General features: G+C 68.8%; 106 protein-coding genes and 1 other RNA gene (2 of these 107 cut by a window edge). 39 read left to right on the forward strand and 68 right to left on the reverse strand.

The window, feature by feature from the left end; all coding sequences use genetic code 11:
* The 4 genes from AC1KAT_RS11715 to AC1KAT_RS11730 form a co-directional block, all read left to right on the forward strand.
* Nucleotides 1–703 carry the 3' portion of an AsmA family protein gene (locus AC1KAT_RS11715; protein WP_480326009.1) on the forward strand. The gene continues 1,733 nt to the left of window position 1, outside the view, so the window shows 703 of its 2,436 coding nt (coding positions 1,734–2,436); the start codon falls outside the window, past its left edge; it ends in the stop codon at nt 701–703.
* An 8-nt stretch (nt 704–711) separates the two neighbouring features.
* Nucleotides 712–1,596, forward strand: coding sequence for an MOSC domain-containing protein (locus AC1KAT_RS11720; protein ID WP_480326011.1), 885 nt, complete (start codon nt 712–714; stop codon nt 1,594–1,596).
* Nucleotides 1,597–1,802: 206 nt separating this feature from the next.
* Nucleotides 1,803–2,633: an HDOD domain-containing protein gene (locus tag AC1KAT_RS11725; protein WP_480326013.1), complete on the forward strand. Its 831-nt coding sequence runs from the start codon at nt 1,803–1,805 to the stop codon at nt 2,631–2,633.
* Nucleotides 2,634–2,782: 149 nt separating this feature from the next.
* A complete protein-coding gene (locus AC1KAT_RS11730) occupies nt 2,783–3,622 on the forward strand; it encodes a ceramidase domain-containing protein (protein WP_480326014.1) in 840 nt (279 codons plus the stop codon).
* Here the strand turns inward: AC1KAT_RS11730 and AC1KAT_RS11735 are convergent.
* The 4 genes from AC1KAT_RS11735 to AC1KAT_RS11750 all read right to left on the reverse strand — a co-directional run bounded on the left by AC1KAT_RS11735 (nt 3,594) and on the right by AC1KAT_RS11750 (nt 6,836).
* The gene (locus AC1KAT_RS11735) at nt 3,594–4,469 is read right to left on the reverse strand and encodes a pirin family protein (RefSeq protein ID WP_480326016.1); all 876 of its coding nucleotides are present in this window, start codon (nt 4,467–4,469) and stop codon (nt 3,594–3,596) included. The two genes, AC1KAT_RS11730 and AC1KAT_RS11735, sit on opposite strands and share 29 nt — an antisense overlap.
* A 205-nt stretch (nt 4,470–4,674) precedes the next feature.
* On the reverse strand, nt 4,675–5,904 hold the full coding sequence (gene argJ / locus AC1KAT_RS11740) for a bifunctional glutamate N-acetyltransferase/amino-acid acetyltransferase ArgJ (RefSeq protein ID WP_480326018.1): 1,230 nt from the start codon (nt 5,902–5,904) through the stop codon (nt 4,675–4,677).
* Nucleotides 5,905–6,008: 104 nt separating this feature from the next.
* Entirely contained in the window at nt 6,009–6,188 is a 180-nt protein-coding gene (locus tag AC1KAT_RS11745) for a hypothetical protein (RefSeq protein ID WP_480326020.1), read from the reverse strand.
* Nucleotides 6,189–6,275: 87 nt separating this feature from the next.
* Nucleotides 6,276–6,836, reverse strand: coding sequence for a hypothetical protein (locus tag AC1KAT_RS11750; RefSeq protein WP_480326022.1), 561 nt, complete (start codon nt 6,834–6,836; stop codon nt 6,276–6,278).
* A gap of 408 nt (nt 6,837–7,244) precedes the next feature.
* Between AC1KAT_RS11750 and AC1KAT_RS11755 the strand changes: the two genes are divergently transcribed.
* The 5 genes from AC1KAT_RS11755 to tcuB are packed head-to-tail and all read left to right on the forward strand — an operon-like array spanning nt 7,245 to nt 13,042.
* Nucleotides 7,245–8,690 carry an aldehyde dehydrogenase gene (locus tag AC1KAT_RS11755; protein WP_480326024.1) on the forward strand — a complete coding sequence of 482 codons (1,446 nt, stop codon included), beginning with the start codon at nt 7,245–7,247 and terminating at the stop codon, nt 8,688–8,690.
* 36 nt (nt 8,691–8,726) lie between these two features.
* Nucleotides 8,727–9,608 carry an NAD(P)-dependent oxidoreductase gene (locus tag AC1KAT_RS11760; protein WP_480326026.1) on the forward strand — a complete coding sequence of 294 codons (882 nt, stop codon included), beginning with the start codon at nt 8,727–8,729 and terminating at the stop codon, nt 9,606–9,608.
* 42 nt (nt 9,609–9,650) lie between these two features.
* Entirely contained in the window at nt 9,651–10,439 is a 789-nt protein-coding gene (locus AC1KAT_RS11765; protein ID WP_480326028.1) for an IclR family transcriptional regulator, read from the forward strand.
* A 25-nt stretch (nt 10,440–10,464) separates the two neighbouring features.
* Entirely contained in the window at nt 10,465–11,928 is a 1,464-nt protein-coding gene (tcuA, locus tag AC1KAT_RS11770; protein WP_480326030.1) for an FAD-dependent tricarballylate dehydrogenase TcuA, read from the forward strand.
* The gene (gene tcuB / locus AC1KAT_RS11775) at nt 11,915–13,042 is read left to right on the forward strand and encodes a tricarballylate utilization 4Fe-4S protein TcuB (protein ID WP_480326032.1); all 1,128 of its coding nucleotides are present in this window, start codon (nt 11,915–11,917) and stop codon (nt 13,040–13,042) included. The genes tcuA and tcuB overlap by 14 nt, the downstream gene beginning before the upstream one ends.
* 21 nt (nt 13,043–13,063) lie before the next feature.
* On the opposite strand, the gene AC1KAT_RS11780 is transcribed toward tcuB, so the two are convergent.
* From AC1KAT_RS11780 to AC1KAT_RS11865, 18 genes are all read right to left on the reverse strand, one after another.
* Complete coding sequence (locus AC1KAT_RS11780) at nt 13,064–13,267, reverse strand: hypothetical protein (RefSeq protein ID WP_480326034.1); 204 nt, start codon at nt 13,265–13,267, stop codon at nt 13,064–13,066.
* 20 nt (nt 13,268–13,287) lie between these two features.
* On the reverse strand, nt 13,288–13,473 hold the full coding sequence (locus tag AC1KAT_RS11785; RefSeq protein WP_480326036.1) for a hypothetical protein: 186 nt from the start codon (nt 13,471–13,473) through the stop codon (nt 13,288–13,290).
* A 9-nt stretch (nt 13,474–13,482) separates the two neighbouring features.
* On the reverse strand, nt 13,483–14,418 hold the full coding sequence (gene lpxC, locus AC1KAT_RS11790) for a UDP-3-O-acyl-N-acetylglucosamine deacetylase (protein WP_480326038.1): 936 nt from the start codon (nt 14,416–14,418) through the stop codon (nt 13,483–13,485).
* A 280-nt stretch (nt 14,419–14,698) separates the two neighbouring features.
* Entirely contained in the window at nt 14,699–15,907 is a 1,209-nt protein-coding gene (ftsZ, locus tag AC1KAT_RS11795; protein ID WP_480326040.1) for a cell division protein FtsZ, read from the reverse strand.
* 176 nt (nt 15,908–16,083) lie between these two features.
* Nucleotides 16,084–17,313, reverse strand: a complete 1,230-nt coding sequence (ftsA, locus tag AC1KAT_RS11800) for a cell division protein FtsA (protein ID WP_480326043.1) — start codon at nt 17,311–17,313, stop codon at nt 16,084–16,086.
* Nucleotides 17,314–17,322: 9 nt separating this feature from the next.
* A complete protein-coding gene (locus AC1KAT_RS11805) occupies nt 17,323–18,144 on the reverse strand; it encodes a cell division protein FtsQ/DivIB (RefSeq protein ID WP_480326045.1) in 822 nt (273 codons plus the stop codon).
* A 22-nt stretch (nt 18,145–18,166) separates the two neighbouring features.
* Entirely contained in the window at nt 18,167–19,135 is a 969-nt protein-coding gene (locus AC1KAT_RS11810; protein WP_480326047.1) for a D-alanine--D-alanine ligase, read from the reverse strand.
* Nucleotides 19,136–19,283: 148 nt separating this feature from the next.
* Nucleotides 19,284–20,693: a UDP-N-acetylmuramate--L-alanine ligase gene (gene murC / locus AC1KAT_RS11815; RefSeq protein WP_480326049.1), complete on the reverse strand. Its 1,410-nt coding sequence runs from the start codon at nt 20,691–20,693 to the stop codon at nt 19,284–19,286.
* Nucleotides 20,690–21,766 carry an undecaprenyldiphospho-muramoylpentapeptide beta-N-acetylglucosaminyltransferase gene (gene murG / locus AC1KAT_RS11820; protein WP_480326050.1) on the reverse strand — a complete coding sequence of 359 codons (1,077 nt, stop codon included), beginning with the start codon at nt 21,764–21,766 and terminating at the stop codon, nt 20,690–20,692. Before murG ends, murC begins: the two co-directional genes overlap by 4 nt.
* A gap of 220 nt (nt 21,767–21,986) precedes the next feature.
* Nucleotides 21,987–23,255, reverse strand: coding sequence for a putative lipid II flippase FtsW (ftsW, locus tag AC1KAT_RS11825; protein ID WP_480326052.1), 1,269 nt, complete (start codon nt 23,253–23,255; stop codon nt 21,987–21,989).
* On the reverse strand, nt 23,252–25,153 hold the full coding sequence (gene murD, locus AC1KAT_RS11830; protein ID WP_480326054.1) for a UDP-N-acetylmuramoyl-L-alanine--D-glutamate ligase: 1,902 nt from the start codon (nt 25,151–25,153) through the stop codon (nt 23,252–23,254). Before murD ends, ftsW begins: the two co-directional genes overlap by 4 nt.
* Complete coding sequence (gene mraY, locus AC1KAT_RS11835; protein WP_480326057.1) at nt 25,153–26,334, reverse strand: phospho-N-acetylmuramoyl-pentapeptide-transferase; 1,182 nt, start codon at nt 26,332–26,334, stop codon at nt 25,153–25,155. The genes murD and mraY overlap by 1 nt, the downstream gene beginning before the upstream one ends.
* A gap of 13 nt (nt 26,335–26,347) precedes the next feature.
* Entirely contained in the window at nt 26,348–27,757 is a 1,410-nt protein-coding gene (locus AC1KAT_RS11840) for a UDP-N-acetylmuramoyl-tripeptide--D-alanyl-D-alanine ligase (protein ID WP_480326059.1), read from the reverse strand.
* A complete protein-coding gene (locus AC1KAT_RS11845) occupies nt 27,754–29,250 on the reverse strand; it encodes a UDP-N-acetylmuramoyl-L-alanyl-D-glutamate--2,6-diaminopimelate ligase (RefSeq protein WP_480326061.1) in 1,497 nt (498 codons plus the stop codon). The genes AC1KAT_RS11840 and AC1KAT_RS11845 overlap by 4 nt, the downstream gene beginning before the upstream one ends.
* Nucleotides 29,250–31,043 carry a peptidoglycan D,D-transpeptidase FtsI family protein gene (locus AC1KAT_RS11850; protein ID WP_480326064.1) on the reverse strand — a complete coding sequence of 598 codons (1,794 nt, stop codon included), beginning with the start codon at nt 31,041–31,043 and terminating at the stop codon, nt 29,250–29,252. The genes AC1KAT_RS11845 and AC1KAT_RS11850 overlap by 1 nt, the downstream gene beginning before the upstream one ends.
* The gene (gene ftsL / locus AC1KAT_RS11855; RefSeq protein ID WP_480326066.1) at nt 31,043–31,336 is read right to left on the reverse strand and encodes a cell division protein FtsL; all 294 of its coding nucleotides are present in this window, start codon (nt 31,334–31,336) and stop codon (nt 31,043–31,045) included. Before ftsL ends, AC1KAT_RS11850 begins: the two co-directional genes overlap by 1 nt.
* Nucleotides 31,333–32,280, reverse strand: coding sequence for a 16S rRNA (cytosine(1402)-N(4))-methyltransferase RsmH (gene rsmH / locus AC1KAT_RS11860; protein WP_480326068.1), 948 nt, complete (start codon nt 32,278–32,280; stop codon nt 31,333–31,335). Before rsmH ends, ftsL begins: the two co-directional genes overlap by 4 nt.
* 6 nt (nt 32,281–32,286) lie before the next feature.
* Complete coding sequence (locus AC1KAT_RS11865) at nt 32,287–32,727, reverse strand: division/cell wall cluster transcriptional repressor MraZ (RefSeq protein ID WP_480326070.1); 441 nt, start codon at nt 32,725–32,727, stop codon at nt 32,287–32,289.
* Between the two features lie 283 nt (nt 32,728–33,010).
* Between AC1KAT_RS11865 and AC1KAT_RS11870 the strand changes: the two genes are divergently transcribed.
* From AC1KAT_RS11870 to AC1KAT_RS11960, 19 genes are all read left to right on the forward strand, one after another.
* A complete protein-coding gene (locus AC1KAT_RS11870) occupies nt 33,011–34,051 on the forward strand; it encodes a glycosyltransferase family 2 protein (RefSeq protein WP_480326072.1) in 1,041 nt (346 codons plus the stop codon).
* Nucleotides 34,052–34,103: 52 nt separating this feature from the next.
* A complete protein-coding gene (locus tag AC1KAT_RS11875; RefSeq protein ID WP_480326074.1) occupies nt 34,104–35,114 on the forward strand; it encodes a hypothetical protein in 1,011 nt (336 codons plus the stop codon).
* A complete protein-coding gene (locus tag AC1KAT_RS11880) occupies nt 35,111–35,848 on the forward strand; it encodes a hypothetical protein (protein ID WP_480326076.1) in 738 nt (245 codons plus the stop codon). The genes AC1KAT_RS11875 and AC1KAT_RS11880 overlap by 4 nt, the downstream gene beginning before the upstream one ends.
* Complete coding sequence (locus AC1KAT_RS11885) at nt 35,848–36,948, forward strand: glycosyltransferase family protein (protein ID WP_480326078.1); 1,101 nt, start codon at nt 35,848–35,850, stop codon at nt 36,946–36,948. The genes AC1KAT_RS11880 and AC1KAT_RS11885 overlap by 1 nt, the downstream gene beginning before the upstream one ends.
* A gap of 74 nt (nt 36,949–37,022) precedes the next feature.
* Nucleotides 37,023–37,628, forward strand: a complete 606-nt coding sequence (locus AC1KAT_RS11890; protein ID WP_480326080.1) for a DNA-3-methyladenine glycosylase I — start codon at nt 37,023–37,025, stop codon at nt 37,626–37,628.
* Nucleotides 37,629–37,684: 56 nt separating this feature from the next.
* The gene (locus AC1KAT_RS11895) at nt 37,685–38,824 is read left to right on the forward strand and encodes an MGDG synthase family glycosyltransferase (protein WP_480326082.1); all 1,140 of its coding nucleotides are present in this window, start codon (nt 37,685–37,687) and stop codon (nt 38,822–38,824) included.
* Nucleotides 38,821–39,777 carry a phosphatase domain-containing protein gene (locus AC1KAT_RS11900; RefSeq protein WP_480326084.1) on the forward strand — a complete coding sequence of 319 codons (957 nt, stop codon included), beginning with the start codon at nt 38,821–38,823 and terminating at the stop codon, nt 39,775–39,777. The genes AC1KAT_RS11895 and AC1KAT_RS11900 overlap by 4 nt, the downstream gene beginning before the upstream one ends.
* A 178-nt stretch (nt 39,778–39,955) precedes the next feature.
* Nucleotides 39,956–41,815, forward strand: a complete 1,860-nt coding sequence (gene atzF / locus AC1KAT_RS11905; protein WP_480326087.1) for an allophanate hydrolase — start codon at nt 39,956–39,958, stop codon at nt 41,813–41,815.
* Between the two features lie 57 nt (nt 41,816–41,872).
* Nucleotides 41,873–42,898, forward strand: a complete 1,026-nt coding sequence (locus tag AC1KAT_RS11910; protein WP_480326089.1) for an ABC transporter substrate-binding protein — start codon at nt 41,873–41,875, stop codon at nt 42,896–42,898.
* A 5-nt stretch (nt 42,899–42,903) separates the two neighbouring features.
* Nucleotides 42,904–43,752: an ABC transporter permease gene (locus tag AC1KAT_RS11915; RefSeq protein WP_480326091.1), complete on the forward strand. Its 849-nt coding sequence runs from the start codon at nt 42,904–42,906 to the stop codon at nt 43,750–43,752.
* Nucleotides 43,749–44,570 carry an ABC transporter ATP-binding protein gene (locus tag AC1KAT_RS11920; protein ID WP_480326093.1) on the forward strand — a complete coding sequence of 274 codons (822 nt, stop codon included), beginning with the start codon at nt 43,749–43,751 and terminating at the stop codon, nt 44,568–44,570. Before AC1KAT_RS11915 ends, AC1KAT_RS11920 begins: the two co-directional genes overlap by 4 nt.
* Before the next feature lie 62 nt (nt 44,571–44,632).
* Entirely contained in the window at nt 44,633–44,881 is a 249-nt protein-coding gene (locus AC1KAT_RS11925; RefSeq protein ID WP_480326095.1) for a DUF4089 domain-containing protein, read from the forward strand.
* Nucleotides 44,882–44,901: 20 nt separating this feature from the next.
* Entirely contained in the window at nt 44,902–46,287 is a 1,386-nt protein-coding gene (locus AC1KAT_RS11930) for an AtzE family amidohydrolase (protein WP_480326097.1), read from the forward strand.
* A gap of 203 nt (nt 46,288–46,490) precedes the next feature.
* Nucleotides 46,491–46,865: an oxalurate catabolism protein HpxZ gene (gene hpxZ, locus AC1KAT_RS11935; RefSeq protein WP_480326099.1), complete on the forward strand. Its 375-nt coding sequence runs from the start codon at nt 46,491–46,493 to the stop codon at nt 46,863–46,865.
* A complete protein-coding gene (locus AC1KAT_RS11940; protein ID WP_480326101.1) occupies nt 46,862–47,605 on the forward strand; it encodes a GntR family transcriptional regulator in 744 nt (247 codons plus the stop codon). The genes hpxZ and AC1KAT_RS11940 overlap by 4 nt, the downstream gene beginning before the upstream one ends.
* 179 nt (nt 47,606–47,784) lie before the next feature.
* Complete coding sequence (locus tag AC1KAT_RS11945) at nt 47,785–48,744, forward strand: FecR family protein (RefSeq protein ID WP_480326103.1); 960 nt, start codon at nt 47,785–47,787, stop codon at nt 48,742–48,744.
* Nucleotides 48,745–48,777: 33 nt separating this feature from the next.
* Nucleotides 48,778–49,650, forward strand: a complete 873-nt coding sequence (locus AC1KAT_RS11950; protein ID WP_480326105.1) for a Tll0287-like domain-containing protein — start codon at nt 48,778–48,780, stop codon at nt 49,648–49,650.
* A gap of 8 nt (nt 49,651–49,658) precedes the next feature.
* A complete protein-coding gene (locus tag AC1KAT_RS11955) occupies nt 49,659–50,162 on the forward strand; it encodes a DUF2059 domain-containing protein (RefSeq protein WP_480326107.1) in 504 nt (167 codons plus the stop codon).
* 217 nt (nt 50,163–50,379) lie between these two features.
* Nucleotides 50,380–51,798 carry a serine/threonine-protein kinase gene (locus AC1KAT_RS11960; RefSeq protein ID WP_480326109.1) on the forward strand — a complete coding sequence of 473 codons (1,419 nt, stop codon included), beginning with the start codon at nt 50,380–50,382 and terminating at the stop codon, nt 51,796–51,798.
* On the opposite strand, the gene AC1KAT_RS11965 is transcribed toward AC1KAT_RS11960, so the two are convergent.
* The 5 genes from AC1KAT_RS11965 to AC1KAT_RS11985 all read right to left on the reverse strand — a co-directional run bounded on the left by AC1KAT_RS11965 (nt 51,787) and on the right by AC1KAT_RS11985 (nt 55,270).
* Nucleotides 51,787–52,431 carry a PEP-CTERM sorting domain-containing protein gene (locus tag AC1KAT_RS11965; RefSeq protein ID WP_480326111.1) on the reverse strand — a complete coding sequence of 215 codons (645 nt, stop codon included), beginning with the start codon at nt 52,429–52,431 and terminating at the stop codon, nt 51,787–51,789. The two genes, AC1KAT_RS11960 and AC1KAT_RS11965, sit on opposite strands and share 12 nt — an antisense overlap.
* Nucleotides 52,428–53,126 carry a PEP-CTERM sorting domain-containing protein gene (locus tag AC1KAT_RS11970; RefSeq protein WP_480326113.1) on the reverse strand — a complete coding sequence of 233 codons (699 nt, stop codon included), beginning with the start codon at nt 53,124–53,126 and terminating at the stop codon, nt 52,428–52,430. Before AC1KAT_RS11970 ends, AC1KAT_RS11965 begins: the two co-directional genes overlap by 4 nt.
* Before the next feature lie 67 nt (nt 53,127–53,193).
* Entirely contained in the window at nt 53,194–54,018 is an 825-nt protein-coding gene (locus AC1KAT_RS11975; RefSeq protein WP_480326115.1) for a hypothetical protein, read from the reverse strand.
* Nucleotides 54,019–54,057: 39 nt separating this feature from the next.
* Nucleotides 54,058–54,765: a hypothetical protein gene (locus AC1KAT_RS11980; RefSeq protein ID WP_480326117.1), complete on the reverse strand. Its 708-nt coding sequence runs from the start codon at nt 54,763–54,765 to the stop codon at nt 54,058–54,060.
* A gap of 358 nt (nt 54,766–55,123) precedes the next feature.
* Complete coding sequence (locus tag AC1KAT_RS11985; RefSeq protein WP_480326119.1) at nt 55,124–55,270, reverse strand: hypothetical protein; 147 nt, start codon at nt 55,268–55,270, stop codon at nt 55,124–55,126.
* Between AC1KAT_RS11985 and AC1KAT_RS11990 the strand changes: the two genes are divergently transcribed.
* The 3 genes from AC1KAT_RS11990 (at nt 55,269) to AC1KAT_RS12000 (ending at nt 57,922) form a co-directional block, all read left to right on the forward strand.
* Complete coding sequence (locus AC1KAT_RS11990) at nt 55,269–55,667, forward strand: cache domain-containing protein (RefSeq protein WP_480326121.1); 399 nt, start codon at nt 55,269–55,271, stop codon at nt 55,665–55,667. The two genes, AC1KAT_RS11985 and AC1KAT_RS11990, sit on opposite strands and share 2 nt — an antisense overlap.
* Before the next feature lie 287 nt (nt 55,668–55,954).
* Complete coding sequence (locus tag AC1KAT_RS11995; protein ID WP_480326123.1) at nt 55,955–56,929, forward strand: hypothetical protein; 975 nt, start codon at nt 55,955–55,957, stop codon at nt 56,927–56,929.
* Nucleotides 56,930–57,031: 102 nt separating this feature from the next.
* A complete protein-coding gene (locus AC1KAT_RS12000) occupies nt 57,032–57,922 on the forward strand; it encodes a hypothetical protein (protein WP_480326125.1) in 891 nt (296 codons plus the stop codon).
* Between the two features lie 152 nt (nt 57,923–58,074).
* Here AC1KAT_RS12000 and AC1KAT_RS12005 read toward each other — a convergent pair whose 3' ends face one another.
* The 11 genes from AC1KAT_RS12005 to AC1KAT_RS12055 form a co-directional block, all read right to left on the reverse strand.
* Complete coding sequence (locus AC1KAT_RS12005; RefSeq protein WP_480326127.1) at nt 58,075–58,641, reverse strand: NnrU family protein; 567 nt, start codon at nt 58,639–58,641, stop codon at nt 58,075–58,077.
* Between the two features lie 64 nt (nt 58,642–58,705).
* On the reverse strand, nt 58,706–59,374 hold the full coding sequence (locus AC1KAT_RS12010) for a cysteine hydrolase family protein (protein ID WP_480326129.1): 669 nt from the start codon (nt 59,372–59,374) through the stop codon (nt 58,706–58,708).
* Between the two features lie 186 nt (nt 59,375–59,560).
* Nucleotides 59,561–61,129 carry an ABC transporter ATP-binding protein gene (locus AC1KAT_RS12015; RefSeq protein ID WP_480326131.1) on the reverse strand — a complete coding sequence of 523 codons (1,569 nt, stop codon included), beginning with the start codon at nt 61,127–61,129 and terminating at the stop codon, nt 59,561–59,563.
* A gap of 439 nt (nt 61,130–61,568) precedes the next feature.
* Nucleotides 61,569–62,264, reverse strand: a complete 696-nt coding sequence (gene biuH / locus AC1KAT_RS12020; protein ID WP_480326133.1) for a biuret amidohydrolase — start codon at nt 62,262–62,264, stop codon at nt 61,569–61,571.
* Between the two features lie 39 nt (nt 62,265–62,303).
* Nucleotides 62,304–63,227 (reverse strand): ABC transporter permease, encoded by a 924-nt coding sequence (locus AC1KAT_RS12025; protein WP_480326135.1) that lies wholly within the window; start codon nt 63,225–63,227, stop codon nt 62,304–62,306.
* Nucleotides 63,224–64,432 carry an ABC transporter permease gene (locus AC1KAT_RS12030; RefSeq protein ID WP_480326137.1) on the reverse strand — a complete coding sequence of 403 codons (1,209 nt, stop codon included), beginning with the start codon at nt 64,430–64,432 and terminating at the stop codon, nt 63,224–63,226. Before AC1KAT_RS12030 ends, AC1KAT_RS12025 begins: the two co-directional genes overlap by 4 nt.
* Nucleotides 64,433–64,563: 131 nt before the next feature.
* Nucleotides 64,564–65,682: a BMP family ABC transporter substrate-binding protein gene (locus AC1KAT_RS12035; RefSeq protein ID WP_480326139.1), complete on the reverse strand. Its 1,119-nt coding sequence runs from the start codon at nt 65,680–65,682 to the stop codon at nt 64,564–64,566.
* A gap of 769 nt (nt 65,683–66,451) precedes the next feature.
* Entirely contained in the window at nt 66,452–67,654 is a 1,203-nt protein-coding gene (locus AC1KAT_RS12040; protein ID WP_480326141.1) for an ammonium transporter, read from the reverse strand.
* A 232-nt stretch (nt 67,655–67,886) separates the two neighbouring features.
* Nucleotides 67,887–69,056, reverse strand: a complete 1,170-nt coding sequence (locus AC1KAT_RS12045) for a carbonic anhydrase (RefSeq protein WP_480326143.1) — start codon at nt 69,054–69,056, stop codon at nt 67,887–67,889.
* A gap of 91 nt (nt 69,057–69,147) precedes the next feature.
* The gene (locus AC1KAT_RS12050) at nt 69,148–70,359 is read right to left on the reverse strand and encodes a multidrug effflux MFS transporter (protein WP_480326145.1); all 1,212 of its coding nucleotides are present in this window, start codon (nt 70,357–70,359) and stop codon (nt 69,148–69,150) included.
* 77 nt (nt 70,360–70,436) lie between these two features.
* Entirely contained in the window at nt 70,437–72,881 is a 2,445-nt protein-coding gene (locus tag AC1KAT_RS12055) for an MASE3 domain-containing protein (RefSeq protein WP_480326147.1), read from the reverse strand.
* Nucleotides 72,882–73,120: 239 nt separating this feature from the next.
* On the opposite strand from AC1KAT_RS12055, the gene AC1KAT_RS12060 reads away from it, so the two are divergent.
* A complete protein-coding gene (locus AC1KAT_RS12060; RefSeq protein ID WP_480326149.1) occupies nt 73,121–76,024 on the forward strand; it encodes an SEL1-like repeat protein in 2,904 nt (967 codons plus the stop codon).
* A gap of 34 nt (nt 76,025–76,058) precedes the next feature.
* On the opposite strand, the gene rnpB is transcribed toward AC1KAT_RS12060, so the two are convergent.
* From rnpB to pyrC, 5 genes are all read right to left on the reverse strand, one after another.
* An RNA gene (gene rnpB / locus AC1KAT_RS12065) (RNase P RNA component class A) lies at nt 76,059–76,401 on the reverse strand.
* Between the two features lie 37 nt (nt 76,402–76,438).
* A complete protein-coding gene (locus AC1KAT_RS12070; RefSeq protein WP_480326151.1) occupies nt 76,439–77,533 on the reverse strand; it encodes a hypothetical protein in 1,095 nt (364 codons plus the stop codon).
* A gap of 198 nt (nt 77,534–77,731) precedes the next feature.
* The gene (locus AC1KAT_RS12075) at nt 77,732–78,526 is read right to left on the reverse strand and encodes a DUF3025 domain-containing protein (RefSeq protein WP_480326153.1); all 795 of its coding nucleotides are present in this window, start codon (nt 78,524–78,526) and stop codon (nt 77,732–77,734) included.
* Between the two features lie 13 nt (nt 78,527–78,539).
* Nucleotides 78,540–79,487 carry an NYN domain-containing protein gene (locus tag AC1KAT_RS12080; protein WP_480326155.1) on the reverse strand — a complete coding sequence of 316 codons (948 nt, stop codon included), beginning with the start codon at nt 79,485–79,487 and terminating at the stop codon, nt 78,540–78,542.
* Complete coding sequence (gene pyrC / locus AC1KAT_RS12085; RefSeq protein WP_480326157.1) at nt 79,484–80,557, reverse strand: dihydroorotase; 1,074 nt, start codon at nt 80,555–80,557, stop codon at nt 79,484–79,486. The genes AC1KAT_RS12080 and pyrC overlap by 4 nt, the downstream gene beginning before the upstream one ends.
* 240 nt (nt 80,558–80,797) lie before the next feature.
* Here pyrC and AC1KAT_RS12090 point away from each other — a divergent pair, with 240 nt between their 5' ends.
* The 4 genes from AC1KAT_RS12090 (at nt 80,798) to AC1KAT_RS12105 (ending at nt 85,148) form a co-directional block, all read left to right on the forward strand.
* On the forward strand, nt 80,798–81,625 hold the full coding sequence (locus AC1KAT_RS12090) for a helix-turn-helix domain-containing protein (RefSeq protein WP_480326159.1): 828 nt from the start codon (nt 80,798–80,800) through the stop codon (nt 81,623–81,625).
* Nucleotides 81,626–81,804: 179 nt separating this feature from the next.
* Nucleotides 81,805–82,665 (forward strand): poly(ethylene terephthalate) hydrolase, encoded by an 861-nt coding sequence (locus AC1KAT_RS12095; protein ID WP_480326161.1) that lies wholly within the window; start codon nt 81,805–81,807, stop codon nt 82,663–82,665.
* Between the two features lie 344 nt (nt 82,666–83,009).
* The gene (locus AC1KAT_RS12100) at nt 83,010–83,879 is read left to right on the forward strand and encodes a poly(ethylene terephthalate) hydrolase (RefSeq protein WP_480326163.1); all 870 of its coding nucleotides are present in this window, start codon (nt 83,010–83,012) and stop codon (nt 83,877–83,879) included.
* Nucleotides 83,880–84,275: 396 nt separating this feature from the next.
* Nucleotides 84,276–85,148, forward strand: coding sequence for an alpha/beta hydrolase family protein (locus tag AC1KAT_RS12105; protein WP_480326165.1), 873 nt, complete (start codon nt 84,276–84,278; stop codon nt 85,146–85,148).
* A 78-nt stretch (nt 85,149–85,226) separates the two neighbouring features.
* Here the strand turns inward: AC1KAT_RS12105 and AC1KAT_RS12110 are convergent, their stop codons facing one another.
* The 7 genes from AC1KAT_RS12110 to AC1KAT_RS12140 all read right to left on the reverse strand — a co-directional run bounded on the left by AC1KAT_RS12110 (nt 85,227) and on the right by AC1KAT_RS12140 (nt 91,560).
* Complete coding sequence (locus AC1KAT_RS12110) at nt 85,227–85,961, reverse strand: amino acid ABC transporter ATP-binding protein (RefSeq protein WP_480326167.1); 735 nt, start codon at nt 85,959–85,961, stop codon at nt 85,227–85,229.
* 34 nt (nt 85,962–85,995) lie between these two features.
* Nucleotides 85,996–86,211, reverse strand: a complete 216-nt coding sequence (locus AC1KAT_RS12115; RefSeq protein ID WP_480326169.1) for an amphi-Trp domain-containing protein — start codon at nt 86,209–86,211, stop codon at nt 85,996–85,998.
* A 48-nt stretch (nt 86,212–86,259) separates the two neighbouring features.
* The gene (locus AC1KAT_RS12120; RefSeq protein WP_480326171.1) at nt 86,260–86,925 is read right to left on the reverse strand and encodes an amino acid ABC transporter permease; all 666 of its coding nucleotides are present in this window, start codon (nt 86,923–86,925) and stop codon (nt 86,260–86,262) included.
* Nucleotides 86,922–87,674 carry an amino acid ABC transporter permease gene (locus AC1KAT_RS12125; RefSeq protein WP_480326173.1) on the reverse strand — a complete coding sequence of 251 codons (753 nt, stop codon included), beginning with the start codon at nt 87,672–87,674 and terminating at the stop codon, nt 86,922–86,924. The genes AC1KAT_RS12120 and AC1KAT_RS12125 overlap by 4 nt, the downstream gene beginning before the upstream one ends.
* Before the next feature lie 3 nt (nt 87,675–87,677).
* Nucleotides 87,678–88,577, reverse strand: a complete 900-nt coding sequence (locus AC1KAT_RS12130; protein WP_480326175.1) for an amino acid ABC transporter substrate-binding protein — start codon at nt 88,575–88,577, stop codon at nt 87,678–87,680.
* A gap of 103 nt (nt 88,578–88,680) precedes the next feature.
* A complete protein-coding gene (locus AC1KAT_RS12135) occupies nt 88,681–89,652 on the reverse strand; it encodes a LysR substrate-binding domain-containing protein (protein WP_480326177.1) in 972 nt (323 codons plus the stop codon).
* Between the two features lie 75 nt (nt 89,653–89,727).
* The gene (locus AC1KAT_RS12140; RefSeq protein ID WP_480326179.1) at nt 89,728–91,560 is read right to left on the reverse strand and encodes an ABCB family ABC transporter ATP-binding protein/permease; all 1,833 of its coding nucleotides are present in this window, start codon (nt 91,558–91,560) and stop codon (nt 89,728–89,730) included.
* Between the two features lie 172 nt (nt 91,561–91,732).
* Here AC1KAT_RS12140 and AC1KAT_RS12145 point away from each other — a divergent pair, with 172 nt between their 5' ends.
* Nucleotides 91,733–92,140 (forward strand): acyl-CoA thioesterase, encoded by a 408-nt coding sequence (locus AC1KAT_RS12145; RefSeq protein ID WP_480326181.1) that lies wholly within the window; start codon nt 91,733–91,735, stop codon nt 92,138–92,140.
* Between the two features lie 200 nt (nt 92,141–92,340).
* Here the strand turns inward: AC1KAT_RS12145 and AC1KAT_RS12150 are convergent, their stop codons facing one another.
* From AC1KAT_RS12150 to AC1KAT_RS12190, 9 genes are all read right to left on the reverse strand, one after another.
* Nucleotides 92,341–93,126, reverse strand: a complete 786-nt coding sequence (locus AC1KAT_RS12150) for an SGNH/GDSL hydrolase family protein (RefSeq protein ID WP_480326183.1) — start codon at nt 93,124–93,126, stop codon at nt 92,341–92,343.
* Nucleotides 93,123–93,887: an enoyl-CoA hydratase gene (locus AC1KAT_RS12155; RefSeq protein ID WP_480326185.1), complete on the reverse strand. Its 765-nt coding sequence runs from the start codon at nt 93,885–93,887 to the stop codon at nt 93,123–93,125. The genes AC1KAT_RS12150 and AC1KAT_RS12155 overlap by 4 nt, the downstream gene beginning before the upstream one ends.
* Before the next feature lie 41 nt (nt 93,888–93,928).
* Nucleotides 93,929–94,789, reverse strand: a complete 861-nt coding sequence (locus AC1KAT_RS12160; protein WP_480326187.1) for an alpha/beta hydrolase family protein — start codon at nt 94,787–94,789, stop codon at nt 93,929–93,931.
* 57 nt (nt 94,790–94,846) lie between these two features.
* On the reverse strand, nt 94,847–95,392 hold the full coding sequence (locus AC1KAT_RS12165; RefSeq protein WP_480326189.1) for a DUF1569 domain-containing protein: 546 nt from the start codon (nt 95,390–95,392) through the stop codon (nt 94,847–94,849).
* 20 nt (nt 95,393–95,412) lie between these two features.
* Nucleotides 95,413–96,612 carry an acetyl-CoA C-acyltransferase gene (locus AC1KAT_RS12170; protein ID WP_480326191.1) on the reverse strand — a complete coding sequence of 400 codons (1,200 nt, stop codon included), beginning with the start codon at nt 96,610–96,612 and terminating at the stop codon, nt 95,413–95,415.
* A 165-nt stretch (nt 96,613–96,777) separates the two neighbouring features.
* Nucleotides 96,778–99,162: a 3-hydroxyacyl-CoA dehydrogenase/enoyl-CoA hydratase family protein gene (locus AC1KAT_RS12175; RefSeq protein WP_480326193.1), complete on the reverse strand. Its 2,385-nt coding sequence runs from the start codon at nt 99,160–99,162 to the stop codon at nt 96,778–96,780.
* 113 nt (nt 99,163–99,275) lie between these two features.
* Nucleotides 99,276–99,719, reverse strand: a complete 444-nt coding sequence (locus AC1KAT_RS12180; RefSeq protein WP_480326195.1) for a DUF2147 domain-containing protein — start codon at nt 99,717–99,719, stop codon at nt 99,276–99,278.
* A 30-nt stretch (nt 99,720–99,749) separates the two neighbouring features.
* Nucleotides 99,750–101,540, reverse strand: coding sequence for an acyl-CoA dehydrogenase C-terminal domain-containing protein (locus tag AC1KAT_RS12185; RefSeq protein ID WP_480326197.1), 1,791 nt, complete (start codon nt 101,538–101,540; stop codon nt 99,750–99,752).
* A 72-nt stretch (nt 101,541–101,612) separates the two neighbouring features.
* Nucleotides 101,613–102,308 (reverse strand): TetR/AcrR family transcriptional regulator, encoded by a 696-nt coding sequence (locus AC1KAT_RS12190; protein WP_480326199.1) that lies wholly within the window; start codon nt 102,306–102,308, stop codon nt 101,613–101,615.
* Between the two features lie 270 nt (nt 102,309–102,578).
* Here AC1KAT_RS12190 and AC1KAT_RS12195 point away from each other — a divergent pair, with 270 nt between their 5' ends.
* A complete protein-coding gene (locus AC1KAT_RS12195) occupies nt 102,579–103,136 on the forward strand; it encodes an HNH endonuclease (protein WP_480326201.1) in 558 nt (185 codons plus the stop codon).
* 96 nt (nt 103,137–103,232) lie between these two features.
* On the opposite strand, the gene AC1KAT_RS12200 is transcribed toward AC1KAT_RS12195, so the two are convergent.
* The 3 genes from AC1KAT_RS12200 to tal form a co-directional block, all read right to left on the reverse strand.
* Nucleotides 103,233–103,850: an HAD family hydrolase gene (locus AC1KAT_RS12200; protein ID WP_480326203.1), complete on the reverse strand. Its 618-nt coding sequence runs from the start codon at nt 103,848–103,850 to the stop codon at nt 103,233–103,235.
* Nucleotides 103,847–105,439: a glucose-6-phosphate isomerase gene (pgi, locus tag AC1KAT_RS12205; RefSeq protein WP_480326205.1), complete on the reverse strand. Its 1,593-nt coding sequence runs from the start codon at nt 105,437–105,439 to the stop codon at nt 103,847–103,849. The genes AC1KAT_RS12200 and pgi overlap by 4 nt, the downstream gene beginning before the upstream one ends.
* A gap of 91 nt (nt 105,440–105,530) precedes the next feature.
* Nucleotides 105,531–106,484: a transaldolase gene (gene tal, locus AC1KAT_RS12210; protein WP_480326207.1), complete on the reverse strand. Its 954-nt coding sequence runs from the start codon at nt 106,482–106,484 to the stop codon at nt 105,531–105,533.
* Between the two features lie 89 nt (nt 106,485–106,573).
* Here tal and zwf point away from each other — a divergent pair, with 89 nt between their 5' ends.
* The gene (gene zwf / locus AC1KAT_RS12215) at nt 106,574–108,019 is read left to right on the forward strand and encodes a glucose-6-phosphate dehydrogenase (protein WP_480326209.1); all 1,446 of its coding nucleotides are present in this window, start codon (nt 106,574–106,576) and stop codon (nt 108,017–108,019) included.
* 77 nt (nt 108,020–108,096) lie between these two features.
* Here the strand turns inward: zwf and AC1KAT_RS12220 are convergent, their stop codons facing one another.
* The 6 genes from AC1KAT_RS12220 to AC1KAT_RS12245 form a co-directional block, all read right to left on the reverse strand.
* The gene (locus tag AC1KAT_RS12220; RefSeq protein ID WP_480326211.1) at nt 108,097–108,405 is read right to left on the reverse strand and encodes an STAS domain-containing protein; all 309 of its coding nucleotides are present in this window, start codon (nt 108,403–108,405) and stop codon (nt 108,097–108,099) included.
* A gap of 23 nt (nt 108,406–108,428) precedes the next feature.
* Nucleotides 108,429–109,049 carry an MlaC/ttg2D family ABC transporter substrate-binding protein gene (locus AC1KAT_RS12225; RefSeq protein WP_480326213.1) on the reverse strand — a complete coding sequence of 207 codons (621 nt, stop codon included), beginning with the start codon at nt 109,047–109,049 and terminating at the stop codon, nt 108,429–108,431.
* 192 nt (nt 109,050–109,241) lie between these two features.
* Nucleotides 109,242–110,117, reverse strand: coding sequence for an MlaA family lipoprotein (locus AC1KAT_RS12230; protein ID WP_480326215.1), 876 nt, complete (start codon nt 110,115–110,117; stop codon nt 109,242–109,244).
* Nucleotides 110,114–110,593 (reverse strand): outer membrane lipid asymmetry maintenance protein MlaD, encoded by a 480-nt coding sequence (mlaD, locus tag AC1KAT_RS12235; protein WP_480326217.1) that lies wholly within the window; start codon nt 110,591–110,593, stop codon nt 110,114–110,116. Before mlaD ends, AC1KAT_RS12230 begins: the two co-directional genes overlap by 4 nt.
* A 27-nt stretch (nt 110,594–110,620) precedes the next feature.
* Nucleotides 110,621–111,403 carry a lipid asymmetry maintenance ABC transporter permease subunit MlaE gene (gene mlaE, locus AC1KAT_RS12240; protein ID WP_480326219.1) on the reverse strand — a complete coding sequence of 261 codons (783 nt, stop codon included), beginning with the start codon at nt 111,401–111,403 and terminating at the stop codon, nt 110,621–110,623.
* A protein-coding gene (locus AC1KAT_RS12245; RefSeq protein ID WP_480326221.1) for an ABC transporter ATP-binding protein crosses the window boundary here: on the reverse strand, nt 111,400–112,054 show its 3' portion. 179 nt of this gene lie beyond the right edge of the window; only the last 655 of its 834 coding nucleotides appear in the window; its start codon lies beyond the right edge, outside the window; it ends in the stop codon at nt 111,400–111,402. The genes mlaE and AC1KAT_RS12245 overlap by 4 nt, the downstream gene beginning before the upstream one ends.

The raw sequence follows: 112,054 nt of genomic DNA on the forward strand, positions 1-112,054 counted from the left end.
GCTGCTCAACACCGTCGCCCAGCAAGACATGCTCGAAGGCACCGGCCGCGTCAGCGCCGACCTGCGCACGCACGGCGCCACGGTCGGCGCGATGAAGTCGCAACTCGACGGCACGGCCGCGCTGCAGCTGCGCGACGGCTCGGTCAAGGGCGTGAACCTCGCGCGCAGCCTGCGCCAGGCACGCGCTGCGCTCACGCTGCGCAAGGACGCGGTCGAACAGGCGCGCGAGACCGAGAAGACCGACTTCTCGGAGCTGACCGCCAGCTTCGTGGTCGAGAACGGCGTGGCCCGCAACCAGGACCTCGACATGAAGAGCCCCTTCCTGCGCCTGGGCGGCAGCGGCAGCGCCGACATCGGGCGTGGCCAGCTCGACTACACCGCGCGCGCCACGGTGGCCGCCACCGCCAAGGGGCAGGACGGCGCGGAGCTGGCGGCGCTGAAGGGCCTGACGGTGCCGGTGCGCCTGACCGGCCACTTCGACGCACTGAGCTGGAAGATCCAATGGTCGGCCCTCGCCGGCGCAGCGGTCGATGCCAAGGTCGATGCGGCCAAAGACAAGCTCAAAGACCGGCTCGGCGATAAGTTGCGCGACAAGCTGGGCGTGCCGGCGACCCCGGCCAGCGGCGCCAGCGCGCCGGCTGCGTCACCGCGCGAGCAGGTCAAGGAACAACTCAAGGACCGTTTGAAGGGACTGCTGAAATGACCGGGCAAATGAGCTATGCCATTGACGAGATGGAAGAAACCACCGGCGACGTCAGCGTGACCCTCGTCGCGATCCACGTGCACCCAGTGAAAAGCTGCGCCGGCGTCTCGCTCAACGAGGCGCTGCTGATCGAAACCGGCCTCGAATTCGACCGCGCGTGGATGGTGGTCGATGCCCAAGGCCACTTCGTCACCCAGCGCGAACTGCCGCGCATGGCCTTGGTCCACACGACGCTCAAGCAGACCGAACTGGTGCTGCGTGCGCCGGGCATGCTGGCCCTGCACCTCGCACTCGACACGGTCGAAGCGCCCACACGGGTGACGGTGTGGAAAGACGAGGTCGCGGCCTACGACATGGGCGCGCTCGCCGCACAGTGGTTCAGCGACTTCCTCGGCCAGCCGCTGCGCCTGGTGCGCTTCGACCCCGAGCAGAAGCGCCTGTCGAGCCGACAGTGGACGGGCGAGGTCGAGGCCGAGAACGCGTTCTCGGACGGCTACCCGTTGCTGGTGCTGTCCGAAGACTCGCTGGCCGAACTGAACCGTCGCCTCGCCGACCAGGGCAAGCCGGCGGTGGGCATGGAACGCTTCCGCCCCAACCTCGTGTTGAGCGGCCTGAGCGCGAACGACGAAGACCACCTCGACGAGATCCGCATCGACACGCCGCAAGGCCCCGTGCGCCTGCGCCTGGTCAAGCCCTGCCCGCGCTGCCCCATTCCCAACGTGGACCCGGCCACCGGCGTGCCCGGCCACGAGCCCGGCGACACGCTCTCGACCTACCGCGCCAGCGAGCTGCTCGACGGCGCGATCGCCTTCGGCATGAACGCGGTCATCCTCGAGGGCATCGACTGCGAGCTGCGTGTCGGCCAACGCGGTTCGGCGACCTACAAGTTCTGAGCCGCCGACCGGGCGGCGCGCCCACGGCGCGCTTGGGCCGCCGGACCAGCCCTCGGGTGTGCCAATTCGCACGCGAATCCACCCCATGGCGGCGGGCGTGCCGCGTATCTTGCGGCTTCGCGCCTTCGCCGTCGTGCGCCACCTTTGCCGCTGCCTGACGGCGGACGGGTGGCCGGCAAGGCGAGTTCCCCCGGAGACATTCGCCCATGCCCGACACCCAGAAGTTCTTCCAGAACGTCAGCGCCCTGCCCGCGATGCCCGAAGTGGCCTCGCGCCTGCTGCGCACCTTCGACGACGAGAACGCCCGCCTGGACACCCTCGCCGCGCTGATCGGCAAAGACGCCACGCTCGCCGCCAAGGTGCTGCGCCTGGCCAACTCGGCCCACTACCGCCCCGCGCACGACATCGCCACGCTGAACGACGCGTCGGCCGTGCTGGGCATGCACACGCTGCGCGACCTGGCGATGTCGGCCTGCCTGTCGGGGGCCTTTCCGCAGGTGCAAGGCCTCGACCGCCTGCGCTTCTGGCGCCACAGCATGACCACCGCCGCCTACGCCAAGCTGCTGGGCCGGCTGTTGATGCTCGACAGCGAGGTCACCTACCTCGCCGGCCTGATGCTGCGCACCGGGCAGATCCTCATCGCCATGCACGAGCCTCAGTTGGTGGCCGACGAAGAAGCGCACGCCACCGAAGCCGGCTGCCGTCTCTCGCTCGAGATGACGCGTTTCGGCTGCACCCATTCCGACGTGACGGCCGAGCTCGCCCGGCGCTGGCAATTCCCGCCGGTGCTGATTGCGGCCTTCCGCGATGCGGCCGACCCGTTGGCGGCCAAGCCCTTCTCGCTGCTGGCGGCCGTGCTGCGCATGGCCGAGGTGCTGGCCGACGCGAACGAACTGAACCAACCGGCCCGCGTTGCGCTGCCGGCCGCCGTGCCGGAGTTGCTGGCCCACCTGCACCTCGACATCGACTGGCTGTGTGACAAGCTCAACGACGTGGGCGATGTCAACGAGGGTCTGGCGGCGGTGCTGGGCCACTGAGGCGCACGAGGCGGGGCCGTCGCGCGCTGCCGACGAGGCGCATCGCGCGATACCCGGCGTGGCCGGCGCCGCGCCCCACACTGCCGGGGCTTGTCGCCCACGGGGTGGCGGGTCAGCATGCCGCCTTCTCACCACGACACCCCGCCCCGATGCCCACCACGCCCCCGATCCCCTCTGCGCTGCGGCGCGATGCGAATGCCCCGTCTCGCACCGGCTCACGTGCCCTCTGGCTGGCGGTGGCCACCGCGCCGCTGCTGGCCGCGCTGATCGCCGCCGGCCCCATCCACCAGCCGCCGCTGTACATCCACTTCGCCGACACACGGGGCCTGTTCGGCCTGCCGAACGCGGCCGACGTGCTGAGCAACCTGCCCTTCCTCGTGGCGGGCCTGTGGGGCATGCGGCGACTGGCCGGCGAGAACGCGGCCTTCGAGCCCGCCCAGCGCCGCGCATGGCGCGTGTTCGCGGTGTGCATCGCGCTGACGGCCTTCGGCTCGTCGGTGTTCCACGCGACGCCCAACACCGACACCATCACGCTCGACCGCCTGCCCATCGCCTGGGCCTGCGCCAGCCTGTTGTGCGCCTTCCTGGCCGAACGCGTGCACGCCCGCTGGGGCGACCTGCGCATGCTGGTCGCGGGCCTCGGGCTCGCCACCGTGGCCACGCTCGTGTGGTGGTGGACCGAGCGAACCGGCCAGCCCGGCGACCTGCGCGCCTACCTCGCGGTGCAGTTGCTGCCGATGGTGCTGGTGCCCATCGCCCTGCTGCTGCGCGTGAACCGGCCGGGGGCCCTGGCCCGCACCGGCAACGCGAGCTGGTGGTGGGCGCTCGGCCTGTACGCCGCCGCCAAGGGCGCCGAGGTGCTCGACGCACCGCTGCTCGATGTCCTGGGCCTCTTGAGCGGCCACACGCTCAAGCACCTGCTGGCCGCGGGCGCGGCTTGGGTGCTGCTGCGGGCCGCCGTCAGGGCCGGCGCTCGGGCAGCGGAATGAACTCGGTCTCGCCGGGCACCGCGTCGAAGCGCATCGCGGCCCAATCGTCGGCGGCTTGCGCGATGCGCTCTTTGCGGCTGGAGATGAAGTTCCACCACATGAAGCGATGGCCGAGCGGCGCGCCGCCCACCAGCACCAGACGCGCGCCTTCGTCGGCCTGCACCTGCACGGCCGCGCCGGAGCGGGGCAGCACGGCCAGGGTGTGCGCCGGCACGCCACGGCCATCGACCGTGAACGGCCGGTCCACGCCGTAGAGCGCCAGTTCTTCGGCCAGCGGCGGCAGCGTGAAGCTCACGTGCCCGGGCAGGTCGATGTCGAGGTACAGGGTGGGCGACGCGGTGGGCACCGGCGAACGTTGGCCGAAGGCCTCGCCGATCAGCACCCGCACGGTCGCGCCGTCGAGGTCGAGCACAGGGATGGCCTCGGCCGGCGTGTGCGAGAAGGCCGGGGCGTCTTCTTCGCGGTCGGCCGGCAGCGCCGCCCACAGCTGCAGGCCGTGGCGCGTGTGGGCCTGCTCGCGCAGGTCGTCGGGCATGCGCTCGGAATGCACGATGCCGCGCCCCGCGGTCATCCAGTTGATGGCGCCGGGCTCGATGCGCTGCACGACGCCGGTGCTGTCGCGGTGCATCATCGCGCCCTCGAACAGGTAGGTCACCGTCGCCAGCCCGATGTGCGGGTGCGGCCGCACATCGTGGTTAGCGCCCGGCTCGGCAGTGAGCGGCCCGAAGTGGTCGAAGAAGAGAAACGGCCCGACCGCTTGGCGCTGCGCAGCGGGCAGGCTGCGCCGCACGACGAAGCCGCCGCCGAGGTTCTTGACGTGCGGGGTGAGGGTCTGCAACGCGTCCATGCCGGGTCCTTGGTTTCCGCGCGAAATGCGAGGAGGCAAACGTCTAGGAGGTGGGAACGGTGCCGGCGTGGCCAAGCCGCCCGCTCAGAGCCTGCGAGTCAAGGCGCACAGCACCGCCGTGGCTCGGGCCACGGCGCGCGTTTGCCACGCCGAATCGCGGGCGCTGGGCGGGATGAGCGGGCATGCTGGAGCCGTTCGCACCGTCTTAGCTGCGGTAGTCGGCGTTAATCTTGACGTAGTCGTAGCTCAGGTCGCAGGTCCACACCGTGGCGCTGGCGTCGCCGCGCTTGAGGTTGACGCGCACCGTGATCTCGCTCTGCTTCATCACGCGGGCGCCGTCTTCTTCGCGGTAGTCGGGGTTGCGCCCGCCGTTGACGGCCACGTGCACGTCGTCGAGGAACAGGTCGATCAGCGTCTGGTCGAGGTCGTTGATGCCGGCATAACCGACCGCCGCGAGGATGCGCCCGAGGTTGGGGTCGCTGGCGAAGAAGGCCGTCTTGACCAGCGGCGAATGCGCGATGGCGTAGGCCACCTGCTTGCACTCTTTTTCGGTCTTGCCGCCCTCGACCTGCACGGTGATGAACTTGGTGGCGCCTTCGCCGTCGCGCACGATGGCCTGGGCCAGTTCGGTGGCGACCGCGATCACCGCCTCGGCGATCAGCGCGCCGTCGCCTTGCATCAAGTCGTCGATGGGTTCGTTGCGCGCTTCGCCGGTGGCAATGAACACGAACGAGTCGTTGGTGGACGTGTCACCGTCGATGGTGATGCGGTTGAACGAGCGGTCGGCCGCGTGCTTGGTGAGGATGCGCACCTGCTCAGGCGAGATCGCCGCGTCGGTGGCGATGAAGCTCAGCATCGTCGCCATGTTCGGGCGAATCATCCCGGCGCCCTTGCTGATGCCGGTGACGGTGACCGTCTGCCCACCGATCTTGACCTGGCGCGACGCGGCCTTGGGCAGCGTGTCGGTGGTCATGATGGCTTCGGCGGCGGCGGCCCAGTTGTCCTCTTTCAGGTCGGCCAGCGCGGCCGGCAGGCCGGCTTCGATGCGGTCGTTGGGCAGCGGTTCCATGATCACGCCGGTCGAAAACGGCAGCACCTGCTCGGGCGTCACTTCGAGGTGGCGGGCCATGGCCACGCAGGTGCTGAAGGCGCGCACCAGACCGTCTTCGCCGGTGCCGGCGTTGGCGTTGCCGGTGTTGATGACGAGCGCGCGGATGTCGAGCCCGACCTCAAGGTGCTTGCGGCACAACTGCACGGGCGCGGCGCAGAAGCGGTTGTTGGTGAACACCGCCGCGACCTGCGAGCCATCGGCGATCTCGACCACCGTGAGGTCCCGTCGGTTGGCCTTGCGCACCCCGGCCATGGCAATGCCCAGCTTCACGCCGGGCACAGGGTGCAGAGACTTCGGATCGGGGGCTTGCAGGTTGACGGGCATGGGCGACCTCGGGGGCGGCGGGTGAAAAGCGGCGATTGTAGGAAGCCGGTGTGACCCACCCGCTGCCTGACCGCATCACCCGGTGCGCGCACCGGGGTCGACGCTCAGGGCCCGGTCGAGATGTCCTTGGTGCGGGTCTTCGACACGCCAGTGAAGATGCCGATGCCCAGCAGGATGACCGCCCCGATGGCGACGAACTGCGAAGGCACGCCGGCCAGGATCAAGGCCCAGGCCACGCCGGCGATGAAGATCACGAAGCCGACCAGGTAGATGGCGAATGACATGCGGGCTCCTTGGGGGTTGAAACGAGGGGCGTTGAACGCGGGCGCGCCGGGCCTGCACGCGGCAAGCCCGGCGCGCACCGCTGGGCGTCACTTGCCGTCGCGGTCCGAGTCGCCCGGAGTGGCGCGTTCGATCGCGTCGCTCACGCGTTGCCACGAGTCGCGGGCGGCGTGCTTGGCCTGGTCCCACTTGAGGCTTGACGAGCCGCGCGCCTTGTCCCAGCCGGTGGCGAGCTCGGGCTCGACCTCGTCGAAGCCCAGGCCGCTGCCGACCGCGTAGCGCGTGCTGTACGAATCGACGCCGTAGCGGTAGGCCGGTTGGTAGTCGTCGTACAGGGCGCCCTCATTCACGTAGGGACGGTCGCTGTAGTTGTCGCGCCAGTAGGCGTCTTCGACCGTCGGGTCGATGCGCTCGGCGATGCCCTTGCCGGCGAGACCGCCGACCACGGCACCGACGGCCGCGCCCACGGCCGTGCCGATGGGGCCAGCCACCGTGCCCACGGCCGCACCGGCCGCCAGGCCACCGGCGGCGGCGCCCAGGCCGGTGCCTACCGGGTGCGAACCCGGCGCGCCGGTGATCGGGTCACGGTTGGCGTCCATGCCCTTGGGGGTGCGCGGTTCACCCTTGGCGAGAGGCTTGTCCTTGTTCATGTCTGCTCCTTCGGTTGTGGGGATCGGCTGGCGAACGCTGGCTCGGTCCCGTTCTCGGATTTCGGGCGGCTCGTCGAGCAGCGCCGAAGCGTCCGTGGATTCGAACCGCGAAGCCGCCCGGGGCGAATCGGACCGGCACGGCTTGCGCTGTAGGAGCGGGCCGACGATGGTGGGTACGCGTTGAAATGTTTCATTCAACGGAATGAGCGTTCTGCCGCACCGATTGCACCGCTTGCGGTCGTCGATGAGCGCAGAGCCTCGAATTTCATGGGCGAGAACCCTGATGGCGGCCCCTTTGTCGGGCGCTAGGATTCCCGACGGTCCTCTTTTTCGACCGTGCACGTTCTCAAATTTGATGCCGAAGATTTTTTCCAGCAGAACGCCCCACAGCGACGTGCGAGGCCGCGCGTGACCGGCACCCCCCAGCCGCTGTGGATCGCCGGCGAGCCGGTGCCCGGCACCGGCGAGGTGCTGCGTGGCGTCGACCCGGCCACCGGCGAGCCCTCGTTCTGCGTCAGCGGCGCCAGCGCGGCCGACGTGCAGCGCGCCGTCGAAGCCGCCACGCAAGCCGCCGCTCGGCCCGCCTGGCGCGGCATGCTGCCTGCGCAGCGCGCGGCAGTCTTGCATCGAATTGCAGACGGCGTGCTGGCCCAGGCCGACACGCTGGCCACGCTGCAGCGTCAGGACAACGGCAAGGTGCAGGCCGAATGCGTCGCCCAGGCCAAGGGCGCGGCGGCGGTGTTTCGCTACTTCGCGGCGGTGTGCGAGACGGCCACGTCGGAGCTCACCCCCGCGCGCGGTGATTACGTCTCGATGGCCCTGCACGAGCCCTACGGCGTGGTGGCGGCCATCACGCCATGGAATTCGCCGCTGACGATGGAGGCGCAAAAGGTCGCGCCTGCGCTCGCGGCCGGCAACGCGGTGCTGCTCAAGCCCAGCGAACTCACACCGTCGTGCGCGCTCGCGCTGGCCCGCATCGCCCACGACGCCGGCCTGCCGGCGGGCCTGCTGAACGTGCTGCCCGGCAGCGGCGCGGTGGCCGGCGCGGCCCTGGTCGAACACCCGGGCGTGAAGATGGTGTCGTTCACCGGCGGCACGGCCAGCGGCCGGCGCATCGCCACCCTGGCCGCGCAGCGGCTGCTGCCGGTGGCGCTCGAACTCGGCGGCAAGTCGCCGCACATCGTGTTCGCCGATGCCGACCTCGACGCGGCGGTCGAAGCCGTTGCGGGCGGCATCTTCGAGGGCAGCGGCCAGTCGTGCGTGGCCGGCTCGCGGCTGTTCGTGCAACGCGGCGTCTACGAGCGCGTGGTGTCGCAGCTCGTCGCCCGCGCGCAGGGCTTGAAGGTCGGCCTGCCCGACGCGCCCGGCGCGCAGATGGGGCCGCTGGCCTCGTTCGCGCACCGCGACTTCGTCGCGCGCACGGTCGATGCGGCGCGCAGCGCCGGCGCACAGGTGCTGTGCGGGGGCCGCGCACCCGACGCCGATCACCTGCAGCGCGGCGCCTTCTACCTGCCGACCGTGATCGACGGCGTGTGCAACGCCGACCCCATCGCGCAGCAAGAAATCTTCGGCCCGGTGCTCTGCGCCCTGCCCTTCGACGACGAAGACGACCTGATCGCCCAGGCCAACGACTCGGCCTACGGCCTGGCCGCCGGCGTGTGGACGGCCGACAGCGCCCGCGCGTGGCGTGTGGCGCGCGCGCTCGACGCCGGCACGGTGTGGATCAACACCTACAAGCAGCTGTCGATCGCCACGCCCTTCGGCGGCTTCAAGCAAAGCGGCCTCGGCCGCGAGAAAGGCATCGGCGGCATGCGGCTGTACCAGCAGCTCAAGGCCGTCTACTGGGGCCTGTGACGCGCCCTGCACACCCACCTTCCGGCAACGACCCGCGTGAACACCTTCCAGCAATTGGCCTTCATCGGCCTGGGCGTGATGGGCGAGCCCATCTGTCGCAACCTGCACGCCAAATCGGGCCTGCCGGTGCGCGCACTCGACCGCGACCCGGCACCGCTCGCACGCATCGCCACGCACGGCGTGGCCCACGCGGCCAGCGTGCGCGAGGCCATCGACGGGGCGCAGGTGGTGTTTCTGTCGCTGCCTTCGGGCGAGGTGGTGCAGCAGCTCGCCACGCAAGCCGACGGCCTGCTCGCGCACATCGCCGCAGGCCAGCTCGTGGTGGACCTGAGCACCTCGCCCGTGCAGACCACGCGTGCCCTCGCCGAAGCCTTTGCCGAACGCGGTGCGCACTTCATCGACGCGCCAGTGGCGCGCACGCGTGCGGCGGCCGAGGCCGGCACGCTGTCGGTGATGGTCGGCGCGTCTGACGCGCTGTTCGAGCGCGTCAAGCCGCTGCTCGCCACCTTCGCCAGCGACATCAGCCGGTGCGGCCCGGTCGGCTGCGGTCAGGTGGTGAAGATCCTCAACAACATGGTGCTGTTCGAGACGGTGGCCGCGCTGTGCGAGGCCAAGGCCATCGGCGAACGCGCGGGCGTCGATGCGGCGCTGCTCTTCGACACGCTCGCCAAGGGCTCGGCCGACAGCTTCGCGCTGCGCAACCACGGCATGAAGTCGGTGTTGCCAGGCGACTTTCCCGAGCGCGCGTTCTCGGTCGAGTACGCCCGCAAAGACCTCGCTTACGCCCTGCAACTCGCGCAAGACACCGGCGTCGATGCGCGCGGCGCCCGCAGCGTCGATGGCTGGTACGCACAGGCCATTGCCGACGGGCTGGGCGCGCAGTACCACCCGGTCATCAGCCGCCTGATCGGCGGTTGAGCGCTCGCCCGGCCCACCTCGCTCCACCAGAGGCAAAGATCCATGCCCAAGACCGCCCCCAACGCCCCAGCCGCACCGCCCGATGGCGTGGCCGCCGTCGATCGCGCGCTGACCATCGCCACCGTGCTGGCGCAGTCGGCCAGCCCGCTGACGCTGGCCGAGCTGGCGCGCCACACCGGCATGTACAAGAGCACGCTGCTGCGGCTGCTGGCCTCGCTGCAACGCGCCGGCCTGGTCGTGCACCGCAGCGATAAGCGTTATGCGCTGGGGCCGCTGGCCTTTCTGTTCGGCCGCAGCTTCGAGCTGACCTACGGCCTGAAAGAAGGCATCCAGCCGGTGCTCGAATGGCTGGTCGAACACGGCACCGAAAGCCCGTCGTTCCACGTGCGCCATGGCAAGGACGCGCGGCTGTGCCTGTTCCGCATCGACTCGGCGCACTCGACGCTCGACCGCGTGCGCGCCGGCGACGTGCTGCCGCTCACGCGCGGCGCTCCCGGCAAGGCGCTGCTGGCGCATGCGGGGGGCATCGGGTCGGGGGTCGATCTGGCCACGCTGCCGCCGCTGGTCTATGCCTCGTTCGGCGAACGCGACCCGCTGTGCGGCGCCATCTCGGCCCCGGTGTTCGGGCCGGCGGGCATCTTGCTCGGGGCCCTGTCGCTGTCCGGCCCGCTCGAGCGTTTTTCTGAACTCGCGGTGCAACGCATGAGCGGCCTGCTGCAAACGGCCGCCGAGCGGGCGACGCGATCGCTCGGCGGCACCTGGCCGCTGGCCACCGGCGACGCCACGCCCTGGCAGGCGCCGACAGCGGCCCGCGCCCACACGCCCGCCTGAGCGCGGCTGCGCGTCACCCCACCGCATGACCCGACCCGACACCCCGCCGACCTGCGACGTGCTCGTCATCGGCGGAGGCAACGCCGCGCTGTGCGCCGCCCTAACCGCACGCGAGGCTGGCGCCTCGGTGGTGATGCTGGAGAGCGCGCCGCGCGTCTGGCGCGGGGGCAACAGCCGCCACACGCGCAACCTGCGCTGCATGCACAACGCGCCCACCGAGGTGCTGACCGAGGCCTACCCCGAAGACGAGTACTTCGCCGACCTGCTGCGCGTGACGAAGGGGCAAACCGACGAGGCGCTGGCGCGCCTGGTGATCCGCGCGACCGCCACCGCGACCGACTGGATGAAGCGGCACGGCGTGCGCTTTCAGCCCTCGCTGGGCGGCACGCTGCACCTGGGGCGCACGAACGCGTTCTTCCTCGGCGGGGGCAAGGCGCTGGTCAACGCGTACTACGCGGCGGCCGAACGGCTCGGGGTGGACATTCGCTACGAGGCCGAGGTGACCGACCTCGTGCTTGACGCCACCGACGGCCGCTTTCGCCACGCGGTGGTGCAGACGCCGCAAGGCCCCGCCACCGTGGCGGCGCGCGCCGTCGTCATCGCCTCGGGCGGTTTCGAGTCCAACCTCGACTGGCTGCGTGAAGCCTGGGGCGAAGCGGCCGACAACTTCATCGTGCGCGGCACGCCCTACAACCTGGGCAAGGTGCTGCGGCGCTTGATCGACCTCGGCATGGCGTCCATCGGCGACCCCACGCAAGGCCATTGCGTGGCCATCGACGCGCGCGCGCCCAAGTTCGACGGCGGCATCGCAACAAGGCTCGACTGCGTCTCGCTCGGCCTCGTGCTCAACCGCGAAGGCCAGCGCTTCTACGACGAAGGCGAAGACTTCTGGCCCAAGCGCTACGCCATTTGGGGCCGGCTGGTCGCCCAGCAGCCGGGGCAGATCGCCTATTCGCTCATCGACCAGAAGGCCATCGGGCGCTTCATGCCGTCGGTCTTTCCGGCCCTCACGGCGAACAGCCTCGAAGAGCTGGCCCACCAGCTCGAACTGCCGGTCGCGGCCGTGCTGAAGACCGTGGCCGACTACAACGCCGCCGTGCAGCCCGGCCACTTCGACCACGCGGTGCTCGACGACTGCCGCACGCGCGGCCTGGCCATCGACAAGACCCACTGGGCGCAGAAGATCGACACGCCGCCCTTCCACGGCTACCCGCTGCGCCCGGGCATCACCTTCACCTACCTCGGCGTGCAGGTCGATGCGAAGGCACGCATCCGCCGGGCCGATGGCCGCTTCACGCCCAACCTCTTCGCGGCCGGCGAGATCATGGCGGGCAACATCCTCGGGCAGGGCTACGTGGCCGGCATCGGCATGGCCATCGGCACGGTGTTTGGCCGCATCGCGGGCGCCGAGGCGGCGCAACTCGCCATGAATCCACGCCACACGGCCATCGCCGAAGCCGCAGCAGAAACCCGCCATGCAAGCGCTTGAAGCCCTCATCGACGAAGCCCGCAAGGACATGGGCATCTGCAACGCCTGCCGCTACTGCGAGGGCTATTGCGCGGTGTTTCCAGCGATGGAGCGCCGCCTCGTCTTCACCGGTGCCGACCTCGACTACCTGGCCAACCTGTGCCACCAATGTGGCGAGTGTTTCCATGCCTGCCAGTACGCCCCGCCGCACGCCTTTCAGGTCAACGTGCCGCAGTCGCTCGCGCGGGTGCGCCGCGCGTCGTACGAGGCGCATGCGTGGCCCGCGCCGCTGGGTCCCCTGTTCGCCCGCAGCGGGGCCTTCACGGCCGTGTCGCTCGCGCTCGGGTGGGTCGCCCTGCTCACGCTCGCCATCGCACTCAACGGCGGCGTGGCGGCGCTCTTCACCGCCGTGCCCGGCGGTGACTTTTACCGCGTGATGCCGCATGGCGTGATGGCCGGGGCCTTCGGCGCGGTGGGTGTCTTCGTGCTGCTGGCAATGGCTGCCGGCGTGCTGCGCTTCTGGCGGGCGAGCGGTGAGCCGCTCTCGGCCCTGGTGTCGTCATGGGCTGCGTGGCGCGAGGCCTTGCGCGACATGGCGAGCCTGCGCTACCTGCACGGCGCGGGCACGCAGTGCGCATCGTCCGAGGCGCCCGCGTCCAACGGGCAACGGCGCCTCTTCCACCACTTCACGATGTACGGCTTTCTGCTGTGCTTCGCGGCGACCAGCGTCGCGACGGTCTACCACTATGGCTTCGGCTGGCCCGCGCCTTATGGCTACTTCAGCGTGCCGGTCGTGCTGGGCACGCTGGGTGGCCTCGGCCTGTTGATCGGCCCGATCGGCCTGCTGCGCCTCAAACGCGCACGCGACGCGGCCACGGTGGACCGCACGCAGAACCCGATGGACGTCGCCTTCATCGTCTTGCTGCTGCTGACCAGCGCCACCGGCCTGGCCTTGCTCGCGGGCCGAGAGACCGCCGCGATGGGCGCGCTGCTGGTGCTGCACCTCGGTGTCGTGCTCGCGCTCTTCGTGAGCCTGCCCTACGGCAAGTTCGTGCACGGGCTGTACCGCGGGGCGGCGCTGCTGAAGTACGCGCTGGAGCGGCGCCGGCCGCACCACGGCGTGGGGGGCGAGTAGGGTCTGTTCCAGCCGGGGCCGTCAGGCAAAGCCTGCGGCGAAGAGGTGGCCCCAGACCACACCGTTGATGTAGACGAGCACGGCGGCGAGCGCCCAGCGGAAGATGCGCACGCCGAGCTTCTTCCAGTCCGAGTCGTCGAGCACGATGAACATCAGCCAGGCGACGCCGCTCAAGACCATGAGCAGGGCGACGATGCTGAGGACGATCCAACTGAAGATGACCATGCGCGAATCTTAGGGTCTCGTCAGGCCAGTCCGGCCACCCTCAACACCGCGAGCACCACGAAGAACGCCAGGCCGGTGCCCACGGTCACCGCCAGCACGCGCACGCCCCAATGGCGATAACGCACCTGGCCGGTCACCACGTACAGAAGAAACAGCGCCACCGCGGCGGCGCACAGAAAGAGAAAGAGCCCGCGTGCGATCGCCATCGGCGCGCGTCACCACGCCGGGGCCAGGTCGGCGATGCCGGCCGGCGCGTCGCGCTCGTTGTCGAAGGTGACGATCTCGAAGGCGCTGGCATCGGCCAGCACGGCGCGCAGCAGCTTGTTGTTGAGCGCATGGCCCGACTTGAACGCGGTGTAGGCGCCGATGATCGGGTGTCCGGCGACGTAGAGGTCGCCGATGGCGTCGAGGATCTTGTGCTTCACGAACTCGTCGTCGTAGCGCAGGCCGCCGGCATTGAGCACGCGGTAGTCGTCGATGACGATGGCGTTGTCCATGCTGCCACCGAGGCCCAGGCCGCGCGCGCGCATCGCTTCGACGTCTTTGGTGAAGCCGAAGGTGCGGGCCCGCGCGATGTCGCGCTTGTAGAGGCCCGAGCCCATGTCGAAGCTGACGTACTGGCCGGTCTGATCGACCGCCGGGTGATCGAAGTCGATCTCGAAGGTCAGCTTGTAGCCCGCGTAGGGTTCGAGCCGGGCCCACTTGAGCGTGCGCCCCTCGCCTTCGCGGATCTCGACCGGTTTCTTGAGGCGCAGAAAGCGCTTGGGCGCGTTCTGCAGTTCGATGCCCGCGCTCTGCAGCAAGAACACGAACGACGCCGCCGAGCCGTCGAGGATGGGCACCTCTTCGGCGGTGATGTCCACGATCAGGTTGTCGAGCCCCAGGCCCGCGCAGGCCGACAGCAGGTGCTCGATGGTGTTGACCTTGGGCGCACCGGGGTCACCCCCCGGCGACACGGTGGTCGCCATGCGCGTGTCGCACACCGCGTCGGCGTTGACCGGGATGTCCACTGGCGCCGGCAGGTCCACGCGCCGGAACACGATGCCCGTGTCAGGCGCCGCCGGCCGCAACGTCATCTCGACACGCTGCCCGCCGTGCACGCCCACGCCGACGGCGCGGGTCAGGGACTTGAGGGTGCGTTGCTGGAGCATCGGGCGATTGTAGGAAGGCGGGGTGCGACGCGGGGTTGCCGTTGGCTATGGGGGGGATTGGGTCAGGCCCGAGGCTTCGACAAAGTCGGGTGACATGGCAAGGTTTCTTCACCGCCAAGGCGCCAAGGACGCCAAGAACGCAAAGGAATACAGAGGGCTGTTCTTGGCGCCCTTTGCGCCCTTGGCGCCTTGGCGGTGAAAAGACCGCGCCCCACCGCCCCAGTCCGTTCGCGCTCAGCCCGAACGGAATGAAGCGATGGGGCCCTCCGGCCCGTCGAGATCAGTCGGCTTGCTTGCGCAGGAACGCCGGAATCTCGATCTCGTCCATGCCGTTGCTCGCCAGCGCATCCACCTTCGCCGCCGCCGTGCGGCCGTTGCGCCACACGCTCGGCACCGACAGGCTGCTGTAGTCGTGGGCGGTCGGGGCGTGCACCGGCTGGGTCAGGATAGGGATGTTGTCCGTGCCCGTGCGCTGGGCCACCGCGTGCGTGTGGTTGCTGTGCACGACGCTGATCGGCGCGGCCTGGCGCTGCTTCTGCGAGCTGAGGCCCGTGGCGATCACCGTGACGCGCAGCTGGTCGCCCAGCGATTCGTCGTAGGCGGTGCCGTAGATCACATGCGCATCGTCGGCCGCGTAACGGCGGATGGTGTTCATCGCGTTGCGGCTCTCGCTCAGCTTGAAGCTGCTCTTGCCCGCAGCGATCAGCACCAGCACGCCGCGCGCGCCCGACAGGTCGATGCCTTCGAGCAGCGGGCAAGCCACCGCACCTTCGGCCGCCTTGGTGGCGCGGTCCGGGCCGCCGGCGATCGCCGTGCCCATCATGGCCTTGCCGGGCTCGCTCATCACCGTCTTCACGTCTTCGAAGTCCACGTTCACCAGGCCCGGGATGTGGATGATGTCGCTGATGCCACCGACGGCGTTCTTCAGCACGTCGTTGGCGTGCGCGAAGGCCTGCTCTTGCGTCACGTCGTCGCCCAGCACGTCGAGCAGCTTGTCGTTCAGGATGACGATCAGCGAATCGACGTTGGCTTCGAGTTCGGCCAGGCCCGCGTCGGCCGCCTTCAAGCGGCGGTTGCCTTCGAAGTCGAAGGGCTTGGTGACCACGCCCACGGTCAGGATGCCCATCTCTTTCGCCACGCGGGCGATCACCGGGGCCGCGCCCGTGCCGGTGCCGCCGCCCATGCCGGCGGTGATGAAGAGCATGTTCGAGCCCTTGATCGATTCGCGGATGCGATCGACGGCTTCTTCAGCGGCGGCACGGCCGGCTTCGGGCTTGGCACCCGCGCCCAGGCCGGTGGTGCCGAGCTGGATCAGGTGGTGCGCCGTCGAGCGGTTGAGCGCTTGCGCGTCGGTGTTCGCGCAAACGAACTCCACGCCTTGAACGCCTTGCGCAATCATGTGATCGACCGCGTTGCCGCCGCCGCCACCGACACCGATCACCTTGATCTGCGTGCCCAGGTCGAATTCTTCGATCATTTCAATTGCCATGCTGTTTCTCCAATCCTTGCAGTTGCCGTTTGATGTTTGAAAGTTCCCTCTGATCTTTTGCCGTGGTGGCCCACGGTCTTGGGGGGAGCTTGTGCGCCAGGTGGTCCGCAGGCACCGCAGGCGGGCTTGCCAATCACGTCTTGTGCGTAAGGGGTCATGGGTCCGTCCTGTGGTGATCAGAAGTTGCCGAGGAACCAGTCCTTCAGGCGACCGAATAGGGTTTTGACCGAGCCGGCCTGCTGCGCCGCCTTCAGGCCGCGCGCACGGCCGAGGCGGGCTTCTTCGAGCAGGCCCATCACGGTCGCCGAACGCGGGCTCGCCACCATGTCGTGCAGCGGGCCGTGGTACGTGGGCAGGCCCTTGCGCACCGGCTTCAGGAAGATGTCTTCGGCCAGCTCGACCATGCCCGGCATCACCGCCGCGCCGCCGGTCAGCACGATGCCGCTCGAGAGCAGCTCTTCGTAGCCGCTCTCGCGGATCACCTGGTGCACGAGCGAGAAGATCTCTTCGACGCGCGGCTCGATCACGCCGGCCAAGGCTTGGCGCGACAACATGCGCGGCGCGCGGTCGCCCAGGCCCGGCACTTCGAGCTGGTCGCTCGGGTCGGCCAGCAACTGCTTGGCCACGCCGTACTCGACCTTGATCTCTTCGGCGTCTTTCGTCGGCGTGCGCAGCGCCATTGCGATGTCGCTGGTGATGAGGTCGCCGGCGATGGGGATCACGGCCGTGTGGCGGATCGCCCCGTCGGTGAAGATGGCCACGTCGGTGGTGCCGGCGCCGATGTCCACGATGGCGACGCCCAGGTCCTTCTCGTCTTCGGTCAGCACCGCGTGGCTCGACGCGCTCGGGTTCAGCACCAGCTGATCGACTTCGAGCCCGCAGCGGCGCACGCACTTCACGATGTTCTCGGCCGCGCTCTGCGCGCCGGTCACGATGTGCACCTTCACCTCGAGCCGGCCACCGCTCATGCCGATGGGCTCTTTGACCTCGTGCCCGTCGATCACGAACTCTTGCGGCTCGACCAGCAGCAGCCGCTGGTCGTTGGGGATGTTGATCGCCTTGGCGGTCTCGACCACGCGGGCCACGTCCACCGGCGTGACCTCTTTGTCGCGCACGATGACCATGCCGGTGCTGTTTTGTCCGCGGATGTGGCTGCCGGTGATGCCGGTGTAGACGCGCGTGATCTTGCAGTCGGCCATCATCTCGGCCTCTTTCAGCGCCTGCTGGATGCTCTGCACCGTGGCGTCGATGTTGACCACCACGCCGCGCTTCAAACCATGCGCCGACGCGATGCCGAGCCCGGCCACGCGCAGTTCGCCATTCGGCAAGACCTCGGCCACCACCGCCATCACCTTGGCGGTGCCGATGTCCAGGCCGACGACCAGATCCTTGTATTCCTTGGGCATCTCGTTCCCTCAACTCCTGGCTGCGTTGGCGGGGGTGAGCGTGGTCGTCACCCCCTTCAGCCGCAGCGCATAACCTTCGTTGTGGCGCAGGTCGGCGTAGACCAGCGGACGCTGGTAACGCGCGATGACCTGCGTCACCGTGTGCACGAACCGCTCGGTGCGGGCGATCAATTCATCTTCGGTGCCGCGGCCCAGCTCGACCTCGGCGCCGCCTTCGCATTCGACGCGCCACGAGCCGCGGCCGCTCTGCACCAGCGTCTCGACACGCAGGTCGAGCCGCTCGAACAGCGGCGCCAGGCGGCGGTGGGCCGACAGCATCTGCGCCGAGGCGCCCTCGGGGCCCTTGAAGGTCGGCAGGGCCTCGTCTTCCACGTCGCCGAGGTTGGCGTCGAACACTTCGCCGAAGCTGTTGACCAGGCGCTCGCTCTTGTCTTCACCGACCCACAGCGCGGCGGCGCGGTGCTCTTCGAGCTGCACCACCAGCCGGTTAGGCCACACGCGCTTGACGACCGCCTGCCGCACCCAGGGCACCGACTGGAAGGCCTGCTGCCCACGCGCGAGGTTCATCGTGAAGAAGTTGCCCGCCAGCTGCGGCAGTGCGTTGGCGCGGATGGTGGACACGCTGTTGTGCGACACCTCGCCCTCGACCTTGACCCGCTGGATGCTGAACACCGGCTGGCGCACCGCCCACATCACCAGCACGCACAGCAGCAGCACGCCGCCCGCGACGAACAGCGCGCTGGCCGTCACGTGCAGCCAGCGCACGTCGGCCGGCAGCGCATCGGGCTGCGGGCTCATGGCGTTGGTGGCGAAGCTGGGTTGGCGGGGCATGTAGGTTCAGGCGTGCGTGGCGTCAGGCGTGGGCCGAGGTGTCGAGGCTGGCGCTCGCCAGCAGCAGCAGGCACAGCTGTTCGTAGCTGACGCCCGCCGCCTTGGCCGACATGGGCACCAGCGAATGCGAGGTCATGCCGGGCGAGGTGTTGATCTCCAGCAGGAAGGGCTTGCGGTCGCTCTTGCGGATCATCAGGTCGGCCCGGCCCCAGCCACGGCAACCCAGCGTGCGGTAGGCCGCGACGACGATGCGCTGGATCTCGCGCTCTTCGGCTTCGGGCAGGCCGCTCGGGCAGTGGTACTGCACGACGTCGGTGAAGTACTTGTTCTGGTAGTCGTAGGCGCCATCGGGAGCGGCGATGCGGATCACCGGCAGCGCCTTCGCGTCGGCGCCGTTGCCCAGCACCGGGCAGGTCACTTCTTCGCCGTCGATGAAGGCTTCGCACAGCAGGTCGGGGTCGTACTTCGTGGCTTCGGCCACGGCTTGGGCCATCTCGCCTTCGGTCTTGACCTTGGTGACGCCGATCGACGAACCCTCGCGCGGTGGCTTCACGATCAGCGGCAGGCCGACCTGCCCCGGCACGGCGGCCACGGCTTCGGGGGTCTGCTGGTCGGGCGCGAGCCACACGTACTGCGGCGTCGGCAGGCCCTCGGCCAGCCACACGCGCTTGGTCATCACCTTGTCCATCGCGATGGCCGAGGCCATCACGCCCGAACCGGTGTACGGGATGCCCAGCAATTCGAGCGCACCCTGCACCGTGCCGTCTTCGCCATGGCGACCGTGCAGCGCGATGAAGCAGCGGTCGTAGCCCTGCTGCTTGAGCGCGCCAAGGTCTTGCGTGGACGGGTCGAACGCATGCGCATCGACACCCTGCGACTGCAGAGCCTTCAACACGCCCTCGCCCGACATCAGCGAGACCTCGCGTTCGGCGCTGGTGCCGCCCATCAGGACGGCCACCTTGCCCAGGGATTTCGGATCGATGTTCGTCATGGGGTGCCACTCGTGAGAGGTTCAACGCAAAGCCGCAAAGAACGCAAAGGTCGCCAAGAAGGGCTCGGGCATTTCCTTTGCGTGCTTTGCGTTCTTGGCGCCTTGGCGGTGAAAAGACCAGCGCATGCCACCGAGGTCGGGTTCGCGTTCATGCGCCCCCCTTCAACAACTCGACCACCTGCGCCGGCACAGCGCCGATCGAGCCCGCGCCCATCGAGATCACCACGTCGCCATCGCGGGCGTGCTCGGCGATGGCCGTCGGCATCTGCGCGATGTCGTCCACGAAGATCGGATCGACCTTGCCCGCCACGCGCAGCGCGCGTGCCAGCGAGCGGCCGTCGGCGGCGACGATGGGCGCTTCGCCGGCGGCGTACACCTCGCCCAGCAGCACCGAGTCGGCCGAGCCCATGACCTTCACAAAGTCTTCGAAGCAGTCGCGCGTGCGGGTGTAGCGGTGCGGCTGGAAGGCGATCACCAGGCGCCGCCCCGGGAAGGCCCCGCGCGCGGCCGAGATCACCGCGGCCATCTCGACCGGGTGGTGGCCGTAGTCGTCGATCAGCGTGAAGCGGCCGCCTTGCGGGCAGGCCAACTCGCCATAGCGCTGGAAGCGCCGGCCCACGCCGTGGAACTCGGCCAGCGCCTTCTGGATCGGCGCGTCGGGCAGTTCGAGTTCGGTCGCCACGGCGATCGTCGCCAGCGCGTTCAGCACGTTGTGGCGGCCCGGCAGGTTCAGCGTGATGTCGAGGTCGGGCATGGTGACGCCGTTGCGGCGCTGCGCGGTGAAGCGCATCTGCCCGCCTTCAAGCGCCTGCACGTTGACGGCGCGCACCTGCGCGTCTTCGTCGAAGCCGTAGGTGATGACCGGGCGCGAAACCATCGGGATGATCGAGCGCACGCCGGGGTCGTCGCCGCACAGGATGGCCGCGCCGTAGAACGGCATGCGGTGCAAAAACTCCACGAACGCACCCTTCAGCTTTGTGAGGTCGTGGCCGTAGGTGTCCATGTGGTCGGCGTCGATGTTGGTCACGACCGACAGCACCGGCATCAGGTTCAGGAACGACGCGTCCGACTCGTCGGCCTCGACCACGATGTAGTCGCCCGAGCCGAGCCGCGAGTTGGCGCCGGCCGCGTTGAGCTTGCCGCCGATCACGAAGGTCGGGTCCACGCCGGCTTCGGCCAGCACGCTGGTGACCAGCGAGGTCGTCGTCGTCTTGCCGTGCGTGCCGGCGATGGCGATGCCCTGCTTCAGGCGCATCAGCTCGGCCAGCATCACCGCGCGCGGCACCACCGGCACCCGCTTGGCGCGCGCGGCGATGACCTCGGGGTTGTCGCTCTTCACGGCGGTGGAGGTGACGACCGCTTCCGCACCCGCGATGTGCTGCGCGTCGTGGCCCGTGAAGACTTGGATGCCGAGCGACGCCAAGCGACGCGACGTGACGCTGTCCGCTTGGTCAGAGCCCGAAACGGCGTAGCCCAGGTTGTGCAGGATCTCGGCGATGCCGCTCATGCCGGCACCACCGATGCCGACGAAGTGAATGTGCTTGACTGCGTGCTTCATGCCGCCAGCCTTTCGATTTCATCGGCCACACGTGCAGCGGCGTGCGGCCGGGCCAGGGCTCGCGCCTTCACGGCCATGTTCAACAGCTTCTCGCGCGTCAGGCCCGACAGCAGGTCGGCCAGTTGACGCGGTGAAAGTTCGGTTTGCGGCAGGTGGAGGCCGGCGCCGTGCCCGGCGATCCACTTCGCGTTGTCGCGCTGGTGGCTGGTGGTGCTGACGACCAGCGGCACCAGCACGGCCGCCACACCGGCCGCGCACAACTCGCTGACCGTCACCGCACCGGCCCGGCAGACGATCAGGTCGCAGTCGGCCAGGCGCTGGGCCATGTTGTCGATGAAAGGCAGCACCTCGGCCTCGATGGCGGCATCGCCGTACGCCGCCGTCACCGCGCCGTGCTGGGCCTGGCCGGTCTGGTGCGTGACCTGCGGGCGCAGGTCCGGGTCCATCAGCATCAGCGCCTGCGGCACCGTGTCGTTCAAGACCTTCGCGCCCAGGCTGCCGCCCACCACCAGCAGCTTCAGCGGGCCGCTGCGGCCGGCGAAGCGTTGCTCGGGCGCCGGCAGCGCTTCGATCTCGGCGCGCACCGGGTTGCCGGTCACCACCGCCTGCTTGATCTTGTGCGTGGCCGGGCCGTCGAAGCCGAAGCCCACGCGGTCGGCCACCGGCAGCAGCGCCTTGTTGCTCATCAGCAGCGCCGCGTCGGCGTTCACCAGCATCAGCGGCTTGTTCAGCAGCGAGGCCATCAAGCCGCCCGGGAAGCACACGTAGCCGCCCATACCCAGCACGGCCGAGGCTTTCTGCTTGCGGATGATTTGCAGGCACGACCCGAAAGCCGCGAGCAGGCGCAGGCCGCCGGTCAGCGTGTGCAGCAGGCCCTTGCCCCGCAAGCCGCTGAACGTGATGTTGTTCATCGGGATGCCCGATGGCGGCACGAGCTTGTTCTCCATGCCGTGCGTGGTGCCCAGCCAGCTGACGGACCAGCCGCGCGACTGCATCTCTTTGGCCACGGCGAGGCCCGGGATCACGTGCCCCCCGGTGCCAGCGGCCATGATGATGAGGTGCTTGGAGGTCATGACAGCCCCTCGCCCGACGAGTACGTCAGTCGATCCCCCGAGGGGATTTTCGGCTGCGCCGAAACAGCTCGGGGCTGCGTTGCACGCATCCCGACCTCGCCGCCATGCGTCAAGGCCCTCATGCGCGGCCTCCGCGCATGAGTTGTCTGTTTTGGTTGCGCCGAAACAGCTCGGGGCTGCGTTGCACGCATCCCGACCTCGCCGCCATGCGTCAAGGCCCTCATGCGCGGCCTCCGCGCATGAGTTGTCTGTTTTCAATGTCGATCCGCAGCACGATCGCCAGCGCGACGAGGTTCATCAGTACCGCCGAGCCGCCGAAACTCATCAGCGGCAAGGTGAGCCCCTTGGTCGGCAGCACGCCCAGGTTCACGCCCATGTTGATGAAGGCCTGGCCGCCCATCCAGATGCCCACGCCTTGCGCGAACAGCCCGGCGAACACCCGGTCGAGGGCCACCGCCTGGCGGCCGATGTGGAAGATGCGGCGCGACAGCCAGAAGAACGCAAAGATCACGCAGGCCACGCCGATGAAACCCAGCTCTTCGCCGATCACCGCGAGCAAGAAGTCGGTGTGCGCCTCGGGCAGGTAGTGCAGCTTCTCGACGCTGCCGCCCAGGCCCTGGCCGAAGATCTCGCCGCGGCCGAAGGCGATCAGCGAGTGCGACAGCTGGTAGGCCTTGCCCAGCGCGTACTTCTCGTCCCAGGGGTTCAGGTACGCAAAGATGCGCTCGCGGCGCCACTCGCTGAAGCTGATCATCATCACGAAGGCCGCGACCAGCACCGCTGTGATCAGGAAGAACATGCGGCCGTTCACGCCACCGAGGAAGAGGATGCCCATCGCGATCGCCGCGATCACGAGGAAGGCGCCCATGTCGGGCTCGGCCAGCAGCAGCACGCCCACCACCGCGACCGAGATCGCCATCGGGAAGACGGCGCGGAAGAAGTTCTCTTTCACCTCCATCTTGCGCACCATGTAGTTGGCCGCGTACATGGCGATGGCCAGCTTGGCCAGCTCGGACGGCTGGAAGTTCGTGAAGCCCAGCGGGATCCACCGGCGCGCGCCGTTCACGCCCTTGCCGATGCCCGGGATCAGCACCGCCACCAGCAGCAGCAGCGCCAGCACGAAGATCCACGGGGCGTGGCGCTCCCACACGTTGATGGGCACCTGCACCACGATGAGCGCGAAGGTCAGGCCGACACCCATCGACAGCGCATGCCGCGTCAAAAAGTGCGTGGACGCGTAGCGTGCGAACTTCGGGTTGTCGGGCAGCGCGACCGAGGCCGAATACACCATCACCAGGCCGAAGGCGAGCAGGGCCACGACCAGCCACACGAGTTGCTGGTCGAAGCCTTGCAGCTTGACGGGCTGGCCCGAGCTGCCGTCCCAGTTGCGGATGGGCACCGAGGCCGCACCGTCGCGCTTGAGCAAGGCACGCAGGCGGTCCTTCAGACCCTGGGTCATCTCGGTCCAGCCGCGCAGGGCGAGGTTCATGCGCCGATGCCCCCCGTTTCAGCCGCCAGCGCCTGCACCTCGGCCACGAAGACCTCGGCGCGGTGCGCGTAGTTGCGGAACATGTCGAGGCTGGCGCACGCCGGGCTCAGCAGCACGGCATCGCCCGACTGCGCCTGCGCGAAGGCCCAGCGCGTGGCGGCCTCCAGGCTGTCGTGGCGCTGCATCGGCACACCGGTGCCACGCAGCACGTCTTCGAGCGCCGGCGCATCGCGGCCGATGGTGGCCACCGCCCGCACGTGGCGCTGCACCGGGCCGAAGAGCGGCGCGAAGTCTTGCCCCTTGCCGTCGCCGCCGAGGATGACCACCAGCTGCGACGGTGCCTTGTCTTCACCCAGGCCCTTCAGCGCGGCGACGGTCGCGCCGACGTTGGTGCCCTTGCTGTCGTCGTAGGCTTCGACGCCGTTGACCGTGGTGACGTACTCGACGCGGTGCGGCTCGCCCGCGTACTCGCGCAGGCCGTGCAGCATGGGTGCGAGCGGGCAGCCGATGGCCGTCGCCAGGGCCAGGGCGGCGAGTGCGTTCGAGGCGTTGTGGCGACCGCGGATGCGCATCGCGTCGGCCGGCATCAGGCGCTGGATGATCAGCTCGTCTTCTTCGGCCGCCGCGCCGCGCTTGTTGCTGCGCTTGATGGTTTCGTCGAGTTCCATCGCACGCACCAGCCACGCGATGCCGTTCTCGTGGACCAGGCCGAAGTCGCCCGGGCGCATCGGTGCTTCGAGCCCGAAGCGCACGACGTGGCGGTGCACCGGCTTGGCGAAGCGGCCCTTGCCGGCGGCCTTGCCCGAGATCGGCGCCGGGATCATCTGCTCGACCAGTTCGTCGTCGCGGTTGATGACCATCACGGCGTGGTTGCCGAAGATGCGTGCCTTGGCGGCGGCATAAGCCTGCATCGAGCCGTGCCAGTCGAGGTGGTCTTGCGTGACGTTGAGCACCGTGGCCGCGCTGGGCTCGAAGCCCTGCACGTTGTCGAGCTGGAAGCTGGACAACTCCAACACCCAGACCTCGGGCAGGTGCGCGAAGACGGGGCCCGGCGGGGGCGGCGGGATCAGGTGCGGCGGCGGGCCACCGCCGCCGATGTCGGCGTCGGCGTCGGCGTCCTTGGCGTCGTCGGGGGCGGCGGTCGGTGCGGGCGCTTCGTCAGGCTCAGCACTGGCAGCGGCGGGCGCGTCTTCGGGCCCTTCGACCGGCTCAGAGTGAACGGCGCTTGAATTCGGGGCAGACGCGTCGAACCCGGTGCTCACCGAGGCGACATCACCCGCCCCCCGTTCGGGCTGGGCCTGCCGAAGCCCCTCGTCGCTCAACTCGGTTTCCGTTGGGACTGGGGCATCGACGTTCCCCCCGGCCTCGGTCACTTCGGCCAGGGTCTCCGCCGCCAACGCGTCCGCCAGCGTCTTCAACAAGGTCGGCCCGATGTTGCCGGCCACCGCGACACGCTTGCCGGTGCGTTCGATCAGTTGACCCGTCATCGACGTGGTCGTGGTCTTGCCGTTGGTGCCGGTGATGGCCACCACCTTGGGCGCATAGCCGTGCGCCGCCTTCAGGTCGGCCAAGGCGCGCGCGAACAGGTCCAGCTCGCCCTGCACCGGCACACCGGTCGCCACCGCCGCCTGCAGCAGCGGCGCGATGCGCTCGTCGTTCGGCGCGAGGCCGGGGCTCTTCAGAATCAGTTGCACGCCGTTCAAGGCCTCGGCCGGCAGCACGCCGCTCAAGCGCACTGCCGTGGGCACCTCGGCCGCGAGCGCGGCGTCTTGCGGCGCCTGCGCGCGCGAGTCCCAGACCTGCACGCGCGCCCCATGGTCGGCGCACCAACGCGCCATCGTCAGGCCCGAATCACCGAGCCCGAGCACCAGCACCGAGAGGTCCTTGAGATGCTTCATTACCGGAGCTTGAGACTCGCCAGCCCGATCAGGCACAGCAGCATGGTGATGATCCAGAAGCGCACGACGACCTGCGTCTCGCGCCAGCCTGACTTCTCGAAGTGGTGGTGCAGCGGCGCCATCTTGAAGATGCGCCGGCCTTCGCCCGTGGTCTTCTTCGTGTACTTGAACCAGGTGACCTGCAGCATCACCGACAGCGCCTCGACGACGAAGATGCCGCCCATGATCCCGAGCACGATCTCTTGGCGCGTGATGACGGCGATGGTGCCGAGCGCCCCGCCGAGCGCGAGCGCGCCCACGTCGCCCATGAAGACCTGCGCCGGGTGCGTGTTGAACCACAGGAAGGCGAGGCCCGCGCCGGCCATGGCCGCGCAGAAGATCAGCAGCTCGCCCGCGCCGGGGATGTACGGAAAGATCAGGTACTTCGAGTACACCGACGAGCCCACCACGTAGGCGAACACGCCCAGCGCCGAGGCCACCATCACCACCGGCATGATGGCCAGGCCATCGAGCCCGTCGGTCAGGTTGACCGCGTTGCTCGCCCCGACGATCACGAAGTAGGTGAGGATGATGAAACCGAAGACGCCCAGCGGGTAGCTGACCGTCTTGAAGAAGGGCACCATCAGGTCGGCGTTGGGCGGCAGGTCGTTCGAGAAGCCGCTCTGCACCCAGCGCAGAAAGAGTTCGAGCACGCGCACGTTCGAGCTTTCCGAGATGGCGAAGGCGAGGTACAGCGCCGCGATCAGGCCGATCATCGACTGCCAGAAGTACTTCTCGCGCGAGCGCATGCCTTCGGGGTCTTTCTTGACGACCTTGCGCCAGTCGTCCACCCAGCCGATGGCGCCGAAGCCCATGGTCACGATCATCACGATCCAGACGAAGCGGTTGCTCCAGTCGAACCACAGCAGCGTCGAGACGCCGATGCCGATCAGGATGAGCACGCCGCCCATCGTGGGCGTGCCGCTCTTGGCGATGTGCGCCTGCACGCCGTACTCGCGGATGGGCTGGCCGATCTTCAGCGCCGCCAGCCGGCGGATCACCCAGGGCCCGAAGGCCAGGCCGATCAGCAGCGAGGTCAGTGCCGCCAGCACCGCACGGAAGGTGAGGTACTGGAAGACGCGCAGAAAGCCCAGTTGGTCGGGGTAGGTCCCCTGCAACCATTGAGCGAGATGAAGCAGCATGGTCGGGTCTCTCTCAGTTCTTGGCGCCGCCGGCCTGCAGGGCGGCGACGACTTGTTCGGTCTTCATGAAGCGCGAGCCCTTGACGAGCACCGAGGCGGCGTGGGGCGCTTCGCCCATCACGGCCAGCACGTCGGCCACCGTGTCGAAGTGGCGCGCACCCGCGAAAGCTTCGGCCGCGTGGCGACACAGCGTGCCGGCGGTCCACAGCGTGTCGATGCCGCGCTGCTGCGCGTAGGCACCGACCTCGCGGTGGAAGGCCGGGCCCTGGTCGCCGACCTCGCCCATGTCGCCCAGCACCAGCCAGCGCGGGCCGGGCAAGGCGGCGAGCACGTCGATGGCCGCGCGCACCGAGTCGGGGTTGGCGTTGTAGCTGTCGTCCACCAGCGTGATGGCGCGGCCGTGCAGCGTGGCGGCCTTGATCTGCGAACGGCCCTTGACCGGCTCGAAGGCTTCGAGGCCGCGCGCGATGGCGTCGAGCGGGCAACCGGCCGCGAGCGCGCAGGCGGTGACGGCCAGCGCGTTCTTCACGTTGTGCAGGCCGGCCACATGCAGGCGCACGGTCTGGAAGCCGGCCGGCGTGTGCAGCATCACCGACCAGTGGGGCCGCTCTTTCGAATCCGCATCGGCGACCCACTCGGCATCGGCCGTCACGTCGGCCGGGCCTTGCAGCGCGAACGTCAGCTGCGGTCGCGTGCCCGCGAGTTCGTGCCAGACCGGCGCGTACGCGTCGTCGGCCGGGTACACGGCGGTGCCGTTCGGCGCAAGGGCAGAAATGACCGTGCCGTTCTCTCGCGCCACGGCCTCGACGCTGGCCATGAATTCCTGGTGCTCGCGCTGGGCGTTGTTGACCAGGGCCACGGCGGGCGCGGTCATTGCGGCCAGCGCGGCGATCTCGCCCGGGTGGTTCATGCCCAGCTCGACCACGCCGGCGCGGTGCTGCACGTCGCCGTTCTGGCGCAGGCGCAGCAGCGTGAGCGGCACGCCGATGTCGTTGTTGAAGTTGCCTTCGGTCCAGAAGGCGCCGGCACCGTGCCAGGCACGCACCACGCTGGCGAGCATCTGTGTGACGGTGGTCTTGCCGTTGCTGCCGGTCACGGCGATCAGCGGCAGCTGCAGCTGTGCGCGCCACGCGGCGGCGAGCTGGCCGAGGGCCTGCTTGCTGTCTTGCACGATCAGGCCCGGCAGGCCGGCTTCGGCGAGGCCGCGTTCGGCCAGCGCAGCGACCGCGCCGGACTGTTTGGCCTGCACGAGGAAGTCGTTCGCGTCGAAGCGCTCGCCGCGCAGCGCAACGAAGAAGTCGCCGGCCTGCAGCGTGCGGGTGTCGCTGTGCACGCGCAGCAGCGGGGTCGCGCCGTCGCCCACCAGCGTCGAGCCGGGCAGCAGTGCGTGCGCGTCGGCCAAGGTCATCATGGGCTGGCTCATGCGGCCCTCCCGTTGAGTGCGGCCTGGGCTTCTTCGATGTCCGAGAAAGGCAGCTTCTGGCCGGCGATGTCTTGGTAGTCCTCGTGGCCCTTGCCGGCGATCAGCAGCACGTCGTTCGCCGAGGCGCCCCGCACGGCCTGTGCGATGGCAGCACGACGGTCTTCGATCAGTTCGGCGCTTGTCGTCATGCCGGCGGCGATCTGCTTCAGGATGTCGCCCGGCACTTCGAGGCGCGGGTTGTCGCTGGTGACGACCACGCGGTCGGCGAGCCGTTCGGCAATGCCTCCCATCAGCGGGCGCTTGCTCGCGTCGCGGTTGCCGCCGCAGCCGAACACCACCCAGAGCTGGCCGCCGCGTTCTTGCGCGAAGGGGCGCAGCGCCTGCAAGGCCTTGTCGAGCGCGTCGGGCGTGTGCGCGTAGTCCACCACCACGGCGGGGCCCCGGGCCGCGTCGCCCACACGCTGCATGCGACCGGGCACCGACGTCAGGTCGGCGCTGACACGCGCCGCATCGGCCAGCGACACCCCCAGCGCACGCAGCCCGCCGATCACCGCCAGCAGGTTCGCGGCGTTGTAGTCGCCGATCAGCTGCGTTTGCACCGGCACGGTCGAAGACCCTTCGTGCAGCGTGAACGCGAGCCCGCCGTGGCGGTAGCCCAAGTCTTCGGCGCGCAGGCGCGCGGGGGCGTTGAGGCTGTAGGTCCAGAGGTCGAGCGCGGTGTGCTTCAGCTCGTCGGCCAGGGCGGCCCCTTGCGGGTCGTCGAGGTTCACCGAGGCGGCGCGCAGGCCGCGCCAGGCGAAGAGCTTGCGCTTGGCTTGCCAGTAGGCGGCCATGTCGCCGTGGTAGTCGAGGTGGTCGCGCGTGAAGTTGGTGAAGAGCGCAACTTCGATGCGCACGGCCGCGAGGCGTTGTTCGTCGATGCCGATGGACGAGGCCTCGATCGCGCAGGCGTCGAAGCCCGCGTCGAGAAAGTCGCGGAAGGCGCCGTGCAGCGTCACCGGGTCGGGCGTCGTCAGGCCCGTGTAGCGCACCTGCGCGTTGGGCGACACGGCCGAGGGCGGCTCGCCCACGCCCAGCGTGCCGACCACACCGCAGCGCCGGCCGAGCAGGCTCAGCGCCTGGGCCGTCCACCACGCGGTCGAGGTCTTGCCGTTGGTGCCGGTGGTGGCCACGACGTGCAGGGCCTCGCTCGGGCGGCCGTAGAAGGCGTCGGCCAGTTCGCCGGTCGCGGCCTTCAGACCTGCGAGCGACGACACATGGGCGGTGTCGAAGCTGAAGTGCTCGGCGCCATCGGCCTCGACCAGGCAGGCGCGTGCGCCGGCTTGCAGCGCGCCCGGCACGAACTGGCGGCCGTCGTTGCCGTAGCCCGGCCACGCGACGAAGGCATCGCCGGGGCGCACGCGGCGGCTGTCGGTGACGAGGCCGGTCGCGCCCTGCGAGCGCAGCCAGGCGATGGCCGCGCCGACGGAGGCGTGCTGTGTCAGCGCGGCCATCAGAAGCTTTCCTCCACGGCGGGCAGTTCGTTCGACACGATCTGCGGCTTGACTTCGAGGTCGGGCGGCACGCTCATCGAACGCAGGGTCTGCGACACGACTTCGCTGAACACGGGCGCGGCCACGTCGCCGCCGAAGTACTTGCCGTTGTTGGGCTCATCGACCATCACGGCCACCACGATGCGCGGGTTGCTTGCGGGCGCCAGGCCCACGAACCACGAGCGGTACTTCTTGTCGGCGTAGCCCTTGCCTTCTTGCTTGTGCGCGGTGCCGGTCTTGCCACCCACCGAGTAGCCGATGACCTGCGCCTTGGGCGCGGTGCCGCCGGGGCCGGCGGCCAGCGCCAGCATCTTGCGCACGGCCTCGGCCGTCTTGGGCGAGATGACGCGCACGCCGCTGGCGCGCTGGCCTTCGGCGAGGTCCTGGTTCTTCAAGATCGACGCGGGCATCAGTTCGCCGTCGTGCGCAAACACGGTGTAAGCGCGTGCCAGCTGAAAGAGGCTGGCCGACAGGCCGTAGCCGTAGCTCATGGTCGCCTGCTCGATGGGCCGCCAGCTCTTGTAGGGCCGCAGCCGCCCGGTCACCGCGCCCGGAAACTGAATCTGCGGCCGCTGCCCCAGCCCGATCTGCGTGAACATCTCGTGCATCTCGCGGGCGGGCATCTGCATCGCCATCTTCACGGTGCCGACGTTGCTCGATTTCTGGATCACCTCGGCCACCGTCAGGTCGCCGTGCGGGTGCGCGTCGCTGATGGTCGAGCCGGTGATCGTCATGCGGCCCGGCGCGGTCGAGATCACGGTCGTGGGGCGCACGCGCCCGCTTTCCATCGCCAAGGCGGCGATGAAGGGCTTCATCGTCGAGCCGGGCTCGAAGGTGTCGGTCAGCGCGCGGTTGCGCAGTTGCGCGCCGCTCAGGTTGCGGCGGTCGGCCGGCGTGAAGCTCGGGTAGTTGGCCAGCGCGAGGATCTCGCCGTTCAGCGCATCGAGCACCACCACGCTGCCGGCCTTGGCCTTGTGCTGCGCCACCGCGTCGCGGATGCGCTGGTAGGCGAAGAACTGCACGCGCGAGTCGATCGACAGCTGGATGTCCTTGCCATCGACCGGCGCCACGCTGTCGCCGATGTCTTCGACCACGCGGCCCAGTCGGTCTTTCACCACGCGGCGCGAGCCCTTGCGGCCCTGCAGCTCGTTCTGGAAGGCGAGTTCGACGCCTTCCTGCCCGCGCTCTTCGACGTTGGTGAAGCCGACCACGTGCGCCGCTGCCTCGCCCTGCGGGTACTGGCGGCGAAATTCGCGCACCTGGTACAGGCCCTTGATGCCCAGGTCGAGCGAGGCCTTCACCGCGTCTTCGTCCATCTGCCGGCGCAGCCACACGAAGTTGGGGCTGTCGTCGAGGCGGTTGTTCAGCTCTTTGGGCGTCATGCCGACGAGCTTGGCCAACTGCTGGCGCTGCTTCTTGTCGGCCTCGAAGTCTTTGGGGATGACCCACAGCGAAGGCGCCGGCACGCTCGACGCGAGCAACTGCCCGTTGCGATCGACGATGCGGCCGCGGCTGGCGCTGAGTTCGAGCGTGCGCGCGTAGCGGATCTCGCCTTGCCGCAGGAAGAAGTCGTTGCCGACGATCTGCACATAGACCGCGCGGCCGACCAGCACGCAAAAGCCCAGGCCGATCAGCCCGACCAGGAACTTGCTGCGCCACGGCGGCGTCTTCGAGGCCAGCAGCGGGCTGGTCGAATACATCACCGAACGCACGCTGGTGGCGCCGGCCTTGGGCGACGAGGGCTTGCGCAGCATCAGCGGGCCTCCGCCTGAGAAGCCGCCGGCGCGGGCGGCGTCACGTACTGCGTGACCGCCGGCGTGGCGGTGCGCATCGCGAGCTTGTCGCGCGCCACGCGCTCGACGCGCAGCGGGTTGGCCTGCGACTGCTTCTCGGCCTTCAGGCGCTCGTGCTCGATCTCCAGCTGCCGCGACTCGCTTTGCGCGCGGTCGAGCGCCGTGAACAGGCGGCGCGAGTCGTACGACACGCGCACCAGGTACACGGCGCTGGCGATGAGGGCGATCAGCAGCACGAGATTGATCCTCGTCATGCAGAGACGTCCGTGCGTTCGGCCACCCGCATCACGGCCGAACGCGAACGGGGGTTGGCGGCAATTTCCGCCTCGGAAGGTTTGACGCGGCCGATCGACCGCAAGCGGCAGGGCTTGGGCTCGGCAAACGGCGCACGCCGGTCGAACACGCTCTTGCTTTCGCGGGCGATGAAGGTCTTGACGATGCGGTCTTCGAGCGAATGAAAACTGATCACCACGAGGCGACCGCCCGGGGCGATCAGGTCGAGCGCGGCGCTCAGTCCCTGTTCGAGTGCCTCAAGCTCGGCGTTGACGAAAATCCGAAGAGCTTGAAATGTGCGCGTTGCAGGGTTCTGGCCCGGTTCGCGGGTTTTGACCGCACCAGCCACGACTTCGGAAAGCTCGGCGGTGGTGCGAACAGGACGCCCGCTTTCGCGCCGAGCAACAAGCGCCTTTGCAACCGATACAGCAAACCGTTCTTCCCCATAGTCACGTATCACCTCCGCAATGTGGCGCTCATCGGCGCGGGCCAGAAAGTCCGCGGCGCTCTCGCCTCGGGTTGTGTCCATGCGCATGTCCAGCGGCCCGTCGAAACGGAAGCTGAATCCCCGCTCGGGGTTGTCGATCTGCGGGGACGAGACCCCGAGGTCGAGCAACACGCCATCGACACGGTCGATGCCCTGAGCCGCCAGCGCGCCCTGCATGCCGGCGAAGTTCGTGTGATAGATGGAAAAACGCGGGTCATCGACCCGCGTGGTGCCTGCACCCGCTGCGGCCACGGCGTCGGGGTCGCGGTCGAATGCGACCACCCTCCCGTTCGGCGCCAACTGGCTCAGCAGCAGGCGGGTGTGACCGCCGCGCCCGAAGGTGCCATCGACGTAGACGCCGTCGGCACTCGTGACGAGTTGCTCCACCGCCTCGCGCAGCAAGACGGTTTCATGGGCGAAAGCGTTGGTGGTGCTCACGCCGCCTTACCCCTGGAAGTCTTTCAAGGAATCGGGCATCTCGGACTCCAGCACCTTTGCCTCGTGTTCAGCGTAGGCGACCGGGTCCCAGAGTTCGAGGCGGCTGCCCATGCCCATCAGCAGCACGTCCTTGGTCAGACGGGCGGCGGCGCGCAGTTCGGGCGAAACCAGCACGCGCGACGAGGCGTCGATGTCCACGTCCATCGCGCTGCCCATGAAGATGCGCTTCCAGCCGTCGGCCGACATCGGCAGCGCGACCAGGCGCTCGCGGAAGGCCAGCCACACCGGGCGGGGAAAGACCAGCAGGCAGCCGGCCGGGTGCTTGGTCAGGGTGAGCTGCGGCCCGGCATCGGCCAGCAAAACGTCGCGCTGACGCGCAGGGACGGTAATCCGTCCCTTCGCGTCCAACGTCAGCGCCGACGTTCCCTGAAAGCCAAAATCTGCCACAAAAACCCACCAAAGTGCACTTTCCGGCACTTTAGCGGATGACCTGGGTGAAATCAACGCGCCACAAAAGAAAAAATCAATGAAATCAAGAACTTACACCTGTGTTTTCAAATGATGCAAACGCAAAAAGTGTGAAGAAATAAGGACTTGCAATCGCCACTGAAAGCTTTGGGTGAGAAGCTGGGGCCGCGGGACGACGCCCGGCACCCCGGGCTGTCCCCTCCTCAGAGGGGCCTCGCGCGGCGCTAAGCTCGTCGGCTTCATGGACTCGCTGCCCCACCGCATGCCCCACGCGCCCCTGGATCTGAAGCGCCTCGCGGCCTCGACCGCCCTCGTGCTCGAGACCAACAACCTGCGCGGCGGCGCCGGCGGCCTCGACGTCGCCACACGCAGCCTGGCCCGGCTGCTTGAACGGCTGCAGGCCCAGACGCTGGGGCTCACGGCACTCGGCCAACTGGTGGTGACGCACGACGGGCTCGACGCCACGGCGTGCGAGGCGCTGCAGGCGGCCGCCGGCCGACCGATCGACTTCGTCGCCATCGACGACCGCACCGGCTACTACGACGCCAAGAACGCCGGCTTCGCCGCCACCGACCCGGCCCGCATCACCCACGTGGCCTTCGCCGACGCCGACTGCCTGCCCGCAGCCGGTTGGCTGGCCGCGCTGCTGCAGCCCTTCACCGAGGCCGACGCGCCCGCCGCCGTGGCCGGCCGCACCAGCTACCCGGCCGGCGTGGTGGGCACCGCGCTCACGACGATCGACTTCATGTACTTCCCGAGCCCGCTGGCCGCCGGGGCGACGCGCAACTTCTACGCGAACAACATCGCCTTTCGCCGCGAGGTGTTCGCCCAGCACGCTTACCGGGCGCTGCCCGGCGTGTACCGCGCGCACTGCCAGGTGCTGGGCCTGCGCCTGCAGGCCGCCGGCGTGGCGGTGCGCTTCGCGCCCGACGCCCACACCGTGCACCGCCTGCCCGACCACTGGACCGAGGCCCTGCAACTGCGCTGGATGCGCGGGCAGGACACCCAGGGCCTGGTGCCCCACCTGGTGCGCGCCTACGCGCCGCGCTGGGCGCAGGGGCTGGCCCGCAGCGGGCCGGTCGCCCCGGTGCTGGTGCAGCTGGTTCGCTTCGGCAGCAGCCTGCGCGCGCTCAACCACCAGCACCTGCCGCGCGTGCGCGGCGGGCGGTGGCTGGCGGCGCTGGCGCTGATCACCGGCTTTTCACTGATCGACCTGCTGGGCGCGCTGGCCCGGGGACTGGGGCTTCGCACCGTCTCGGACCGCGCCGACGCGCAGGCCTTGTCGTACCACCGCGCGGCCTGAAGCCGCCGAGTTGCCGCCGTTCGTGTTCAACCCCTTGGAGTCTTGTTCTGCGATGACCCGACGCTTTGCCCTTCCCCTTGCCCTGGCGCTGCGCGCCGCCGCCCTGCTGCCGCTGCTCGCGGCCACGCACGCCGGTGCGGTCGAGTACACCGAGCGCGGCATCCACCGCTTTGCCAGCCAGAGCGGCTGCCCACTCGGCCACGGCACCGACGACGCCTCGGTGCAATGCAACCGCCTCGCGCTCGACGACGACTTCGTGCGCGCCGACCTCTTCTCAGCGCAACGCACGGTGCTGTTCTCGAACAAGCCCGGCGCCGACCCCAAGAAGCGCCTCGCCGCGGACCTGGTGGTGCACGGCACCGCCCGCGCCGAAAACGGGCAGACCGTGCCCGTGGCCCTGCACGTCAAGCTCGAATCGGCCCAGGGCAAGTGGAACGCCAGCGCCCACGCGCACGCGCCGGTCGAAGGCAAGCTCAGCGACGTGAAGGTGGACCTGTACCACGTCAGCGCCCGCGAGGGCGACACCACCCGGCTGCTGTTCACGCCCGAGCAGGGCCTCAAGGCGCTGGCCGACCCGGCGCTCACAGCGCGCCTCGCGCAAGACCTCGTGCAGGTGCGCGACAACCTCGCCGGCAAGCCCCGCACCGCGGGCAAGCGCGCGGCCGACGTCACCGTGGCGCTGGGGGTCGGCCAGGTGGCCAAGCCGGTCGTGCGCGCCAGGCTCACGGTCGAGGGAAACACCACGGCCGAGGGCATGGTGGACACGCTGATGCGCGGCAACTGGGTGGCCGAGATCGAAGCGCTGAGCGGCCAGTTGCCGCTGGAGGTGATCCGACGCGACCTCTTCCTCTTCGGCCTCGACCGCGAACCGATGCTGCGCCCGCTGCGCGAGCAGGGCTTCGCCAAGGGCAGCAAGCTCGTGCTCGGCGTGAAAGACCAGCGCGGCTTCCTGCGCCTGAACGGCAAAGAGGTCGAGCTCGACTCCGCCGCCCGCTCGGGCCAGGCCTTCCTGCAAGACAGCTTCTTGGGCCTGGTGCTGGCCTGGCAGGTCACCCGGCCTTGAGCACCGGCACCCTGCACGCCGCCGCGCCCGCGTGCGTCTCGCCCGAGGCGCCGGCCTTGCGCGGCTGGGCACGCGCCCAGGCGCGCGCGGTTGATGCGCTCAAGCGCGCCGCGCTCGCGCAGCTGCACGCCACGCCGGCCGGCGAACGCCTGCTGCTGCGCATGTACCTCGCCGGCGAAGAGGCCACCGAACTCACGCTGCGCGACGAGCAGTTGCACGGCGCGCCCGCGTGGCTGCAACGCCAGGTCGCGCAACACCTCGCCGAAGAAGAAACCCACAGCCAGCGCTTCTCGCAGGCGCTGGTGGCGCGTGGCGGCGTGCCGCGGCGCGGCCAGCGGCCCGACGCCATCAGCCGCCGCAAGATCCGCCAATGGCGCACGCTGGCCGAGCACCACGCACCGCACTTCGCGCACGGTGCGTTGGTGCCCGCCTTCGCCATCGGCCTGTGCGCCGAGCAGATGGCGCAACGCGTGCTCGTGCGCCACCGCGCGGTGCTCGACGCGCGCCACCCCGGCCACCCGATGCGCCTGCTGATCGACGGCGTGCTGGCCGACGAAGCCCGGCACGTGCGCCTGTGCGCCCACACCTTGCAGCGCCTGGTCGCCCCGCACGAACAAGCCCGGCTCGACGCGCTGCTGGCCGAGGCCCGCGCCATCGACCGCGCCTTCGGCATCAGCACCGCGCTCGCGATGCTCGGCGCCGGGCTTGGCCTGCGGCTGCTGAACCGGACCTGATGCCCGCGCCACGCATCGTCTACCTCGCCACGGCCGACGCGCGCGGCCACCTGATGCGCGCGCAGCTGCTCACGCACGCGCTGCGCGCACGCGGCGCGCAGGTCGATGTGCTCACCACCTCGGACGCCGGCGCCACGTTTCTCGCCGGCTTCGGCATCGACGCGCCGGTGCTCTCGCGCCTGTACGCGGTGCAATTCGATGGCCACCAGAACATGCAGCGCGGCCGCACCGACCGCACCATCGCCGCCTACACCCTGCTGCCCCAGCACATGGGGCGCGACCTGTGGCGGCTGCACCGCCTGTCGCGCGGGGCCGACCTGCTGGTCAACGACTCCTTCCACCCCGCGCTGCTGAGCCTCGGGGCGCTGGGCCTGGGCCGGCGCGTCGTGCACGTCTACGGCGGCAGCCTGCGGCGCGCGCTGCAAGACAACTTCGCCGGGCGCTGGCCGGCACCCCTCGCGCGCGGCTTCAGCGGGGTCGTCGGTGCGCTGATCGACCGCGCGCACGGCCGCATCGAACACGACTTCGCGCACACCGCGGCGCAGACGCCCCGCCCGCGCACCCACGTGCTGCCGACCCCGGTGGCGCCCGCGCCGGCCACGCCCCCCGAAGGCGCTGCGCCCGAGGGCGCGGCCGTGTACCTGAACCCGCACTTCACCGACCCGGCCTTCGCCGCGTCCATCGAACAGGGCCTGCAGCAGGCCGGCCTGCGCTGGCATGGCGTGGCAGAAGGGCTGCCGGGCCGCACGGGCTGGCACGCGTTCGACGCGCACTGGGTCGCCAAGGCCGCGCACGCGCGCGTCATCGTTTCGGCCCCGGGCATGGCGGCGCTGTCGGCCGCGCAGGTCTATCGCAAACCCATCGCGCTGCTGGTGACCGACCAACCCGAGCAGCAGGCCAACGTCGCGCGGGCGCAGGCGCTGGGCGTGCGCCACCGCGTGGTGCGCTGCGCGGCGGGCGGTGACGTGGCCGCCCCGCTGGCCCAGGCCCTGCGCGAACTGCTGTCGGCGCCCGACACACCCACCGACGCCGGGGCCGACGCCGCCGCCCGGCTGCGCCTGTGGACCGAGGCGCTGTGGACCTTGGCCACGCAGCCCTGAATTCAAGGAGACCTCCCGATGTTCATCTCACGTTTGCGTTTCACGACCCACCCGACCTCGGCGCCGCGCTGACCATGGCCACCACCGTTGCCGGCCCCGACGGGCGACCACGTTGCGGCTGGTGCGCGGCCGCGCCCGAGTTCTTCGCGTACCACGACGCCGAGTGGGGCTTCCCGGTGGCCGACGACCGGCGGCTGTTCGAGAAGCTGTGCCTCGAAGGCTTTCAGTCGGGGCTGAGCTGGCGAACCATCCTGGCCAAGCGCGAGAACTTCCGCGCGGCCTTCGACGGCTTCGACTTCGACCGGGTCGCGTCGTACACACCGCACGATGTCGAACGCCTGCTCGGCGACGCCGGCATCGTGCGCCACCGCGGCAAGATCGAAGCGGTGATCCACAACGCGCAATGCGCCCGCGACACGGTGCGCCGCGAAGGCTCGCTGGCGGCCTACTTCTGGCGCTTCGAGCCGGCAGCGGCCGACTGCGCGGCACCGCAGACGGCCTCGACTTCGGCCGCGTCGGTGGCGCTGTCGAAAGACCTCAAGAAGCGCGGCTGGAAGTTCGTCGGCCCGACGACGGTCTACGCCTTCATGCAGGCCATGGGCCTCATCAACGACCACGCCGAGGGCTGCGTCACGCGCGAGGCGGCGGCGGCGGCACGTGCGGGCTTTCGCCGGCCTTGATGCGCTGGCGTTGCGGCTAACCTCGGGCCTTCGTTTAGCCACCCGTCCACGCCCGCATGCCCACCGCCCCCTTGCTGCTGCTGCACGCCACCGCCGGTGCCGGCCACTCCCGCGCCGCGCAGGCCGTGTCGGCCGCGCTCAAACAATCGCAAGACCCCGGCCATGCGGTGGTGGACATCCTCGACTGCACCACCGCCTTCTTTCGCAAGATGTACGCGCAGGCCTACATCGACCTGGTGCAGCGCGCGCCCGAGGTCTGGGGCCACCTCTACGAACGCTACGACGTGGTCAAGCCGCGCAGCAGCAAGTCGATGCGCGCGCGGCTGGCCTTCGACAAGGTCAACAGCCGAGCCTTCACGCGCCTGCTCGAAGAGACCCAGCCGGGCGCCATCCTGTGCACGCACTTCCTGCCGCTCGAACTGCTGTCCGACATGAAGCGCAAGGGCCGGCTCGACGTGCCGGTGCACGCCGTCGTCACCGACGTGAGCCCGCATGCGTTCTGGGTCTACCCGCACATCGACCACTACCACGTGGCGTCGGACGCTGGCGCGCGCGAGCTGCAGCGCAAGGGCATCGACGCCGCGCGCATCACGAGCAGCGGCATCCCGATCGACCCGGTGTTCGCGCACACGCGCCCGGCGGCCGAGGCCCGCGCCGCGCTCGGCCTGCCCGAGCGGCCGACGGTGCTGTTGCTGTCGGGCGGCTTCGGCGTCGGGCCGCTGGTGGCGATGCTCGATTCGTTCGCGGGTGAAGACTGCGGGCTGAGCGTCGTCGTCGTCGCGGGCCGCAACGCCGAGCTCGAAGCCGCGTGCCGCGCGCGCGCCGCGACGCTGCCGATCCCGGTGCAGGTGAACGGCTTCGTCAGCAACATGCACGAATGGATGGACGCCGCCGACCTGGTCGTCACCAAACCCGGCGGGCTGACCACCAACGAGATCCTCGCCAAGGGCAAACCGATGGCGCTGGTCGCGCCCATCCCGGGCCAAGAGCAGCGCAACTGCGAGTACCTGCTCGAAGAAGGCGCCGCCGTGCGCCTGCACGACGTGCCCGACGCCGCCTGGCACCTGCGCCGCTGGCTCGGCAACGCCGAACAGATGAACGCGATGCGCAACGCCGCCCGCCGCATCGCCAAACCCCAGGCCGCCGCCGACATCGCCCGGCGCCTGGTCGCCACCCTGCAGAAAGACACCGCATGAAGCTCGCAACGATCGCCCTCTGCTTTGCATTCAGCGCCACCCTCAGCGCGCCCGGCGCAGCCGCCGGCCCGCTGCACAACATCGTGGACGACGCCTGGGCCGGCCCGCACGGCCACCGCTTCTCGGGCCGGCTGACCGACGTGCGCCCCGTGGCCAGCGCCGACAGCGGCCGGCTCGACACGCTGTACCGCAACACGCGACTGCTGTTCACGAGCGGCGAAGAAGGCCGCGTCGAGTGGTCGGTCGGCGGCCTGCGCTGGCGCTCGCGCGCCGACGACCACGGCTACTGGGAGCTGTGGTCGAGCGCCGCGCTGCCCGGCGACACGCTCGCGCCCGGCTGGCACGACATCAAGACCACCCCCGCCGCCAGCGGCCCGGCCAGCCTCTTGGTGCACGACCCGCGCAACGGCTTCGGCATCGTCTCGGACATCGACGACACCGTGCTCGTGAGCGAGGTCACCAGCAAGCGCCGCCTGCTCGCCAACAGCCTTCTGCGCCCGCCCGAGTCGCGCGAAGCCGTCGCCGGCATGGCCGCGCTGTACCGCTCGCTGCTCGCGCGCAACCCGAACCCTGAGGCGACACCGGTGTTCTACCTGTCGGCCTCGCCCCGGCAGTTGAGCGACAGCATCCGCCGCTTCCTGCGCGGCAACCAGTTTCCGCGCGGCGTGCTGCAGTTGAAAGAAGTCAACATCGAAGGCGGCGACTCGCTGACCGACCAGCAGGGCTACAAGACGCAACGCATCGGCGCCATCTTCGAAGCCTTCCCGAACGTGCGCTTCGTGCTGTTCGGCGACGACGGCGAACGCGACCCCGAAAGCTTCGCCGCGCTGCAGGCCAAGTACCCGCAAAACGTCGAGGCCGTGTGGATTCGCCGCGTGCACCCCGACCCCAAGCGTGCGCGTTTCGCCAACCAGGGCGACACCGCAGAGCTGCTGAAGACCCCCGCGAAGTAGCCTGACCGAGCCCGCGAAGGGCCGAAAGACGAGGCACAGAAGGCAGCCGGACGACCGGCATGCCCCGCCTCGCCCCAGCACTCGGTACCCGGCGACCGGTGACGCCGGTCACCCGTCTTCCAGTCGCGCCCCGATCGCCTGGCACGCATACTGCAACGCATCTTGCATACAAGATCGCATGCACAACGTCAGGGCGAAACACATGGTCAACGAGCTGCGTACGCTGGGGGAAATCCGCCAAGCCTTGCTGAACGGCACCACCACGGTGCGCACCTTGGTGGCGCGTGCGCTCGACCCCGGCTCGCTCGCACCGGGCGCGTGGATCAGCCAGTTCCCTGCATCGCAACTGCTCGCCACCGCCGATCAGCTCGACGCGCGCCTGCGGGCTGGCGATGCCGCCGCGCTGCTGGCCGCGCAGCCGCTGTACGGCGTGCCCTTTGCCGTGAAGGACAACATCGACGTCGCCGGCCTGCCCACCACGGCTGCCTGCGCGGGCTGGGCGCACGGCCCGGCCACCGCGCATGCGCACGCGGTGCAGAAGCTGGTGGACGCCGGCGCCGTGCCCATCGGCAAGACCAACCTCGACCAGTTCGCCACCGGCCTGGTCGGCACGCGTTCGCCCTACGGCCGCGTGCCCTGCGCCTTCAGCGATGCGCACGTCAGCGGCGGCTCCAGCTCGGGCTCGGCCTACGTGGTGGCGACCGGCCAGGTGCCCTTCGCGCTGGGCACCGACACCGCCGGCTCGGGCCGCGTGCCGGCCGGCTTCAACCACATCGTCGGGCTGAAGCCGACGCCGGGGCGCGTGGGCACCACGGGCGTGCTGCCGGCCTGCCGCAGCATCGATTGCGTGTCGATCTTCGCGTTGACGGTCGAAGACGCGGCCGAGCTGCTGGCCGTCGTCGAAGGGCCGGACGAGGCCGACGACTACAGCGACTTCCGCCCCGGCCCCGCCCACTGGCCGCGCACCTTGCGCATCGGCGTGCCGGCGCAACCGGTGTTCCACGGCAACGCGGCCTACGCGGCGGCCTTCGAGCGTGCACTGGCACATGCGCGCGGGCTCGACCACACGCTGGTGCCCATCGACTTCGCGCCGCTGCACGCCACCGCCGAGCTGCTGTACGGCGGCCCGTGGGTGGCCGAGCGCCATGCGGTCGTGCAAGCGCTGATGGACGAAGCGCCCGAGCGGCTCGACCCGACCGTGCGGCGCGTCATCGAGCCGGCCACGCACATGAGCGCGACCGAGGCGTTTCGCGGCCAGTACCGCCTGCGCGCGGCGCAGCGCCAGGCCGCTCGGCTGTGGGACGAGGTCGATGTGCTGCTCGTGCCCACCGCACCCACGCACCCGAGCTTCGCCGAGGTCGAGGCCGACCCCATCGGCGCCAATGCGCAGCTCGGGCAGTACACCAACTTCGTCAACCTGCTGGGCTGGGCCGCGCTGGCGCTGCCCTTCGGCTTCGTGGACGGCGGCCTGCCCTTCGGCGTGAGCTTCATCGCCCCGGGCGGGGCCGACGCGGCGCTGGTGCGCTTCGGGCTCGCGTGGCAACACAGCCTCGCGCTGCCGCTGGGTGCGCTGGCGCCGGCCACCGCCGTGCCCCCGGTCGCACCCGCCCCCCGCCGCTCGCCGGCGAGCGAGCCGACGCTGCCGCTGGTCGTGGTGGGCGCGCACCTGAGCGGGCTGCCACTCAACGGCCAGCTCACCGAACGCGGCGCAACCTTCGTCGAGGCCACGTTCACCGGCCCGAACTACAAGCTCTTCGCCCTGCCCGGCACCGTGCCGCCCAAGCCGGGCCTGCAACGGGTCGAGACCGGCGGCGTGTCGATCGCCGTCGAGGTGTGGGCGATGCCGCTGTCGCAGGTCGGGTCGTTTCTCGCGCTGATCCCCGCGCCGCTGGGCCTGGGCAGCCTGACGCTGGCCGACGGCCGCTCGGTGCACGGCTTCGTGTGCGAAGCCATCGCGCTGGGCGCCGCCGAAGACATCTCGATGTACGGCGGCTGGCGCAACTACCTCGCGGCGATGCGCGCGGCCACGCCGGCCTGAGCGCGGCCACCCCTCAACCCCTTCGTCACCCGACGTGTTTCACCCTGGAGTCTTTCGATGAGCACCCGTCCCCACACCTCGCCGACCGCCCCCTTGCCCGACGCCCGGCGTCGCCGCATCGTCACCGCTGCCGCCGCAGGCGGTGCCTTCGCCGCACTGGGCGCACCGGCCTTCGTGCGGGCGCAGGCCGGGCCGAAGATCCGCATCGGCTACTGGCCCATCGCGGCGGGCCTGCCCTTCTACGCGGCCATCGAACTGGGCTACTTCAAGGAAGCCGGCCTCGACGTGGAGCCGCTCAAGTTCGCCGGCGCGCAGCAGGTGATGGAGGCCGTGCTGTCGGGCCGCGCCGATGGCACGGCCAACGGCACGGGGTCGGCCAACATCGCCATCGGCGAGATCGCGGCGCCGGGCACCTTCAAGATCTTCGCGTCGAACCCGAGCAACGCGAAGAACGTGCTCGACCAGTTCCTGGTGCCGGCGGCCAGCCCCATCAAGGCCATCAGCGAGCTGAAGGGCAAGCGCATCGGTTCGGGCCCGGGCATCCAGAACGTCACGCTGTGCAAGACCGTTCTCGAACGCGCGGGCGCCACCGGCAACACGGTGGTCGAGCTGCCGATCGCGCAGCACGTGGCGGCGCTCGCGGCCGGGCAGCTCGACGCCTGCTACACGCTCGAACCCACCGGCACCGTGGGCCGCCTGAACGGCAGCACGCGCATGCTCGAAGGCGGTGTGATCGCCAAGTACATCCTCGGCGATCCGCTGGCGCCGTGGTTCGGCGGCTCGGCCTCGCTCAGTGCCGAGTTCATCAAGAAGTACCCGGCCGAAGCCAAGAAGTACATCGCGGCCTATGCCAAGGGCATTGCGCTCATCCGCAGCAAGCCCGACGAGGCGCGCAAGTTCATGAAGGGCTACACCGCCATCGAAGGCCCGCTGACCGGCGAGGTGCCGCTGCCGGCCTACATGCTCTACAACGAGTTCAAGCCGGCCGACGTGGCGCACTTCCAGAAGTTCTTCGACCTGTTCGCCGAGAAGGGCATCTTCTCGTCGCGGCTGATGGTCGATTCGATGCTCTACAAGGGGTGAGCGCGATGACGACCACCCCGTCTGCGGTGGCCGCCCCGGCCGCACCGCCCAAACCCTGGTCGCCGAGCGCGGGCCAGCCGCCCGTCGCCGCGAGCCGCAAGGCGAACTGGGGCCGGGCGCTGCCCTTCGTCGGGCCGGTCGTCCTGTTCATCGTGTGGGACCTGGTCGTGCGCCTGGGCTTCATCAAGGCGATCTTGCTGCCACCGCCCTCGGCGGCGCTGGGGGCGCTGCTGAGCGGCCTGGCCGGCGGGCCGCTGCTGACCGACTTCGCGGTGACGGTGTGGCGCACGGTGCAGGCCTTCGTGATCGCCGCGGCGGTGGGCATGCCGCTGGGCGTGCTGCTGGGCAGTTCAGAGAAGGCCTACCGCAGCGTCGAGTTCCTGATCGACTTCTTCCGGTCCACGCCTTCGTCGGCGCTGATTCCCTTGTTCCTGATGATCTTCGGCGTGTCGGACATCAACAAGGTCGCCATCGCCGCTTTCGGCGCGATGCTGATCGTGGTGTTCAACAGCGCCTACGGGGTCATCAACGCACGCAAGCAGCGCGTGATGGCGGCCAAGGTGATGGGCGCCTCGCGCTGGCAGGTCTTCAAGGACGTGCTGCTGTGGGAAAGCCTGCAGCCGAGCTTCGTGGGGCTGCGCTCGGCGGTGTCGATGGCGCTGGTGATCGTCATCGTGGCCGAGATGTTCATCGGCGCCGACAGCGGCCTGGGCAACCGCATCATCAATGCGCAGCAGGTGATGAACGTGCGCGACATGTACGCGTCCATCCTCGCCGCCGGCGCCCTGGGCTATGCCCTCAACGTGCTCTTCCTTTTGCTGGAACGGCGCATCGTTCACTGGAGTGGCAGATGAGTGCAGTCTTGAACGGCCCTGTCTACGCCGATGTGCCCACCCCGAAGTTCGAACCTGGCCCGGCCGGCACGCACATCACGATCCGCGGGCTGACGAAGTACTTCGCGGGCTGGCCGCTGTACGAGAACTTCGACCTCGACATCCCCAAGGGCAAGATCGTCTCGGTGTTCGGCCCCAACGGCTGCGGCAAGTCCACGCTGATCAACATGATCGCGGGGCTGATCCCGATCGACGCGGGCGAGATCCTGTTCGATGGCAAGTCGCTCAAAGACACCAAGATCGGCTACGTCTTCCAGAACTACCGCGAGGCGATGTTTCCGTGGCTGCGCACCATCGACAACATCGCCTACCCGCTCAAGCTCGAAGGCAAGAGCAAGGCCGAGGTGGACCGCCGCGTGGAAGAACTCGTCGCCTCGTTCGACGTGAAGTTCGACCTCAAGCGTTACCCCTACGAGCTGTCGGGCGGCCAGCAGCAGACGGCCTCGATCATGCGGGCGCTGGCACCCCGGCCCGAAGTGCTGTTTCTCGACGAGCCCTTCTCGGCGCTCGATTTCGAGATGACACTGTTCATCCGCGAGAAGCTGCAAGAGGTGTTCATGCAGACCGGCACCACGATGCTGCTGGTGTCGCACGACCTCGAAGAGGCGGTCTACCTCGCCGACCAGGTGCTGTTGTTGACCAAGCGGCCGACCAAGGTGGCCGAAATCTTGCATTACGCCGATGCCCGCCCCCGTACCGTGGCGACGCTCTCGGAGCCCAGCTTCGTCGACACCAAGAAGCTGAGCCTCGAGATCTTCCAGCGGGAGGTGCGGCGCTAGAACGTTGCGCGCGCCGCAGCCCGACGGGATGTGGGGCGCGACAAGCAGGGAGCCGTTGCCAGATGACCGCCGAGTCTTCAGAGTCCGCCGAACGCGCCGTCACCCTCGCCTACGTGCGCGGGGCGGCGGCGTTCTTGAACCTGCCCTTGTCAGACGAACGCGCCGGGCGCGTCGCCGAACACCTGGCGCGCACGCGCGCGCTCGCGGCGCTGTTGCAGGCCGTGCCGATGGCGGCCGACGCCGAGCCGGCAGAGATCTTCCGGCCCGCCCCCTTCCCGGCCGACGACCCCGGCACCCCGCCCGCGGCATGAACGTCAAGGAAGCAGCGAACATGATCACCGGCCTCAACATCGTTCGCGCAGTGCACAGCGGCGAGTTGCTGGCCGAAGAGGCGCTCGAACATTGCATCGCGCGCATCGAGGTGACCGACCCGCGCGTCAACGCCTTCACCGACGGCTGCTTCGAGCGCGCCATCCGCGAGGCGCAGGCCATCGACCAGCGGCGCGCCCGCGGCGAGGCCCTGCCGCCGCTGGCCGGCCTGCCGTACGCGGTGAAGAACCTGTTCGACATCGAGGGCCTCACCACCCGGGCCGGCAGCAAGCTGCGCGTGGGCCAGCCCGCCGCGCGCGAAGACGCGGTGCTGGTGCAGCGCATGCGCGCCGCCGGCGCCGTGCTGGTGGGCGCGCTCAACATGGACGAGTTCGCGTACGGCTTCACCACCGAGAACTCGCACGTCGGCCCCTGCCGCAACCCACGCGACATGCGGCGCACGGCGGGGGGATCATCGGGCGGTTGCGGCGCGGCCGTGGCGGCGGGCCAGGTGCCGGTGACGCTGGGGTCCGACACCAACGGCTCCATCCGCGTGCCCTCGTCGCTGTGCGGCGTGTGGGGCCTGAAGCCGACCTTCGGGCGGCTGTCGCGGCGCGGCAGTTTTCCCTTCGTGGCGAGCATCGACCACCTCGGCCCCTTCGCGCGCACGGTCGAAGACCTGGCGGCGAGCTACGACGCCCTGCAAGGGCCCGACCCGCTGGACCCGGGTTGTTTTGCCACGCGGGTGCAGCCCACGCTGGGGCACATCGGCCAGGGGATCGCCGGCTTGCGCATCGGGGCGCTGGGCGGCTACTTCGACGAGCACGCGGGTCCGTCGGCCCGCAAGGCGCTGGCGATTGCCGCCGAGGTGCTGCGCGCGACGCCGGGCGTCGAGTGGCCCGACGCGAAGCTCGCGCGCGCCGCCGCCTTCATCACCACCGCCAGCGAAGGCGGCGCGCTGCACCTGCCCACGCTGCGCGAGCGCATGGGCGACTTCGAGCCGCTGTCGGTGGACCGCTTCATCGCCGGCGCCCTGCAGCCGGCCGAGTGGTACGTGCGGGCGCAGCGCTTCCGGCGCCTCTACCGCGACCGGGTGCTGGCGCTCTTCGGCCAATGGGACGTGCTGCTCGCACCCGCCACGCCGGCGCCGGCGCATGTGATCGGCGCCGAGACCTTCGAGCTGAACGGCGTCGAGGTGCCCGCGCGGCCCTCGGTGGGCTTGCTGACGCAGCCGATCTCGTACGCCGGCTGCCCGGTGGTGGCCGCCCCGCTGTGGCCCGACGGCGCCAACCGGCTGCCGCTGGGCGTGCAGGTGATCGCCGCCCCGTGGCGCGAAGACCTCGCGCTGCGCGTGGCGCGCGCGCTGGAAGCCAGCGGCGTGGCCGTGGCGCCGGTGGCGACGATATGAATCGTGCCCTCTGCGTGGCGGGGCTTCGACAGGCTCAGCCCGAACGGATTCGTGGGTCGGGCCCGAGATTCAACGCCAAGGTCGCAAAGGCGCAAAGACGCAAAGGAATCCCGTCTTTCCTTGCGTCTTTGCGTTGAAAAGACCTTCGCATGTTCCACCCCGTTCGGCCTGAGCCGGTCGAAGCCCCGCCCGCTCATCGCACCATGCACATCAACCTTCCCCACATCCTCGAAGAAGTCACCGTCGCCTTCCAGCGCTACGAGCAGGCGCTGGTGAGCAACGACGTCGCCACGCTCGACGAACTGTTCTGGGACAGCCCGCACACGCTGCGTTATGGCGCGACCGAGAACCTGTACGGCTACGGCGCGATCCGCGACTTTCGGGCGGCCCGCCCCGCCACTGGCCTGGCGCGCACGCTGTTGCGCACACAGATCACGACCTACGGTGAAGACTTCGCCACCGCGAACGTCGAGTTCCAACGCCACGGCAGCGAGCGCGTGGGTCGCCAGTCGCAGACCTGGATGCGCACCGCCGACGGCTGGCGCGTCGTGGCCGCACATGTAAGCTTGATGGGATGAAACCCCAGGCGAAGAAAGCCACCCGCGCGCCCGGCGCGAAGACCCGCGTGACACCCGCCGCCGACCCCCGCTCGCTGACGCGCGCCGAAGAGGCCTACCGGCGCATCAAGGCCGCCATCTTCGACTTCGTGCTGCTGCCCGGCGAGGGCTTCACCGAGAGCGACATCGCCGACCGCCTGGGCATGTCGCGCACGCCGGTGCGCGAGGCGCTGTTCCGGCTCGAACTCGAAGGCTATGTGAAGGTGGCCTTTCGCAGCGGCTGGAGCGTCGCGCCCTTCGACTTCCGCCGCCTCGAAGAGCTGTACGACCTGCGCGTGCTGCTCGAATGCGCCGCCGTCGATCGCCTGTGCACCGCCGAGCCGATGCCCGACCTGGGCCTGCTGAAGGCCATTTGGCTGGTGCCCGACAAAGAGCGAAAGACCGACGCGACCGAGGTCGCTGCGCTCGACGAGGCCTTCCATTCGACGCTGGTGGCAGCCACCGGCAACCTCGAAATGGCGCGCGTGCACGCCGACGTGACCGACGGCATCCGCATCGTGCGCCGGCTCGACTTCACGCAGCCACCGCGCGTGTCGGCCACCTACGACGAGCACGCGAAGATCCTGCGGGCCGTGCTCGCACGCCGCGCCGACCCGGCCAAGCTGCTGCTGCGCACGCACATCGAGGCCAGCAAGGCCGAGGTGCGCAAGATCACCATCCACAAGCTGCACAGCGCCAAGCCGGTCGCCGCCGAGCTTTAGGCGACGCGCGGCACCGCCGATGCAGCGCCCTGCCCCGGTGTCAAAGGTCATCTTGGGGGGCCAACGCGGCGGTGCCAGCCGCTATCCTTCGCGCCTCGCGTGACGGGCCACCGCCCGCGTGCGAACCCAGCGACCCAACGCGGGCCGATCCGGCCCCACCACCGCGTGAGAAGGCAGCCATGAGTCGAACGACAGCGGGTCGAACCGCGGCCCCCACAGCGACGCCCGCCCCGGCCCTGACACCCTGGCGCTGGGGTTTCACGCTGGTCGGCGCGCTGCTGGGCACGGTCGCCGGCGTGCTGCTGCCGGCCGCGGCCAGCCGCGCCGCGCCCCCGGTCGCGGTGGTCACCATCGTCGATGGCCAGGCGCTGCTGGTGCGCGACGCCGGCAAGCACGCGCTGGCCGAAGGCGTGCGCCTGGCAGCCGACGACATCGTCGAGACCGGGCCGCAAGACCGGCTGCTGCGCATCGAATTCAACGACGGGCACGTGCTCGACCTCGGGCCCGACTCGCGCGCCCTGCTCGCCCCCAAGCTGCCCACCGCGCGCAGCAAGACCGCCCCCACCGCCTACCTGCTGCAGGGCTGGGCCAAGTGGTCGGCGCTCAAGCCCGGCACGCCCGGCGCGCTGCTGTCGCCGCAGCTCGACGCCACCGCGCTGACCGGCCGCACGGTCATGGCGGTGCAGCCCGACGGCAGCCATGTCTTCGTCGAACAGGGCGAGGCCACGCTGATCGACCGGCGCGGCGGCAAGCCGCAGGCGGCGGTGACGGTGAAGAACGAGCAGTTCTTCGCGGCCGTGGGCAGCGACAAGGCCAGCGTGGCCTCGCGGCCGACGGCGGCGTTCATCCAGCGGCTACCGCGGCCGTTTCTCGACACCCTGCCGGCGCGCGCCGAGCTGTTCAAGGGCAAGGACGTGGCGCCCAAGCGCCTGGCCGACATCGCTTATGCCGACGTGAAAGCTTGGCTTGCATCCGAACCGGCCCTTCGACCCGTCTTCGTGACACGGTGGCGCGCACAGGCCAAGCAGGCGGACTTCCGCAAGGGCCTGCTGGCCAATCTGCCGGCCCACCCCGAGTGGGACCGCGTGCTGCACCCCGAGAAGTACGAACCCAAGCCCCGGCCGGCCTCCGGCTACTGAGAACCCGATCACCGCCACCGAAAGAAGGCCCGCATGAAGCTGTTGCTGAAGTTCAACCTCGTGTTTCTCGTCGTGTTCGCCATCGGGCTCGGCATTTCGGGCTACGTGGCCCGCACGCTGCTGCAGCAGGGCGCGCGCGACGAAGTCGTGGACCGCGCCCGCATCCTGATGGACAACGCACTGGCGGTCAGCTCGTACACCGCGACGCAGGTCGCGCCGTTGCTGCAGACGCAGATGACCTACACCTTCCTGCCACAGTCGGTGCCGGCGTATTCGGCCTCCGAGGTGCTGAACGCGCTGCGCGCCAAGCACCCCGAGTACGCCTACAAGCCGGCGATGCTGAACCCGACCAACCCGCGCGACCGCGCGCAGGACTGGGAGGAAGACATCATTTCGCAGTTCCGCCAGTCGCCCGACAGCAAAGAGTTCATCGGCCAGCGCAGCACGCCGGCCGGCCCCTCGCTCTACATCGCCCGCCCGATCAGCCTGACCAACGGCGCCTGCCTGCGCTGCCACAGCACGGTCGAGGCCGCACCCAAGCCGCTGGTCGAGAAGTACGGCCCGGCCAACGGCTTCGGCTGGCAGCTGAACGAGGTGCTCGGCGCGCAGGTCGTGTCGGTGCCGATGTCGGTGCCGCTGGAACGCGCAGACAAGGCCTTCACCGTGGTGATGGGCCTGCTGGCCGGCGTGTTCTTGCTGATCGGCCTGGCGCTCAACCTGATGCTGTGGAAGCTGGTGATCCAGCCGGTGAGCAAGCTCTCGGGCCTGGCCGACCGCGTGAGCCTGGGCGAGCTGGACGCGCCCGAGTTCGCCACCCGCTCGAAAGACGAGATCGGCACCCTGGCCGAGTCGTTCAGCCGCATGCGCAAGAGCCTGGTGCATGCGATGAAGATGCTCGACGCTTGAGGACGGCCATGCTGAAGAAGATCGCCGCCACCGCGCTGTGCCTGCTGGCGCTGTGCGTCCACGGGCCGGCAGCCGCCGAGCCGGCCTCGCGTGCGTCCATCGAGCGGCTGTTCTCGCTGCTCGACATGAAGAAGATGATGGACGCGGCCTACGCGCAAACCGAGCCGATGGTGCAGAAGATGGCCAACGAAGTGCCGCCTGAGCAGCGCGAGCAGTTCCGACGGCACTTCGACCGCATGCAGGTCGTGGTGCGCGAAGAACTGGGCTGGGACGCGTTGAAGCAGCCCATCATCGACGCCTACTCGCGGGTGTATTCGCAGGAAGAGATCGACCAGCTCACCGCCTTCTATGCCTCGCCCGTGGGGCAGAAGATGATCGCCAAGACGCCCGAGCTGATGCGCGTGACGCAGGAGCTGGTCATGGGCCGCATGGAGGCGATGATGGGTCGCATGAAAGAGATCGAGCGCGAGATGAAGGCCGAAGCCGAACGGCAAGGCAGCTCGAAGCGCTGAAGCCGGGCGGACCGCGCTGCATCCAAGACGGCGCCCGGTGCGTCAAAGGGGTGAGGCGGCCCCACGAGGGCGGCGCAGCGTGCAAAACCGCGCACAAGGCGGGTTGCTACGCGTCGCGCCCAGGTGACAAGGCGCGCCGCAGCCGGCTGGGCGCAGCGACAATTCGTTGCACCGCCCACGCCGCCCCCCGTGCGTGACACCGACTTCGACCGCGCCCATGGCCCACCCCACGCAACTCGGCAAGTACCCGATCACCGGCATCCTCGGCGAGGGTGCGATGGGGGTCGTCTACAAGTCGGTGGACCCGGTCATCCAGCGGCCGGTGGCGATCAAGACCATCCACAAGCAGCTGATCGGCGACGACCGCTCGGGCACCTCGGCTGCGGCGCGCTTTCGCAACGAGGCGCAGGCCGTGGGGCGGCTGTCGCACCCGGGCATCGTCAACATCTACGAGTACGGCGAAGACGACACCACCGCCTACATCGCGATGGAGCTCGTGCAGGGCCGCACACTGGGCGAAATCCTCAACACCAGCCCGAAGCTGCCCGAGGCCGACATCCTGTCGATCATGGACCAGCTGCTGGCCGCGCTCGACTGCGCGCACCACCACGGCGTGTGGCACCGCGACATCAAGCCAGCCAACCTGATCGTCACGCCCTCGGGGCAGTTGAAGGTCACCGACTTCGGCATCGCGCGCATCGAGTCGGTGGCGCTGACGCGGGTCACCTCGACCATCGGCACGCCGGGCTACATGGCGCCCGAGCAGTACGTGGGCGAAGGGCTCGACCACCGCATCGACATCTTCGCGGCCGGCGTGCTGCTGTACCGCATGCTCACCGGCGAGCAGCCCTTCGCGGGCTCGGTCGAGTCGGTGATGTACCAGATCCTCAACAAAGAGCCGGTGCCGCCGAGCCAGGCGATGAGCGGGCGCCCGGCCTTCTACGACAGCATCGTCGCCAAGGCGCTGGCCAAGCGGCCCGAACACCGGTTCGCCAGCGCGGCGCAGTTCCGTGCGGCGCTGGTGCAGCGCAGTTCGGCACTGACCGACGACGAGGCGCAGACGACCATCATCGCCGCGCCGGTGAAACCGGGCGAGGCGGCCCCGGGCGCATCGCCGGCCACCGCGCCGACGCACCCCTCGACGCTGCCCACGGGCTGGGACGCGAACACGCTCACGCAGATCGAGCGCGCCCTCGCCTCGTTCGTCGGCCCGATGGCCCGCGTGATGGTGCGCCAGGCCGCCAAGACCTGCCTCGACTTCAACACGCTCGCCCACGCGCTCGGCCAGCAGCTGGGCAATGACCGCGACCGCCATGCCTTCGAGACCAAGCTCTCGGTGGTGAAGACGGGCATGACGAGCAGCGGCCGCACGCACCCGTCCAGCGCGCCGACGCCCACGGCGGGCTCGGCCGGCCGCACGGGCGCACCCGCACCCGGTGACCGCCCGATCGACGAGGCCACGCTGGCGCATGCGCGGCAGGTGCTGGTGTCGCGCCTCGGGCCCATCGCGGGCGTGATCGTCAAGAAGACCGCAAGCCGCGCCACCGGCCAAGAGCAGTTTTTCCAGCTGCTGGCCGCCGAAGTGGACCCGGCCGAGCGCGATGCGCTGCTGAAAGCCTTGCGTTCACACGGCTGAGCGGCGTCGCGCCCGCATCCGCCGCTCACCGCCCAGCGCGGCCAGGCCTCCCAACAGCAAGGCCCAGGTGCCGGGCTCCGGTGCGGGCGTCGAGGGGGCATCGAAGCGCAGCGTGGACAAGGGGCCGGCGCCGGTTTCCTGGTGACCTCCGAAGCTGAAGGTCGAAGCCGCGATGTTCACCGGACCGGGGTGGAAGGTGCGGAAGTCCAGCCCGTCCACCAAGCCGCCGGGCGTGCTCACGAGGGTCAGGCTGCCACCGAACCACACGCCGGAGGTGATGCGCACCTCTTGCCGGTCGGCATGGTTGTAGACGGCGAAGCGGTGCGGCTCTTCGCTCGGATAGAACGGCCAGGCGGTGCTGCCGTGGCGAAACTGGAGCGAGGCACTCCCCACGGGCATCCACCACTCAGTGTGGTGGGGGCCGACATCGGTGTACGCAGGGTCGGGCGTGGCATCGAGGTCGATGCTGAAGATGCCGTCGAACGGCCGGTGGTCGTAGCTGCCGCCCGCACTCGCGCCGCTGGCGAAGCCGGCGAAGCTGCCCGAGACCACGATGGCCTCGGCGCGCAGGCCACTCAGGGCCAGCACCAGCAGGCCACCGAGCAGCACCGCGAGGCGGCGCGCGGCGTTCATGCGGCGTCCTCTTCGCGCTCGGAGCCGCGCCCATGGCCCTCGTGCTGGCGCCGCCAGTACACCGCAGCCAGGCCGGCGATCAGCAACAGGCCCACGGCGGGCTCGGGCACGGGCGTGGCGATGGGATCGAAGCGCAACTCGTGCAGGCGCCCGACAGCGCCGTAGCGGTTGGAGCCGAAGTTCAGGCTGGACCGCCGCAGCACCACATCGCCCGGGTGCAGGCTGAGGGGGTCTTCGCCGTCGGCAAACGCGCCCGCTGCGCCGGCGATCGTCAACGACACCGAGGTGAAGGCCATGTCCGAGGCGATGAGATGGACCAGCTGTCGATCGGGCCGGTCGGTGAGCAAGACCCACATCGACAGGTCCTGACCGAAGCGGGCGCGGTAGGTGCCATGGTCCACCTCCAGCCACAAGGCCCCCACCTGCGGCGCGACCCACGCGGTCCGGTCCGGGCTGCTGAAGATGCTTTCCACGTCAGGCACCAGGTCGTCCACCTCGAACGAAAAACCGCCGGTGAACGGCGCGTTGTTGAAGGTCAGTGCCCAGTTGTGGCCGCTCGCCAGGCCCGAAAAGCTGCCGCTGACCACCACCGCTTCGGCGCGTGGCGACGGTGTGAGCAGCGCCACAGCGAGCAAGACGCCCGCGAACGCGCGCCAGCAACGCGCCCCCTGCCCTTGAGAAACAAGCTTGTTCATGACAGCACCTCGTCAAGGTCGCATCCAGATGAGCCAGCGCCATGGCGGCCGCGCACTTCGCTTCCCGTCACGCCTGGGGCGGGCCGCGCCAGCCGCTCATGCCGAGCTCCAGCGGCATGGGCTCGGTCTCGATGCGGCGCATGTGCCGGGCGACCGAGGCCCGCTGCCGGCGTGACCGCGCATGCAACAGGTACGGCCGCGGCCGTGACGGCGCCGCCGGGGGCGCCACGTCGTCCGGTTTCGCGTGGCGGCGGCGCAGGTGCACGATCAGTCCGCCCAGGCCGACCAGGGTGGTGATCCACACCGCCGGCTCCGGCACGGGCGTGGTCACGGCATCGAAGCGCACGCTCGCCAGGCGGACGTCGGCGCCGCTGTAGCGGTCGGCGAAATAGCCGAAGGACGAACCCGCCACGTCCACCGGGCCGGCATGGAAGCTGTCGAGGTCATTGCCAAAGGCGAAGGCGCCCGGCGCACCGACCAGCGACAGGGTCGCGTTGTAGTACGGGTGGTACGCGCCATTGGCGGCGAGCACCACCTCCTGGCGGTCCGGGCCGTTCGAGAGGGTGATGAACGACCAGGAATCGTCATCACCGAAGCGCATGTCGCGCCCGAACACGTTCAGCGAGATCACGACACCGCCCGGCGCCAGGTAGCGGATGGCACCCGACTCTTCGACATAGCTGTCTTGCGGCTGCACGGCCACGTCCACCGTGAAGCGGCCGTGCACCGGCGAGCCTTCCCACACCGACGGGTCGCTGCCATACATGCGCACGTTGTGCGCGGTGCCGATGAAGCTGCCGTGCACGGGCAGCGCCCACGCCGGCAAGGCGCCAGCGAGCCCGCAAAGCAGCAGCGCGGCGCGGACGACGCGGCGGAGGATGGTGTTGTTCATGGGACCTCCGCGTGCGTGGGGTGCTTCAGTCGGGGTGCGTCACACCGTTGGCCGTGTGGCGCGGGACGCCGCCACACGGCGGCCCAGCACGGCCCCCAGACCGACCAGCAGCGCCAGCCACACGGGCGCCTCTGGCACGGCCGTGACCGGGGGGGTGTCGAGCCGCACCTGCGTGAAGCGGAAGTCGGCGTAGAAGTCGGTTGGCCCATGGGGGCTGGCCGAGCGCGCATTGCCACGCGAGCGCAGCAGATCGACGGGCGCCAGGCGCAGCGTGTCGAGGTTCAGTTCGCGCCAGGCGCCGGTTTCTTCGTCCACCACGGGACGGCCGGGAAAGAAGTCGCCGACGAGCGCGAGGAAGGCCCCGTAGTAGCTGCCCATGTTCAAGAAGATCGTCTCGTCGTCACCGTTCTGCGAGAACGACAGCGAGGCGGCCAGACCTGGCAGTTCGAAGCGCCGATCGCCCACGGTCAGGTCGAGAAAGGCCGCCTCCTCCGAGAGCGGCCAATAGAGCCCGGTCGCCTCACCCTGCGTCGGTTCGAACAGCGACGTGTCGAAAGCAAACCGGCCCGAAGTGGCCACGTTGTCGAAGACCTCATAGCGCTCCTGCGTCCAGTCGTACTGGCGACCCGAGGCCAGGCCGGTGAACTCTCCCCGCACGACCACGGCCCACGCGGATGGCTGGCTCGCCAGCACGGCCAGCAGCAGCAGCAGGCATCGGCTCAACCAGCGGGAGGTCGGCGTGAGCATGGGGGACTCCGAAGCGCGGGGTCACAACAGTAGGCGTCATGCGGCAGCGCGTCAAAGTGCCTCCCTTGCCGCGCAAGGGGTACCCGGTGGCAATAACCACGGCGTCCTCTCGGTGCCGTGTCGCGAGGGTTTCAAGTGTTTCCACACGCAAGAGTGATCGGTTATGCGAAATCTGGCGGATACCATGCGCGCCGCACTGCAACATGAGTTTCTTTGCGGCGCGGTCCCGGCTCACGAGGAGTGTTCGCTTCCTCTCACGAAAAACATCGTCTCTTCGATGTTTTGAAAGCAAGGTGGCATGTCATCGACATGCACCTACCCGACCCGTGCTGCACCCGAGCATGGGGTTTCATGGAGATCATCGAAACCCCGTCATATAACCCTTGTTTCCATCCGGAAATACCGGGTTTCGTTCGCCGATTTGCTCGGCGATATTCAAAAGGTGATAGGAGGTAATGAATATGAAGAAGAATTTGATCGCTGCTGCTGTCTTGTCCGCCGTCATGGCAGTGCCCGCATTCGCCAGCACGCAAGGCAGCGCGGCCGAAGCCAAGGCCATGCTGCAGAAGGTGGTCAGCTCGCTGAAGGCCGACAAGTCGAAGACGCTGGGTCAGATCTCGCTGGGCGAAAACGGCTTCCGTGACCGCGACCTGTATCCGTTCTGCGGCGGCCCCGACGGCAACTTCACCGCCCACCCGCAACTGGCCGGCAAGAGCATGAAGACGATCAAGGGCAACGACGGCGAGCCCCTCGGCATGCGCCTGTACGAGTCGGCCAAGGAAGGCGAGATCAACGAGATCGAATACAAGTGGCCGAAGCCCGGCAGCAAGGACCCGGTCACCAAGGTCAGCTACGTGACCAAGGTGGGCGATCAGGTCTGCGCGGTCGGCTTCTACAAGTGAACTGAACCGCAGCGTCGCTCGGCGACGCGCTGGTGACCCCCGCGACGCCGAAGGCGGTCGGTGTCGCAGACGAAGCCGCTCGGGCCCCAAGGGCCCGGGCGGCTTCGTCGTTTTTGCGGTCACGGATGGGCGCCGCACAAACGGATCGGCCGGGGCGAGGCCGCGTGCTGGCCCCTTGGCAAGCGTGCGATCCCTTAACCCGATTTCGGTATTGGGACCGCGCACCGGCTCACCTACAAAGACTGGCCCCAACCCGAGGCATCAACAACGATTACCGGAGACTCACCATGCAGAAGTTCCTGTCGAAACTGTGGGCCTGCGCTTTCGCGCTGGCCGCGGCGGCCAGCGCCCACGCCGACACCCTCGTGTCGCCCACCGTCCTCAAATCGACCGAGCGCGGCCTGTTCATGACCAACGGCCGCTACTTCACGGCTGGGGCCGACGGCGTGTTCGAGGTCAAGCGCACGGCCGACAACGGCACGCATTGCAAGCTCGACCCCAGTTCGGGCTACACGGCCTGCCGCCTGGCCCTGCCCAAGATCGGCACCGAGACCTGCACCTTCTCGGGCATGACGACCGACAACACCTACCTCTACGCCGTGTGCCTGGTGGCCGACCCGACGCCGCTGCTCGGCGCCGCGCTGCCGCCCAAGAAGGCGGCGCTGTTCCGAATCAGGCCCGGGACCAGTGCCGCCGCCGAGGTGAAGGTCAAGCCCTTCGCCACGCCGGTCTTCTACAACGGCATGGCCATGCTCGACAGCAACACGATCTTGATGACGCCCTCGGTGCTGCTGGGCCAGTCGGCCATCGTCAAGCTGCGCATCACCAACCACAGCACGCTCGACCACACGCTGGCCGAATGGCTGCCGGGCTCGCCGCTGTACCTCTTCCCGAACGGCATCAAGCTCAGCGACGGCCACCTGTACTTCGTGGGCGGCCAGAACCTGTGGCGCATCCACATCAAGAGCGACGGCACGCCGGCCCTGCCCGTGCTGCTGTTCCAGACCACGGTCAACCAGGTGCTGGACGACCTCACCGTGCGCGGCGACTTCGTCGCGGTGTGCGAGCTTGGCATCGTCAACGGCCTGGGCCTGAACGCGATCACGCTGGTTCACAAGACCGGCGCGGGCGTGCCGGTGAGGCTGTGGACGGGCATGACGCAACTGAGCGGCCTGCAGGTGGACCCCGGCACCTTCGGCACGCCGGGCGCGTTCATCGCGACGAGCTTCTTCCAGGGCGGCGTGCACCGCTACTTCTACTGACGGACGCGGCCCGGCCGGCCTCGCTGCCGGCCGGGCGCTTCCGTGCCCGTTCGACGAGAACGGCGCTTCATCCCATCCATGAACCCTCAGGAGACACGCACCATGCGCATCCGATCCCTCGCACGCGCCGCACTCGCGCTCGCCCTCACCGCTGCGGCCACCTGGGCCTCGGCCCAGACCAGCTTCACCACCACCTACCGCGGCGGCAGCAGCTCGACCTGCGGCACCACCTACAGCATCCAGGGCAAGGAGCCCGTCGGCGCGGGCCGCTACCCGGTGTTCGTCTACATCGGCGGCACCGGCGAGCCCTACACCAGCGCCTGGGCACAGTCGGCCATCGACGAGGCCGTGTCGCGCGGCTATGTGGCCGCGACTGTCGAATACGCCAACGCCAGCTTCGGCAGCTGCTCAACCATCAGCTCGCGCGCCCGCTGCATCTTCAATGCGGCCAACAGCAACTCAGCCGTGGCCAAGCTGTGCGCCCGCGCCAAGGCCGACTGTTCCAAGGGCGTGGTGACCGGCGGCCTGAGCCAGGGCTCGATCATCTCGGTGCTTTCGCGCAACTACGACAGCCGCGTGCGCGCCTCGTTCGGCCAAGGCACGGGCACCGGCTACACGGTGGCCTACAACCTCTCGAGCTGCATGACCGCCGGCCGCTACACGCAGTCGCCCGACCGCGTGCGCATCATCAACGGCGAGGGCGACCTGTTCGTGGGCGGCAGCGAGTCCATCGCACGCGCCTCGGCCGAGCGCGTGACCGGCCTCAACTGCACCGGTCGCCAGTCGTGCTTCCGCAGCAACGGCTCGGGCTGGTACATCGTCAAGCACTACGAGGTGCTGGACCTGTTCGCCGACCACTGCTTCATGGGCTACGGCGGCACGGCCATCGCGCAATGCGCTGGCATCGCGCTGAGCGACGCCAACTACGTGCTCGGCAACAACCAATGGGGCGTCAAGGCCTCGGTGAACTTCCTCAAGGGCTTCACCGATTGAGGCTCATCGACCCATCGCTTGGACGGACCCGAGCCTCTGACAGGCTCGACCTGTAGCGATGCAGCGCGTGCCCATCCGGTTCGCGCTGTTCGACGCGCCGCCGCTGGCCACTCGCCAGTGGCGGCTTCGTCGTTGCGCACCTGGCGAGGAAGTCAGCGCGGCGAGACGCCGATCAACACCTGGTGCAACCACAGCAGCGTGACGACATAGAGCGCGAGCCCGCCGACGACGACGATCACATCGTTCAGCTTCGACGCCGGTGCACCTGGCACCGGCCGCGGCGTGCGGCGCTTGAGCGAGATGCGGTCGGCCACGGCCCACGCGAAAAAGCCGCCGAAGAGCAGCACATCGGCCAGGCTGCCATTGACCAGCAAGTGCGCCAGCGCCCACAGCTTCACGGCGATCAGCATCGGGTGCTTGGTCGCGGTCTTGATGCGCCCTGGCAGGTACGCCGCCAGCAGCAGCGGAAACACCGGCAGCAACAGCAGCCACGCCACATGGCGCATCCACATGGGCGAGGCCCACAGCCACAGCGGCTGCTCGCGCGCCTGGCCGTAGCCGACGACGATCAGCACCAGGCCGATGGCCGCGATGACCGAGTACAGCCCCTTCCACGCCTTCTCGTTGCGCGCCGCCCGCGCGTCGCGCCAGGCCGGTGCCACGATGGACACCGAATGCACGCCGAGAAACAGAACCAGCCCCAGCACCAACCACGTCATGTGTCACCTCGTTGTCTGCCTGCCCCGGGTCGAGGCGCGCGGCAGTGTACGGGCCTGCGCCGGGTCAGCGCGATGACACGGCTTCGCGAAAAGCGGCCAGCGTGGTCGTCCAACCGACGATGCCGCCCTGCGCGCGGATCATCGCCAGCGCCGATTCCTTGAACTCGGGGAAGTACGAGCCCGTGGCCTCTTCGACGATCAGGCATTCGTAGCCCCGGTCGTTGGCCTCGCGCATGGTCGTTTGCACGCAGACTTCGGTGGTCACGCCGCCGAAGACCAGATGCGTGATGCCCTTGGCCTGGAGCACGTCGCCCAGTTCGGTCGCATAGAACGCGCCCTTGCCCGGCTTGGCGATCACCACGTCGCCAGCCTGCGGCTGCAGCGCGGGCACGAAGTCGGCACCCGGTTCGCCGTCGATCAGGATGCGCCCCATCGCCCCCGGGTCGCCGATGCGCAAGCTGGGCTTGCCCCGCTGCAGCTTCGCGGGCGGGCAGTCGCTCAGGTCGGGCCGGTGACATTCCTTCGTGTGCACGATCAGCACGCCAGCGTCCCGGCACATTGCGATCAGCTCGGCGGCTGCGGGCACCACCGGTTCGAGCAGCGACACGTCGTTGCCGAGCGTCGCCCCGAAGCCCCCGTGCTCGATGAAGTCGCGCTGCATGTCGATCATCACGAGCGCGGTGCGGCGTGGTTCGAACTCGAAGGCGTTGGGTTGGGCGTCGAGGGTGATCATGGTGGGGTCTCGGTGCGAGGGGTCGGTGGCATGCGTCGGTGTTTTCAACGCAAAGGCGCCAAGAACGCAAAGTACGCAAAGAAAGAAAAGCTGTGGGTGTTTCTTGGCGTCTTTGCGTTCTTGGCGCCTTTGCGTTGAATCTCGTCCCACACCCCCGACCTCATTCGACGGCCGAGGTGCCACCCGTCAATGCCCACTGCCGCCCATGAACGCCCCCAGCGCATTGCGGTCGGCCGTGCGTGCATCGGCCTCGTGCACGACGCGGCCTTCGCTCATCACCGCGATGCGGTCCGACAGGGCGAGCAGCTCGTCGAGGTCTTCGCTGATGAGCAGCACCGCGCCGCCGCGGTTGCGCACGTCCATCAACCGTTGGTGAATCTCGGCGACCGCGGCGAAGTCGAGCCCGAAGACCGGGTTCGACACGATCAGCACCTCGGCCTCGTCGCTCAGCTCACGCGCCAGCACCGCGCGCTGCACGTTGCCGCCGCTGAGCGATCGGATCGGCGCCAGCTCGCCGCGTGTCTTCACGCCGAACTCGGCGATCAGCTGGCGGGCGCGCTCGCGCAGCACGCGTCCGCGCAGCCAGCCCAGGCGCGACGCGGGGGCGGTGTCGAAGCTGCGCAGGCCGATGTTGTCGGCCACGCTCATGTCGCCAACGCAGGCGTTGCGCAGCGGTTCTTCGGGCAGCGCGCGCACCTTGAGCCGCCGGTTCTGCGTGCGGGTGCCGGTGTAGCGCTCGCGCCGCTCGCCCAGGCCGACCCAGACCTCGCCCGACACGCGCCGGCGCTGGCCCACCAGCGACTCGGCGAACTCGCGCTGGCCGTTGCCCGAGACGCCGGCCACGCCGACGATCTCGCCCGCGCGCACGGTGAGGCTGAGCGCATCGACGGCCACCGAGCCGCGGTCGCCATCGGCCGTCAGCGCATTCACTTCGAGCCGGATCGGCCCCGGCACGCGCTCGCTGCGTTGCGGCGCGGCGAACTCGCGCTGCGCGTCGTCGGCGCCGCCGACCATCTCGGTGGCGAGCTGCTGCGGGTCGGTGTCTTTCACCGCATGCGAGGCCACGAGCCGGCCCTTGCGCAGCACGCTCACGTCGTCGGCATAGGCCGTCACTTCGCGGAACTTGTGGGTGATGAGGATGATGGTGCAGTCGCCCGCATGCGCCCGGTCGCGCAGCAGGCCCAGCACCTCGTCGGCCTCTTGCGGCGTGAGCACCGAGGTCGGCTCGTCGAGGATCAAAAGGCGCGGCTTCAGCAGCAACTGCTTGAGGATTTCGAGCTTCTGCTTCTGCCCCGCCGACAGGTCTTGCGGCGTGGCGTCGAGGTCCAGCCGGAACGGCGTGGTCTGCATGAACGCCGCCAGCTCGGCGCGTGCCGCCTTCCAGTCGATCACCGCCGGCAGGTGGCCGCGCGCTAGCAGCAGGTTCTCGGCCACCGTCATGCCCGGCACCACGGTGAAGTGCTGGTAGACCATGCCGATGCCCAGGTCACGCGCGATCACCGGCGTGGCGATGTCATGCTCGCGCTCGTCGATCAGCACGCTGCCCTCTTCGGCCTTTTGATAGCCGACCACGCACTTGACCAACGTGCTCTTGCCCGCCCCGTTTTCACCCAGCAGCGCATGCACGGTGCCCGGTCGCACATGCAGCGACACGCCGTCGAGCGCGGTGAACGCCCCGAAGCGCTTGGTGAGTTGGTAGGTGCTGAGGGCCAGCGCGCCTTCGAGGCGGGGGACGGGGTCGAGGGGGGCGGTCATGCAAATCCTCCGCAAAACCCAGCCGACGCGAAGCGAGGCGAAAGTGTGGGCCCCGTCGGAGGCGTCGAGAAGCGCAGGGCTTGAGGGCGGCGCGCGTGAGCGCGCATCAACTTCTGACTTCGCAGACTGTCCGAGTCGCAGTGACCGGAGGGAACGGAGCGAGTTGTCTGCGACTCGCCCTCAAGACCGAGCATCGCAGAGCAGTCCCGCGCAGCGGGACCGCCGGAGCCGGGTCGCCTTTCTTTGCTTCCTTTCTTTGGCGAGACAAAGAAAGGAAGTGCGCTGCCGGGCGCACAACCCGGCGCCGACTCCCGCGTGCGGAAGAAAGAACCCACAAGCCAACAGCGGTGCCAGCACTTCGACAAGCCCAGTCCGAACGGAATCCGCGCGCAGTCACGAGCACCGCCGGCACGCACTGCAAGGCAACGACCCCAGCCACTCATCCCGCCACCCCCTCGATCACCGCCCGCGAATCCGACACCGCGCCGAACACCCCACCCTGCATCGTCACCATCTTCAGCGCCGCATGGTGGTTGCCGATGTCGGTCGCCGCCGTGCAGTCCGACAGGATCAGGCACTCGTAGCCCCGGTCGTTCGCATCGCGCATCGTCGTGTGCACGCACACGTCGGTCGTGATGCCGGTGAGGATCAGGTTGCGGATGCCCCGCGTCTTCAGCACCAGGTCGAAGTCGGTCGCGTAGAAGCTGCCCTTGCCCGGCTTGTCGATCACCGCTTCGCCGGGCAAAGGCGCCAGCTCGGGAATGATTTCCCAGCCCGGCTCACCGCGCGTCAGGATGCGCCCGCAGGGCCCCATGTCGCCGATGCCGATGCCGTCGGTGCCGATCTGCCGCGAGCGCCAGCGCTTGTTGGCCGGCAGGTCCGACAGGTCGGGCTTGTGGCCTTCACGCGTGTGGATGAGCGGGTAGCCTGCCTGGCGCATCGCGGCGAACAGCCGCTTCAGCGGCTCGATGGGTGCGCGCGTGAGCGAGATGTCGTAGCCCATCTTGTCCACGTAGCCGCCGATGCCGCAGAAGTCGATCTGCATGTCGATGACGACCAGCGCGGTGTTGGCGGGCGACATCTCGCCGTCGAAGGGCCAGCGGTACGGTTCGGCAGCGATGTAGCGCTTGGACATGCAGGGTCTCCGCGAAAGGGTCGGCCGATGCGCGCGAGGTCAGCGCGTGACGCCCAGCTCGGTCGGCATGCCCTTGAGGCTGCGCGTGGGCGAGCAGGTCCACAGCAAGATGGCCAGCGTCAGCACGTAGGGCACGGCATTGAAAAGGTAGTAGCCGCTGCTGATGCCCACCGACTGCAACGCGGGGCCCAGCGCCCCGGCGCCGCCGAACAGCAGCGCCGCGCCCAGGCAGCGCCAGGGGCTCCAGCGCGCAAAGATCACCAGGGCCACGGCGATCAGGCCCTGGCCGCTGCTGAGGCCTTCGTTCCAGCTGCCGGGGTAGTGCAGCGACAGCGAGGCGCCGCCCAGCCCGGCGATGAAGCCGCCGACGACGGTCGCCACGATGCGGATGCCATTGACCGAATAGCCCAGCGCCTTGGCCGCGTCGCTCGAATCACCGGCCATGCGCAGCACCAGGCCGAAGCGCGTGGCCTTGAAGCCCCAGGCGAGCAAAGCCGCCAGCAGCACGCCCAGCGGAAACAGCGCGTTGATCTGCAGCGCCGAGCGGATCTGCGCCGAGTCGCTCCAGTCGCCGAGGTTGATCGACGGGATCTGCGGCGCCTGCGGCTGGATCAGCCCCTTGCCCAGGTAGAACGCGAGCCCGGTGCCGAGCAGCATCAAGGCGATGCCTGTGGCGATGTCGTTCACCCGCGGCAGCGAGCACACGAGGCCATGCAAGAGCGCCAGCAAGGCGCCGCACAGGCCGGCGAGCACGACGCCCAGCCACACGTTGCCCGTGAGGTACGAGCCCCCGAAGCCGGCCATGGCCGAAAAAACCAGCACGCCTTCGAGCCCGAGGTTGATGCGGCCGGCTTTCTCGGTGATGCACTCGCCCAGGCTCACCAGCAGGAAGGGCGTGCCCACGCGGATCGCCCCGCCGAGCACGGCCACCAGCACGTTGAGGAAGATTTCGGTGCTGGTCATGTCGCGCCCCCGGGGATGGCGCCGCCGACGTTGGGCCGCGTCGGGTTGGCCGCTGCGCTGACGGGCGCCGCAGCAGGCGGGGCCACCGCAACGGCGATGGGCTCAGGCGGTGTCGCGGGGCTTGTCGGTGTCGGCGCGACCGGCGCCAGGGCCGCCGGCGCCACGCCCGGCTTGATCAGCTTGCCCCGCAGCGCCTCGCTCGCCAGGATCAGCAAGAACGCAAAGCCCTGCAGCACCAGCACCGAGGCGTCGGGCACGTCCATGCGCCGTTGCAGCAGGCTGCCCGCCGCACCGAAGCCACCGAAGAGCACCGCCACCGGCATCACCAGCCACGGGTTGTGGCGCGCCACGAAGGCCACGAGGATGCCCGTGTAACCCAGCCCCGCGATCAGCGACGCGTTGGCGCTGGTGTGCACCGCCACCACCTCGATGCCGCCCGCCAGCCCCGCGCACGCGCCGCCGATGGCGCAGGCCGCGATGATGATCTTCGGGCTGGGCAGGCCCACCAGCAGCGCCGAGCGCGCGTTGCCGCCGACGATGCGCGTCGCAAAGCCCGAGGTCGTGAAGAAGAGCCACAGCCCGAGCAGCACGCAGGCCACGATGCCGAAGGCCAGGCCCCAGTGGATGTCGCTGCCCGCCATGCCGCCGATCAGCAGCGGCTCGGCCAGCGGCCGCGTCGAGGGCTTGTTCAGGCTGGCCGGGTCGCGCATCGGCCCTTCGACGAAGTGCTTGAACAGCGCGATGGCGGTGTAGGCCAGCAGCAGGCTGCTGATGGTCTCGTTGACGCCGCGGTACTGGCGCAGCCACCCGACCAGCGCGATCCACAAGGCGCCCATCGCCGCGGCTGCGGCCAGCACCAGCGCCGTGCCGAAGGCGTTGTCAGGCGGCATGAAGATGTAGGGGAGGCCGGCACACGCCAGCCCCCCCAACACCAGGGCCCCCTCGCCCCCAATCACCACCAGGCCCGCACGCGCCGGAATGGCCACGCACAGCGCCGTCAACATCAGCGGCGCAGCGCGCTGCAAGCTGTTCTGCCACGAGAACCAATCGCCGAACGCGCCCTTGAAGAGCAGGGTCCAGGCCTCGATGGGGCTCTTGCCTCCGGCCGCGATGAAGGCACCGAACAAGAGCAGGGCGCCGGCCATGGCCAGCACCAGCAGGAGCACGGATTCGAGCGCTTCGGCGCTGCGGGTCGAAAGTGCCATGGACGACCTCGGATATCAAACGCCCAGCGACAACGCAGGCGGGATCAAGCAACGACCTCCCGCCGGGCCGCCCCGAGGGACGGCCGGCGCCCCTTGGGGGCAGGAGCAAAGCGCCTGGGGGGCCCACATGACTAGGCCTTGCCCACCACGCCTTCGACGAGGTAGTTCATGCCTTCGAGCGCCAGGTCGGTCTGCTTCAGCGTGGTGCCGGCGGCGATGACCGTCTTGCCGGTGTTGTCCTTCAGCGGGCCCTTGAAGATGTCGAAGCTGCCGGCCAGCATCTTGGCCTTCACCTCGTCGGCGTTCTTCTTGCCGGCGGCGCTGACGGCCGGGCCGTAGGGCGAGGGCTTCACGAAGCCGTCTTTCAAGCCACCGCGCACGAAGTTCGGGTGCGGCTTGCCGCTGCGGGCCGCGTCGATGATGGTCTTGTAGGCGGTGACCCAGTTCCACTCGGCGCCGGTCAGGTAGGCCTGCGGCGCGAGCTTGGCCTGGCTCGCGTGGTAGCCGCAGACGAACTTGCCGCGCTTGGCCGCGGTCTCGACGATGACCTTCGGGCCATCGACGTGCATGGTGAACACGTCCACACCTTGGTCGGCCAGGCTGTTGGTGGCCTCGGCCTCTTTGACGGCCATCGACCAGTCGCCGGTGAAGATGACGGTGCAGGTGATCGACGGGTCCACCGAGCGCGCGCCCATCGTGAAGGCGTTGATGTTGCGCAGCACCTGCGGAATGGGCTTGGCCGCGACGAAGCCGATCTTCTTGCTCTTGGTGGTGTGGCCGGCGACGACGCCGTTGAGGTACTGCGCCTCGTCGATGTAGCCGAAGAACGAACCGGTGTTCTTGGGGTGCTTGGCTTCGCTCCACAGCCCGCCGCAGTGGGCGAAACGCACCGTCGGGTTCTTGCCCGCGATGGCCAGCATGTGCGGGTCGAAGTAGCCGAAGGACGTGGGGAAGAGCAGCGTCGCGCCGTCTTGCGAAATCATGCCCTGCATGGTCTTTTGCACGGCGGTGGTCTCGGGGACGTTCTCTTCCTCGACGACCTTGATGCCCGGCATCTTCTTCAGCAGCGCCACCGATTCGGCCTGCGCCTGGTTGTAGCCGTAGTCGTCGCGCGGGCCGACGTAGATCACGCCCACGGTGATCGGCGCCTGCGCCTGCGCCAGCGTGCCCACGCCACCCAAAGCCGCGGTGGCCCCGGCCGCGCCCAGGCCCTTGAGTACGTCACGCCGCTTGAAATCTGCTCCTGCCATCGCTCCGCTCCTGTGGATTTGCTGGTTGTGAGGGCGTTCGCACAAGCTGTGCCTGGAGGCATGCCCGTTCTCGGGGCGCTTGCGGACACCTTCTTGTATACAAGCAATGGGTGTGCCACGAATGGCAACCCGACCCGCGTGGGGAATGGGCACCAGCGCGGGGCGGGGACATGGATCCCTCGCCAGGCACGGCGCAGCGGGCTTCGAAACCTGCAGGGACGGGTTGGGGGACGTGGGGACAGACCGCAAAGCGCGACCGCGCCGATGGCAGCCTGCACACCGCGAACGGTGCAAGGCAAAAGACCTCAGCCCGAACGAGGTGGGCTGGTTACGCGGACAAGACCGCCCACTGCCTCGACGGCAGCCCATGGCCCGAGCGAAGCGAAGGGCCGAAAGACGAGGCACAGAAGGTGGACGGACGCGCGGCGGATGGCGAGGCACGGCTGGTGAACAACCGAACCCTTGCAGCCGAAGCGCGCAGAACGAGTGTCGGGCCCTTTGCTTTGGTTACTTTCATTTGGGCCAGCAAATGAAAGTGACTCGCCTGCCGGGCGAAACCGGCGCGGACATTCGTGCAGCGAAAGAGTGGCCGGCGAATGCCGGAGCTGCACTTCGACAGTCTCAGTGCGAGCGGGGACTGTGGCGTGTCAGCGTGACCAGCACGCACCTCAGGGCGAACGGGGAGACAGCGCCGTGGAACCGCAGGCCAAAGACCGAGGGCTGCGCTCAGTGGAGGATGCCCAGCACGCGCCAGCGCATCACCCCACCCTCACCAATTCGCCTCCCGCTCCGGCGTCGCCGTGATCCGATGGATCGTCAGGTCGGCGCCATCGAACTCCTGCTCTTGCGTCAGCCGCAGCCCGACCACGGCCTTCAGCACGCCGTAGACGACGAAGCCACCGACAAGCGCCCAGCTCACGCCCATCAGGGTGCCGATCAACTGCGCCAGAAAGCTGACCCCACCCAGCCCGCCCAGCGACACCGAGCCGAAGATGCCGGCCGCCAGCCCACCCCAGGCCCCGCAGAGCCCGTGCAGCGGCCAAACGCCGAGCACGTCGTCGATCTTCCATTTGTTCTGCGTGAGCGTGAAGGTCACGACGAAGATCGCGCCCGCCACCGCCCCGGTCGCCAGGGCGCCGGCCGGGTGCATCAGGTCCGAGCCGGCGCACACCGCCACCAGCCCGGCGAGCGGCCCGTTGTAGGCAAAGCCGGGGTCGTTGCGGCCGAGCAGCACGGCCACCAGGGTGCCGCCCACCATCGCCATCAGCGAGTTCACGGCCACGAGGCCCGAGATCTTGTCGATGGTCTGCGCGCTCATCACGTTGAACCCGAACCAGCCCACGGCCAGGATCCACGCGCCCAGCGCGAGAAACGGGATGCTCGACGGCGGATGGGCCGAGATCGCGCCGTCTTTGCGGTAGCGGTTGCTGCGTGCGCCCAGCAGCAGCACGGCCGGCAGGGCGAGCCAGCCGCCCACGGCGTGCACGACGACCGAGCCGGCGAAGTCGCGGAAGGGCGCGCCGGCGACCGATTCGATCCAGCCCTGGATGCCGAACTTGCCGCCCCACACCACGCCTTCGAACAGCGGGTAGACGACACCGACGATCACGGCGGTGGCGGCGAGCTGCGGGTAGAAGCGCGCTCGCTCGGCGATGCCGCCCGAGATGATGGCCGGGATGGCCGCCGCGAAGGTCAGCAGGAAGAAGAACTTCACCAGCTCGTAGCCGTTCTTCGCCGCCAGCGTTTCGGCGCCACTGAAGAACTGCACGCCGTAGGCGACGCTGTAGCCCACGAAGAAGTAGGCAATGGTCGAGACGCTGAAATCGACCAGGATCTTCACCAGCGCGTTGACCTGGTTCTTCTTGCGCACGGTGCCCAGTTCGAGGAAGGCAAAGCCCGCGTGCATGGCGAGCACCATGATGGCGCCCAGAAGAATGAAAAGGGCATCGGTGCCCTGTTTGACCTGCTCCATGAAAACCTTCTCAGTGGGTTCTGCGTCGCCCTGTTCGCACCACCTCGGCGCGAAATGTCCCCAAGAGACGCCTTGAAGCACCACTCGAAAGCATTTTTCGTGCCTTTTTGGGGCGCTGTGGACGCGCACTTTGCGCACGCGAGCGCACCCATTCAGCGCATGTCGCGCCGCAACATGCACCCACTCGGTGCCAAGCGGTCAGCCACCTCCCGGTGGCGACACGACCGTGCGCCTACTTCGAGCCTTTGATCAGGCGCCCCGCCGAGGCCTGGACCGGCCGGGCGTTCATCGGGTACAGGCGCGAGAACACGCCGATCTGGTCGGGTGCCACGCCCACCGGCTGCTTCATCACCATCCACAGCACGCCTTCGCTGCAGGGTGGCGTGGTGAGCGAGCCCATGTAGGTGTAGTAGCCGCGCTCGGTGGGCAGCAAGGCATTGAGGTCGATCTCGACCCGGGCCGGCACTTCCTCGTGCTTTTCGAGCGGCAGGTTGTTCCAGACGGTCTGCACCACCGGCTGCGGGCTGCCGCGGTCGAGCAGCACGGCGACCACCGCGAGGCGGCCTTCCGAGTCTTTGTGCACGAGGTGGGCGACCATGTCGTACTGCCGGCCATTGATGCGCTCTTCGGACGGGCGGTGGAAGTGGAACTGCACCAGCTCGTAGCGCCGGCCGATCACTTCGATCGAGTTGCCCGGCGCGACGTTGACCTGCACCGTGTGGCCGTTGTCGATGACCTTGAAGCTGCTGGGCCGGTAGTCGAACAGCACCGGGTCGAGCTGCACGCCAATGCTGTCGCGGATGTCGATCGGGCTTTGCCGCGTGCCCTTGGCGCAGGCCGAGAACTCGGGCTTGAGCTGGGCCCAGCGGTCGGGGCCGCCCTCGCCTTCGTACGACCAGTGCGCGTGGCGGTGCGCGTCGGCCGCGCCCTTCTTGCCGGCCAGGCCGCTGGCCGGACCCGGGCCCTGGGTGTTCACGCGCACGCGGGGGCGGGGCTGCAACACCCCGGGCACCGGCTCGGGCACCGACGGCCGCGTGACCACACGCAGCACGTTCGGCTGCGCGCGTGCGTCTTCGGCGGCCAAGCGCTCGGCCAGCCGGCGGCGCAGGCGGTCCATCGGGTCTTCGGCGGCAGGCGCCGAAGCCGCAGCGGCACCCGGTGCGGCCTTGCCGGTTTTGTCCGCCACGGGGGCGGGCGCTGCCAGGGTCGCCGGTTCGGCAGCCTCTTTCTTGAGCGGCTCGACCTCACCGCGCACCGCGCGGGCACCCGTCACGCCCGAGGCCGGGCGCAGCGACATCGGGGCACCGGCGGGGCCGGCCTGGGCCACCACCAGAGCGGGCACGGTCAGGCCGGCCGCCAGAACACCCACGGCGAAACACGAAGAAAAGGACTTGAGGCGCATCGAGAGGTCTCCGAACGGACCCGACCGCCTCTCGGCGAAGGCGGGCCTGTGCGGAGATATCGGCGCCGGGCGGCGGCGCTTGAGGGTGCGCTCAGGCCGCCGCGAGCCGCGGCTTGACCCACAGCCAGGCCACGAGGCCGACGCCCATCATCAGCAGCGAGGCCACCGCCAGCGCCACCGTCGAATGCATCACCAGCGGGGCCAGCACGCCGGCCACCACGCCGTTGGCTGAACTGCCGACGAAGGTCTGCAGCGACGAGGCCATGCCGCGCCGTTCGGGCACGAGGTCGAGCACCAGCAGCGTGATCACCGGCACCATCAGCGCCCAGCCGAAGGCGAAGATGGCGATCGGCGCCAGCGCCCACCACACGTTCGCCTCGAACGCGAGGTTGAGCCCGAGGTTGGCGAGCGACACCAGCAGCATCACCGTGAAGCCGTAGCGGATCTGCCGTGCCGGTGTCACGCGCCCGGCGAGCCGGCCCGAGACCCAGGCGCCGCCCATGATCCCGCCGATGGTCAGCACGAAGAACCAGAAGAACTGCGCCGGCCCGAGCTTCAGGTGCTCACCGAGGAACACCGGCGCCGACAGCACGTACAAGAACATGCCGTTGAACGGAATGCCGCTCGCCAGCGCCAGCGTGATGAAGCGCGGGTTCGAGCCCAGCGCCCAGTAGCCGCGCATCAGGTGGCGCACGTTGAAGGGCTGGCGCTGCGACAGGTGCAGCGTCTCGGGCAGCAAACGCCAGTTGGCGAGCCACAGCGCGCCGCCCACCAGTGCCAGAAACCAGAAGATCGCCTGCCAGCTGACGTGCACGAACAGAAACCCGCCGATCAGCGGCGCGATGGCCGGGGCGATGCCGAAGTAGATGGTGACTTGCGACATCACGCGCTGCGCGTCGTCGGGCGGAAACATGTCGCGGATCACCGCGCGCGACACCACGATGCCCGCGCCGGCCGACATGCCCTGCACCGCGCGCCAGAACACCAGCGTGCCGATGTGGTCGGCCATCGCGCAGCCGGCCGAGGCGATGGTGAACAGTGCCACCCCGGTCAGCACCACGGGCCGGCGGCCGAAGCTGTCCGACAGCGCACCGTGGAAGAGGTTCATCACCGCGAAGCCGAAGAGGTAGGCCGACAGCGTCTGCTGCATCTCGACCGGCGTGGCCCCGATGGACTGCGCGATGCCCGTGAAGGCCGGCAGGTAGGTGTCGATCGAGAACGGGCCGACCATGCCCAGACACGCCAGCAAGAACGCAAGGGCCCAGCGCGGCGCGCGCCAGAGGGTCGAGGCATCGGGATTCATGAAGGGGGCCGAGTGTAGGCGGGGGGCGATGTCGGCGCTGTCGCGGGTGCATCGCACCCGCCGGGCGGATCAGCCGCTCAGGCCACTTCGGGCTGCCGGCGGGCTTCGGTGCGGCGTGCGGCCGAGGCGGTCAGCGCGCGGTGCACGGCCGTGGGCAGCTCTTCGAGCGTGTTCTGTTTTTCGAGCACCGCGCTGACGCCAAGCGCCGAGGCACGTGCGCGCAGTTCGTCGGTGACGTGGCCGCTGGTCAGGATGCTGGGCAACCCGGGGCGCAGCGCACCCAGCGCACGCAGCACGTCCAGCCCCGACTGTGTGGGCATGTTGTAGTCGCTCACGACCAGATCGAAGGCCTGCGGGTCGCGGGCGGCCGCGGCCAGGGCGTCGGCCGGGTGGTGATACGTGCTCACGCGGTAGCCCGCTTGGGCGAGCAGGCGCTCGACCATCAAGGACATCAGCTCATCGTCGTCGATGAACATCACGTGGGCGGGTGCCGAGGCGCCGGTGCCGGCCACCACCTCTCGCAGCGGGTTCACGCGAGCAGGCAAGGGCTGCGGCGTGGCCGACGCTGCCTGCGGCAGGTAGACATCGAAGCGCGTGCCTTGGCCGGGCGCCGATTCGACAGTCACGGCCCCGTCGTGCGAGCGCACGATGCCGTGCACCACCGACAAACCCAGGCCCGTGCCCTCGCCCGCCGGCTTGGTGGTGAAGAAGGGTTCGAACAGGCGCTGGCGGGTGTCCTCGCTCATGCCCGACCCGGTGTCGCTGATGCTCAGTCGCACGTAGGGTCCGGGCATGAGACCGAGCTTGAGCGCGGCTTCGCGGACCAGCTCCGTACGCGACACCCGCACCGCGATCCGACCGCCCTCGGGGCCGAGCGCGTGCCAGGCGTTGGTGCAGAGGTTGAGCACCACCTGGCCGATCTGCGTGGGATCGGCCAGCACATCGAGCGACCGCTCGTCGGCTTCGCAGGTCAACAGCACCTGCCGTGGCAGGCTGGTGCGCAGCAGGTCGAGGCTTTCTTCGACCACCGGAAACAGCGCGAGGCGGCGTTTCTCGGTCGTCTGACGGCGCCCGAAGGTGAGGATCTGCCGCACCAGCTCGCGGGCGCGCAGGCCGGCGCGTTCGATCTGTTCGAGCCCGCCCTCCACCGCTTCATGGCGCCCTTGGCGCAGGTCGTCGCGCGCGAGGGCCACGTTGCCCATGATCGCCCCGATGAGGTGGTTGAAGTCGTGCGCAATGCCGCTGGCCAGCGTGCCGATGGACTCCATCTTTTGCGCCTCGCGCAACTGCGCTTCGAGGCCGCGGCGGGCTGCTTCGGCGTCGACCCGGTCGGTCACGTCGGTGGCCAGGCCGTCCCAGACCAGCCGGCCATCGTCCAGGCGACGCGGGGCTGACGTGATCTCGATGTGGCGCAAGCCGCCATCGGTGTGACGCATGCGCAGTTGCACGCGAAAGATGTGCATCGCTTCCAGCGCCTGCTGCGACGCCGCGTTCAACAGGGGCATGTCGTCGGGCTCGACGCGCGCATAGAAAAGCGCCGGGTTGTGCACCAGTGCATCGGCCTGCAGGCCCAGCACGCGCTCGACCGCCCGGCCTGCGTGCAAGAACATGCCCTGGCCCTGCGGGTCGAACGCGAACTGGAAAACGAAGCTGTGCGGCAGGTTGTCGCTCAGCGTACGAGCACGGGCTTCGCTCTCGCGCAGCCGAGCCTCGGAGGTTCGCACCGCGACGTAGGGCGCGAGGATGCGTTCGAGAAACACCGCGCGGTACAGCAACGCGTACGCAACCAGCTTGTAGAGGTGGCCCGCGATGTTCTGGAAGTCCGCCGGCTGCAGGTAGGACGTGAAGGCCAGCTCGCCCACCCCCATCATGAAGCTCGACATGGCCAGCAGCCGGAACTGGGCGTCCTTGCACTGCCAGGCGCGCCAGCCCAGCAGGCCCGCCATGCCGAGGTTGAGCGCGCACAGCGCCAGTTCATAGGCCGCCTTGAAGCGTGTCACGCCGAGACCGGGCACGAAGGTCAGCGGGAAGTCGTCGAGGCGCCAGTGCCCGAACCCCACCAGCGCCAGCGCCGCCGCGACCCCCAGGCCGAGCGTGGTGCGCCGGCGCCACCGCGGCGCGAGGTTCAGGCCGATGAGCGCCATCGTGCCGACTTCGAAGCTGCGCCCCATCAACCAGAAGAAGATCGCCCGCGGCGTGCTGGCTTCGGCGAGGAACAGCGGCATGCCGTCGTAGGTGATCGCGTGCATCAGGTCGCACACCGCCACGACCAGAAAGCCCGCGCCGAGGGTGTTGGCCATCGGGCTGGTGCGGGTGTCGAAGGTGTGGAAGGTGACGGTCACCACCATCACCGCGATGACGATGGCAAACAGCTCGAGCACCAGGTGCACGCTGAGCATGCGTGGCGCGAGGTAGGTCGATGCCGAGCTCGCCGGCACGCTCATCAACGCCACCATGCCGGCCACGGCGAGCAAGCAACTCAGCGCATACGCCCACGCGATTCGTGTCGCCCGTTGTGGCAAGGCGCCTCCCTTCGGGACCCCCATGGCGCGACTGCGCGCCGGTCGTCTGGGGACGCTATCACCGCGCGCGGGGGCATGACAAACCGGGCGGTGCGCCAGGCCCACATCGATTTGACGTGCGTCAAACCTGGCATTGCACCGCTGCGGGCACGCGGGGTTCACCGGTCTTCGCCTGCGAGAGGGATTGCCGACGCCCGGCCGCGCGTTCACGATGCGCGGCCTTCGCTTTTGACTGCCCCATGGGAAACCGCAGCTACCTGTACCTCAGCCGCCCTGGCGACGACGCCCCCTTCGCGCAAATCGCCGAAGCCAACAACCACCTGCCCTCGATGTGGCAGGTGCTGCTGGCCAGCGGGCAGCGCGCCGAAGCCATCGACCACCAGCGCGTGTTCGGCAACGCTGGCACCGACAACCTGGCGTGCCCAGCCGACGAGGGTCTTGCGCGCCTGGAGCGGCTGGTCGCCTGCCTGACCGCGCACCCGCAGGTGCAGGCCGTCGCGGGCCTGAGCGATTACCTGCACGCGGCCATCGATTACCTGCGCGAGTGCCTGGCCGACTGGCAAGGCGACAGCGACGCACCCGGCCCCGTGTGGTCGGCCGACCTCGACGAACTCTCGTGGCTCAGCGACGACGCCGACGACTTCGCCACGCAAGTCGCCGACGAGATGCGCGACACCTGGGGCCGCATCGAGGCGGCCATCGCCGACAACGACCTCGACACGCTCGGCGACCTGCTCGGGGCGGGCCACCAGCGGCTGCGGCCCGACGACCTGCAGGGCTGGGCCTACACCTTCGGTCTGGCGGGCCTGAACCACTCGTACTTTCACCATGTGGACAGCGAGCCACCCCCGGCCGCGACCTTTGCCGACTACGACCCCGAAGCCGAGCCGGTCTACCTGATGCACGGCTGCACGCGCTTCAAAGAAGACGGGCTGTTCGGCATCGCGCACGAAGACGACGAGGGGGTGAAACGCGTGGTCGCACCCGCCACCTGGCACGGCCTGCGCGAGGCGGGCGGCTATGGCGACCCGGGCCTGTGGCTCACCGACGCGCAGGGGCGCATCGGCTACGGGCTGCTGCGCGAAGACGGCGCGTTCGACCTCGTGCTGCCGCCGCAGTTGGACGAGGTGCAGCACCTGCTCGACGGCGTCGCCATCGTGCGGCGCGACGGCCACTTCGGGTACCTGCGAGAAGACGGCACCTGGCTGAGCGAGCCGCAATGGGACGACGCCCACCCGCTGGTCAACGGGCGCGGCCCGGTGCGCAACGCCGAGGGCCGGTTCGGCTTCATCGACGAGACCGGGCACTTGGGCATCGCGTGCCGCTACGACGACGTCACCGACTTCACGACGGCCGGCCTGGCGGCCGTGTGCACCGGCGATCGCTGGGGGCTGATCGACCGCGAGGGCGCCGAGGTCCTGCCACCCACCCATGAGGCGCTGTGGCATGACGAAGACCTCGACGCCTGGGTGTTCGAGGCCGACGGCCGCACCGGCCTGCTGCATGCCGACGGCCGCGACTGGCTCCCGCCGCAATGGGAAGACATCGGCGCGCTTCTGCCCCAGCGGCTGATGCGCGTGAAGCGCGACGGGCGCTTCGGCGTGATCGACGCCTCGGGTGCGCTGCGCATCGACTGCCTGTACGACGACATCGCCCTGCGCTTCACGCACGGCGAGCCGCCGCACGCGCACAAGCGGTCGGCCGCCCAGCCTGCACCCGTGCACTTGGTGACCGCGCGCGAGGGCCGGCAGTCGGTGCTCGACGAACACGGCCGCGTGCTCGTCCCCGAGCACTTCATCGCCTTGCAGGAGTTCGAGCCTCACATGTACGGCACCGCCACCGATGCGGTGTGCTGGTCGCCGCGCTTCATCCGCGCGAGCGACGACGGCCAGCACCTGGGTGTGTGGGACATCGACACCCAGCGCCTGCTCGTGCCCTGCCGCTACCAGCACATCACGCTGGCCAAGCTCGGCGTGGGCGATGCGTTCGGCTTCGTCGTGGCGGTGCAGCCCGAGGGCGACAACGACGACCTGCGCCTGGGCGTGCTGCGGGCCGATGGCTCCGAGCTGTTCAAGCCCGAGTACCTCGGCTTCGGCCCCGGGGGCCGGCTGGTCATCCAGGGACAGGTCGGCGTGTACCACTGCGGCAACGACCTCTACCAGCACTGGGGCAGTGGCAAGGGCCTGCCCGCGCTGCGCGAAGACGGCGTCGAGGTCTCGCTGCTGCCCGATGGACGCGTCGAATCGCGTGCCGAGCGGCTGTCGCGCGAGTACGCGGCCGGCGACCTCGACGCGGCCCTGGCGCTGGGCTTCGCGCTCGCCGACGAACACGACCCGGCGCACGACGTGGCACTCGCGCGGCACTGGTTCGGCCGCGCGGCCGGCGTGGGCGGCCTGCCGGCCAACCGCAAGCAGGGCCTGCCCGAAGCGATGTTCCAGTACGCGTGGCGGCTGCGGCGCGGTGTGGGTGGCGAGGCCGACCCGGCCGGGGCCCGGCAATGGCTTGAACAGGCGCACAAGATCGTCGGCAAGCACGACGCGCGCGTGCTGCTCGAACTGGGCGAGCTGCTGTGGGACGAGGCCGCCGGCCCGATCGACGAAGCGCGCGGCTACCGCCTGTTCAAGGCCGGGGCCAAGCTCGGCGACGCGCTGTGCATGCACAACGAAGCCATCGCCTACGAGCTGGGGCGCGGCACCGGCATCGACCGCGACCGCGCGATCCAGTGCTACCGGCAGGCGGCCGATGCCGACCACGTGGCCGCCGCCGTCTGCGCCAGCCAGTTGCTGCTGACCCGCGCCGCCGAGGCCCCCGAGCCGGCCGACCGCGAGGCCGACTTCGCGGCCGTGGTCGCGCTGTGCACCCACGTGGCCGAGCACGGCCAAGACTCGCACGCCCAGCACGCCTGCAAGGTGCTGGGCCTGCTGGCCGAGTCGGGCAAGCCGGGTTGCGGCGACCCCGACCTCGCGCCGCACTGGTACGAGCGGGCGGCCGAGCTGGGTGACCTCGATGCAATGCACGTGCTCGCCACGCGCCTGTACGACAAGCCTGGCTTCTTCAGCAGGAAGCCGCGTTGGTACGACGCGTCCAAGGCGCGCCATTGGCGCGATCGGCTGGCGCAGGCCAGGAAGGCGCAGGACGCGTAGCGGTGCATCGCGCACCGCCGCTCAAGAAAGAAAAGTGTGAAGCGAGCCGATAGGCCGGATTCTGTGCATCGCCGCCTTCGTGAGAAGGCAACGACGTGACCGCCATTCATCTGGGCCGTGCATCACTGCACGGCTCGGTGCCACCTACCCGCCAGCTCCGCGGAGCCACATCAACGCTGGCCTATTTGGTGTTGCTGCGCGTAGAGATTGCCCGTTTCATTCACCGCACGCCCTTGCGGGCGCCGTGATTCGTTTCTGTTGCTCTGATCCTCACCTCACGGTGGACAGCCGTTAGCTGCTACGCCGCCCTGTGCAGTCCGGACCTTCCTCCAGTGCCTTCTTTCGAAGATCGCACCAGCGGCGGTCTGGCCCGCTTCACGGGGCGGGATTATGGGTGACGCTTCGCGCCGACGACTATTCGAGCGGATTGCCCGGCGCGGTGGCCACCGTCGCGGGGCCGATCTCGACCGTGCGAGGCGGGCGCTGCAGCACCGGCGCGAGCGGGCTGTTCATCCACTGCGCGTAGCTCACGACCGTGTGGTGCGGCTGGCCCGGCAGGCGGCGCCACGGGTCGGCGCCGCGCGACAGCAAGAACTCGGCGGTGCGCAGGCGCTGCTCGGCGTCGGGCATGAAGCTCGGCACCAACACCTGCGCCAGCGGCACCCAGGCAACCTGGTTGCCCTGCATCGGCGGCACCTGGTTGACGAGGCCGGGCACGCGGGCAATCCACCAGTCGAGGGCCGACCAGTGGCCGCCGCGCAGCGCCACTTCGAAGCCGCTGGGCAAGCGGCCTTCGAAAGCGCCCTGCCCGGCTTGCGCCACGTGCCCACGCGCTTCGAGCGCCTGGGCGAAATCGGAATACAGGTGGTCGGGGTGCAGCGCGCCGAGCGGGCTGAAGTTGAGGCCTTGCGCGGGCAGGCGGCCCTGGGCCAGCCAGTCGCCCAGCACCGGGTCGAGGCCGGCGCGGCGCGCGTTCGGGCAGCTCAGCATGCGCAGGGTGTCGTGGTGCACGCTGCGCGCGTCGCTGAAGGCAAGCCGCCGGACGGCTTCGAGCGCCTCGGGCGACGCAGCCGCGAAATCGGGGCACTCGTTGGCGTGCGCCATGGCCACCAGCGGCGGCATCGGGCAGGTGGCGGGCGAGGCCCCCTTGTCGATCAGCTCAGGCAGCGCGGCCCAGCGGCTCGGCTCGCGCACCGCCAAGCGGGCAGCCACGGTGAGCGGGCAGTCTTGCAGCGCCGTCGAGGCGAGGTCTTTGGCGGCGATGCTGCCGGGCACGAAGGCGCCGCAGCGCTCGGTGAGGGCGCGCTCGACGCTGTCCATCTTGTGGCAGGGCACGGGGTCGCCTTCGGTCAGCTTCTCGTGCACGTGCTTGGCGATCTGCCAGGGGATGCTGGTGTCGGTGGCCACGCCGGCCATCGAGAGCAGCGCGCTGGTCGTCGTGCACCCGGTCATCGACAGCAGACTGCCGACGACCAGGCTCACCCCCACGCAACGACGCCATCCCCGCATGTAACCACCGCTCCCGGGCTTGGATGCCCGAGGCTTTCAGGCGCAAGACGCGCGCCCGGGGTCGCCCCACCGCGCCGGCCCGTCGATTCGTGATGGGCTTGGCAACTTGTGACCCGATCGGCCCGCCGCGTGGCCGGAATTTGTCCACCCGGGCTGGCCGGCGGGCAAGGATTGGCACCCCGCCCGCCCGCGCCTGTATCAGGACGTTGACAGCTGTGACATGCGCCCCGGGCGTGCCGGACGGAACACCTCCGCGTCGTCATAGAACCCGGGCGCGGCGTTGGCCGGCCACCAGCCGGGCACGCCCAGCACCGGCAGCGCGAGGTGCGGCTTGGCCGCCAGGCGCCCGGGCGTCAGGTGCGCGGCCAGCCAGTCCGACGGCTCGGCGCCCGGCGGCACCGGCCAAGCGTGGGCGGTGATGGCCTTGCGCGGGCGGACCAGCTTTTCGAGCAGCGCGTGGCCGAAGCACACGACGCCCACCTGCGCCCACGCCGGGCGTTGCTGCACGAAGGCCTCGCGCCAGTCGTGGCGACGCAAGGCCGCCACCAGGGGCGCGTCGGCCTGCAGCCAGGCCGCGTTCTCGTCGAACAGCGTCAGCGCGTCGCGCACGGCCCCACGCTGGGCGCCGACGCCGTCGCGCGCGATGGCCTCGGCCTGCAGTTCGTTGAGCCGCCGCTTGAGGGCCGGGAAGCGCAGCCACACGAGGCCGTTCAAGGCGTCGTGCAGGTTGTCGCGCGTGGGCACGCAGGCCGTGCGGGCGATGAAGGCTTCGTAGGCTTCGCCGGGCGGCAGCGCGGCCTGCGGCACGAAGCGCAGCGCACCGGCCGCGAGCACCGGGCGACCGGCCTCGGCGGCGCGGTTCAAGGTGTCGGCCAGCGGCTCGTCACGGGCGCCGTCGAGCAGGCGGCGCAACCACGCGTCGTAGGGGGCGAACCAGGGCGGGGCCGCATCGCCGGCCGGCAACTCGGCCAGCGGGGTGAGCGCCGGATTCATCGGCCCTGCCGGGTCACCAGGGTGCGGGGCCCCGGTACTGCACCTTGTTCGGCTGCTTCTCGGGGCTCAGCACGAAGTGTTCGGGGTGCTTGCGGAAGAGCTTGGTCGAGGGCGCGTTGCGGGCCAGCATCTGCACCGTACGCAGCCGCTCGGTCGCCAGGCCGAGTTCGACCTTGTCGCCGCCCACCAGTTCAGGCACGGCTTCGAGGATGTGCAGCACCTCTTCGGCCAGCCGGGCGGCCGGTGGCGGTGCGGGCCTCGCGTCGGGTGCTCGGGCGGCCAGGGCCCGTGCCGGCGCGGTGACCGGCGCCGGTGCGGCATCGACCGGCCGGGCCAGGTCGGCCGCCTCGGCCGCGCGCGGTTTGGCGCTCGCCTTGCTGCGCTTGGCCGCGGCGCGCGGCGCCGGGGTCGGCTCGGGTGCCGGGGCGGGTGCCGGCGGGGGCTCGGGCGCGATCTCTGGCGGTGCGCTGCGCGAACGGCCGCGGCGGGCCGGCGCCTTCTCGGGCGTGCGGCCACGCGCCGGGGCCTTGCGATGCTCGATGTCGATGAAGTCGTCGTAGACGCCCACCGAGTCTTCGCCGGTCTTGCCCTTCTGGCCGATGCCTTCGACGCGGCAGCCCTTCTCGCGCAGGCGGATCACCAGCGGCGCGAAGTCGGAGTCGGACGAGACGATGACCACCAGGTCGGGCCGCTCGGCTTCGACGAGGCTGATCGCGTCCACCGCCAAAGCGATGTCGGTCGAATTCTTGCCGGTCGAGATGTTGACGATGGGCCGCATCGACAGGCGCTTCAGCAGGGGCAGGTGCTTGGCCGCCGATTCGGCGGTGCAGTAGGCACGCCGCACGTGCACCGCGCCGTACTTGGCCATCACGTGCTCGAAGGCCTGCGTCATGACGTCGGGCGACACGTTGTCGGCATCGACCAGCAGCATCACGCGGCGAAAGGGTCCGGCGGTCATCATGCGACTTGCCTCCAGTGCAGGGCTTCACCGCCGCGCAGCGGCTTCAGTTGGGCTTCGCCGAAGGGCAGGGTCTCGGGCAGCGTCCAGGCTTCGCGCTTGAGCGTCACGGTGCCCGTGTTGCGCGGCAGGCCGTAGAAGGCCGGACCGTTGAAGCTGGCAAAGGCTTCGAGCCGGTCGAGCGCGCCGGCGGCGTCGAAGGCTTCGGCGTACAGCTCCAGCGCGCTGAGCGCCGTGTAGCAGCCGGCGCACCCGCTGGCATGCTCTTTCAGGTGCGAGGCATGCGGCGCGCTGTCGGTGCCGAGGAAGAACTTCTCGCTGCCCGAGGTGGCGGCCGCGACGAGGGCGCGGCGGTGCTCTTCGCGCTTGAGCACCGGCAGGCAGTAGTAGTGCGGGCGGATGCCGCCGGTGAAGATCGCGTTGCGGTTGTAGAGCAGGTGATGCGCGGTGAGGGTCGCGGCGGTGTGCGGCCCGGCTTCGGCGACGTACTGCGCCGCCTCGCGCGTGGTGATGTGTTCGAAGACGATCTTCAGCTCGGGAAAGTCCGCCCGCAGCGGGATGAGCTGCGTGTCAATGAAGGCGCGCTCGCGGTCGAAGATGTCGATCTGCGCATCGGTCACTTCACCGTGCACCAGCAGCGGCAGGCCTTCGCGCTGCATGGCTTCGAGCGTCGGGTAGGTCTTGCGCAGGTCGGTGACGCCGGCATCGCTGTTGGTGGTGGCCCCCGCCGGGTAGAGCTTGAGGGCGACGACACCGGCGGCCTTGGCCCGAACGATCTCGTCGGGCGGCAGCTTGTCGGTGAGGTACAGCGTCATCAGCGGCTCGAACGACACGCCCGCGGGCACGGCCGCCTGGATGCGTGCCTTGTAGGCCAGCGCCTGCTCCGCGGTGGTCACCGGCGGCTTGAGGTTGGGCATGATGATCGCGCGGCCGAACTGGCGAGCGGTGTCGGGCACCACGGCGGCCATCGCGGCCCCGTCGCGCACGTGCAGGTGCCAGTCGTCGGGGCGGATCAGGGTGATCGTCGAAGGCGGCGCCGACGACGAGGCGGACGAAGAAGCGGCGGAAGTCATCCGCAGATTTTCGCACCCGGGTCGCCCCCAATGGGCCTTGTCCCACGTGAGACAAGGCGGCGCGGGCAATCCCCAAGTCGATCTGCGGAAACGCTTCGTATCATTTCTTCACCAGGCCGCAGAGCCCGGAAGAGACAACGCCTCAGAGGCCGGCCCCAGCCCGGGGTCGGCTCGGGCGAACAACACAGAAAGGCCGCGGTCATGCCCATGACATCGCCGTCTTCTCTTCTCCCCGACCCCATGGCCGCCGCCCCTTCGGTCAGAGACAACTCCTATGTGCTGGGTTACCACGGCTTCGTGTTCACGACCCGGCACATCGTCAGCGGCCCCACGGTGCGACACGCTGCCGTGCTGCTGCTCACCGCCGACCGCACCCCGTTCACGCTGAGCGTGCGCGACGGCCCGAGCTTCACGGGCAACGCCATGCTGGTGGGCCCCCTGGTGGCGCGCAGCCTGCAGGCCGAGCATTGCCAACTGCTCAGCTTCAACGTGCTGCCCTCGTACAACCGCTTCTACGCATTTCGCGCCCTGCCCCGCCCGGGCGTGATGCCGCTGGCGCGCCACCTGTATGACGAACTCGACGAGGCCTTCTTGCGCCTGTGCGAAGCGCGCGGCAGCGTCGAAGAGGCCGAGGCCGTGTTCGAGGCCGCGCTCGACATCACCCAGCAGCAACTGCCGCCCACCACACCGCCCGACGCCCGTGCGCTCGAAATGATTCGACTGCTCGACGAGAACCCGCACCTGTCGGTCGATGACCTAGCGCGCGAACTCGGCTGCACACCGGCGTGGATGTCGCGCATGTTCTCGTCGGCCGTGGGCATGTCGCTGCGCGACTACCAGACCTGGCTCAAGCAGCGCCGCGTGTACGACCTGCTCTACACGCAGCGCTCGCTCACCGACGTGGCGCTCGCCTCGGGATTCGGCGATTCGCCGCAGTTCTCGCGGACCTTTCATCGCTGGTACGGGCAGTCGCCTTCGCATGCGCGCAACCCGAAGAAGGTGCGCCTGTTCATGCCGGGCAACGCAGACGCACCTCTCGATTCGCCGGATACCACAAACAAAAGCTAATTGCTTGTGTTTGTTCGTCGAGGGAATGCTCCGATGTTGCGCGAGTGCTTCAGATCACACCATTCAGTCATCGAGTGATCCTCGGCTGCGGCCAATCGACCCCTCGATGCACGACGCCAACACGGCAAACGCAGTTGCCGGTATGGCGCGTGCTCACCCTCACCCTCACAGGAGACAGCATGAAAATGCCCCAAATCGCCAAGGCCATCCTGGCCGTCAGCGCCCTCGTCGTGGCCGCCACCTCGGCCCACGCCCAGTTCCAACGCGGCCCGGCCCCGACCGAGTCGTCCCTCGAAGCCAGCCGTGGCCCGTTCACGGTGCGCAACTTCACCGTCAGCCGCCCCAGCGGCTACGGTGGCGGCACGGTGTACTACCCGGTCAGCCCCGGCGGCACGGTCGGCGCCATCGCCGTGGTGCCCGGCTTCACCGCCCGTCAGAGCAGCATCAACTGGTGGGGCCCGCGCCTGGCCTCGTGGGGCTTCGTCGTGATCACCATCGACACGAACAGCACGCTCGACCAGCCGGCTTCGCGTTCGCGCCAGCAACTGGCCGCGCTCGATCAGGTCGCCTCGCTGAGCCGCACCAGCGGCAACGCGATCTACAACCTGGTGGACACGTCCCGCATGGGCGTGATGGGCTGGTCGATGGGCGGCGGCGGTTCGCTGATCTCGACGCAATCGCGCCCGTCGCTGAAGGCTTCGATCCCGTTCGCCCCGTGGAACGGCTCGACGAACTTCTCGTCGGTCACCACGCCGACCTTCATCATCGCCTGCCAGAACGACTCGATCGCGCCGGTCGGTTCGCACGCCTCGCCGTTCTACAACAGCATGTCGCGCAACCCGAAGACCTTCCTGGAAATCCGCGGTGGCAGCCACTCGTGCGCCAACAGCGGCAACTCCGACCAGGACATCCTGGGCAAGAAGGGCGTGGCCTGGATGAAGCGCTTCATGGACAACGACACCCGCTTCACCAGCTTCGCCTGCACCAACCAGGAAAGCAGCCTGGACGTCTCGGACTTCCGCGTCGCCCGCTGCTCGTGACCTGACCCCATGGAATGGGCCCGTCACCTGACGGGCCCACCCGCCAATCTCCGTTGCGTTGAAACGTTGGCCGCCGCGCCCCCAGGGGTTCGGCGGCTTTTTTGCGCCCGGATTGAACGCCTCCGACACGGCGCGCAGCTCTTAGCACAGATGGCCGAAAAAAGCTTGTTCCTGAGCGTCGGGGGAATGATCCGATGCGCTGAATTCGCTCCGGCGGCGAACATTGCGCTGTCGATCAAGCACCGCCCTGCACTCCAGCAGCGGCCCGCCCGACAGAGAGTGCACCGGCTGAGCCGCCCTTGTGGTGAGACCCAGCCGGGCCAATCCACACCATAGGAGACGACATGAAGCTGACCCAAATCGCCAAGACCTTGCTGGCTGCCGGCGCACTCGCGGCTGCCGCCACCTCGGCCAACGCCCAAGCCATCGGCCCGAACCCGACCGCCAGCTCGCTGGCTGCCACCGCCGGCTCGTTCACGGTGCGCAACTTCACCGTCAGCCGCCCCAGCGGCTACGGCGGCGGCACGGTGTACTACCCCAGCAACGCCCCCGCTGGCGCCAAGCTCGGCGCGATCGCCGTGGTGCCGGGTTTCACCGCCTACCAGCGTGACATCAACTGGTGGGGCCCCCGTCTGGCCTCGTGGGGCTTCGTCGTCATCACCATCGACACGAACACCACGCTCGACCAGCCGGCTTCGCGTTCGCGCCAGCAACTGGCCGCACTGGACCAAGTCGCCACGCTGAGCCGCACCAGCAGCAGCCCGATCTACAACAAGGTCGATACCGCCCGCATGGGCGTGATGGGCTGGTCGATGGGCGGCGGCGGTTCGCTGATCTCGACCGAAGACCGTCCTTCGCTGAAGGCTTCGATCCCGTTCGCCCCGTGGAACAGCACGACGAGCTTCGGCAGCGTCGTCACCCCGACCTTCATCATCGCTTGCCAGAACGACGCCATCGCGCCGGTCGGCTCGCACGCCTCGCCGTTCTACAACAGCATGACCCGCAACCCGAAGCTGTTCCTGGAACTGCGCGGTGGCAGCCACTACTGCGCGAACTCCAGCGCCGCCAGCGCCGACAAGGCGATCATCGGCGCCAAGGGCGTGGCCTGGATGAAGCGCTTCATGGACGGCGACACCCGCTTCACGTCGTTCGCCTGCTCGAACCCCAACAACAGCACCCGCGTCTCGGACTTCCGCGTCGCCCGCTGCTCGTAATCCAGCCTTCGGCGGGCTGCCTGCAGCCTGCCCAACGGCTCACGCCGCCAAGCCCTCGGGCTCGGCGGCGTTTTTGTTTGGGGTGTTCGAACCGGTTCATGCCCGGGTCCGCACACACGCAAAGGCTGCGGTGCCGCGGGGTACCAGCCGCGCCTGGCGCAGCCCTCGTGCGCGAGTGTCTTCTCGTATGAGCAGGCCCTAGCACGGACGGCCTCGTTGCACTTGTGTTGACTTGCCCGAATCTGCCCCTGGAATGCTCGGATGGAGTCGCGCCCGAACTGGCGCAACGATGCACAGGCGGATCAACTTCCTCGACTGATCCGCGCGCCAGCGCTGGCGACTGCGGGTTCCGTCGCGCCAGCCGCTGGTCCAACATCAAAGCACAGGAGACAAACCATGAAGAAGACCCACCTCATCGCCCAACTCGCGCTGGCCGCCAGCACACTCGTCGTTGCCGCGACCTCGGCCCAGGCCCAGCAGATCGGCCCGAACCCGACCGCCAGCTCGCTGGCCGCCACGGCCGGCCCGTACACGGTCCGCAACTTCTCCGTCAGCCGCCCGAGCGGCTACCGCGCCGGCACCGTGTACTACCCCAGCAACTCGCCCTCGGGCGCCAAGCTCGGCGTCATCGCCGTGGTGCCGGGCTTCACCGCCTACCAGAGCAGCATCAACTGGTGGGGCCCGCGCCTGGCCTCGTGGGGCTTCGTGGTCGTCACCATCGACACCAACACCACGAGCGACCAACCCGACTCGCGTTCGCGCCAGCAACTGGCTGCGCTCGACCAAGTGGTCGCACTGGGCAACACCAGCAGCAGCCCGATCTACAACAAGGTCGATGGCAGCCGCCAGGGCGTGATGGGTTGGTCGATGGGCGGCGGCGGTTCGCTGATCTCTACCCAGAATCGCAAGTCGATCAAGGCCTCGATCCCGTTCGCGCCGTGGAACAGCTACGAGAACTTCTCGTCGGTCACGACCCCGACCTTCATCATCGCCTGCGGAAACGATGCGATCGCGCCGGTCGGTTCGCACGCGTCGCCGTTCTATAACAGCCTGAGCGTCCCGCCGAAGGTGTTCGTCGAACTGCGCGGTGAGAGCCACTCGTGCGGCAACTCCGGCGCATCCAGCACCGACAAGCAGATCATCGGTGCCAAGGGCGTGGCCTGGATGAAGCGCTACATGGACGGCGACACCCGCTTCACGTCGTCCGCTTGCGCCAACCCGAACAACACCACCCAGGTCTCGGACTTCCGCGTCGCCCGCTGCTCGTAATCAGCTTCAAGCGCTGAGCCCGGCCCGCCGCACTTCGGTGCTGCGGGCTTTTTTCATGGCGGGCTCGTTATCGCCCGCTCAGTGCGCGAGGATCTTCGACAGGAACTCTTTCGCCCGCGGCGCGCGCGCATCGGGGTTGCCGAAGAACTCGTCCTTCGAGCAGTCTTCGACGATCTTGCCAGCGTCCATGAAGATCACGCGGTGGCTCACCTTGCGGGCGAAGCCCATCTCGTGCGTCACGACCATCATGGTCATGCCTTCGTGCGCGAGCTGCACCATCACGTCGAGCACCTCGCCGACCATCTCGGGGTCGAGCGCCGAGGTCGGCTCGTCGAACAGCATCACGATCGGGTCCATGCTGAGCGCGCGCGCAATCGCCACACGCTGCTGCTGACCGCCCGAGAGCTGGCCTGGGAACTTGTCCTTGTGCGCCATCAGGCCCACGCGGTCGAGCATCTTCAGGCCACGGGCCTTGGCGTCATCGACGCTGCGCTTGAGCACCTTCACCTGCGCGAGCGTGAGGTTCTCGGTCACGCTCAGGTGCGGAAAGAGTTCGAAGTGCTGAAACACCATGCCCACGCGCGCGCGCAGCCGCGGCAGGTCGGTCTTGGGGTTGGCGATGCTGATGCCATCGACCACGATGTCGCCCTTCTGGAAGGGCTCCAGCGCGTTCACCGTCTTGATCAGCGTGGACTTGCCCGAGCCCGAGGGCCCGCACACGACGACCACCTCGCCCTTGTTGATGCGCGTCGTGCAGTCGGTCAGCACCTGGAAGCTGCCGTACCACTTGGAAACGTTCTGGATGTCGATCATGGCGGTCACAACCCTTGCTCTGGCGCGGTGCGGCTCACGCCTCGCGCGTCCACTTGATCTGGAACTCGACTTCTTCTTCGGTGGCCGACTTCTCGTGCTCGACCGAGAAGGTCGCACGCACCGGCACGTAGACGCGCTCGCCGGCGATCTGGATCTCGAAGCGTTCACCGTTCTCGATGGCGTCGGCCAGGCGGCGCAGCTTGGCCACGAAGTCGGCGTTCGGGTAGGTTTTCTCGACGTCTCGTTCCACGAGTCTTGCCTTTCTTCTTGAAGTCTTTCGGCGTGCCCCGCACCCCGTTCAGCGAATGATCTGGATCTTCTTCTGCAAGCGCCGCACCAGCATCGACAAGCCAAAGCAGATCACGAAGTAGAGCACCGCCGCGACCAGGTAGGCCTCGACCGGGCGGTTGAAGTTGCGGCCCGCCACCTGGAAGCCTTTCAACAGGTCGTAGGCGCCGATCGCGTACACGAGCGAGGTGTCTTGAAAGAGGATGATCGTCTGCGCCAGCAGCACCGGCAGCATGTTGCGAAAGGCCTGCGGCAACACGACGAGCTGCATGGTCTGGCGGTAGCTCATGCCCATCGCATAGCCCGCGTGCACCTGCCCGCGCGGCACGCTCTGGATGCCCGCGCGCATGATCTCGGCGTAATAGGCCGCCTCGAAGAGCGTGAAGGTGACCACCGCCGACCACTCGGCACCGATCGATCGGCCGATGATCAACGGCACCAGCAAGAACACCCACAAGATCACCATCACGAGGGGAATCGAGCGCAGCGTGTCCACGTAGACGGTGGCGGGCAGTTCGAGCCACTTGCGGCCCGACAGGCGCATCAGCGCGAGCAGGGTGCCCAGCGCGATGCCGCCCAGCATGGCCACCAGCGTGAGCTGCACCGAGAACATCAACCCCTTGGCGACGAAGGCGACAAAGACGTCCCAGGTGAGAAAGCCGAAGTCGAGGTTCATCGCTGCACCCCCAGCGTGCCGGGCACACGCACCCGCGCTTCGATGAAGGCCGCGATGCGGTTGAGCGCGAAGGCCGAGACGAAGTACAGCCCCGTCACCGCAAGGTAGATCTCGATGCCGCGCGAGGTTTCTTCTTGCGCCTGCATGGCGAACATCGTCAGCTCAGCAATGCTCACCGCAAACGCCACGGCCGAGTTCTTGACGATGCTCATCGCCTCGCTCGTGATCGGCGGGATGACGATGCGAAAGGCCGAGGGCAGCAGCACGAAGCGGTAGGTCTGCGGCAGCGTGAGCCCGAGTGCGAGGCCGGCATAGCGCTGGCCGCGCGGCAGCGATTCGATGCCGGCCTTCACCGATTCGGAAATACGCGCCGAGGTGAAGAAACCCAGGGCCAGCACCACCAGCACGAAGCTCGGCACCTCGCGCAGCGGCGTGACGAGCGCCGGCACCACGTGGTACCAGAGGAAGATCTGCACCAGCAGCGGCACGTTGCGGAAAAGCTCGGTCCACGCGTTGCCGAGCAAGGCCAGCCCCCGGTTGGGCACCGTGCGCAAGATGCCCATCAGCGTGCCGCTCAGCAGCGCGACCACCAGCGCCAGCAGCGAGACCGAGAGCGTCCAGCCCCAGGCCGAGAGCATCCAGTCGAGGTAGGTGATGTCGCCGCCAGTGCCGAAGCAGCTGGCGCGCACCTCACCGTCGATGGTGTCCTTGCAGAAGACCTGCCAGTCCCAGCGGCTGTCGTCGCTCATGGGTCACTTCTTCGCGGCGTACTCTTCCATCGGCTTGTCGTTGGGGTTGGCCCAGGCCTGCTTGGTCGTGTCGGACAGGGCCAGCCCCACGGTCGTGTTCGCCGGCGGGATGGGCTTCAGGAACCACTTGTCCCAGAGCTTGTTCATCTCGCCGTTCTTCATCATCGCGATCAGGCTGTCGTCCACCGCCTTCTTGAACGCGGGATCGCCTTTGCGCAGCATGATCCCGATCGGCTCGACCGACAAGACCTCGCCGACGATCTTGAAGTCGCTCGGCTTCTTGGCCTTGGCGATGTTGGCCGCGACGATGGAGCCGTCCATCACGAAGGCGTCGGCCCGGCCCGATTCGAGCAGCAGAAAGCTGTCGGCGTGGTCCTTGCCGTAGACCTCTTTGAAATCGACGCCGGTGGCGCGCTCGTGCTTTCGCAGCGTCTGCACCGAGGTTGTGCCGGTCGTGGTGGCGATGGTCTTGCCGCTCAACTGGGCAATGCTGTTGATGCCCGAGTTGGCCTTCACCGCGATGCGCACTTCTTCGACGTAGGTGGTGACGGCGAAGGCCACGTCTTTCTGGCGCGCGACGTTGTTGGTGGTGGAGCCACACTCGATGTCGACCGTGCCGTTCTGCACCAGCGGGATGCGGTTCTGTGAGGTCACCGGCTGGTAGACGATGTTGAGCTTGGCCAGGCCCAGCCGCTTCTGAATGTCGGCCAGCACCTTCTGGCAGGCCTCGACGTGAAAGCCGGTGTACACGCCGTTGCCGAGCGTGAACGACAGCCCCGAGGACTCGCGCACGCCCATCGTCACCGTGCCGCTGCTTTTGATCTTGGCCAGCGTGTCGGTCGCCTGGGCCAACGCAGGGCCGGTGCAGATCAGCGCAGCCACGGCCAGCAATGAAACTTTCATGGGGACTCCTTCAACGGTGAACGAACGGGGGAGGACAAGAACCAGGTGTCGCGTCGCCCGATGGTAGGCACACGGGCGCCGGGGATGATGACGACCGGGGCTTTCACGGGGCTGGCAGCTCGGACGCGTCGGGCACGGCTTCGGCCGGTGCACCCGGCTGCGGCGAGCGACGAAGAAAGTCCCACAGCGCCTGCGCACCGGGCTTGGTGTGGCGCGCCAGCTCGGGGCGCTCGCGGTAGATGCGGATGTCGATGGCCAACTCGCACACGCCGGGGTCACTGGCGCGCACGAGCCGGCGGCTCTTGAGTTCTTGCGTGACCGAGCTGCTGGGCAGAAAGGCGAGGCCGTGGCCTTCGATGGCCATGGCCTTCAGGCCCTCGGCCATGTCGGTCTCGTAGATGGGCTCCAGGTGCAGCGGCACCGGCGAGAGCTTGTCGATCAATTCGACCAGCCGGCCCAGGTAGGCGCCCGAGGCATAGCTCAGAAAAGGCACCGCCGCGCGCGCCGACGCCGGCAGGCGAAACAGCGGCTGCCCGAGCGAATCGGCCTTGGCATACGGCGCCAGGGTCTCGTCACCGAGGCTCAGCATCTCGTAGCGCTCGGGGTTGAGCTGCAGGGGCTGCGAGGTGTGGTGATAGGCGATCAGCAGGTCGCAGTTGCCTTCGGTGAGGTGCATCACCGCGTCATGCACGTTCAATGCCACCAGCCGGCTCTTGAGCGCGCCGAAACGCGAGCGCACGTCCATCACCCAGTGCGGAAAGAACGTCACCGCCAGCGAATGCGGCACCGCGAACTCGATCACGTCTTGCGCCGCCGACTGGTGGCTGCGCATCATGTTGCGCGCCGCCTGCAGCGCGCCGAGGATTTCGAGCGACTGCGCATGCAGGCTTTCGCCGGCGGGGGTGAGGCGCGTGGGGTAGGACGAACGATCGACGAGGTCGATGCCGGCCCAGGCTTCGAGCGCCTGGATGCGGCGCGAGAACGCCGGCTGCGTGATGTGCCGCAACTGGGCCGAGCGCGAGAAGCTGCGCGTCTCGGCCAGGCTCACGAAGTCTTCAAGCCACTTGGTTTCCATGGGTCAGAAACACCTGCTCATGCTTCCCACTCCCGTTCGGTGGCATGCGAGGAACGGCCGGACGAGAGGTTCCCCTCACATCTCCACCGCAACCCCTTCGTCTTGCCCGCTCTGCTGCAGGCGCCACATCTCAGCATAGCGCCCCTCCATCGCCAGCAGTTCGGTGTGGGTGCCGCGCTCGACGATGCGGCCCGCGTCCATCACCAGGATCTGGTGCGCATCGACCACGGTCGAGAGCCGGTGTGCGATCACCAGCGCCGTCTTGTTGCGCGCCACGCCCTGCAGCTCGGCCTGGATGGCACGCTCGTTGGCCGAGTCGAGCGCCGAGGTGGCCTCGTCGAAGATCAGGATCGGCGGGTCTTTCAGCAGCGTGCGCGCGATGGCCACGCGCTGCTTCTCGCCGCCCGAGAGCTTGAGGCCGCGTTCGCCGACCACGGTCTCGTAGCCCAGCGGCGTCGAGGCGATGAAGTCGTGGATGCGCGCGGCCTTGGCCACCGCCTCGACCTCTTCGCGACTCGCGTCCGTGCGGCCGTAGGCGATGTTGTAGGCGACCGTGTCGTTGAAGAGCACCGTGTCCTGCGGGACGATGCCGATGGCCTGGCGCAGGCTCGACTGCGTGACCTGCCGGATGTCCTGCCCGTCGATGGCGATGCGCCCGGCGTTCACGTCGTAGAAGCGGTACATCAGCCGCGCCAGCGTGCTCTTGCCCGCCCCCGAGGGGCCGACCACCGCCACCGTCTTGCCGGGTGGAATCTCAAAGCTCAGGTCTTTGAGGATGGGCCGGTTCGCGTCGTAGCCGAAATCCACATGCTCGAAGCTCACGCCGCCCGCCCCCACGTGCAGCGGCGAGGCGCCGGGCGAGTCGGCCACCTCGCGCTCGCGTTCGAGCAGGCGGAACATCTTGTCGAGGTCGGTGAGGCTCTGCTTGATCTCGCGGTACAGCACGCCCAGGAAGTTGAGCGGGATGTACAGCTGGATCATGAACGCGTTGATCATCACCAGGTCACCGAGCGTCATGCTGCCGTTGACCACGCCCTCGGTCGCGCGCCACAGCATCAGCACCAGGCCGATGGCGATGATGAGCTGCTGCCCGGTGTTGAGCAGCGACAGCGTGGTCTGCGACTTCAGCGTGGCACGGCGCAGGCGGTCGAGGCTTTCGTCGTAACGCTTGGCCTCGAACTGCTCGTTGTTGAAGTACTTGACTGTCTCGTAGTTGAGCAGCGAATCGACCGCCTTGGTGTGCGCCTTCGAATCGAACTCGTTCATCAACTGGCGGTATTTGGTGCGCCAGTTGGTGATGGTGATGGTGAAGGTCACGTAGATGACCAGCGCGCCCAGCGTGATCCACGCGAAGCCGGCGTCGAACTTCACCGCCAGCAGCGTGAGCACCATGCCGACTTCGATGATGGTCGGCAGGATGCTGTAGAGCGAGTACGAGATCAACGAGTGCACGGCGCGGGTGCCGCGCTCGATGTCGCGCGTCATGCCGCCGGTCTGGCGTTCGAGGTGAAAGCGCAGGCTCAGGTCGTGCAGGTGGGTGAAGGTGCGCAGCGAGATGCTGCGTGCCGCGCCCTCGGTCGCCTTGGCGAAGATCAGCTCGCGCAGTTCGGTGAAAAACGCAGTCGAGAGCCGCAGCCCCCCGTAGGCCAACAACAGCCCGATGGGCACGACCAGCACCGCGCGCACGTCGCCGGGCGGGATCGTCAGGTTGTCCACCAGTTGCTTCAGCAGCACTGGCACGCCCACGTTGGCGACCTTGGCCGCGACCATGAAGCTCAGCGCGATCACCACGCGCCAGCGGTATTGCCACAGGTACGGGAAGAGCTTGCGCAGCGTGGCCCAGTCAGAGCGTTCGGCGGCGGGCGCGGTGCGGGATTCGTCGGCGGGCAGGGCGAGGGTTCGGCGCATGGGGCGTGATTGTCCCTTGCATGCATGCCCTGTGCAGCAGGCGGGGCGCGCCCAGGCCCCCCGCCCGCATCGGTGATTCGTCTCGCCACCCGCCAGAACGTGGTCACCGGGGATGTTGCAACGCAGCAGCCTGGTTCAGAATGGGGCGTCACCCGCTTCAGCCCGCGCCGCCATGAACGCACCTGCCACCCCCACCCCCGTCACCCTGCCCACCGACATGGACCTGGTGATGCGCGTCATGCCCATGCCCGCCGACGCCAATGGCAACGGCGACATCTTCGGCGGCTGGATCATGGCGCAGGTCGATCTGGCCGGCTCGGTGCTGCCGAACCGCATCGCCAAGGGCCGCATCGCCACCGTGGCGGTGAACCAGTTCGTGTTCAAGCAGGCGGTGTCGATGGGCGACCTGCTGAGCCTCTATGCGCGGGTCGAGAAGATCGGCCGCACCTCGATCACGGTGCACGTCGAGGTCTACGCCGAACGCAACCCGGCCGACCTGCAGGTGGTGAAGGTGACCGAAGCCAGCCTCACCTATGTGGCCATCGACATGGACGGGCGGCCGCGAGAAATTCCTCGGTAAACCGCTCGCTCCGGCTTTGGCGGCGCTCGGTGGTGGGGCGCCGATTTCTTACCGCCAAGACGCCAAGAAAATACCAAGGTCGCCAAGAGAAAGACTTCTTGTCTCTTTTGCGTTCTTGGTATTTCCTTGGCGTCTTGGCGTCTTGGCGGTGAAAACGCCTTCGCCCACCACCCCACTCGCCACACTCACCACAACGCCCCTCACAAGCGCCGCGTCGGCTTCGTCTCCGGCACGCGCGGAACGATCTCGTTGGCAATCATGCCGGCGAGTTGTTCGGCCCAGAGCGCGTACACCGCCGGCCCCGGGTGAAAGCCGTCTTCGGCGAGCAGCACGCTGTCGGTGCCGAGGGCATTCTCGAAGGGCAGCGGCAGCCACCAGCGATCGGGCCAGCGCTGCACCCACTGGGCCAGCTCATGGTTGTAGCGCTGCGCATCGAGCCCCAGCACCCAGCGCAGCGGGTTGGGCAGCAGCGGAAACGAATGCACCGGCGGAATGCCGCTGTGCACCACGTGCCGCACCCCGGCGCGCTTGGCGGCCAGGCGGTTGAGCTTGTCCATGCGAGCCAGCCAGTCGGCCGGCGGCACCTGGGCCAGCATGTCGTTCAGGCCCAGCGCCGTGACCATCACGTCGGCCGGGTGCAGCTTCATGCTGCGAACGGCCTTCAGCGCGTCTTCGGTGGTGTCGCCCGTGCGGGCCACCACCTGCCACACCACCGAGCCTTCGAGCCGCTGCGCCAGCGCTTCGCCGAGGCGCCCGCCCAAGGCCTGCGCCTGGGTCGGCGCGCCGACGCCGGCGGCCGACGAGTCGCCAACGATCAACACCCGCAGCTTGACACGGCCCGTGCCCGACACGCCCTCGCGTGCGCCCGCCGCTTCGGGCAGGCGCAAGGCCCGTCGGCGCACGAAGCGCCCCTGTGCGATCAGCAGGGGCAGCAGCGAAAGCTTGATGGCCGCGACCGCCACGCGGCCGGGCGGTTGCCGGTTCAAGAGAACTGGGTGAAGTCGGGCTTGCGTTTCTGGAAGAAGGCGCTGAACGACTCTTTCGCCTCGGGACTTTGCAGGCGGGCGCTGAAGACTTCGCCTTCTTTCTGGATGGCGTCGAGCACCTGCTGGGTGTTGGCGCGCTTGAGCAGCTTCTTGGCCTCGCGCACGGCGGCCGGCGGCAGCGCGTTGAAGCGCTCGGCCATGCGGCGCGCGTGGTTCACCACCTCGCCGGCCGGCAGCACCGCGTTGGCGATGCCGCAATCGACGGCCTCTTCGCCGTTGAACGGGTCGCCCAGCAGCAGCTTTTCGGCCGCCTTGCGCGGGCCCATCAGCTGCGGCACCAGCAGGCTCGACGCGAACTCGGGCACCAGGCCCAGGCTCACAAAGGGCATGGCCAGGCGGGCTTCGTCGGACACGTAGACCAGGTCGCAGTGCAGCAGCATCGTCACGCCGATGCCGATGGCCGCGCCGGTGACGGCGGCAACGATGGGCTTGTCGCACTCGATCATGCCCCGCATGAACTGGAACGACGGCGACTCGGTCAGCCCGCCGGCGCGCTTCATGAAGTCTTCGAGGTCGTTGCCCGACGTGAAGATGCCCGGCTGGCCGACCAGCAGCACGGCGCGCACGCTCGGTTCGGCGGCGGCGGCGCGCAGGGCCTCGGCCATCTGCGTGTACATCTCGCCGGTGATCGCGTTCTTCTTTTCAGGGCGCGCGATCTCGATGGTGTACACGCCGTTCAGGACAGCGGTCTTGATGCTCATGTCTTCTCCTCAGGGAACGAATCAGTCGGTTTTGGGGCAGGTCAAGACGCCAGCCACTGCGACACCTGGGGCCACAGTGTGGGGGCAAAACGGGCCCGGAAGAACCCGAAGTGGCCGATGCGCTTGGCACCCACTTCACGCGGGGTGAAGCGGCGCATCTCGCGCGGCGCGCTGGCATAGAACGCATGCATCTCGGCGGTGTTGCGCGCCGACATGTACTCGTCGTCGGTGAACGAGAGCGACAGGATCGGCGCCGTCACGGCCGCGTACGCGGCACGCATCTTCTCGCCACCCTGCCCCACCAGGTAGTCACGGCTGAGACAGGCGCGCCGCCACTGATCCATCACGCCGAGCGGCAGGTCGCCGACCTTGCGCAGCCGCTTGCCGGGGAAGTAGCCGCACAGCTTGAGGGCGAGCGGCGCGACGACGAACCACATCCACCACACGTAGCTGCGCACCTTCAGCGTCTGGTGCAGCCAGTAGCCGGTGCCCACGCCGATGGTGACGACGCGCGAAACGCGCTCGCGGCCCGGCACCATCGCGAAGATCTGCCCGCCCAGGCTGTGGCCCAGCCAGTGGATGGGGGTGGCCGGCGTCACGCGCGCATTCAGCCAGGCGAGCGCGGCGGCGGTGTCTTGTTCGGCCCAGACGTTCACGTCGGCGCGCAGCCCCTTCAGCGACTGCTTCATCTCGGCAGGGCGCGACGCCCCGATGCCGCGGTAGTCGAAGGTGAACACCGCCATGCCCTGCGTCGCCAGCCACTGAGCGAAGTCGGCGTAGAAGCGCTGCGGCACGCCCATCGCCGGCACGATCAGCAAGGCCGAGGTGCAGCGCGCGGGATCACCGAACACGCGGCCTTGCAGTGCGAAGCCGTCGGTTGCTTTGAACTCGATCGATTCCATTGTTTGCTCCCTGGGTTGGCCGTTGGGCCATGGCTGCGGTGTGCCGCCGCGTGCCGTTCAGGCGGCGACGACCTCTTGCCAATGGTTGGCGAAATGCATCAGGTGGGCGCGCAGGTAGTCGTTCTTGTCGAGCGCGCCGTAAGCGAAATGGGGGGCCAGCGGGCCGGTGTGGCGGGCAAAGGCCTGCAAGGCCTCGACCGCGCGGTCGATGGCCGGGGTCAGCGGCTGGCCTTGCGCCAGTGCAGGGGCGCCCGGAATGGGCTCGTCCAGCCCATGGGTCATGCGCCCGGCCGCAGAGAACGCCGTGGCCGCGAGCGGCCCGACGCTGGCGCGAAACCACGCGGGCTTCGGCTCGGGAAAGCCGCTCATCGAAAACTCGACGCTTTGCGCCGCGTGGTGCAGCACCTGCGCCAGGTCCCACGCGCCGGTGCTGCGCGCAGGCTGGGTCTTCAGCGCGTCGAGCGTGCGCAGCGCATTCGCCAGCGAGTCGAAGGCGGGCGCATGGATCGCCGCCGGCGCCCCCAGCCACCACGCGGCGGGCACGCCCACCACCGCCGCACCGAGCACGGTGCGACGCAGCAGTGAACGACGCCCGGCGGCCATCGGTCAACGCGCCCGAGGCGTCAGACGCGTTCGAAGATGCCGGCGGCGCCCTGGCCCGTGCCCACGCACATCGTGACCATGCCGTACTTCAGGTTGTGGCGACGCAGCGCATGCACCACGGTCGCGGCGCGGATGGCACCGGTGGCGCCCAGCGGGTGGCCCAGCGCAATCGCGCCGCCCATCGGGTTGACCTTGGCCGGGTCGAGGCCGAGCGTGTTCATCACGGCGAGCGACTGGGCCGCGAAGGCTTCGTTCAGCTCGAACCAGTCGATGTCGCCGTGCTGCAGGCCGGCGTACTTGAGCGCCGCCGGGATCGCCTCGATCGGGCCGATGCCCATGATCTCGGGCGGCACGCCGCGCGCCGCGAAGCTGACGAAGCGCGCCAGCGGCTTCAGGCCGAACTGCTTCACTGCCTTTTCGCTGGCGAGGATCAGCGCGCCCGCGCCATCGCTCGTCTGCGAGCTGTTGCCGGCCGTGACGCTGCCCTTGGCGGCGAACACCGGGCGCAGCTTGGCCAGGCCTTCGAGCGAGGTGTCGGGGCGCGGGCCTTCGTCGAGGCTCACCGTGCGCGTCTTGACGATGGACTCGCCGGTGTCCAGGTTGGGGAAACGCGAGACAACGTCGATCGGCGTGATCTCATCGGCGAACTCACCGGCCTGCTGCGCCTTCAGCGCGCGCAGGTGCGATTCGAGCGCGAACGCGTCTTGCGCTTCGCGCGAGACCTTCCACTGCTGCGCGACCTTCTCGGCCGTCAGGCCCATGCCGTAGGCGATGCCGATGTTCTCGTCCTTGGCGAAGATCTCGGGGTTGAACGAGGGCTTGCCGCCGCCCATGGGCACGAGGCTCATCGACTCGGCACCGCCGGCGATCAGCACGTCGGCCTCACCGACGCGGATGCGGTCGGCCGCCATCTGGATGGCCGTGACGCCCGAGGCGCAGAAGCGGTTGACAGTGACACCGCCCACCGGCTTCGGGAAGCCGCACAGCGCGACCGCGATGCGGGCCATGTTCATGCCCTGCTCGCCCTCGGGGAACGAGCAGCCGATGATGGCGTCTTCGATGGCGCCCGGGTCGAGGTCGGGCACCTGCTTCATCGCGCTCTTGATCGCGGCGACCAAGAGGTCGTCCGGGCGCGTGTTCTTGAAATAGCCCCGGCCCGAACGGCCGATCGGGGTGCGGGTGGCGGCGACGATGTAGGCGTCTTGAACTTGCTTGCTCATGTCAGTCTCCTGTCGGAGTGATTCGATCTTGATCGGAGGCACGGCTGGCGTAGCGAGCGGACTCAGGGCGAGGCGCGGGTGCCCGCGAACAACCGGAACGACCTTCCTGGTCGTGAGGATTGTTCGTGGGCTGCAACGACGCCATGAGTTCGCGCAGTAGCCAGCTCAGTTGCGGACGGGCTTGCCGGTTGAAAGCATCCCCATGATTCGCTCTTGCGTCTTGGGGTGTTCGAGCAAGCTCACGAAGTGCTTGCGTTCCAGCGTCATCAGGTATTCCTCGGTGACCAGCGAACCGGCATCGACGTCACCCCCGCACAGCGTGTCGGCGATCAGCGCACCGAGGTGGAAGTCGTGCGCGCTGATGAAGTTGCCGTCGCGCATGTTGGCGAGCTGGGCCTTGATGGTGGCGATGCCGTTGCGGCCGGCCACCGGGAACAGCGCCCGGGCCGGGGCGCGGTAGCCGCTCTCGAACATCGCCTTGGCCTGCTGCGTGGCCACGTACAGCAGCTCGTCCTTGTGCGGCACGACCACGTCGCTCCACAGCAGGTAGCCGAGCTTGCGGTTCTCGATGGCGCTGGTGCCCACCTTGGCCATGGCCGCGGCCATCAGGCCTTCGGTCATGAACTTGAGTTGATCGGCGTTGGCGCCAGCCGCGTTGGCCATCTCGGACGCGCGGCGCGAGATGTAGGTCAGGCCGCCGCCGGCCGGGATCAGGCCCACGCCGACTTCGACCAGGCCCATGTAGCTTTCCATCGCGGCCACGCGCTTGTCGCAGTACACCGCGAGTTCGCAGCCACCGCCCAGCGCGATGCCGCGCATCGCGGCGACGACCGGCACGTTGGCGTAGCGCAGGCGCAGCATCGTGTCTTGCAGCTGCTTGACGATCGGCGCGATGCCCTTGGCGCCCTTGGACATGAACACCGGCATCATCGATTCGAGGTTGGCGCCGGCCGAGAACACGTCGTCGGGCGACCAGATCACCAGGCCCTTGTAGTTGGCTTCGGCCAAGGTCACGGCCTTGTCGAGGCCCTCGATCACGTTCGGGCTGATGAGGTGCAGCTTGGCGGTGATGCTGGCGATCAGCACCTCGCCGTCGAGCGTCCACAGGCGGATCTCGTCGTTCTTGAAGACCTCGGTGCCCGACTTCAGCGGGTCCGTTGCGCCCGAGCCCAGCACGGCCTCGGGGAAGTGCTGACGCTTGTAGACGTCGAGCTTGCTGGTGGGCACGTAGCTCTTCGTCGTGGCGCTCCACGAGCCTTCGGGCGTGTGCACACCGTCGCGGCCGTCGAACACCCAGTCGGGCAGGGGCGCGTTGGTGAGCGCCTTGCCCGCGTCGATGTCGGCCTTCACCCATTCGGCGACCTGCTTCCAGCCGGCTTGCTGCCACAGCTCGAACGGCCCCTGGTTGGCGCCGAAGCCCCAGCGCAAGGCGAAGTCGATGTCGCGTGCCGACTCGGCGATGTCGCCCAGGTGCACGGCGGCGTAGTGGAAGCCGTTGCGCAGCACGGCCCACAGGAACTGCGCCTGCGGGTTGGTCGATTCGCGCAGCAGTTTCAGGCGCTCGGCCGGGGCCTTCTTGAGCATGCGCGCGACGATCTCGTCGGCCTTGCCGGTGGCGGGCACGTAGTCGCCGGTGGCCAGGTCGAAGCGCAGGATGTCCTTGCCGACCTTCTTGAAGAAACCGCCGCCGCTCTTCTGGCCGAGCGCGCCTTTGGCGATCAGCGCCGTGGCCGCGGCCGGCGTGGCGTAGGTCGGGTAGAACGGGTCGGCCTGCAGGTTGTCCTGCATGGTCTTGGCGACGTGGACCATCGTGTCCAGGCCCACCACGTCGGTGGTACGGAAGGTGCCCGAACTCGCGCGGCCGAGCTTCTTGCCGGTCAGGTCATCGACCACCTCATAGGTCAGGCCGAACTTCTCGGCCTCGAGCATCGTGGACAACATGCCGGCAATGCCGATGCGGTTGGCGACGAAGTTGGGCGTGTCCTTGGCGCGCACCACGCTCTTGCCGAGCGCCGTGGTCACGAAGGTCTCGAGTTGGTCGAGGATCTCGGGGCGCGTCGTCGGCGTGGGGATCAGCTCCAGCAGCGCCATGTAGCGCGGCGGGTTGAAGAAGTGGATGCCGCAGAAGCGCGGGCGGATCGCCTCGGGCAGCACTTCGGACAGCTTGGTGATCGACAGGCCCGAGGTGTTGCTCGCCACGATGGCGTGCTCGTTCAGGAAGGGCGCGATCTTCGTGTACAGGTCGAGCTTCCAGTCCATGCGCTCGGCGATGGCCTCGATGATGAGGTCGCAGCCACGCAGCAGTTCGCTGTGCTCTTCGTAGTTGGCCTGCTGGATCAGCGCGGCGTCTTCGGGCACGCCCAGCGGCGCCGGCTTGAGCTTCTTCAAGCCCTCGACCGCCTTGCTGACGATGCCGTTCTTCGGGCCTTCTTTGGCCGGCAGGTCGAACAAGACCACCGGCACCTTGCAGTTGACCAGATGGGCCGCGATCTGCGCGCCCATCACACCGGCGCCGAGCACGGCGACCTTGCGGACATTGAAACGACTCATGGGAAGTTCTCCAAAGGAGGAATGTGTTTAGTTAGCGAAGACCTGTTCGGCGCCGGGCCGTCCCAAGCCGAACGGCGCCCCTTGGGGGCAGGAGCACCGCGACTGGGGGGCGGTCATTCGGTTCGGACCCAGGTCTGGCTGCGCCCGAACATCGGCGCGCCGACGTAGCCGCGCACTTCGAGCTTCTTGCCGCCATCCTGCGGCTTCAGCAGCACCTTGTAGACCTTGCCGTTCTCGGGGTCGAGCACGTGGCCGCCGTCCCACACGCCCTCCTTGTCGGCGTTCTTGCGAATGCCTTGCAGGATGGTCATGCCCAGGATGGGCTGGCCCTTGCGGGCGTCGGTGCATTCGTCGCACACCGCGTCGGCGGCAATGCTCGGGTCGAGGTACTTTTCGATCTTGCCGCTGAGCACACCACCGGTTTCGGTGATGCGCACGAGCGAGCGGTCTTTCTTGGTCTTCTCGTCCACCGTGCGCCACACCCCGACGGGCGTGGTCTGCGCAGCAGCGAGTCCGGCGGCCGCCACGAGCGCGGCAGCGATCAGCATGCGTTTCATGGCGGCTCCGGTGGATGCGGGCGGTGCAGCTTAGAACAGCGCCTCGTCCATTTCCATCAGGGGCTTGAGGCCGGCGCGCGCCGTGCGGATCAGCGTCGCCGTCTCGGGGAAGAGCTTGGCGAAGTAGAAGCGCGCAGTGATGACCTTGGCCTTGTAGAAGCTGTCGCCGCTGTCTTGCTTTTCGAGCGCGACCTTGGCCATGCGGGCCCAGAAGTAGCCCATCACCAGGTGGCCGACGACGCGCAGGTAATCAACGGCGGCGGCGCCCACTTCGTCCTGGTTGCCGAAGGCCTTCATGCCGATCTCGGTGGTGAGCTTCACGACCTTCTCGCCCAGGTCGGCCAGCGGGTTCACGAACTCCTGCATGGCTTCGTTGGTGCCTTCTTCCTCAACGAACTCTTGCACGATCTTGCCGAACTTGCGCAGCTTCGCGCCGTTGTCGGCCAGCACCTTGCGGCCCAGCAGGTCGAGCGACTGGATCGTGTTCGTGCCCTCGTAGATCATGTTGATGCGGGCATCGCGCACGTACTGCTCCATGCCCCACTCTTTGATGTAACCGTGGCCGCCGAAGACCTGCATGCAGGCCGAGGTGGCCGTCCAGGCGTTGTCGGTCAGGAAGGCCTTGATGATCGGCGTGATCAGCGCGACCAGCTCGCCGGCGGCCTTGGCCTCGTCGGCGTCGGCCGAGGTCAGCTCCTTGTCGAGCTGCAGCGAGGTCCACATGCCCAGCGCGCGGCCGCCTTCGGCGTAGGCACGCGCGGTCAGCAGCATCTTGCGCACGTCGGGGTGCACGATGATCGGGTCGGCCGGCTTGTCGAGCGCCTTCGGGCCCGACAGCGCGCGCATCTGGATGCGGTCTTTCGCGTAGACGACGGCGTTCTGGTACGCGATCTCGGTCAGGCCCAGGCCCTGGTTGCCCACGCCCAGGCGCGCCGCGTTCATCATCACGAACATGGCTGCCAGGCCCTTGTTGGGTTGGCCCACCAGCGTGCCGGTGGCGCCTTCGAGCACCAGCTGCGCCGTGGCGTTGCCGTGGATGCCCATCTTGTGTTCGAGGCCGGCGCAGAAGATCGGGTTGCGGCCACCCAGGCTGCCGTCGGCGTTGACGTGGTACTTCGGCACCACGAAGAGCGAGATGCCCTTCGAGCCCTCGGGCGCGCCCGGCAGGCGGGCCAGCACCAGGTGGATGATGTTCGGCGCGAGGTCGTGTTCGCCGGCCGAGATGAAGATCTTGGCGCCGGTGATCTTGTAGGTGCCGTCGGCCTGCGGTTCGGCCTTGGTGCGCAGCAGGCCCAGGTCGGTGCCGCAATGCGGTTCGGTCAGACACATGGTGCCGGTCCACTCGCCGCTGGTCAGCTTGGGCAGGTAGGTCTTCTTCTGCTCGTCGGTGCCGTGCGCGTGCAGGGCTTCATAGGCGCCGTGCGACAGGCCGGGGTACATCGTCCAAGCCTGGTTGGCCGAGTTGAGCATTTCATAGAAGCACTGGTTCACCACATGCGGCAGGCCCTGGCCACCGTAGGCCGGGTCGCAGCTCAGCGCAGGCCAGCCGCCTTCGACGTACTGCGCATAGGCTTCTTTGAAGCCCTTGGGCGCGGTGACCTCGTGCGTCTCTTTGTTCAGCGTGCAGCCTTCTTCGTCGCCGCTCTGGTTGATCGGGAAGATCACCTGCGAGGCGAACTTGCCACCTTCTTCGAGCACGGCGTTGATGGTGTCGGCATCAATGTCAGCATGCGGCGGCAGCGCCTTCAGCTCATCGACGACGTTCAGCACTTCGTGCATCAGGAACTGCATGTCGCGCAGGGGCGGGTTGTACTGGGCCATCGTGGACTCCTTGAAGTGTTGTGTGTCGAAGAGGGAAAACGGAAAGGGGCGGGAGGGAAAACGTCGCCCGGCTCAGCCGAGCTCGGCCACGGCCGAATTGCGCGGGGCCGGCTTGGTGCCCTGCATCAAGGCCTGGCCCGCAGGCGTGGCGTAGTGGCTGATGATGCGGTTGAGCGCGGCGCGCGCCCGTTCGAGCGCGCCGGGGTTGCACAGAAAACGCGCGTCGTGGTGCAGCGAGAGGATCAAGCCATGGATCTCGAAGAGCACCTGCTTGGCGTCGCAGTCTTCAGGGAAATGCTTTTCTTCGATGGCGATGTGGATGGCGCGTTGCAGCGCCGATTGCCAGTCGCGCACCATGCCCACCAGCGCCTCGCGCACGGGGCCGGGGCGGTCGTCGAACTCGACCGCGCCACTGATGTAGATGCAGCCCGAATCGACCTCGACCGACACGCGCTTGAACCAGCGTTCGAGCATGGCCTTCAGGCGCAACATGCCGCGCGGCTCGCGCAGCGCTGGAAAGAACACCTCTTCCTCGAACTTGCGGTGGTACTCGCGGATGACCGAGATCTGCAGCTCTTCGCGCGACCCGAAGTGCGCGAACACGCCCGACTTGCTCATGCCCGTCACCTCGGCCAGCGCCCCGATCGACAGGCCTTCGAGGCCCATGTTCGACGCCAAGCTCAGCGCGGCCTCCAGGATGTGGGCGCGCGTCTGCTGACCCTTCTGCAGGCTTCTGGCTTCGCGGGATTTGGCGGCGGGTGCACCCATGGCGCAGGACAGGATGAAACGAACGATCGTTCTATTTTTGCAGACTTTGCGCGCGCAATGCAAACAGATTTCGCGGCCGGGCAAGGGATTTCGCTGTCGCCGTTCGTGACCGGCTGCACGTTGGCCTTGAATGCCTCGGTCTTCGATCATGGTTTCGTGATCTGCGCGTGACAAGGGCCGGCCCGTTGCGGAGGCCCTGCGCGGGCAGGCACGAAAGTTGGAGGAAGCCCGTGGATTGGATTACGCTTCGCTCGCAAGGAGACAACATCCGTGGAAGTGCTGCAACTGGACGTCTCGGGTCGCCCGCAATCGTGGATTTCGGCCAAGGAAGCCGCGGTCATCTACGCCAGCGATGGTGTGGCGTGGACGCTGGGCGACGCCTTTGTCGTGATGCGCGGCGGCACCCAACGGCGCACGGGCCTGCAGTCGCGCATCGAGGTGCACCCCATCGTCGCGGTGCGCGGCGCGGTGCCCACGCGGGCCTGGCGGCAGACGCCGGCGCTGTCGAACCCGAAGCTCTTCGCCCGTGACCGGCAGCTCTGCGCCTACTGCGGCGGACGCTTCCCGGCCGATGACCTGACGCGCGAACACATCACCCCCACCTCGCGCGGCGGCCACGACACCTGGATGAACTGCATCACGGCTTGCCGCGCCTGCAACGGCCACAAGGGCAACCGCATGCCCGAAGAGGCCAACATGTCGCTGCTGTACCTGCCCTACGTGCCGAGCCTGCACGAGGACATGATCCTGCGCGGCCGACGCATCCTGGCCGACCAGATGGACTTTCTGCTGGCCAGCGTGCCGAAGCACAGCCGATTGCGGACTTAGTTGGCCCCCCAGTCGCTCCGCTCCTGCCCCCCGAGGGGCGCCGCCTGGCGGCCAGGCAAAGCCGGCTCCGCTGGCGTTGCTTGATCGTTCGCGCTGCTACGCAGCGGCTCTGTGCCTGATCCAGGCTTCCAGTTCTGCGTCTACCTGACTTGCAGCATCGAACTGGATCGCGTGCCAGCCGTGCGCCTTCGCGGCAGCGACGTTCGCCGGCATGTCGTCGATGAAGACGGTGTCGCCGGGGCGCGTGCCGAAGCGCCTGTCCATCAACTGGTAGATCGCCGGCTCGGGTTTCACGAGCTTGTCGTGCGCAGAGAAGATGCCGCCCTTGAAGCGCGCGAAGACGGGCGGACGGCTCACGTGCGCGATGTAGGGCTCGGGCATGTTCGACAGAAAGTACAGCGCGTGGCCTTGGGCGTGCAGTCGCTCGATCAGTCTGGCGGTGCCGGCTTGCAGCACCAGCTCTTCGGGCACGGCCTCGACGACCGTCCGCACCTCATCTGGAGAGAGCGCAGAGCCCTGCGCAATGCGCGCGGCAAGTTCGTCGATGCTCACGGTGCCACGGTCGAACTCGCTCCAGTGCGCGCCGAAGACCTGTGCCGCCAGTTCACGCGCCGTGAACTCGTCGTGCGCGTGCCGCGGCAGCACCTGCTGCAGCAACACCTCGGGGCGCCAGCGGAAGAGCACGCCGCCGAAGTCGAAGACGATGTTCTTCATGCGCGCAGCCGTGCCAGCAGCCCGGCCGTCGAGCCGTCGAGCCCTTGGGCGTCACCGCTCGCCAAGCGCGGCAGCAGGTCGTTGCACAGCGCCTTGCCGAGTTCGACGCCCCACTGGTCGAAGCTGTTGATGCCCCACAGCGCACCGCTGGTGAACACCCGGTGCTCGTACATCGCCACCAGCGCGCCGAGGCTGCGCGGGTTGAGCTGGTCGAGCAACAGCGTGGTGCTCGGCCGGTTGCCGGGGAAGCTGCGGTGCCGGGCCAGCGTGTTCGGGTCGAGGTCGGGGGCCGCCGTCGGGGCCTTCTCATGGAGCGCCTGCGCCGTGTGCTTGCCCAGCATCAGTGCCTGGGCCTGGGCCAGGCCGTTGGCGAGCAGCTTCTGGTGCAGGACGGGCCAGGCGTGCGTGGGCTGCTTGACGAGGATGAACTCGACCGGCACCACGTCCGTGCCCTGGTGCAGCATCTGGAAGTAGGCGTGCTGGCCGTTGGTGCCGGGCTCGCCCCACACGACCGGGCTGGTGGCGAAGGGCAGGCTCGCGCCGCCGGCATCGACGCACTTGCCGTTGCTTTCCATCTCCAACTGCTGCAGGTAGGCCGGCAGGCGCCGCAAGCCCTGGTGGTAGGGCGCGACGCTGCGGCTCGTGAAGCCATGGAAGTTGCGGTACCAGACGTCGATCAAGCCCAGCAGCACGGGCAGGTTCTTCGCCAGCGGGGCTTCGGCGAAGTGCCGGTCCATCGCGTGCGCGCCGGCCAGCAGCGCGCGGAAGTTCTCGGCGCCGATGGCCAGCGCGATGGGCAGGCCGATGGCCGACCACATCGAGTAGCGGCCGCCGACCCAGTCCCAGAAGCCGAAGGTGGTCGTGATGCCAAACGCGGCCGCCGCGGTCACATTGGTGGTGGTGGCGACGAAGTGCTTGGCGATGTCGGTGCCGCCGCTCGCTTCGAACCAGGCCTTCGCGGCGTGCGCGTTGGCCATGGTCTCTTGCGTCGTGAAGGTCTTGCTGGCGACGATGAAGAGCGTCTCACGGGCCTTCAGCTTGCGCAGCACGGGCGCGAGGTCGTGGCCATCGACGTTCGAGACGAAGTGGAACTGGATGCCCGGATGCACGAAGGCGTCGAGCGCGGGCACCACCATCTGCGGCCCGAGGTCGCTGCCACCGATGCCGATGTTGACGACATGGCGGATGCCGCTGGCTGCCGTGTCGCGGATGGTCTCGACGTAGGCGAGCATCGCGTCCAGCACCTCGTGCACCTCGCTGCTGAACGGGCCCTGCCCCCGTGGTGCGCGCAAGGCGGTGTGCAGCACGGCGCGGCCCTCGGTGCCGTTGATCGGCGCGCCCGCGAACATGGCGTCGCGCCGCGCTTCGAGGCCGCACTCGCGCGCGAGGTCGAGCAGGAAGTGCAGCGTCGCCGTGTCGATGCGGTTCTTCGACAGGTCGGCGAAAACCTCGGGGGCCTCGACGCTCAGCGACGCGAAACGCCCCGGGTCGCGCTCGAAGGCATCGCGCAGGTCGAAGTCACGCCCGTGCGCTTCGTAGTGGCCGCGCAGGGCCGCCCACGCTTCGGTTCGATCGCAACGCAATGTCATTCACACCCCTCGGTCGATGAGTACATTGCCCGCCCCCTGCAGGGATGCGGGTCGGCTTCAGCGCGGCCTGGCGCTCGGCCTGCTTCGTGATTCACTTCTTCAGGTCGTTGATGAGTTGATCGAGCTTGGCCGCATCGGCCGCAAACGCGCGGATGCCCTCGGCCAGCTTCTCGGTCGCCATCGCATCGGCGTTGAGCGCGTAGCGGAAGCTGGCTTCGTTGTAAGTGACGGCGTGGATCGCCTCGGCCTTGGCGGCCACCGGGTCGAGCACGCGCGGCACCGGCGCGTCGCTCGCCTGCAGTTGCGCCATCAACTCCGGGCTGATGGTCAGCAGGTCGCAGCCGGCCAGCGCGACGATCTGACCAACGTTGCGGAAGCTCGCGCCCATGACCTCGGTCGAGATGTCGAACTTCTTGTAGTAGGTGTAGATCTGCCGCACCGACTTCACGCCGGGGTCGTTGGCGCCGGCGTTGGCGGCTTCGTCCCACGACGATCCGGCCGATTTCTTGTACCAGTCGTAGATGCGTCCGACGAAGGGCGAGATGAGCTGCACGCCGGCTTCGCCGCAGGCCACGGCCTGGCAGAAGGCGAACAGCAGCGTGAGGTTGGTATGGATGCCTTCGCGCTCGAGCGTGCGGGCGGCCTGGATGCCTTCCCACGTAGCGGCGACCTTGATCAGCACCCGCTCTCGGCCGATGCCCTGCTCTTCGTACAGCGCGATCAGGCGGCGCGCGCGGGCCACGGTGCAGGCGGTATCGAAGCTCAGCCGCGCATCGACCTCGGTCGAGACACGTCCCGGCACCACCTTCAATATTTCGACGCCAAAGCGCACCAGCACCTGGTCGACGATGCCTTCGAGCGGCAGCGCCTTGTGAGCCGCCACCGTCTCGGCCAGCAGCGGCGCGTAGTCAGGCTGCTGCACGGCCTTGAGGATCAGTGACGGGTTGGTCGTCGCGTCGCGCGGGGCGAAGGCGGCGAGCTGCTTGAAGTTGCCGGTGTCGGCAACGACGGTGGTGTGCTGCTTGAGCTGGTCGAGTTGGTTCATGTGGCGTGATCCCTCCGTTGCAAGTGCCATTAGAACGCGGGTCGAGAGGGCCGGTTCAGAATACGGGCACCTTCGTTGACCCGTCCCCCATGTCCTTCGACCTCGTGTTCTTCGGCGGTACCGGCGACCTGACCTGGCGCAAACTGATGCCCGCGCTCTTCCAGGCCTTTCGCCACGGCAAGCTGCCCGATGGCGGACGCATTCTCGCCGTCGCCCGCGACACCCAGACCGACACGCAATACCGCGCGTGGCTCAAGGCGCGCTTCCAGGACGTCGAAGGCGCCAAGCGCCCCACCGACGACGAGTTCGCCCGCTTCGCCGAGTTGCTGCACTACCGGCGCATGGACTTGTCGCAGCCGGCCGACTACGCCAAGCTGAAGAACTGGCTTGCCGAGCGCCAGGCCGACACCGCGGTGCTGTACCTGGCCACGGCGCCGCACCTCTTTCCAGTGATCTGCGAGCAGCTGGGCGCGGCCGGGCTCAACGGCCCGCAGGTGCGTGTGGTGCTCGAAAAACCGCTCGGCCACGACCTGCAGAGCGCGCAAGAAATCAACCGCGTCGTGCGCTCGGTGTTCAGCGAAACGCAGGCCTTCCGCATCGACCACTACCTGGGCAAGCCCTCGGTGCAGAACCTCATGGCGCTGCGCTTCGGCAACGCGCTGTTCGAGCCGCTGTGGCGGCGCGAGAGCATCGCCAACATCCAGATCACGCTGGCCGAAGGCCTGGGCGTGGGCACGCGCGGCGACTTCTATGACCGCACCGGCGCGCTGCGCGACATGATCCAGAACCATGCGCTGCAGTTGCTGACGATGGTGGCGATGGAGCCGCCGCCGGCCAACGACGCCGACGCGATCCGCGACGAAAAGCTCAAAGTGCTGCGCTCGCTGAAGCCCTTCACCGAAGAGAGCGTGGCGCGCGACGTGGTGCGCGGACAGTACCGCGCCGGCAACGCGGCGGGCGGCCCAGCAGTGGGCTACCTGCAGGAAGACAAGGTGCCGGCGGGCAGCCACTGCGAGACCTTCGTCGCGCTGCGCACCGAGGTGCAGAACTGGCGCTGGGCGGGCGTGCCCTTCTACCTGCGCACCGGCAAGCGGCTGGCCGAGCGCAACGCCGAGATCGTCGTCAACTTCCGGCCGACGCCGCACAGCATCTTTCCGGGCGTGAACCGGCCCAACAAGCTGGTGATCAAGCTGCAACCCGAAGACGGGCTGGAACTGCACCTGCTGGCCACGAAAGGCGCCAGCCAGGGCGAGGCGCTGTCGCCCGTCTTCTTGGACCTGGACTTCGACAAGGCCTTCGCCGAGAACCGCGTCGGGGCCTACGAGCGGCTGCTGCTGGAGGCCATCGCAGGGCGGCTCAACCTCTTCGTGCGCAGCGACGAACAAGAGCAAGCCTGGCGCTGGGTCGAGCCCATTTTGCGGGCCTGGGCGCGCGACAGCTCCGGCCCCCGACCCTATGCCGCGGGCACCTGGGGCCCGGCGGCCGCCAGCGCGCTGGTGGCACGCGAAGGCTTCATCTGGTCCGAAGAAGAATGAGCGCCTGAAAGGCCACGGGCCTGCGTGCAGCGGTTGTCGCTGAACGGCAGGCCCGAGGGCGCAGGGACAGCGAAAACTCAGGCGCTGGGCGCGTCTGGCACGGTCTCTTCCGCCATCAGCAGCCCGTCGATGCCGTACAAGCGGGCCAGCGACACCAGCTTGGGCGGCGCCTGCCGCACCGCCAGCCGCTTGCCGAAGGCTTGCGCCCGGCGCTGGCATTCGATCAGCACGGCCAGCGCCGCCGAATCGAACTGCTGCAGGCCCGAGGCATCGACGGTGACCACCGCCTCGGCGTCGGTTTTCAGCTCCTGCTGCATGGCCTGCGACAGCATGCGCTGCGTGTCGCGGGCCTCGCGCGTGGTGATGGTGGTGGGCAGGACCAGCATGTCGCGTGCGGCGGTGCCGGGCTTCAGCTGCGCCCGGCCGCCGAGGCCTTGTTGCGCTCGGTCAGCTTGGCGATCAGGCCGTCGATGCCGCCCGCGGTGATCTCTTGCTGGAAGGTGCCCTTGTAGTTCTCGACCAGCCACACGCCGACCACGTTCACGTCGTAGATCTTCCACGCGTCGCCCGACTTTTCGAGGCGGTAGTCCAGCTGGATGGGCTCGCCCTTGCCACGGATTTCGGTGCGCACCAGCACCTCGTTCGCGTCGGCCGTGCCACGGAAGGGCTTGAGCTGCACGGTCTGGTCTTTCACCTGCGCCAGGGCCCCGGCGTAGGTACGCACCAGCAGGGTCTTGAACTCTTCTTGCAGGCGCTTTTGCTGCTCGGGTGTGGCCTGGCGCCAGTGGCGGCCGACCGCCGAAGCCGTCATGCGCTGAAAGTTCACGTGCGGCATGACCTTGGTCTCGACCAGGGCCATCACCTTGTTGACGTCACCGGCCTGGATCGACTTGTCAGCCTTGGCGGCGTCGAGCACCTCTTGCGAGACCTGCTTGACCAGCGCGTCGGGCGCCTGCGCGGCCTGCGCCACCGAGGCAAAGGCCATCAGCGCAACCGCGGAAATCCAAGAAAAAACACGTTGGCGAAACATTGAGAAATCCTTTCTTCTGCTCACGGCCCCGAAGGGCCAGCGTTGGAGTGACCGGAGGGCAAAGAGTTCGGCGCCGGTGGTCGTCGTGAGTTCAGGCCGTGGCTGACATCAGCACCCGGCTGGCGGTGACAACGCGGCACGCGCCGAAACGGTTGTCCCAGCTTGCCATGACCGCTCGACCAACCAGGGTTTTCATCGCGGCTTCGGCGCTGCGGGCGCGCTCGCGGGCGCGCTCGCGGGTGCGCTGGCAGGGGCCGCAGCGGGTGGCGCAGAAGCCGGCGGTGGGGCGGCAGGCGGTGGGGCGTCGGTCCCTTCTTCGTCCCATTCTTCTTCGGGCTCTTCGGGCACGTCGCCGTCGTACACCAGGTTCTTGCGGCGTTGCAGGTAGGCGTCGCGCGTGAACACGTATTTATCGAGCGCGATGTCGTCGAGCATGCGCGTCGCGCCCAGCAGGTTGGCGCGCTCGTTGACCGCGCCGAGCCCCACCGTGAAGGCACGCGCGCCATCGGCGCTGATCGCCAGCGTGGGCGAGATCGAGCGGTCGATCGGCAGGGCGAACGAGTCACGCAGCGTCGAGGGGCCGAAGATCGGCCACACCACGTAGGGGCCCGAGGCCACGCCCCAGCGGCCGAGCGTCTGGCCCAGGTCTTCACTCTGCCGGTCGAGCCCGAAGCTCGAGGCCACATCGAAGATGCCGCCCAGGCCGAACACTGTGTTGGTGCCGACGCGGATGACGTCCTGGAAGCCGTTCGTCACCTTGCCTTGCAGGAAGTTGTTGACGGCTGACCACGCGTCGCTGAAGTTGCCGAAGAAGTTGGTCACGCCAGTGCGCACGGGTTGCGGCACAGCCTTCGTGTAGCCGGTGGCCACGGGCTTGAGCACGGCCTCATCGACTGCGTCGTTGAAGGCGAAGACCTTGCGGTTCCAGTTTTCCCACGGGTCGGCGCGCTGGGCGGCGGTCGGCGGCGCGCCAGCACCACCGGTGGTCGCGCAGGCCGTCATCAACACGGCGAAGCCCAGGACCGCCAGGCGACTGCCCAGGCGCCCGAAGAAGCGCAGCGCGTTCACTTCTTGTCGGCAGGGGCCGGAGTCTCTGCCGCTTTGTTGAACAGGAACTGGCTGATCAGGTTTTCAAGCACCACCGCCGATTGCGTGTTGGTGATGACATCGTCAGCCGCGATGTTGACGGTGGCGCCGCCGGGTTCGAGACCCAGGTACTGCTCACCCAGGAGGCCCGCCGTGAGGATCTTGGCCGAGCTGTCTTTCGGGAAGGGGTAGCGCTTTTCCATCTGCACCACGACCTTCGCCTGGAAGCTTTGCGGATCGAACGTGATCGACTCGACCCGGCCCACGACCACACCCGCGCTCTTGACGGCTGCGCGCGGTTTGAGCCCGCCGATGTTGTCGAACACAAACGTGACCTTGTAGGTCTCCGCGAAATTCAGACTCAGGAGGTTGCCCGCCTTGAGGGCCAAAAAGAGGATGGCGGCCGCGCCGATCAGCACGAACAGCCCCACCCACACGTCATGACGCGATTTCTGCATCGCTTACTCCGTCAAACCACTTGTCGATCAAATCGAGAACATCATCGCCGTCAGCACGAAGTCGAGCCCCAGCACCGCCAACGAAGCCATGACGACGGTGCGGGTGGTCGCGGCCGACACGCCCTCGGGCGTCGGCTTGCAGGTGAAGCCCTGCAAGAGCGCCACGAAGGTGACGGTGAAGCCGAAGACCAGGCTCTTGATGACGCCGTTGCCCACGTCGGACCACACATCGACCCCGCCTTGCATCTGCGACCAGAACGCGCCAGCGTCCACGCCGATCAGTTGCACGGCCACCAGCCAGCCGCCCATCACGCCGACCGCACTGAACACCGCGGCGAGAAAGGGCATGGCGATCACGCCCCCCCAGAAGCGCGGCGCGAGCACGCGCTTGACCGGGTCCACCGCCATCATTTCCATCGCCGCGAGTTGCTCACCAGCTTTCATCAGGCCGATCTCGGCAGTGAGCGAGGTGCCCGCGCGGCCGGCGAAGAGCAGTGCGGTGACCACGGGCCCGAGCTCGCGAACGAGCGACAGCGCGACCAGCAAGCCCACCGCCTCGGACGAACCGTAGCGTTGCAAGGTGTAGTAGCCCTGCAGCGCCAGCACGAAGCCGACGAACAAGCCCGACACGGTGATGATCGACAGCGAGCGGTTGCCCAGGAAGAACACCTGGTCGGCCACCAGCCGGGCCCGCGCGAAGCTCGCGCCCACCAGCATCACCAGTTGAACGAACAGCTTCGCGGCACTGCCGATGTCGGCCAGCTTGCTGCGCACCGCGAAGCCGATCGCGGACGGGCCCCAGCCGCTCATCGCACCGCCCCCACGCCGAAGTCGTCGGCCACCGGCACCGCCGGGTAATGAAAACGCACCGGGCCGTCGGACTGACCGCCCACGAACTGCTGCACCAGCGGGTCTTCACTGGCGCGCATTTCAGCGGGGGTGCCCTGCGCCGCAATGCGGCCGTTGGCGATGAAAACCACGTGGTCGGCGATCAGGAAGGTCTCGTCCACGTCGTGCGACACCACGATGCTGGTGACGCCAAGCGCGTTGTTCAACTCGCGGATCAGCGACGCGGCCACGCTCATCGAGATCGGGTCCAGGCCTGCGAAGGGCTCGTCGTACATGATGAGGTCGGGGTCGAGCGCGATCGCCCGCGCCAGCGCCACGCGCCGCGCCATGCCGCCCGACACCTGTGAAGGCAGCAGGTCGCGCGCACCGCGCAGGCCCACCGCGTTGAGCTTCATCAGCACCAAATCGCGGACCATGGCCTCGCTGAGGTTCGTGTGTTCGCGCAAGGGGAAGGCCACGTTGTCGAACACCGACAGGTCGGTGAACAAGGCCCCGAACTGGAACAGCATGCCCATGCGACGCCGCGCCGCGTAGAGCCCCGTCGTGTCGAGCGTGCCGAGGTCGATGCCGTCGAAAATCACCTGTCCCTTCATCGGCGCCAGTTGGCGGCCG

This window comes from Piscinibacter sp. PDB5-1 (assembly GCF_056676035.1).

Bases quoted from the DNA above. Each gene is read 5' to 3' on its own strand.
- AC1KAT_RS11720 (WP_480326011.1), top strand. From the start codon at position 712: ATGAGCTATGCCATTGACGAGATGGAAGAAACCACCGGCGACGTCAGC.
- AC1KAT_RS11725 (WP_480326013.1), top strand. From the start codon at position 1,803: ATGCCCGACACCCAGAAGTTCTTCCAGAACGTCAGCGCCCTGCCCGCG.
- AC1KAT_RS11730 (WP_480326014.1), top strand. From the start codon at position 2,783: ATGCCCACCACGCCCCCGATCCCCTCTGCGCTGCGGCGCGATGCGAAT.
- AC1KAT_RS11735 (WP_480326016.1), bottom strand. From the start codon at position 4,469: ATGGACGCGTTGCAGACCCTCACCCCGCACGTCAAGAACCTCGGCGGC.
- argJ (WP_480326018.1), bottom strand. From the start codon at position 5,904: ATGCCCGTCAACCTGCAAGCCCCCGATCCGAAGTCTCTGCACCCTGTG.
- AC1KAT_RS11745 (WP_480326020.1), bottom strand. From the start codon at position 6,188: ATGTCATTCGCCATCTACCTGGTCGGCTTCGTGATCTTCATCGCCGGC.
- AC1KAT_RS11750 (WP_480326022.1), bottom strand. From the start codon at position 6,836: ATGAACAAGGACAAGCCTCTCGCCAAGGGTGAACCGCGCACCCCCAAG.
- AC1KAT_RS11765 (WP_480326028.1), top strand. From the start codon at position 9,651: ATGCCCAAGACCGCCCCCAACGCCCCAGCCGCACCGCCCGATGGCGTG.
- tcuA (WP_480326030.1), top strand. From the start codon at position 10,465: ATGACCCGACCCGACACCCCGCCGACCTGCGACGTGCTCGTCATCGGC.
- tcuB (WP_480326032.1), top strand. From the start codon at position 11,915: ATGCAAGCGCTTGAAGCCCTCATCGACGAAGCCCGCAAGGACATGGGC.
- AC1KAT_RS11780 (WP_480326034.1), bottom strand. From the start codon at position 13,267: ATGGTCATCTTCAGTTGGATCGTCCTCAGCATCGTCGCCCTGCTCATG.
- AC1KAT_RS11785 (WP_480326036.1), bottom strand. From the start codon at position 13,473: ATGGCGATCGCACGCGGGCTCTTTCTCTTTCTGTGCGCCGCCGCGGTG.
- lpxC (WP_480326038.1), bottom strand. From the start codon at position 14,418: ATGCTCCAGCAACGCACCCTCAAGTCCCTGACCCGCGCCGTCGGCGTG.
- ftsZ (WP_480326040.1), bottom strand. From the start codon at position 15,907: ATGGCAATTGAAATGATCGAAGAATTCGACCTGGGCACGCAGATCAAG.
- ftsA (WP_480326043.1), bottom strand. From the start codon at position 17,313: ATGCCCAAGGAATACAAGGATCTGGTCGTCGGCCTGGACATCGGCACC.
- AC1KAT_RS11805 (WP_480326045.1), bottom strand. From the start codon at position 18,144: ATGCCCCGCCAACCCAGCTTCGCCACCAACGCCATGAGCCCGCAGCCC.
- AC1KAT_RS11810 (WP_480326047.1), bottom strand. From the start codon at position 19,135: ATGACGAACATCGATCCGAAATCCCTGGGCAAGGTGGCCGTCCTGATG.
- murC (WP_480326049.1), bottom strand. From the start codon at position 20,693: ATGAAGCACGCAGTCAAGCACATTCACTTCGTCGGCATCGGTGGTGCC.
- murG (WP_480326050.1), bottom strand. From the start codon at position 21,766: ATGACCTCCAAGCACCTCATCATCATGGCCGCTGGCACCGGGGGGCAC.
- ftsW (WP_480326052.1), bottom strand. From the start codon at position 23,255: ATGAACCTCGCCCTGCGCGGCTGGACCGAGATGACCCAGGGTCTGAAG.
- murD (WP_480326054.1), bottom strand. From the start codon at position 25,153: ATGAAGCATCTCAAGGACCTCTCGGTGCTGGTGCTCGGGCTCGGTGAT.
- mraY (WP_480326057.1), bottom strand. From the start codon at position 26,334: ATGCTGCTTCATCTCGCTCAATGGTTGCAGGGGACCTACCCCGACCAA.
- AC1KAT_RS11840 (WP_480326059.1), bottom strand. From the start codon at position 27,757: ATGAGCCAGCCCATGATGACCTTGGCCGACGCGCACGCACTGCTGCCC.
- AC1KAT_RS11845 (WP_480326061.1), bottom strand. From the start codon at position 29,250: ATGGCCGCGCTGACACAGCACGCCTCCGTCGGCGCGGCCATCGCCTGG.
- AC1KAT_RS11850 (WP_480326064.1), bottom strand. From the start codon at position 31,043: ATGCTGCGCAAGCCCTCGTCGCCCAAGGCCGGCGCCACCAGCGTGCGT.
- ftsL (WP_480326066.1), bottom strand. From the start codon at position 31,336: ATGACGAGGATCAATCTCGTGCTGCTGATCGCCCTCATCGCCAGCGCC.
- AC1KAT_RS11870 (WP_480326072.1), top strand. From the start codon at position 33,011: ATGCCCCACGCGCCCCTGGATCTGAAGCGCCTCGCGGCCTCGACCGCC.
- AC1KAT_RS11875 (WP_480326074.1), top strand. From the start codon at position 34,104: ATGACCCGACGCTTTGCCCTTCCCCTTGCCCTGGCGCTGCGCGCCGCC.
- AC1KAT_RS11885 (WP_480326078.1), top strand. From the start codon at position 35,848: ATGCCCGCGCCACGCATCGTCTACCTCGCCACGGCCGACGCGCGCGGC.
- AC1KAT_RS11890 (WP_480326080.1), top strand. From the start codon at position 37,023: ATGGCCACCACCGTTGCCGGCCCCGACGGGCGACCACGTTGCGGCTGG.
- AC1KAT_RS11895 (WP_480326082.1), top strand. From the start codon at position 37,685: ATGCCCACCGCCCCCTTGCTGCTGCTGCACGCCACCGCCGGTGCCGGC.
- AC1KAT_RS11900 (WP_480326084.1), top strand. From the start codon at position 38,821: ATGAAGCTCGCAACGATCGCCCTCTGCTTTGCATTCAGCGCCACCCTC.
- atzF (WP_480326087.1), top strand. From the start codon at position 39,956: ATGCACAACGTCAGGGCGAAACACATGGTCAACGAGCTGCGTACGCTG.
- AC1KAT_RS11910 (WP_480326089.1), top strand. From the start codon at position 41,873: ATGAGCACCCGTCCCCACACCTCGCCGACCGCCCCCTTGCCCGACGCC.
- AC1KAT_RS11915 (WP_480326091.1), top strand. From the start codon at position 42,904: ATGACGACCACCCCGTCTGCGGTGGCCGCCCCGGCCGCACCGCCCAAA.
- AC1KAT_RS11920 (WP_480326093.1), top strand. From the start codon at position 43,749: ATGAGTGCAGTCTTGAACGGCCCTGTCTACGCCGATGTGCCCACCCCG.
- AC1KAT_RS11925 (WP_480326095.1), top strand. From the start codon at position 44,633: ATGACCGCCGAGTCTTCAGAGTCCGCCGAACGCGCCGTCACCCTCGCC.
- AC1KAT_RS11930 (WP_480326097.1), top strand. From the start codon at position 44,902: ATGATCACCGGCCTCAACATCGTTCGCGCAGTGCACAGCGGCGAGTTG.
- hpxZ (WP_480326099.1), top strand. From the start codon at position 46,491: ATGCACATCAACCTTCCCCACATCCTCGAAGAAGTCACCGTCGCCTTC.
- AC1KAT_RS11940 (WP_480326101.1), top strand. From the start codon at position 46,862: ATGAAACCCCAGGCGAAGAAAGCCACCCGCGCGCCCGGCGCGAAGACC.
- AC1KAT_RS11945 (WP_480326103.1), top strand. From the start codon at position 47,785: ATGAGTCGAACGACAGCGGGTCGAACCGCGGCCCCCACAGCGACGCCC.
- AC1KAT_RS11950 (WP_480326105.1), top strand. From the start codon at position 48,778: ATGAAGCTGTTGCTGAAGTTCAACCTCGTGTTTCTCGTCGTGTTCGCC.
- AC1KAT_RS11955 (WP_480326107.1), top strand. From the start codon at position 49,659: ATGCTGAAGAAGATCGCCGCCACCGCGCTGTGCCTGCTGGCGCTGTGC.
- AC1KAT_RS11960 (WP_480326109.1), top strand. From the start codon at position 50,380: ATGGCCCACCCCACGCAACTCGGCAAGTACCCGATCACCGGCATCCTC.
- AC1KAT_RS11965 (WP_480326111.1), bottom strand. From the start codon at position 52,431: ATGAACGCCGCGCGCCGCCTCGCGGTGCTGCTCGGTGGCCTGCTGGTG.
- AC1KAT_RS11970 (WP_480326113.1), bottom strand. From the start codon at position 53,126: ATGAACAAGCTTGTTTCTCAAGGGCAGGGGGCGCGTTGCTGGCGCGCG.
- AC1KAT_RS11975 (WP_480326115.1), bottom strand. From the start codon at position 54,018: ATGAACAACACCATCCTCCGCCGCGTCGTCCGCGCCGCGCTGCTGCTT.
- AC1KAT_RS11980 (WP_480326117.1), bottom strand. From the start codon at position 54,765: ATGCTCACGCCGACCTCCCGCTGGTTGAGCCGATGCCTGCTGCTGCTG.
- AC1KAT_RS11990 (WP_480326121.1), top strand. From the start codon at position 55,269: ATGGCAGTGCCCGCATTCGCCAGCACGCAAGGCAGCGCGGCCGAAGCC.
- AC1KAT_RS11985 (WP_480326119.1), bottom strand. From the start codon at position 55,270: ATGACGGCGGACAAGACAGCAGCAGCGATCAAATTCTTCTTCATATTC.
- AC1KAT_RS11995 (WP_480326123.1), top strand. From the start codon at position 55,955: ATGCAGAAGTTCCTGTCGAAACTGTGGGCCTGCGCTTTCGCGCTGGCC.
- AC1KAT_RS12000 (WP_480326125.1), top strand. From the start codon at position 57,032: ATGCGCATCCGATCCCTCGCACGCGCCGCACTCGCGCTCGCCCTCACC.
- AC1KAT_RS12005 (WP_480326127.1), bottom strand. From the start codon at position 58,641: ATGACGTGGTTGGTGCTGGGGCTGGTTCTGTTTCTCGGCGTGCATTCG.
- AC1KAT_RS12010 (WP_480326129.1), bottom strand. From the start codon at position 59,374: ATGATCACCCTCGACGCCCAACCCAACGCCTTCGAGTTCGAACCACGC.
- AC1KAT_RS12015 (WP_480326131.1), bottom strand. From the start codon at position 61,129: ATGACCGCCCCCCTCGACCCCGTCCCCCGCCTCGAAGGCGCGCTGGCC.
- biuH (WP_480326133.1), bottom strand. From the start codon at position 62,264: ATGTCCAAGCGCTACATCGCTGCCGAACCGTACCGCTGGCCCTTCGAC.
- AC1KAT_RS12025 (WP_480326135.1), bottom strand. From the start codon at position 63,227: ATGACCAGCACCGAAATCTTCCTCAACGTGCTGGTGGCCGTGCTCGGC.
- AC1KAT_RS12030 (WP_480326137.1), bottom strand. From the start codon at position 64,432: ATGGCACTTTCGACCCGCAGCGCCGAAGCGCTCGAATCCGTGCTCCTG.
- AC1KAT_RS12035 (WP_480326139.1), bottom strand. From the start codon at position 65,682: ATGGCAGGAGCAGATTTCAAGCGGCGTGACGTACTCAAGGGCCTGGGC.
- AC1KAT_RS12040 (WP_480326141.1), bottom strand. From the start codon at position 67,654: ATGGAGCAGGTCAAACAGGGCACCGATGCCCTTTTCATTCTTCTGGGC.
- AC1KAT_RS12045 (WP_480326143.1), bottom strand. From the start codon at position 69,056: ATGCGCCTCAAGTCCTTTTCTTCGTGTTTCGCCGTGGGTGTTCTGGCG.
- AC1KAT_RS12050 (WP_480326145.1), bottom strand. From the start codon at position 70,359: ATGAATCCCGATGCCTCGACCCTCTGGCGCGCGCCGCGCTGGGCCCTT.
- AC1KAT_RS12060 (WP_480326149.1), top strand. From the start codon at position 73,121: ATGGGAAACCGCAGCTACCTGTACCTCAGCCGCCCTGGCGACGACGCC.
- AC1KAT_RS12070 (WP_480326151.1), bottom strand. From the start codon at position 77,533: ATGCGGGGATGGCGTCGTTGCGTGGGGGTGAGCCTGGTCGTCGGCAGT.
- AC1KAT_RS12075 (WP_480326153.1), bottom strand. From the start codon at position 78,526: ATGAATCCGGCGCTCACCCCGCTGGCCGAGTTGCCGGCCGGCGATGCG.
- AC1KAT_RS12080 (WP_480326155.1), bottom strand. From the start codon at position 79,487: ATGATGACCGCCGGACCCTTTCGCCGCGTGATGCTGCTGGTCGATGCC.
- pyrC (WP_480326157.1), bottom strand. From the start codon at position 80,557: ATGACTTCCGCCGCTTCTTCGTCCGCCTCGTCGTCGGCGCCGCCTTCG.
- AC1KAT_RS12090 (WP_480326159.1), top strand. From the start codon at position 80,798: ATGGCCGCCGCCCCTTCGGTCAGAGACAACTCCTATGTGCTGGGTTAC.
- AC1KAT_RS12095 (WP_480326161.1), top strand. From the start codon at position 81,805: ATGAAAATGCCCCAAATCGCCAAGGCCATCCTGGCCGTCAGCGCCCTC.
- AC1KAT_RS12100 (WP_480326163.1), top strand. From the start codon at position 83,010: ATGAAGCTGACCCAAATCGCCAAGACCTTGCTGGCTGCCGGCGCACTC.
- AC1KAT_RS12105 (WP_480326165.1), top strand. From the start codon at position 84,276: ATGAAGAAGACCCACCTCATCGCCCAACTCGCGCTGGCCGCCAGCACA.
- AC1KAT_RS12110 (WP_480326167.1), bottom strand. From the start codon at position 85,961: ATGATCGACATCCAGAACGTTTCCAAGTGGTACGGCAGCTTCCAGGTG.
- AC1KAT_RS12120 (WP_480326171.1), bottom strand. From the start codon at position 86,925: ATGAACCTCGACTTCGGCTTTCTCACCTGGGACGTCTTTGTCGCCTTC.
- AC1KAT_RS12125 (WP_480326173.1), bottom strand. From the start codon at position 87,674: ATGAGCGACGACAGCCGCTGGGACTGGCAGGTCTTCTGCAAGGACACC.
- AC1KAT_RS12130 (WP_480326175.1), bottom strand. From the start codon at position 88,577: ATGAAAGTTTCATTGCTGGCCGTGGCTGCGCTGATCTGCACCGGCCCT.
- AC1KAT_RS12135 (WP_480326177.1), bottom strand. From the start codon at position 89,652: ATGGAAACCAAGTGGCTTGAAGACTTCGTGAGCCTGGCCGAGACGCGC.
- AC1KAT_RS12140 (WP_480326179.1), bottom strand. From the start codon at position 91,560: ATGCGCCGAACCCTCGCCCTGCCCGCCGACGAATCCCGCACCGCGCCC.
- AC1KAT_RS12145 (WP_480326181.1), top strand. From the start codon at position 91,733: ATGAACGCACCTGCCACCCCCACCCCCGTCACCCTGCCCACCGACATG.
- AC1KAT_RS12155 (WP_480326185.1), bottom strand. From the start codon at position 93,887: ATGAGCATCAAGACCGCTGTCCTGAACGGCGTGTACACCATCGAGATC.
- AC1KAT_RS12160 (WP_480326187.1), bottom strand. From the start codon at position 94,789: ATGGAATCGATCGAGTTCAAAGCAACCGACGGCTTCGCACTGCAAGGC.
- AC1KAT_RS12165 (WP_480326189.1), bottom strand. From the start codon at position 95,392: ATGGCCGCCGGGCGTCGTTCACTGCTGCGTCGCACCGTGCTCGGTGCG.
- AC1KAT_RS12170 (WP_480326191.1), bottom strand. From the start codon at position 96,612: ATGAGCAAGCAAGTTCAAGACGCCTACATCGTCGCCGCCACCCGCACC.
- AC1KAT_RS12175 (WP_480326193.1), bottom strand. From the start codon at position 99,162: ATGAGTCGTTTCAATGTCCGCAAGGTCGCCGTGCTCGGCGCCGGTGTG.
- AC1KAT_RS12180 (WP_480326195.1), bottom strand. From the start codon at position 99,719: ATGAAACGCATGCTGATCGCTGCCGCGCTCGTGGCGGCCGCCGGACTC.
- AC1KAT_RS12185 (WP_480326197.1), bottom strand. From the start codon at position 101,540: ATGGCCCAGTACAACCCGCCCCTGCGCGACATGCAGTTCCTGATGCAC.
- AC1KAT_RS12190 (WP_480326199.1), bottom strand. From the start codon at position 102,308: ATGGGTGCACCCGCCGCCAAATCCCGCGAAGCCAGAAGCCTGCAGAAG.
- AC1KAT_RS12200 (WP_480326203.1), bottom strand. From the start codon at position 103,850: ATGAAGAACATCGTCTTCGACTTCGGCGGCGTGCTCTTCCGCTGGCGC.
- pgi (WP_480326205.1), bottom strand. From the start codon at position 105,439: ATGACATTGCGTTGCGATCGAACCGAAGCGTGGGCGGCCCTGCGCGGC.
- tal (WP_480326207.1), bottom strand. From the start codon at position 106,484: ATGAACCAACTCGACCAGCTCAAGCAGCACACCACCGTCGTTGCCGAC.
- zwf (WP_480326209.1), top strand. From the start codon at position 106,574: ATGTCCTTCGACCTCGTGTTCTTCGGCGGTACCGGCGACCTGACCTGG.
- AC1KAT_RS12220 (WP_480326211.1), bottom strand. From the start codon at position 108,405: ATGCTGGTCCTGCCCACCACCATCACCACGCGCGAGGCCCGCGACACG.
- AC1KAT_RS12225 (WP_480326213.1), bottom strand. From the start codon at position 109,049: ATGTTTCGCCAACGTGTTTTTTCTTGGATTTCCGCGGTTGCGCTGATG.
- mlaD (WP_480326217.1), bottom strand. From the start codon at position 110,593: ATGCAGAAATCGCGTCATGACGTGTGGGTGGGGCTGTTCGTGCTGATC.
- mlaE (WP_480326219.1), bottom strand. From the start codon at position 111,403: ATGAGCGGCTGGGGCCCGTCCGCGATCGGCTTCGCGGTGCGCAGCAAG.